At 50.7% G+C, this 115,343-nt stretch carries 85 protein-coding genes (2 of these 85 only partly in view); 57 read left to right on the forward strand and 28 right to left on the reverse strand.

What is annotated here, in order from left to right:
* Together IE055_RS11290 and IE055_RS11295 are read left to right on the forward strand one after the other, a co-directional pair.
* On the forward strand, window positions 1-484 hold the 3' end of the coding sequence (locus IE055_RS11290) for a sensor histidine kinase (protein ID WP_189400978.1). The gene continues 1,235 nt to the left of window position 1, outside the view; 484 of the gene's 1,719 nt are visible here — the last part of the coding sequence; its start codon lies off the left edge, out of view; the stop codon is at window positions 482-484.
* Window positions 484-1,182, forward strand: a complete 699-nt coding sequence (locus IE055_RS11295; protein ID WP_189400981.1) for a response regulator transcription factor — start codon at window positions 484-486, stop codon at window positions 1,180-1,182. Before IE055_RS11290 ends, IE055_RS11295 begins: the two co-directional genes overlap by 1 nt.
* Before the next feature lie 90 nt (window positions 1,183-1,272).
* On the opposite strand, the gene bglX is transcribed toward IE055_RS11295, so the two are convergent.
* From bglX to IE055_RS11320, 5 genes are all read right to left on the reverse strand, one after another.
* Window positions 1,273-3,528 carry a beta-glucosidase BglX gene (gene bglX / locus IE055_RS11300; protein WP_189400984.1) on the reverse strand — a complete coding sequence of 752 codons (2,256 nt, stop codon included), beginning with the start codon at window positions 3,526-3,528 and terminating at the stop codon, window positions 1,273-1,275.
* A gap of 327 nt (window positions 3,529-3,855) precedes the next feature.
* Window positions 3,856-4,200, reverse strand: a complete 345-nt coding sequence (locus IE055_RS11305; protein WP_189400986.1) for a YciI family protein — start codon at window positions 4,198-4,200, stop codon at window positions 3,856-3,858.
* A 94-nt stretch (window positions 4,201-4,294) separates the two neighbouring features.
* Window positions 4,295-4,831, reverse strand: a complete 537-nt coding sequence (locus tag IE055_RS11310) for a DUF2937 family protein (protein ID WP_189400989.1) — start codon at window positions 4,829-4,831, stop codon at window positions 4,295-4,297.
* Window positions 4,832-4,873: 42 nt separating this feature from the next.
* The gene (locus tag IE055_RS11315; protein ID WP_189400992.1) at window positions 4,874-6,472 is read right to left on the reverse strand and encodes a phytoene desaturase family protein; all 1,599 of its coding nucleotides are present in this window, start codon (window positions 6,470-6,472) and stop codon (window positions 4,874-4,876) included.
* 128 nt (window positions 6,473-6,600) lie between these two features.
* The gene (locus tag IE055_RS11320) at window positions 6,601-8,016 is read right to left on the reverse strand and encodes a hypothetical protein (protein WP_189400995.1); all 1,416 of its coding nucleotides are present in this window, start codon (window positions 8,014-8,016) and stop codon (window positions 6,601-6,603) included.
* A gap of 269 nt (window positions 8,017-8,285) precedes the next feature.
* On the opposite strand from IE055_RS11320, the gene IE055_RS11325 reads away from it, so the two are divergent.
* A complete protein-coding gene (locus IE055_RS11325) occupies window positions 8,286-9,779 on the forward strand; it encodes a right-handed parallel beta-helix repeat-containing protein (protein WP_189400998.1) in 1,494 nt (497 codons plus the stop codon).
* A 311-nt stretch (window positions 9,780-10,090) separates the two neighbouring features.
* Window positions 10,091-10,432, forward strand: a complete 342-nt coding sequence (locus IE055_RS11330) for a hypothetical protein (protein WP_189401001.1) — start codon at window positions 10,091-10,093, stop codon at window positions 10,430-10,432.
* Between the two features lie 14 nt (window positions 10,433-10,446).
* Here the strand turns inward: IE055_RS11330 and yghU are convergent, their stop codons facing one another.
* Window positions 10,447-11,325, reverse strand: coding sequence for a glutathione-dependent disulfide-bond oxidoreductase (yghU, locus tag IE055_RS11335; protein ID WP_189401003.1), 879 nt, complete (start codon window positions 11,323-11,325; stop codon window positions 10,447-10,449).
* 121 nt (window positions 11,326-11,446) lie between these two features.
* Between yghU and IE055_RS11340 the strand changes: the two genes are divergently transcribed.
* Window positions 11,447-12,643: a serine hydrolase domain-containing protein gene (locus IE055_RS11340; protein WP_189401007.1), complete on the forward strand. Its 1,197-nt coding sequence runs from the start codon at window positions 11,447-11,449 to the stop codon at window positions 12,641-12,643.
* Window positions 12,644-12,654: 11 nt separating this feature from the next.
* On the opposite strand, the gene IE055_RS11345 is transcribed toward IE055_RS11340, so the two are convergent.
* The 4 genes from IE055_RS11345 to IE055_RS11360 all read right to left on the reverse strand — a co-directional run bounded on the left by IE055_RS11345 (window position 12,655) and on the right by IE055_RS11360 (window position 15,948).
* Window positions 12,655-14,436 (reverse strand): DUF885 domain-containing protein, encoded by a 1,782-nt coding sequence (locus IE055_RS11345; RefSeq protein WP_189401011.1) that lies wholly within the window; start codon window positions 14,434-14,436, stop codon window positions 12,655-12,657.
* A gap of 79 nt (window positions 14,437-14,515) precedes the next feature.
* Window positions 14,516-15,169 carry an LON peptidase substrate-binding domain-containing protein gene (locus IE055_RS11350; protein WP_189401014.1) on the reverse strand — a complete coding sequence of 218 codons (654 nt, stop codon included), beginning with the start codon at window positions 15,167-15,169 and terminating at the stop codon, window positions 14,516-14,518.
* Between the two features lie 55 nt (window positions 15,170-15,224).
* On the reverse strand, window positions 15,225-15,572 hold the full coding sequence (locus IE055_RS11355; protein ID WP_189401017.1) for a DUF4870 family protein: 348 nt from the start codon (window positions 15,570-15,572) through the stop codon (window positions 15,225-15,227).
* A gap of 67 nt (window positions 15,573-15,639) precedes the next feature.
* The gene (locus IE055_RS11360) at window positions 15,640-15,948 is read right to left on the reverse strand and encodes a DUF3622 domain-containing protein (RefSeq protein ID WP_189401020.1); all 309 of its coding nucleotides are present in this window, start codon (window positions 15,946-15,948) and stop codon (window positions 15,640-15,642) included.
* Window positions 15,949-16,137: 189 nt separating this feature from the next.
* On the opposite strand from IE055_RS11360, the gene asnS reads away from it, so the two are divergent.
* The 3 genes from asnS to IE055_RS11375 all read left to right on the forward strand — a co-directional run bounded on the left by asnS (window position 16,138) and on the right by IE055_RS11375 (window position 22,010).
* Window positions 16,138-17,535, forward strand: coding sequence for an asparagine--tRNA ligase (asnS, locus tag IE055_RS11365; RefSeq protein ID WP_189401024.1), 1,398 nt, complete (start codon window positions 16,138-16,140; stop codon window positions 17,533-17,535).
* 570 nt (window positions 17,536-18,105) lie between these two features.
* A complete protein-coding gene (locus tag IE055_RS11370; protein ID WP_189401027.1) occupies window positions 18,106-18,843 on the forward strand; it encodes a helix-turn-helix transcriptional regulator in 738 nt (245 codons plus the stop codon).
* Between the two features lie 248 nt (window positions 18,844-19,091).
* A complete protein-coding gene (locus IE055_RS11375; RefSeq protein WP_189401029.1) occupies window positions 19,092-22,010 on the forward strand; it encodes a TonB-dependent receptor plug domain-containing protein in 2,919 nt (972 codons plus the stop codon).
* Between the two features lie 68 nt (window positions 22,011-22,078).
* On the opposite strand, the gene IE055_RS11380 is transcribed toward IE055_RS11375, so the two are convergent.
* Window positions 22,079-23,230, reverse strand: coding sequence for a serine hydrolase domain-containing protein (locus tag IE055_RS11380; protein WP_189401032.1), 1,152 nt, complete (start codon window positions 23,228-23,230; stop codon window positions 22,079-22,081).
* Between the two features lie 129 nt (window positions 23,231-23,359).
* Window positions 23,360-24,115 carry a sugar-binding protein gene (locus tag IE055_RS11385; RefSeq protein ID WP_189401034.1) on the reverse strand — a complete coding sequence of 252 codons (756 nt, stop codon included), beginning with the start codon at window positions 24,113-24,115 and terminating at the stop codon, window positions 23,360-23,362.
* 490 nt (window positions 24,116-24,605) lie between these two features.
* On the opposite strand from IE055_RS11385, the gene fbaA reads away from it, so the two are divergent.
* From fbaA to arsC, 13 genes are all read left to right on the forward strand, one after another.
* The gene (fbaA, locus tag IE055_RS11390; protein WP_189401037.1) at window positions 24,606-25,676 is read left to right on the forward strand and encodes a class II fructose-bisphosphate aldolase; all 1,071 of its coding nucleotides are present in this window, start codon (window positions 24,606-24,608) and stop codon (window positions 25,674-25,676) included.
* A gap of 705 nt (window positions 25,677-26,381) precedes the next feature.
* Window positions 26,382-36,485 carry an SdrD B-like domain-containing protein gene (locus IE055_RS11395; protein WP_189401040.1) on the forward strand — a complete coding sequence of 3,368 codons (10,104 nt, stop codon included), beginning with the start codon at window positions 26,382-26,384 and terminating at the stop codon, window positions 36,483-36,485.
* A 15-nt stretch (window positions 36,486-36,500) separates the two neighbouring features.
* The gene (locus tag IE055_RS11400) at window positions 36,501-38,663 is read left to right on the forward strand and encodes a C25 family cysteine peptidase (RefSeq protein WP_189401043.1); all 2,163 of its coding nucleotides are present in this window, start codon (window positions 36,501-36,503) and stop codon (window positions 38,661-38,663) included.
* Between the two features lie 219 nt (window positions 38,664-38,882).
* On the forward strand, window positions 38,883-40,241 hold the full coding sequence (miaB, locus tag IE055_RS11405) for a tRNA (N6-isopentenyl adenosine(37)-C2)-methylthiotransferase MiaB (protein WP_189401225.1): 1,359 nt from the start codon (window positions 38,883-38,885) through the stop codon (window positions 40,239-40,241).
* Window positions 40,242-40,459: 218 nt separating this feature from the next.
* On the forward strand, window positions 40,460-41,440 hold the full coding sequence (locus tag IE055_RS11410; protein ID WP_229794259.1) for a PhoH family protein: 981 nt from the start codon (window positions 40,460-40,462) through the stop codon (window positions 41,438-41,440).
* Window positions 41,424-41,936, forward strand: a complete 513-nt coding sequence (gene ybeY, locus IE055_RS11415; RefSeq protein ID WP_229794260.1) for an rRNA maturation RNase YbeY — start codon at window positions 41,424-41,426, stop codon at window positions 41,934-41,936. The genes IE055_RS11410 and ybeY overlap by 17 nt, the downstream gene beginning before the upstream one ends.
* 29 nt (window positions 41,937-41,965) lie before the next feature.
* Window positions 41,966-42,817: a CorC family transporter gene (locus tag IE055_RS11420; RefSeq protein ID WP_189401046.1), complete on the forward strand. Its 852-nt coding sequence runs from the start codon at window positions 41,966-41,968 to the stop codon at window positions 42,815-42,817.
* Between the two features lie 4 nt (window positions 42,818-42,821).
* Window positions 42,822-43,733, forward strand: a complete 912-nt coding sequence (locus IE055_RS11425; protein ID WP_189401049.1) for a 5'-3' exonuclease — start codon at window positions 42,822-42,824, stop codon at window positions 43,731-43,733.
* Window positions 43,734-43,777: 44 nt separating this feature from the next.
* Entirely contained in the window at window positions 43,778-45,652 is a 1,875-nt protein-coding gene (locus IE055_RS11430) for an ExeA family protein (protein ID WP_189401053.1), read from the forward strand.
* 9 nt (window positions 45,653-45,661) lie between these two features.
* Window positions 45,662-46,114 carry a general secretion pathway protein GspB gene (locus IE055_RS11435; RefSeq protein WP_189401056.1) on the forward strand — a complete coding sequence of 151 codons (453 nt, stop codon included), beginning with the start codon at window positions 45,662-45,664 and terminating at the stop codon, window positions 46,112-46,114.
* A 104-nt stretch (window positions 46,115-46,218) separates the two neighbouring features.
* On the forward strand, window positions 46,219-46,551 hold the full coding sequence (locus tag IE055_RS11440; protein ID WP_189401059.1) for a metalloregulator ArsR/SmtB family transcription factor: 333 nt from the start codon (window positions 46,219-46,221) through the stop codon (window positions 46,549-46,551).
* A 34-nt stretch (window positions 46,552-46,585) separates the two neighbouring features.
* Window positions 46,586-47,599, forward strand: a complete 1,014-nt coding sequence (gene arsB / locus IE055_RS11445) for an ACR3 family arsenite efflux transporter (protein WP_189401062.1) — start codon at window positions 46,586-46,588, stop codon at window positions 47,597-47,599.
* A gap of 34 nt (window positions 47,600-47,633) precedes the next feature.
* On the forward strand, window positions 47,634-48,053 hold the full coding sequence (arsC, locus tag IE055_RS11450; RefSeq protein WP_189401065.1) for an arsenate reductase (glutaredoxin): 420 nt from the start codon (window positions 47,634-47,636) through the stop codon (window positions 48,051-48,053).
* A 14-nt stretch (window positions 48,054-48,067) separates the two neighbouring features.
* On the opposite strand, the gene IE055_RS11455 is transcribed toward arsC, so the two are convergent.
* Together IE055_RS11455 and IE055_RS11460 are read right to left on the reverse strand one after the other, a co-directional pair.
* Window positions 48,068-48,433 carry a DUF4345 family protein gene (locus tag IE055_RS11455; protein ID WP_189401070.1) on the reverse strand — a complete coding sequence of 122 codons (366 nt, stop codon included), beginning with the start codon at window positions 48,431-48,433 and terminating at the stop codon, window positions 48,068-48,070.
* Window positions 48,434-48,482: 49 nt separating this feature from the next.
* Window positions 48,483-49,376: an AraC family transcriptional regulator gene (locus IE055_RS11460; RefSeq protein WP_189401073.1), complete on the reverse strand. Its 894-nt coding sequence runs from the start codon at window positions 49,374-49,376 to the stop codon at window positions 48,483-48,485.
* A gap of 196 nt (window positions 49,377-49,572) precedes the next feature.
* On the opposite strand from IE055_RS11460, the gene IE055_RS11465 reads away from it, so the two are divergent.
* The 5 genes from IE055_RS11465 (at window position 49,573) to IE055_RS11485 (ending at window position 54,805) form a co-directional block, all read left to right on the forward strand.
* The gene (locus IE055_RS11465; protein ID WP_189401075.1) at window positions 49,573-50,523 is read left to right on the forward strand and encodes an SDR family NAD(P)-dependent oxidoreductase; all 951 of its coding nucleotides are present in this window, start codon (window positions 49,573-49,575) and stop codon (window positions 50,521-50,523) included.
* 148 nt (window positions 50,524-50,671) lie between these two features.
* Window positions 50,672-52,249 (forward strand): peptide chain release factor 3, encoded by a 1,578-nt coding sequence (locus IE055_RS11470; RefSeq protein WP_189401079.1) that lies wholly within the window; start codon window positions 50,672-50,674, stop codon window positions 52,247-52,249.
* A 118-nt stretch (window positions 52,250-52,367) separates the two neighbouring features.
* A complete protein-coding gene (locus IE055_RS11475) occupies window positions 52,368-52,967 on the forward strand; it encodes a hypothetical protein (RefSeq protein WP_189401082.1) in 600 nt (199 codons plus the stop codon).
* 120 nt (window positions 52,968-53,087) lie between these two features.
* Window positions 53,088-53,894, forward strand: coding sequence for a PhzF family phenazine biosynthesis protein (locus IE055_RS11480; RefSeq protein ID WP_189401084.1), 807 nt, complete (start codon window positions 53,088-53,090; stop codon window positions 53,892-53,894).
* Between the two features lie 323 nt (window positions 53,895-54,217).
* Window positions 54,218-54,805 carry a hypothetical protein gene (locus IE055_RS11485; protein WP_189401087.1) on the forward strand — a complete coding sequence of 196 codons (588 nt, stop codon included), beginning with the start codon at window positions 54,218-54,220 and terminating at the stop codon, window positions 54,803-54,805.
* A gap of 101 nt (window positions 54,806-54,906) precedes the next feature.
* Here the strand turns inward: IE055_RS11485 and IE055_RS11490 are convergent, their stop codons facing one another.
* Complete coding sequence (locus IE055_RS11490) at window positions 54,907-57,552, reverse strand: helix-turn-helix transcriptional regulator (RefSeq protein WP_189401090.1); 2,646 nt, start codon at window positions 57,550-57,552, stop codon at window positions 54,907-54,909.
* 227 nt (window positions 57,553-57,779) lie between these two features.
* Here IE055_RS11490 and IE055_RS11495 point away from each other — a divergent pair, with 227 nt between their 5' ends.
* Window positions 57,780-59,879 carry a choice-of-anchor Q domain-containing protein gene (locus IE055_RS11495; protein WP_189401092.1) on the forward strand — a complete coding sequence of 700 codons (2,100 nt, stop codon included), beginning with the start codon at window positions 57,780-57,782 and terminating at the stop codon, window positions 59,877-59,879.
* A gap of 19 nt (window positions 59,880-59,898) precedes the next feature.
* On the opposite strand, the gene IE055_RS11500 is transcribed toward IE055_RS11495, so the two are convergent.
* Together IE055_RS11500 and IE055_RS11505 are read right to left on the reverse strand one after the other, a co-directional pair.
* On the reverse strand, window positions 59,899-60,678 hold the full coding sequence (locus IE055_RS11500; protein ID WP_268244544.1) for an alpha/beta hydrolase: 780 nt from the start codon (window positions 60,676-60,678) through the stop codon (window positions 59,899-59,901).
* A gap of 178 nt (window positions 60,679-60,856) precedes the next feature.
* Window positions 60,857-61,708 (reverse strand): 6-carboxytetrahydropterin synthase, encoded by an 852-nt coding sequence (locus IE055_RS11505; RefSeq protein ID WP_189401098.1) that lies wholly within the window; start codon window positions 61,706-61,708, stop codon window positions 60,857-60,859.
* A 74-nt stretch (window positions 61,709-61,782) separates the two neighbouring features.
* On the opposite strand from IE055_RS11505, the gene gltX reads away from it, so the two are divergent.
* The 12 genes from gltX to pgi all read left to right on the forward strand — a co-directional run bounded on the left by gltX (window position 61,783) and on the right by pgi (window position 75,015).
* Window positions 61,783-63,171, forward strand: a complete 1,389-nt coding sequence (gltX, locus tag IE055_RS11510) for a glutamate--tRNA ligase (protein ID WP_189401101.1) — start codon at window positions 61,783-61,785, stop codon at window positions 63,169-63,171.
* Window positions 63,172-64,155: 984 nt separating this feature from the next.
* Entirely contained in the window at window positions 64,156-64,857 is a 702-nt protein-coding gene (locus tag IE055_RS11515) for a DUF3450 domain-containing protein (RefSeq protein ID WP_189401104.1), read from the forward strand.
* 1 nt (window position 64,858) lies between these two features.
* Window positions 64,859-66,205 carry a MotA/TolQ/ExbB proton channel family protein gene (locus IE055_RS11520; RefSeq protein WP_189401107.1) on the forward strand — a complete coding sequence of 449 codons (1,347 nt, stop codon included), beginning with the start codon at window positions 64,859-64,861 and terminating at the stop codon, window positions 66,203-66,205.
* Window positions 66,206-66,308: 103 nt separating this feature from the next.
* Window positions 66,309-66,839, forward strand: coding sequence for a MotA/TolQ/ExbB proton channel family protein (locus IE055_RS11525; protein WP_189401110.1), 531 nt, complete (start codon window positions 66,309-66,311; stop codon window positions 66,837-66,839).
* A gap of 51 nt (window positions 66,840-66,890) precedes the next feature.
* A complete protein-coding gene (locus IE055_RS11530) occupies window positions 66,891-67,295 on the forward strand; it encodes an ExbD/TolR family protein (RefSeq protein ID WP_189401113.1) in 405 nt (134 codons plus the stop codon).
* Between the two features lie 5 nt (window positions 67,296-67,300).
* Complete coding sequence (locus IE055_RS11535) at window positions 67,301-67,900, forward strand: TonB family protein (protein WP_189401115.1); 600 nt, start codon at window positions 67,301-67,303, stop codon at window positions 67,898-67,900.
* A gap of 41 nt (window positions 67,901-67,941) precedes the next feature.
* Complete coding sequence (locus tag IE055_RS11540; protein WP_189401119.1) at window positions 67,942-69,297, forward strand: tetratricopeptide repeat protein; 1,356 nt, start codon at window positions 67,942-67,944, stop codon at window positions 69,295-69,297.
* An 87-nt stretch (window positions 69,298-69,384) separates the two neighbouring features.
* Window positions 69,385-70,173, forward strand: a complete 789-nt coding sequence (locus tag IE055_RS11545; RefSeq protein ID WP_189401120.1) for a DUF3450 domain-containing protein — start codon at window positions 69,385-69,387, stop codon at window positions 70,171-70,173.
* Between the two features lie 55 nt (window positions 70,174-70,228).
* Window positions 70,229-71,680: a MotA/TolQ/ExbB proton channel family protein gene (locus tag IE055_RS11550; RefSeq protein ID WP_189401122.1), complete on the forward strand. Its 1,452-nt coding sequence runs from the start codon at window positions 70,229-70,231 to the stop codon at window positions 71,678-71,680.
* A 20-nt stretch (window positions 71,681-71,700) separates the two neighbouring features.
* Window positions 71,701-72,114, forward strand: a complete 414-nt coding sequence (locus tag IE055_RS11555) for an ExbD/TolR family protein (protein WP_189401124.1) — start codon at window positions 71,701-71,703, stop codon at window positions 72,112-72,114.
* Window positions 72,115-72,251: 137 nt separating this feature from the next.
* The gene (gene gap / locus IE055_RS11560; RefSeq protein ID WP_189401127.1) at window positions 72,252-73,253 is read left to right on the forward strand and encodes a type I glyceraldehyde-3-phosphate dehydrogenase; all 1,002 of its coding nucleotides are present in this window, start codon (window positions 72,252-72,254) and stop codon (window positions 73,251-73,253) included.
* Window positions 73,254-73,380: 127 nt separating this feature from the next.
* The gene (gene pgi / locus IE055_RS11565; protein WP_189401130.1) at window positions 73,381-75,015 is read left to right on the forward strand and encodes a glucose-6-phosphate isomerase; all 1,635 of its coding nucleotides are present in this window, start codon (window positions 73,381-73,383) and stop codon (window positions 75,013-75,015) included.
* Window positions 75,016-75,066: 51 nt separating this feature from the next.
* Here the strand turns inward: pgi and IE055_RS11570 are convergent, their stop codons facing one another.
* From IE055_RS11570 to pyrC, 3 genes are all read right to left on the reverse strand, one after another.
* Entirely contained in the window at window positions 75,067-76,788 is a 1,722-nt protein-coding gene (locus IE055_RS11570; protein WP_189401133.1) for an energy transducer TonB, read from the reverse strand.
* 159 nt (window positions 76,789-76,947) lie between these two features.
* Window positions 76,948-77,739 carry a TerC family protein gene (locus IE055_RS11575; protein ID WP_189401137.1) on the reverse strand — a complete coding sequence of 264 codons (792 nt, stop codon included), beginning with the start codon at window positions 77,737-77,739 and terminating at the stop codon, window positions 76,948-76,950.
* Between the two features lie 217 nt (window positions 77,740-77,956).
* Window positions 77,957-78,988 carry a dihydroorotase gene (gene pyrC / locus IE055_RS11580; RefSeq protein WP_189401140.1) on the reverse strand — a complete coding sequence of 344 codons (1,032 nt, stop codon included), beginning with the start codon at window positions 78,986-78,988 and terminating at the stop codon, window positions 77,957-77,959.
* 302 nt (window positions 78,989-79,290) lie between these two features.
* On the opposite strand from pyrC, the gene thrS reads away from it, so the two are divergent.
* Genes thrS through IE055_RS11595 form a run of 3 tightly spaced genes read left to right on the forward strand, consistent with a single transcriptional unit; the run spans window position 79,291 to window position 82,315 of the window.
* Window positions 79,291-81,240 (forward strand): threonine--tRNA ligase, encoded by a 1,950-nt coding sequence (thrS, locus tag IE055_RS11585; protein WP_189401141.1) that lies wholly within the window; start codon window positions 79,291-79,293, stop codon window positions 81,238-81,240.
* A gap of 21 nt (window positions 81,241-81,261) precedes the next feature.
* A complete protein-coding gene (locus IE055_RS11590) occupies window positions 81,262-82,041 on the forward strand; it encodes an FKBP-type peptidyl-prolyl cis-trans isomerase (RefSeq protein WP_229794262.1) in 780 nt (259 codons plus the stop codon).
* A 34-nt stretch (window positions 82,042-82,075) separates the two neighbouring features.
* Window positions 82,076-82,315, forward strand: a complete 240-nt coding sequence (locus IE055_RS11595; protein ID WP_189401142.1) for a glutathione S-transferase N-terminal domain-containing protein — start codon at window positions 82,076-82,078, stop codon at window positions 82,313-82,315.
* 76 nt (window positions 82,316-82,391) lie between these two features.
* Here the strand turns inward: IE055_RS11595 and adk are convergent, their stop codons facing one another.
* Window positions 82,392-83,051, reverse strand: coding sequence for an adenylate kinase (adk, locus tag IE055_RS11600; protein ID WP_189401143.1), 660 nt, complete (start codon window positions 83,049-83,051; stop codon window positions 82,392-82,394).
* 238 nt (window positions 83,052-83,289) lie between these two features.
* Between adk and IE055_RS11605 the strand changes: the two genes are divergently transcribed.
* Genes IE055_RS11605 through IE055_RS11615 form a run of 3 tightly spaced genes read left to right on the forward strand, consistent with a single transcriptional unit; the run spans window position 83,290 to window position 86,781 of the window.
* Window positions 83,290-85,152 carry an AMP-dependent synthetase/ligase gene (locus IE055_RS11605; protein WP_229794263.1) on the forward strand — a complete coding sequence of 621 codons (1,863 nt, stop codon included), beginning with the start codon at window positions 83,290-83,292 and terminating at the stop codon, window positions 85,150-85,152.
* Entirely contained in the window at window positions 85,149-85,868 is a 720-nt protein-coding gene (locus IE055_RS11610; RefSeq protein ID WP_189401145.1) for an endonuclease I family protein, read from the forward strand. The genes IE055_RS11605 and IE055_RS11610 overlap by 4 nt, the downstream gene beginning before the upstream one ends.
* Window positions 85,869-85,920: 52 nt before the next feature.
* A complete protein-coding gene (locus IE055_RS11615; RefSeq protein ID WP_189401146.1) occupies window positions 85,921-86,781 on the forward strand; it encodes an MlaD family protein in 861 nt (286 codons plus the stop codon).
* An 80-nt stretch (window positions 86,782-86,861) separates the two neighbouring features.
* On the opposite strand, the gene IE055_RS11620 is transcribed toward IE055_RS11615, so the two are convergent.
* Both IE055_RS11620 and IE055_RS11625 read right to left on the reverse strand, forming a co-directional pair.
* Window positions 86,862-88,553 (reverse strand): glutamine--tRNA ligase/YqeY domain fusion protein, encoded by a 1,692-nt coding sequence (locus IE055_RS11620; protein WP_189401147.1) that lies wholly within the window; start codon window positions 88,551-88,553, stop codon window positions 86,862-86,864.
* 99 nt (window positions 88,554-88,652) lie between these two features.
* The gene (locus tag IE055_RS11625; protein ID WP_189401148.1) at window positions 88,653-89,720 is read right to left on the reverse strand and encodes a mechanosensitive ion channel domain-containing protein; all 1,068 of its coding nucleotides are present in this window, start codon (window positions 89,718-89,720) and stop codon (window positions 88,653-88,655) included.
* 193 nt (window positions 89,721-89,913) lie between these two features.
* Here IE055_RS11625 and IE055_RS11630 point away from each other — a divergent pair, with 193 nt between their 5' ends.
* Both IE055_RS11630 and pntB read left to right on the forward strand, forming a co-directional pair.
* The gene (locus IE055_RS11630) at window positions 89,914-91,458 is read left to right on the forward strand and encodes a Re/Si-specific NAD(P)(+) transhydrogenase subunit alpha (RefSeq protein WP_189401149.1); all 1,545 of its coding nucleotides are present in this window, start codon (window positions 89,914-89,916) and stop codon (window positions 91,456-91,458) included.
* 11 nt (window positions 91,459-91,469) lie between these two features.
* Window positions 91,470-92,855, forward strand: a complete 1,386-nt coding sequence (pntB, locus tag IE055_RS11635; RefSeq protein WP_189401150.1) for a Re/Si-specific NAD(P)(+) transhydrogenase subunit beta — start codon at window positions 91,470-91,472, stop codon at window positions 92,853-92,855.
* 72 nt (window positions 92,856-92,927) lie between these two features.
* Here the strand turns inward: pntB and IE055_RS11640 are convergent, their stop codons facing one another.
* Window positions 92,928-94,379, reverse strand: a complete 1,452-nt coding sequence (locus IE055_RS11640; RefSeq protein ID WP_189401152.1) for an amidohydrolase family protein — start codon at window positions 94,377-94,379, stop codon at window positions 92,928-92,930.
* 83 nt (window positions 94,380-94,462) lie between these two features.
* Window positions 94,463-95,515 (reverse strand): helix-turn-helix domain-containing protein, encoded by a 1,053-nt coding sequence (locus tag IE055_RS11645; RefSeq protein ID WP_189401155.1) that lies wholly within the window; start codon window positions 95,513-95,515, stop codon window positions 94,463-94,465.
* Window positions 95,516-95,621: 106 nt separating this feature from the next.
* Between IE055_RS11645 and dusA the strand changes: the two genes are divergently transcribed.
* From dusA to IE055_RS11670, 5 genes are all read left to right on the forward strand, one after another.
* Window positions 95,622-96,602, forward strand: a complete 981-nt coding sequence (gene dusA, locus IE055_RS11650; RefSeq protein ID WP_189401158.1) for a tRNA dihydrouridine(20/20a) synthase DusA — start codon at window positions 95,622-95,624, stop codon at window positions 96,600-96,602.
* A gap of 174 nt (window positions 96,603-96,776) precedes the next feature.
* Window positions 96,777-98,567 carry a choice-of-anchor Q domain-containing protein gene (locus IE055_RS11655; RefSeq protein ID WP_189401161.1) on the forward strand — a complete coding sequence of 597 codons (1,791 nt, stop codon included), beginning with the start codon at window positions 96,777-96,779 and terminating at the stop codon, window positions 98,565-98,567.
* Between the two features lie 116 nt (window positions 98,568-98,683).
* The gene (locus IE055_RS11660; RefSeq protein WP_189401164.1) at window positions 98,684-101,095 is read left to right on the forward strand and encodes an AsmA family protein; all 2,412 of its coding nucleotides are present in this window, start codon (window positions 98,684-98,686) and stop codon (window positions 101,093-101,095) included.
* 138 nt (window positions 101,096-101,233) lie between these two features.
* Window positions 101,234-102,931: a dihydroxy-acid dehydratase gene (gene ilvD, locus IE055_RS11665; RefSeq protein ID WP_189401168.1), complete on the forward strand. Its 1,698-nt coding sequence runs from the start codon at window positions 101,234-101,236 to the stop codon at window positions 102,929-102,931.
* Between the two features lie 48 nt (window positions 102,932-102,979).
* On the forward strand, window positions 102,980-104,275 hold the full coding sequence (locus IE055_RS11670; RefSeq protein WP_308428207.1) for a replication-associated recombination protein A: 1,296 nt from the start codon (window positions 102,980-102,982) through the stop codon (window positions 104,273-104,275).
* Window positions 104,276-104,281: 6 nt separating this feature from the next.
* Here the strand turns inward: IE055_RS11670 and IE055_RS11675 are convergent, their stop codons facing one another.
* From IE055_RS11675 to IE055_RS11685, 3 genes are all read right to left on the reverse strand, one after another.
* Complete coding sequence (locus tag IE055_RS11675; RefSeq protein ID WP_189401171.1) at window positions 104,282-104,773, reverse strand: Fur family transcriptional regulator; 492 nt, start codon at window positions 104,771-104,773, stop codon at window positions 104,282-104,284.
* The gene (locus IE055_RS11680) at window positions 104,766-106,088 is read right to left on the reverse strand and encodes an SH3 domain-containing protein (protein WP_189401173.1); all 1,323 of its coding nucleotides are present in this window, start codon (window positions 106,086-106,088) and stop codon (window positions 104,766-104,768) included. Before IE055_RS11680 ends, IE055_RS11675 begins: the two co-directional genes overlap by 8 nt.
* 678 nt (window positions 106,089-106,766) lie before the next feature.
* Complete coding sequence (locus IE055_RS11685) at window positions 106,767-106,976, reverse strand: hypothetical protein (RefSeq protein ID WP_189401176.1); 210 nt, start codon at window positions 106,974-106,976, stop codon at window positions 106,767-106,769.
* Window positions 106,977-107,101: 125 nt separating this feature from the next.
* Here IE055_RS11685 and IE055_RS11690 point away from each other — a divergent pair, with 125 nt between their 5' ends.
* From IE055_RS11690 to IE055_RS11710, 5 genes are all read left to right on the forward strand, one after another.
* Window positions 107,102-109,210 (forward strand): adenosylcobalamin-dependent ribonucleoside-diphosphate reductase, encoded by a 2,109-nt coding sequence (locus tag IE055_RS11690; protein WP_373299203.1) that lies wholly within the window; start codon window positions 107,102-107,104, stop codon window positions 109,208-109,210.
* Window positions 109,211-109,723: 513 nt separating this feature from the next.
* Window positions 109,724-110,437: a TSCPD domain-containing protein gene (locus IE055_RS11695; RefSeq protein ID WP_189401179.1), complete on the forward strand. Its 714-nt coding sequence runs from the start codon at window positions 109,724-109,726 to the stop codon at window positions 110,435-110,437.
* 276 nt (window positions 110,438-110,713) lie between these two features.
* Complete coding sequence (locus IE055_RS11700; protein ID WP_189401182.1) at window positions 110,714-110,944, forward strand: hypothetical protein; 231 nt, start codon at window positions 110,714-110,716, stop codon at window positions 110,942-110,944.
* The gene (locus IE055_RS11705) at window positions 110,928-114,734 is read left to right on the forward strand and encodes an HTH domain-containing protein (RefSeq protein WP_229794264.1); all 3,807 of its coding nucleotides are present in this window, start codon (window positions 110,928-110,930) and stop codon (window positions 114,732-114,734) included. Before IE055_RS11700 ends, IE055_RS11705 begins: the two co-directional genes overlap by 17 nt.
* A protein-coding gene (locus tag IE055_RS11710; RefSeq protein ID WP_189401184.1) for a hypothetical protein crosses the window boundary here: on the forward strand, window positions 114,731-115,343 show its beginning. 1,316 nt of this gene lie beyond the right edge of the window; the window shows 613 of its 1,929 coding nt (coding positions 1-613); its start codon is at window positions 114,731-114,733; its stop codon lies off the right edge, out of view. The genes IE055_RS11705 and IE055_RS11710 overlap by 4 nt, the downstream gene beginning before the upstream one ends.

Genomic DNA, 115,343 nt, shown 5'->3' on the forward strand with positions numbered 1-115,343 from the left:
CCCGATTACAGTAAGGCCCGCACCGCATAGTTTGGACGATATCGTACGCGCAACAGCCACGTTGTTTAAACCTGCGCTGTCTGCTAAGGGCATCGAGCTGACGATGGAATTAAATGCGCCGGTAAAGGTGATGGTGGATGCGGCGGTGGTTGAACAGGTTTTGAATAACCTGTTGAGCAATGTGGAAAAGTACGCTGCTGAGGGTAAGTTAGCACGAATTCGAACCGTCTATGCAAGCGGGGTATCACAAATAGAGGTCATTGATGCTGGACGTGGCATTGATGTAGAACAGAAGGAACGCATCTTTGAGCCATTCGAGCGTGGCGGTAGTCGTTTGACTGAGGGCGTCTCCGGGACCGGCATAGGCTTGAGTATTTCGCGTGATCTGGCGCGCGCGCATGGTGGCGATTTGACGCTAAGCTCGGCAAGTTCAGGTGCACATTTTATCTTACGACTAAGCACACCGCAGGCTGAGGCAGGATAATGAAATTATTGATTTGTGAAGACGACCAGTTGATCCGCGACGGGCTGTACGACATCTTGTCTGCCGAAGGCTACTCTTGCTCAATGGCCGAGGACGGCAACGTGGCGCTGACGCAGTATGCCGCCATGCAACCGGATATTGTGTTGCTTGACATCATGATGCCGGGCCGTGATGGCTATGCTGTCTGTCGAGAAATTCGCGCGCAAAACGCTCAAGTGGCGATTCTGTTTATTAGTGCTAAGTCTGAGGAAATCGATCAGGTGCTCGGTTTGGAACTGGGTGCCGACGACTACATTATGAAACCGTTTGGTAAGCATGAAGTGGTGGCACGCGTGCGGGCCGTGGCGAGACGTTACCGGCTGGCAACGAGCACCGATCAGGGACAGGCTCAACTGCCCAGTTTTACGATGGGGGATCTGCGCGTAAACATGCAAGAACTGCGTGCCACACGTGGTGATCAAACAATAGATTTGAGTGTGCGAGATTGCAAAATACTACATTTACTTCATCGTCGTGTTAATCAGGTCGTTACCCGTGAAGAACTATTTAACCAAGCCTGGGGACGAACTTACTTACCGAATTCACGGACCTTGGATCAGCATATCTCGTCATTACGAAAACGGGTTGAGTTGGATCCGTCGGCACCGTGTCTGATCACCACGGTGCATGGTGTCGGATACCGCTACGATAGCGCTTAGCAAGTGTGTCAGACGCAGCAACATTATCGCTACGTCTGACCTGAGTTAGGGCGTTTTTATTTAGCCTGCTAAATTTACCTAGACTTCGGATTAGAGTGAGAACTCGCCGCGTAAGCCTTGGCGTGAGCTGGTGCCGACCATGACGCCAAACTCACCTGCTTCAACCAACCATTCGCCATGTTGATTGAAAAACCCAAGGGTTTCGTCATTCAGTATGAATTCGACGGTTTGATTCGCGCCCGGTTCAATGGCGACTTTGCGGAAACCCTTCAGTTCTTTGACGGGGCGGGCAATACTCGCGACCCTGTCATGCAAGTAGAGTTGAACGACTTCTTCACCAGCTCGTTTACCCGTGTTCGCCACGTCCACGGACACACGAACTGCACTTTTATCGCTGGCATCAATACGCAGGTTTGACAGTTCAAAGCGCGTATAACTTAGACCGAAACCGAATGGAAATAACGCGTCGCTCGGGCTGTCGATATAGTGCGACCAGAAAACATTCCCGTCCACGTTTGCCGGTCTACCCGTGTTCATGCGGTTATAATACAGTGGCATTTGCCCCACATTGTAGGGAAAGCTCACCGGCAATTTGCCTGCAGGATTATGATCACCAAATAATACCTCGGCAATCGCATTGCCGCTTTGGGTGCCCAATTGCCAGGTGACAAGAATGGCAGGAATATGTTCAGCAGCCCAAGGCAACGCCAATGGCCGGCCGGTACTCAACAGTAGTACGATATTTGGGTTGGCGGCGTGTACTGCTTCAAGCAATTCTTGCTGTAGACCAGGTAAGCCCAGGTCGGTCCGGCTGCGTCCTTCACCAGACTGGAAACCATGTTCGCCGAGCATCATCACCACGGTGTCGACTTGTTTGGCCAGTGCGACGGCTTCGGCGATGCCGCTGCGATCGGTTTCATTGACCACAATTTCTTGTAGAAAACTCTCTTCACCTACAGACAGCTTAACTCCTTGTTCAAACGGAATGTCCTGACGATATCGGGCCACTGCTTCGGTTAGTGAGACTGCGGTGTTGTCAATCGAGCCGATGCGCCAACTGCCCAGCGGACTGTTCTTGTCATCGGCCAGATCACCGATGATGGCGAGCTTGCCTTTGGTTTTTGACAACGGCAGTAGTTGATTTTCATTTTTAAGTAACACCATCGACTTCTTAGCCACGTCTAACGCCGCTGCATGGTGCTTTGGATGATTAATCAACGTGCTTTCGCGTACTGAGTCCGCATAACGATACGGGTCGTCAAATAAGCCTAAATCGAACTTCACTTTCAAAATGCGGCGCACCGCGTCGTCAATGAGTGTTTCGTTTACTTTCCCAGATGCAACTAGCGTCTCTAGATGCTTAATGTACATGTAGCTCTCCATGTCCATGTCAGAGCCTGCCGTGACCGCCAGCTGAGCGGCGTGTTCCAGATCATTGGCAAAGCCATGCAAGACCATCTCTTTACCTGAGCCCCAATCCGAAATCACAAACCCTTGAAAACCCCATTGGCCCTTTAAAATGTCGCGTTGCAAAAATGTATCACCGGTAGCTGGAACTCCGTTCAGGATATTGAACGCGTTCATGATCGTTGCTACTCCGGCATCAACGGAAGCTTTAAACGGTGGTAACACAACGTTGTAGAGCGTCGGGGTACCAAGGTCGACTGTATTGTAGTCGCGCCCGGCTTCAGCGAAGCCATAACCTGCAAAGTGCTTGGCCGTAGCAGCAATGGTGTCTGCGCGAGATAAGTCATCACCTTGAAAACCTCTGACACGCGCGACGGCTACTTTTTGCGCCAGGTAAGTGTCTTCGCCAGCACCTTCCATAACGCGGCCCCACCTCGCATCACGAGAGATATCAACCATCGGTGCGAAGGTCCAGTTAATGCCGCGAGCGGAAGCCTCAACCGCGCTTAGTCGTGCGGATAACTCGATCGCATCCAGATCCCAACTAGCGGCTTCTGCCAATGGGATGGGAAAGACGGTGCGATGGCCATGTATGACATCCAGACCAAAAAGTAATGGGATGCCAAGACGCGACCCCTCCACTGCCAATTTTTGCAGTGCGCGTACGTCTTCAACACCGCTAACATTTAACACCGAGCCGACCAGCCCCGTGCGGATATGGTCGTGCTTATTTTTGGCATCGCCCTCGCTGGGAGCCGGCCCTGTCACGTCCCAGAAACCGTTGTACTGATTCATTTGACCGATTTTTTCGGTCAAGGTCATTTTCGCCAGTAAGGCCTCAACGCGAGACTCGGTGGATTCGCTGGCGTGCGTGGAACTAATGGTGAAGATTAAGCCGGTAATTAAGATCTTAATTACCGCAGACAATAGGGTTCTCATTGCGTATGTCTCCGATGGTTTGCTTGGTGCGATTATTGTTGCTTTTATTATGAGTGTCGGCCGCGAGCGGTTTTGCCGACAATTTTCTAATTAAATTACATAATCCGGTAAGCCATGGTGGAAGGCAAATCGATGCCAATACCGATTGGCTACTGTCTTGTTGGCGCCTAAGTGTGCACACATAGGACGTCAGGTCGCTTCTTTGTGACCTCAGCGTAGTCGAACGGATTTATTTCTAGCTCGCACAAAAATGTAACATAATTACACAACTTTGTCGTTCAAGGGTGCAGGGGAAACGTGTGGCTGATAGAAATCCAGGGCTTAGATTTAGCCGTTGTTTTTGCCTGTGCCGGGCATGACGCCCGGAATGCCGCTAATCCAATACCCGGCAGAGGGATTAAACTTCACAAAGGCAACTTCGCTGTAAACGCCTGCCTGTGCGTAGGGATCATACTTCATGAGTTTACGAGCCACCGCCATATCGTCGGTGTCAAAGATGAAGCAGGTGCCTTCCTGAGTATCATTCTCAATGGCATTTGGGGTTTGGCACATAGCGCCGGTAACGCATACCAGCGCAAGCACAGTATCGATGTACTCGGCGTGAGCAGCATGGTGTTGTTGGCGCAATTCAGATGCATTTTCGGCATCCTGACACATCACGAGAACGGGCATGACGAAGTCTCTTTAACTATTTTTATAATGCCTTGTACCCTACCATATTCACTCGGCAGATACGTCATCGAATCGAACACTGCGTGTGTAAGGATTAACGTGGTGGTCGGTGTCGTAACGGGCGGTGTGAACGAGCGGGTCGATTGAAGATGAGGCGCAGCAGACCAAGAATCAATTCGAGAATGACGCCCAAAGACAGGCCGACGATCAGCCCCGTGACGATGGCATGACTGTTCAACATGACTGAAAAGTCGTAACTCTCGACGGCTTGGGCACGAATATCTACCACCGGATTAAACAGCGTTTGTACGTAGGGTGACCACCAACTGGCGGTAAATGCTTGATAGGCAGACTGGAGATATTGCTGACGCTGGTACAATTTACCGATATTGCCACCGCCCTGCTGGACAACTTTGTCCGGATTGTTTTGGTAGTGGCTGACGAGTTTTTCGATACTCCCGTCAAAGTAGCGATCCGCGTCCTTTTGAAAGTCACTAAGACTACGCTCTGATTCGACAGTATGTGCTTGCAAGCGCTGACCATACTGATCGACGAAGCCAGGAACTTGGATTCCCAGCAACACACCGCCAACAAAGAGCACCAGTCGGATGTATTCGAATAATCGCTTCATGGCGGTAACCTTACCATCTAGTGCTGCTGGTGGATACGCGAATTATCGTGTACGTTGCCACCAGCGACGGTCGCGCAGTAACTGCTGAGCGGCGTTGTGCCCAGGCGCGCCGGTGACGCCGCCACCTGGGTGCGTGCCGCTGCCACACATGTACAGGCCTTTGACCGGGGCACGATATGCTGCTTGCCCCAGAACTGGGCGCGCGGAGAATAGCTGATCCAGACTCATGCGGCCATGAAAAATATCACCACCGATTAGCCCAAAACGCTGCTCCAAATCCATTGGACTGAGAATCTGGCGTCCGAGCACAAGTTGTTTGAATCCTGGCGCAAGGCTGTCTACGCAATCGATGATGTGGTCCGCGGCGCGCTCACGCTCCGTTTGCCAGCTGCGTCCATCTGGCAGGGTGTAGCTGAATTGTTGACAAAACAAGCTCGCGACATGCTTGCCTTTAGGTGCGAGTGAATCATCCAAGGTGGACGGAATCAGCATTTCAACAATCGGCTGGTCCGACCAGCCACGTTGCCGTGCGGTGAGCCACGCTCGGTCCATGTACTCGAGACTGGGTGCCATGATGATGCCAGCGGTCAAATGATCTGGGTTTGACGGCGCTTGGCGAAACTGGGGTAGGCTATCCAGTGCCACGTTCATGCGAAAGGTACCGGAATGTGACTTGTAGTTACGTATCTGGGTGCGAAATTCCATGCTAAGCGTGTCAGGGGACAGCAATGATTCGAATAAAATTTTCGGGTGCACTGAGGATGCAACGTAGCGGCAAGGGTAGTGCTTCTGTTCGCTGACCACGGCGCTGACGCCCTGGTTATTGGTCTCTACTGCGGTCACGCTGACGCTGGTTTCAATATGTACGCCAGCGGATTCACAGGCACGGCGCATGGCTTGCGTAATCGCACCCATGCCGCCGATTGCGTGTCCCCAGGCTTCGCGTACACCGGCGGCTTCACCGAACACATGGTGCAATAACACATAAGCCGAACCAGGTTCGTGTGGAGAAGCAAAGTGTCCAACTACGGCATCGAAGCCGAACAGCGCTTTTACCAATGGGTGCTCGAAATATTGGTCCAGAATCTCGCTGGCAGATTTAGTGAAAAAGTCCAGTAACTTGCTTTGTGAGGTAAGCGACAACTTGCTCGCGGTGCGCCCCATTTTAAGCAGGGCAACCAGGTCTGCTAGGCCACCTCCCGCATTCGGTGGCACTTCCAACAAAAACTCACGCAACCAATCAACAATAGCATGCAGGTCCTGCTGATAACGCAGATATTGTTGTGCATCGTGCGCGCTGTGTCGGGCGATTTCTTGCTGGGTAAGTCCGTTGCGACCGGCCAGCAGATAGTCATTCTTAGCCGGTAAAAAATTATCAATTTTGCGCAGAACCACTTTCAATCCATGCTGCTCAAGCTGCATGTCCTGAATGACTTTGGGCTGCAATAGAGAAACAGTGTACGACGCCACGGAATTGCGGAAACCTGGGTGAAACTCTTCAGTGATTGCCGCACCGCCGACCTCATGATGACGTTCCAATACGCAGGTTTTGAGGCCTGCACGGGCCAGGTAATAGGCGCAAGTAAGACCGTTGTGACCGCCGCCGATCACCACGGCATCCCAAGCGGTGGTTGGAGTCATAGTGTTAACCGTGTTGTTATTATTGTTTAACTAATTATCACCGTTGGGGTTATCAAGAGACGGAACACACGATGATGAGCCTCGTCCACACGTTTACAAGCAAATAGGAGAAAATGCCAGTTCGTACATCAGTCCTCTTCTAACAGCATCAATATCGCAGTTAAATCGATAGAACCAGAGAGAGGCACTGTTATTTGCCAGTTTTCTGCTTCAAACTGCGATGAAAGTACGAATTTAGTCGCGCTCGTTACGCCTGGGGCACTGTATTTCGTACCTTCTCGATAATAACCTTCTTTTCGGAGCTTTGAGGAGGAACACCCTGATTCGCAAACAAATTTGATTCGTTGGTGATCAAGTTTTCGTGCGGTGCCGTCTGGCCAGGGATTGATCAGTTGATCCATGTATTCAATGGAAAGGATTACGGGTTCGGAAGCCAACTCGCCCGGGGCGATCTGAAAGTCTGCGCTAGACACGATTTCAGTTCTCGTTTTGTTCTGATAATCAAAGCATGCATTGGCGGACCCAAAGTTGATTTCGCTAGGGGCATCGATGCCGCAAGCGAAATAATTTGTATGCCGCTCGATGATTAGTTTACCGGATACTCCTTCCTCTACATCTACGCTCTCGGGTCTTGATGCGACTACCGTGAGTGGTGAGTTTTTACGTAACACAATAGGTGTCGGCAAGTCGAAACGGAACGTGTCATCGCTCTTCGAGATTTCTAAATTAATCGCTTCAGAGCCGCTTAAGCCTCGATGCGTATAAAGTCGATTTCCATCTGCATCCAAAAATCCTGACTTTATCAGCCCCAAGGAAGCGCATTGTGCTGAGTCACATAAATACCCGAATCGGAAGTCATCTGTCCTAGCGACTGCTAAGCTCTCTGTGTCTACTTTGTAGCGAAATCCGATCTGGGTGTGCCCAGCGGGAATGGTGACCTGTTGTGGCTGTGGGTAGATCCAGCTACCGTAGCAGCAACTACCAAAGTCTAAACCGACAAGCGTTAATGTTAAATCTTGAGTTAAACGCGTGTCGCTCGGTAGTTTGATCGTACCATTAATATGCCCATACCGTGGTAGGAGCACAGGGTTGACAACATAGCCGCCAGCTCGCGCATGTTCGCCAAACCTTTCGGCGTCGTTGTATCTATTGTTTGCAGTGACACCGCCTTCAAGCACAGCAAGGGCAGCTTCCTGGATATTAGCTGACTGACAGTTTACTTGGCATTCTACGATGACACGGAAAAAGTTATGCGACGGGTATGTGCCTTCGGGGTTGGCGCTTCCTGCGAGCGCCCAGTCGAGTGTTTTTTCATAAGCGACCGCACGTTGACCTGCTGGAATTGAGAACGGCAGCGCAACCGAGTTCTCAAACAAATCCGCCGTTGTTGAGGTGCCGTAAACAAAGTAAATTTGGCCCGATACCGCAATGTTCTTGTCAGTCTCTGCGTGTCGAGTAATGGCACCTGTAAACGTGACGGATTGCGCCATCGCTGTCGAACAACAGAAGATTTGAAAAGCAAATAGGGTAAGTAATTTTCGCATTGTTATGTCCTTTCATTCCAATAAAACGCAATCCCAAATTGGAGATCAATAGCATAGCCTGCTTGGTATTCAACTTACCAGTTCTTGGACGCACTATATAGCATTTATTCTAGCGCTAAGAAGCGAGCACGATGGCATGCTTTGCTTATCCTTTGGCAGAGTTGGCGTTTTCCGATCAGTTTGTAATGCTAGAGTCTGCTACTCTAGATCTTTCGATGGGTCGGACTGATGTACGTTAGGGGTTTAAACAGCTTCAGAGGAAAACGACTATGCGAACCGGTTTCGCTGGATGGCGGTGGATAGTTGGCGGTGTGTTATGGCTCGTCGTGGGCACTTTCGCGTCTGCGCAGACTTTTTATGTGGCGACCTCGGGCAGTGATTTGCCCGCGAATGGGAGTGCCCAAAACCCATGGAAAAGCATTAGTTATGCATTCGATCAGGTGCCGGATGGCGCAACGATTTTGGTCTCGCCAGGTCTGTATTCAGGGCGCGTGCGCCTGGATCGACAATTCAATAATGGCATTACGATTCGGTCTTCGCTGCCATACCAAGCTCGGCTACGCCATGATGATGGCGCGGTGGTGATTTGTTATACCTGTGCCGGTGTCACCCTGGAGGGGTTTGACATTGCGCATGCGGCGTCGAATACCGGTGCGCTGGTAATTCAAATTCAGACCACGCAAGTATCGCGCGTGACACTGCGCGATAATATTATTCACGACAGCACCAATAACGACCTGCTTAAGATCAATAATGGCGCGCGTGAGGTGTTGGTGGAAGGTAATATGTTCTACAACCAACAAGGCTCGGATGAACACATTGATGTGAACAGTGTCGAAAATGTCACGATTCGCGACAATATTTTCTTCAATACCCGGTCTCAGTCATCAACCAGTTCGTTCATTGTGATCAAAGACAGTAACGGCAGCAGCGACGGGATTCTTGGGTCACGACAAATCCGCGTGCAACGCAATGTCTTATTTAACTGGCAGGGCAGTGATGGTCAGAGTTTTATTCGGGTCGGCGAGGATGGCACAGCCAACTACGAAGCACAGGACGTGCTGATTGAAAACAATCTGATGCTCGGCAATTCCAGCCGCATGCAGCGCAGTGCGCTGACGGTACAAGGATCGCGTGATGTGACTTTTCGTTTCAATACGGTGGTCGGTGACTTGCCATCGCGCAGCTTTGCTGCCCGTCTGTTGGCGGTTGGAAGTAATCAAGCTAATCAGAATATCCAATTGAACAATAATATCTGGTCCGACCCGTCCGGCAGCATGGGGTCGGAAGGCTTTACCGGGGCGGATGTGTTTGATGCGCCAACGGGTGATAACGCCTCGGTGGTATTGCAACGCAACCTCTATTTCAATGGTGGACAGGCGATTCCGGCTGACACGTCACAGGCAGTTCGGTTCAGTCAGGACGCGCAGCGAATTGTCGCGAACCCGCAATTGCCAGCACTATCCGGCGTGCCGATGCCAAGTTATAACGGGAGTTCGTTCAATGGTGGATTCAACAACATTCGAGCGGTCTTCGTGCATTTGGTGAACCGTTATGGTCGACCGTCACAGAACAGCGTGGTGGTGAATGGCGGATTGGTGGCTGGGGCACCGCAGGTCGATATTCTGGGCGCTTTGCGTGATGCACAACCCGATATTGGCGCGGTTGAAGTCGGTGCAACCACACCGCGACCACCGGTGAACCGTGGACCAAGCAAGTTTCTTCCCAGCTGGATTATGATCTTGCTCGACGAAGCGGGTTAAAAAAGCTCATCCCTGAGCGCGGTTTCCCTATGCAGTGACCCGCGGTTGGAAAGTCACTGCCAGTCAGCGGTGTACGGTGTTGGGTTCGTGTTGCGCTGAAATTCTTAGTGGTATCTATGTAGTGCATGAAATCGGCAGAACTCTCACCGTTTTGGTTAACTTTTGGTTAGATTGAGGCGGTGAGTACCGTTTATCGCAGCATTTGAACCGATCGTCGAATGGCGCTACGTTTTCGTGCGCAACTCCGATACTGTGGCAGCGTGTAGGGGGAATGGAAAACCACTTCGTGTGGCATCCCAGCGAGGTCAATTATGAGCTATCATCTATCCGTTAATCGTGTTGCGGCAGGGAACAGCAAGACGTCACCAATTTCAAAATCCGAATGGTTGTCCTGTGTCGAAGATGACGATGACTTTTCCTGCATCATCGACGAGGGCGACAGCGTCTCGGCCTTGTTTCAACAAGGCAGTCGAGCCGAGGAACTGAGCTGGTGCGACGGAGTGATTGATGTCTATCAACCGTCCGACGTCTTGCTACAAAAACTGGCGCGCTTGGCGACGTCATTGAACGCAACGGTGGTTAACCATGTGAACGACGCCCAACAGCCTCGGATGTCAGACATGCTCTCTGTCGTCAGCGAGCTCAGTCTTTGATGCAATTGCGGATCTTATGACGCGGTGTCGTCGTTTACTTTATCCTGCGTGTTGGTATCAAAGTCATCCGCCGAATGTCGCTCATGCAGCCGCCCTTTGGGGTTGCCCCAGGTGCGATTTACCATCTGGCCGCGCTGCACGGCATCGCGCTGTTTGATTTGTTGGGCCCAGCGCATCACGTGTTCATACGACTCGGTTTGCAGAAACTCGGCAGCCTGGTAGACCTGATCTAAGGCTAACGCGCCATACCATGGCCATACTGCGATGTCGGCAATTGTGTAGTCCTGACCGCCTAAGTATTCGTTCTCGGCTAAGCGCTGGTCGAGGACATCCAGCTGCCGCTTAACTTCCATCGTGAATCGATCAATCGGATACTCCATTTTATACGGGGCATAGCAGTAAAAGTGCCCGAAGCCACCACCCAAGTATGGTGCGCTGCCCATTTGCCAGAACAACCAGTTTAGCGTTTCGGTTCGTTGACTTGAATCTGTCGGCAAGAACGCGCCAAACTTTTCGGCTAGATACAATAGGATTGCGCCGGATTCGAACACGCGCACGGGTTCAGGGCCACTATGATCCACTAGCGCCGGAATTTTGGAGTTTGGATTAGCTGCGACGAAACCGCTACTGAACTGGTCACCGTCATTAATTTTAATGGGGAAGGCATCGTATTCTGCGTCTGTAACGCCGTTGGCGAGCAGTTCTTCGAGCATAATCGTGACCTTTACGCCATTGGGAGTCGCTAAGGAATAGAGTTGCAATGGATGTTTGCCGACGGGCAAATCCCGTTCAAACCGACTGCCCGCCGTCGGGCGATTGATGTTGGCAAATTGGCCACCGTTTTCGTTCTCCCATTGCCAGATTTTGGGAGGGGTGTACTCGTTTTGGCTCATAGTAAATTCTCGTTTTATGAAGTGGAGAAGGTTTAGTTTGGTATCGCAACGTTAGCTGCGCTACAGTGAAGTGAATTCATAATAGCGAAGTCTACACAAACGAATTAGGGTGGAGAAAGTCATGAAAAATAAATTGTTGATGCTCGTCGTTAGTTTTCTATGTTGCACTGCTCAGGATTTAGTTTGGGCTGAACCAAGTGTCGACCCGGTCAGTTTACCGCAAGACAAGAGTATTCTGTTCTGGAGCACAGCGCAGCGTTCATTGGCGTTTCGTATCATGGAGAAAATTGCACCACATCGTGTCGTAAAGCGTAGTGCGCGTGTCAGCAAGCTCACGGATGGAGCACCGCTTACGATTTTGTCCGACGATGGAAAACCGTTTGATCTAGATCGTTATATGCAAGACCAGCAAACCGCTGGAGTTATTGCATTGCACAAGGGCAAAATTCGGTTGGAGCGCTATGGCTTGGGGTTCGATTCTGAACAGCGCTGGACTTCCTTCTCTGTTGCCAAGTCATTTACCTCCACATTGGTTGGTGCAGCCTTACAGGATGGTGCCATCGAGAGTCTCGATACGCCTATTACGCGATATATTCCTGAGCTTAAAGACAGTGGGTATGATGGCGTTACGGTAGAGCAATTATTAACCATGCGATCCGGTGTGCAATGGAACGAGGACTATAGTGACCCGAATTCAGATGTGGTGAAATTTGGCCAACAGAAGCCGATGGATGGAATCGATCCAGTCATCAGCTACATGCAAACCAAGCAGCGCGATGCGGAGCCAGGCAGCCGCTGGCAATACAATACTGGCGAAACGAATTTGATCGGCGTGTTGGTTGCCAAAGCGACGGGCAAGACGCTGGCTGACTATCTGAGTGAAAAAATCTGGCGGCCACTCAATATGGAGTCGGATGCGATCTGGGTGCTGAACGCGGGTGGTTTTGAAATTGCTGGGTGTTGTTTGTCAGCCCGTCTGCGAGATTATGCGCGTCTCGGTGTGTTTGCACTAAATGGCGGCCAGATTGATGGTAAACAAATTGTGCCTGTGGGCTGGTTTGAACGCGCCGGCAGCAAGCAGGCCGATATTGGTCGGGACGGATATGGTTATGGTTACCAGTGGTGGACCTACGACGATGGTAGCTTCGCGGCACAAGGCATCTTTGGCCAGGGTATTTTTATTGATCCGAACCGTGATCTGGTTATCGCGACCAATGGAAATTGGCCGGTTGCGACGGGTGATGCGCTAAAAATTCAACGAAATGCGATGTATCGAGCAGTCCAACGTACCTTGGACACTGAACTGCTCGACCAATAGGCTTACTTGGATCAGGATTTTACCGCGTCTTGTTGCGCGGCAATCCACTCGGTCATAATTGTCTCCAGCAAGGAGAGCGGTATGGCGCCGTTCTCCAGTAGTTTGTCGTGGAAAGCGCGGATATCGAACTGATTGCCAAGCGCCTGTTCCGCACGTGCACGCAATTCGCGGATTTTCAGCTCACCGGTTTTATACGCCAAAGCCTGACCCGGCCAGGAGATGTAACGGTCGACTTCGGAGGTGATGTTATTCATCGATAAGCCGGAATTGGCAGCCATATAGTCAATTGCTTGCTGACGGCTCCAGCCTTTGCTGTGTAGTCCAGTGTCGACAACTAATCGGCAGGCGCGCCACATTTCGTACGACAGGCGCCCAAAGTTAGTGTAAGGCGTTTGGTAAAACCCGGTTTCGAGCCCCAGTCGTTCGGCGTACAAAGCCCAGCCTTCCACAAACACGGTCTGCCCACCGTAGCGACGGAATTCAGGAAGATCGAGCTCCTGAGCCAGCGCAATCTGCAAGTGATGTCCAGGGACTGCTTCGTGCAAGGTCAGTGCTTCGAGTTGATACAGCGGTCGTGTTTCCAACAGGGTGGTATTGACGTAATAAAAGCCGGCACGCGAACCATCGCCGGCTGGTCGACTATAATACGCAGTGGTGGTTTTCTCGGCGATATCCAGCGGGATTTCCTTGAGTCCGTAAGGCATCCGTGGGAGTTTGCCAAACAGTTTTGGCAGTTCACCATCCATTTTTTTTGAGATTGCCGCAGCCACTTGCATCCGTTCTTCGGCGGTTTTTGGATAGAAGTCCGGATTGTCGCGCAAATATACCAACCACTCGTCAAAACTGCCTTCGAACTCGGCTTCGCGGATCACATCCATCATTTCCGCTTTGATGCGCGCTACTTCAGCCAAGCCAATCTGGTGCACTTCATCCGCACTGCGATCCGTGGTGGTAAAGCGCTTAACACGATGTGCATAGTAGGCTTTGCCGCCGGGCATGCTGTCGGTGCCAACTTCGTTGCGGCACTTAGGCGCGTACTCCTCACTATAAAAAGTTGCATATCGCTGCATCGCTGGCAGCACGGCGTTCTCGATGGTCTGCGCTGCTTGCTCACGCAGCTGCTTGAATTCTGAGTCCGACATGATGCTGGGCTGTGAATCAAACGGGTCAAGAAAAACACTGTCTTCCAGATGCTCTGGCAGGTGCGCTGAAATCGACTTCTCATAGCCTTTCATGGTGACGCATGGTTGAACCCAACCGGCGTCTAATCCGGCTCGCACTCGCTCTGTTGCGCGTTGCAGATATTCTGGCATCGCGCCCAATCGTGTCACATAACTCTGGTAGTCCGCCTTGGTGAAAAATGGCAGGCGTGCAGGCAACTGAGTCAGGTTCATATGCGGACCACCACGATTGGTGATGATCATATACTTACCTCCATGCTCACTGGCCTCGATGCTCGTCTCGAGGTTAAGTTTGAGCAAAGCGTAGTTAACTTGGTGAGCAGCACTTAATTGGGTGGCGTCGATGGTGGCTAAGGCTTGAGTGAAATCTTTTGCCTGTGCAACTTCGCGGTCGTAAGCTTCGAGTGATGGGTCGCTCAGTAAGTGATCATATTGTCGCGCGCCAAGACTGGTGGCAAACGTTGGGTTTTGTGCCAGTTGCGCATTCCAATGCTTTTCTAAAAGAGCCTCAAAGGCAGTATCGGCATCCGGTGCGGCAAGGACTGTAGGGGACAGGATGGCGCTGGAGAGTAATACCGCCCAGGCCCAGAGTTTGCATTGGCGTCGTTTCATAGTGATGGTTCGCTGAGTTAATAGGTGCCCACATCCTAGTGCAGCCCAGCGTGAATGGCCAGAAAAACTGTCGCGCGTCTTACTGGCGCGACTTAGGCTCGTCGTCTTGTGCGCTGAGAATCGCCGTAAAGGCAATAATCCTGTTGGTGTTGTTTTGTGCTTCCAGAAGCATCTGTTTATTCGCGGTGCCAAGGGGGAGCAATCCAATCAGGCTGGCCATCAGTGACTCACCGGATAATTTGTCCAATAGTTGCCAGTCTGCCTGCATCTGGTTGTTTTCCAAATAGCGATGCAGGGCAGCACGAAACAAAGCCAAATGGTCAGCAGCGATGGCGTCGGATTCTGGAGAACGAATGTCGTCAGCAAATTCTGTCCAGTCTGGCGTTACGCGGCGGTATCCGTTCACTGGATCAACTTCATGTGCGACCTTGAACCGGCAGGTCCCGGTTAAGACGATTTCGAGTTGACCATTTTGACGTTCAACGTAATGGGTGATGCGCCCAGCACAACCAACAGCGTAAAGAGTGGGTGGTTCCGCGTTGTCACTCGGCTGGATCATGCCGATCAATTGATTGCTGCGCATCGCATCTTCGACCATATTCAAATAACGTGGCTCAAAGATGGTCAACGGCAGATTCGCATGTGGCAGCAACACCGCCTCTGGCAAGGGAAATACCGGCAACAGGGTCGGCAGCTTCGAAAACGTAGGTAGAAAAGGGTGTCGCGTAGCCATTGGTCAATTAAAACAAGTGCTTTGTGAGGATGCCGACAAGCGTCGATTACCTTGGTTAAATCGGGTACGGTTTATCGTCGACCAATTTGACCATGCCGTTAATCATGCGGTATGCGATCCACAGCCAGAGGATACCTAGAATGGCGTAGCCGACCAACACAAGGACCAAAATGCCGCCGATAATGGTCCACAACACTGACCACCAGAAAGTGCGAATCGCGTTGGTATAGTGGCTGTGATAGACCGTGCCAACGGCATGTTTACGTTTGATCATGGCCCACAGCGCGCCAACCAAAATCGGAATCGCGGTCAGCAAGCCGATGGTCATTAGAATATAGGCGATCAATGCATGGGTTTTGGGTTCGCTGTCCGGAACCTGCTCATGATCGATGATGGTGCTCATTCATTCTCCTGTCGTGCAGCTACGGAACAATTTCCTAACACAAAATGTGGTGATGATTGGGAAAACTTCAAGCATCCGATTCTGGACTCTTCGCCTTGCGGGCTTCATAGGCGGCACGACGCCGGTCCGCACGGTCACGTTGTCGCTGCTCTAATTCGGCTCGATGCGTTGCGTGTTTGACGTTGCGTTCCTGTTGCGCCGTAACGTATTTTTGTAGTTCGGACTGACCCCATTCCCGCGCATCCGCTTCGTCAGCAAACCCATCTTGTTGCTTGCTTACGGTGCGTTTACGTGAGGTGACTTGTCGTGTGATTTGTGCACTCCAGGCATCACCATCCTGAAACACATGCACGTTGTATTTTTTGTTTTCAACCATTCTGGCGATACCTCAATAAAGGGTTTGGAAATCGGACGCGAAGGCTAGCAGTTTTTTACAAAAAAGGAATCGAATCCGATGAAATAGTCGGTTGCAGCGCGTTAAAACGTTATAATTCACGCTAATTTGAGGTCAAGCATACGCTTGAGCCTCCGGTACTATGACGATAGCAAAAGAGAGACAGTCAGAATGAACAAATTTTCCGTTGCCGAGTTGATGCGTGGCGCTGTTGCGTTGAACGAGCAAGTGGTCATTAAAGGTTGGGTGCGAACCCGCCGTACCTCAAAAGCCGGTATTTCTTTCGTGGCCGTGCACGATGGCTCATGTTTCGATCCGATCCAAGTGGTGGTACCTGATTCGCTGGCAAATTATGAATCTGATGTGGTTCACCTAGGTGCTGGATGCGCGGTCATAGCGACCGGTACGCTGGTGGCATCGGAAGGTCAGGGTCAGTCGGTAGAAATTCAAGCCTCTGAGATCGAGGTGGTTGGCTTGGTGGAAGAGCCTGATAAGTATCCAATTGCCAAGAAGCGACACACATTTGAGTATCTTCGTAGCCAGGCGCACTTAAGGCCGAGGACCAACGCCATTGGTGCGATCACGCGCGTGCGCAACACGCTGGCGAACACCATTCATAACTATTTTTATCAACGTGGCTACCACTGGGTAAATACGCCGATTATTACGGCCAGTGACGCGGAGGGGGCGGGTGAGTTGTTTCGAGTTTCCACGCTGGACCTCGCCAATCTGCCGAGAACCGACAAGGGCGAGATTGATTACGCGCAAGACTTTTTCGGTGGTGAGAGTTTTCTTACAGTTTCGGGCCAGCTTAACGTTGAGGCGTACTGTTTGGCGATGTCCAAGGTGTATACCTTCGGCCCGACATTCCGAGCGGAAAACTCCAACACGAGTCGTCATCTGGCTGAATTCTGGATGGTCGAGCCGGAAATCGCCTTCGCTGATTTGGATGACGATGCAGCACTCGCAGAGGACTTTCTCAAAGTCTGTATCCGATCGGTATTGGAGGAGCGCGAAGACGACATGGCCTTCTTCCAGCAGCGGGTGGATAAGGAGGTAATTAATCGACTCAGTAATGTGGTTGATTCGGGGTTCGTCCACATGGATTACACCGATGCAATCGACATTTTGCTTAAAAGTGGTCAGCAGTTTGAGTTTCCAGTTCAATGGGGTATGGATTTAGCCTCGGAGCATGAACGTTTCCTCGCAGAACAGCATGTCAAAGGGCCAGTGGTTATTAAAAACTACCCGAAAGATATTAAAGCTTTTTATATGCGCTTGAATGATGATGAAAAAACCGTGGCCGCGATGGACGTATTGGTACCGGGTATTGGTGAGATCATCGGCGGTAGTCAGCGTGAAGAACGACTCGCCCAATTGGATGCCCGCTTTCCTGACCCTGAAACGGCTGAACACCTGTGGTGGTATCGCGATTTACGTCGATATGGCACCGTGCCGCACGCAGGCTTTGGCTTGGGGTTCGAGCGTCTGATTAATTACGTGACAGGTATGGAAAATATTCGTGATGCGATTCCGTTTCCGCGCACACCGGGTTCCGCTGCTTTCTAGTGCATGAGGCCGAGTGTGATGAGTGAGCGAAGTTGATAGCTGCAACTTGCAGTGTTGCTCCGATTGTCTATTGCGACCGTACCAAAAGGTTGAATGAGTGTGGGATCGGCGATGTGCAGTCGCACGTGGGCGGTGGTGTGGTTTAAGCCGATCAGGACGCGGTCATTACAGAAAATCACACGCGTTGTGGGTGTAGCGTGCATTGAAAGCTGCTAATGACCAGTCTCTCACCTGCGCCGTCCACCTAGGCAGATATCAGGGAATTCGGTCTCGCGGGTATTGTGCCGACCGAGCCCGACGAGAACTTGGCGTTGATCTAGAGGAACTGCTTAAAGAAATAGCGTCAATCACCGAGCTGTTAACCCGACTGTCAGTGTCGACGAGAGTGAGGGTGATCGGGCCACCATCTGGGACAGACACGCGTGGTGTCAGATCGGCGATCATAGCCGTGCACACGGGATGCTGGCCAATTGACGCTGGTGCCGTTAAACGATAACCTGTGATTCACTGCATTCCATTTATTGGGAATGTTTGCTTCTGATTTAGGGTCATAGGGGCTTAATTCTCGTCGTGCTAGATAGAATAAATGAAGTCGAGGCTACTCGTTCACTTAGTGAGTTTTGGCTTAAATGTGAAATGGTAATCCTGGGGTTGGGGTTTGATGGCTTCGTCTATACGATTGCGAGCAAGGTGGGTAATGACTTCTATTACTACGACAACCTTGGCTTACACGATCCCGGTGACTCGGCCTTTTACGACCCCTTCCTCGAATTCTGTTGTCATAGTTATGATCCGGTGCCAACCGGCGTTGAATTTATGGCAGACTACAGCTACATACCTCAGTCTGCGGTTGATTTTATTCAACACGCAGCAGATAAGACCGGGATGATTTCTGGCCTGGGCGTACCGGTTCGGTTAGCTGGTTCCAACCGCTATGGTGGGTTTAATCTTTTAACGCGTAAGCCACGCGCGGAGTTTGAAGCGTTCATCTCAGAAATGCAGGAGCGGACTCAGCTTTTTTGTGTTCTAGCGCAGCGGCATATTGAGCAACTACTGGATCAGGAACAGATTCTCATGCAAGGTGCAGAGCAGTATTCGTTGGATGATGCTGAGAAATTGGGAAAATTGACGACCCGAGAACGTGATGTTCTGCGTCGCTTGGTCGATGGTATCTCACGTAAGGCATGTGCTCATCAACTGAGTTTAGCTGAGTCCACGGTCGACTCGCACATTAAAAGTATCTACCGCAAACTGGAAGTGCATAATCGCGTCGAAGCCACCAAGGTTGCATTCCAAGGCGCCTTATAATGGTCTGGCAGATCAGGTCTGCCGACGAAATGAGAGCCGCTCACCGGTAACCCAGATAGCCACGCCGTTTTGCCGACCAAGCTGGCAGCAAGTGCCTAGGTCGCCCATGATCCTGATTGATGACATCGGCGTTGGTGGCAAGAATATCTAGACATGTTGTCGAATTTTGGGTCCAAAGATTGGCACTTGTCCGCTATTTGGTCGATGTCTATACTCTTACTTTCCTACATTAGACAAAAGAGAGAGTTATGAAGATTCCTACCAAAATGAATCGCTTGTTTGTTGGCACTGTCTTCGCCGCAAGCGCTGTATTAACTCCAACGATTGGCTCCACCCAGACTCCAGGTGCGTCCCCGTCGTTAGAGGAAATCGTTGTTACAGGTTCGCGGATTCGCCGCGACCCCTTAAACGACACCGCCCCGGTGATGAACATCGGCGTTGCTGAACTGGATCAGACCGGCGTGACCAACCTAGGTATGGCACTGCAGCAATTGCCAATCACTGGTTCCGCGATCAATACCCGGTTTAATGTTCCGGGTAATTCCGGATTTCCACAAGATGGTTCTGGCATTGGCGCAGGTTCTGCACAGTTGTCGCTGCGTAACGTGGGCGCCAAGCGGACCCTGATTCTGGTTGACGGGCGGCGTTGGATCGCCGGTGCCTCGGCATCGGGCGTGCCGAGTACCGTGGATTTGAATACCATTCCAGCCAATATGGTGGAGCGAATCGAGATTTTGCAGGATGGTGCTTCGGCTATCTACGGCTCGGATGCCATCGGCGGTGTGGTGAATGTTATTACCAATAAAAACTTTGACGGTTTGCGCTTTGACTATCATGTGGGTGAATTCCTCGATGATGGCGACGGTACTGATACCGATATTTCGGTGTTGTGGGGCGGCGGCAGCGATCAGGCGCATTTCGTGTTCAGTGCCAGCTACACTGAGGAAGGCGGGGTATTCACCGCCGACCGCGCACGGTCTGCATTTCCTGTACCAGACACCACCAGCTGTGATGTGTCGGGCACTCGATGTTCCTCTTATACTCCCCAAGGTCGGTTTATCTTAGGACCTAACTTTGACTTCGCCGACTTAACCTTAAACCAAGGTGCGTTGAATGATGGTGGCGCCAATATTCCTGCATTTGACCCCAATAATCCGACCAGCGGGGATTTCAGCGGCTTTACCTCAGCAGACCGGTTCAACTACAACGGCGCTGGCTTTAACTATTTGCGCACGCCGAGTGAGCGCGTGAATTTGTTTACGCACGTCGACTATGCGCTGACCGATGACATTAATTTGTTTGCGCGCGCGTCTTACACCAACCGAACCTCCGATACCCGCGGCGCGCCTGAGCCACTGTGTTTGGGTAATGGTTGTGGTAATCGCATTCTGGATAACTTCTTTATCTCTGCTAACAACCCTTACAATCCCTTTGGTATGGATTTGTCAGTGGCTAACGGCAATTTAGAATTCTTCGGTCGACGGCCGCTTGAATCGGGTCCGCGTTTGTTTTCACAAGATGTGGATACGTATTTTTTTAGCACTGGGCTGGAAGGTAAGTTCGAGTTAGGCGACCGGTCATTCTTTTGGGACGCCACGGTGAGCTATGGCGATAATCAAGGTTTTCAAGAGAAGCAAAATTCACACAATGCCGCACGCCTGCAGGTCGCTATGGGCGATCCGTCTGTCTGTGCAGCGACACCAAATTGCGTACCATTTAACTTCTTTGGCGGGCAAGGGCGTGATGGCAGCGGTTCTATTACGCAAGAGATGCGTGATTTCGTAACCTACACGCAGCGTGACTTCAGCGAGCAAACGCTGTCGGATTTTGCGTTCAATATATCCGGTGATCTGGCGACGCTCCCAGCGGGGCCATTGGCGTTCGCTACCGGTTTCGAATACCGCGATCATGAAGGCGCTTTTCGGCCAGACCCAATTGCCGCACGTGGCGAAACGGCGGGCATTCCATCGGGTGCGACGCAAGGTGCATTTGATGTTACCGAGATCTACGGTGAATTAAATATTCCGATTCTCGCTGACGTTCCATTTGCACGCTATCTTGAAGCAAATCTGGCTGTACGCTCTTCGGATTACAGCACCTCTGGTTCTGAAGGCACTTATAAATTGGGTTTGCTGTGGCAAATCACCAATGACCTCTCAGTTCGTAGCTCGATTTCAACTGGTCTACGAGCGCCCGGTATTGGCGAGTTGTTTGGTGGGGCAGCACGTGAGGACTTCACGTTCCTTGACCCTTGTGCTGATTATTTAGGTCAGCTGGGCTCCAATAATGGTGGTCGGGATGCGCCACAACCGCAAAACGTGATCAATAATTGTTCCGCGCTCGGTGTCCCTGCGGGGGTTGCTCAAACTAACCCGCAGTTGTCAGCCGTCTCTGCCGGGAATGCGAACCTGAAAGCTGAGACTTCAGAGAGTTGGACCGCAGGTCTGGTGTATAACCCCGATGTCGACTGGGCAGATCGTTTCACTGCGTCAGTCGACTTCTACGATTTGGAAATTGATGACGCGATTCAGGGGCTTGATCCGGGTGATGTGCTCACCGCTTGTGCCAATACCGGTGATCCATTCTTTTGTAGCGGTATTGAGCGTAGTTCCTCTGGCCGCGTGAATCTGGTTAATAACCAATTGCAAAACATTGGCGGAATCGAAGCCTCGGGTGCGGATGTGATGTTTAACTACCACACCAACCCATTTTCCGCAGGTCAATTTACCGCCCGTGTGAATGCCACACTGCTGGATAAATACATCGAGCGAACCGCAAATCCAGATGGCAGTGAAACACGCAATGATCTGACTGGTCGCCATACAGATGAGACATTTGAGCGCGCGTTTCCCGAACTGCGTATGACCACCACGCTTGGTTGGCGTAGCAATGCAAATTGGGACGGTTCAGTGAGCTTCCGTTACACAGACAGTATGGAAACTGCATCGGGCGAAGAGCTTGACTCAGTGGTGTTTACGGACGTTCAATTCAGTTATGTTCCACCAGTTGCTGATAATTCGATCAAATTCACTGTTGGTTTCAATAATGTGTTTGATGAAGATCCGCCAGTGCTGGATACCAGCTTGGTGGGCATGAGTCTGGTATCACACGATATTCCGGGGCGTGTCGGGTATTTGCGAGTCAGCTTCACACCTGGTGCTAACTAGGCGAGTAATGGCGTATTAATAAAAAGGCGCTGTCTTTGCGAACAGCGCCTTTTTTATGTGTTAAGTGATCAATATCCGGGCCAAGCTTCCTCCTCGGCGATGAACTGTGCCAGCTGTGTGATGACATGGAATCCATTGTCTGAGTTAGTCATGATTGCCACGCCCATCCCCGCTGACATATGGCCTTTGATTAGAGTTTGGAAACCGTGATTGGCACCGCCGTTGGTGAAGTAAGCGTGCTCGCCATGTTTTTCAATATCAAAGCCCAGTGCGTAGTTGTAGGCCACAGGAGTCAGAAGCTCATTGGCGGACTCGCGACTTAATCCTATGGCCGACGAACCCCTAAGCGCATTCTGTATCTCGACCACGAACCGGGCCAGATTTTCGGCTGTGCTCCAGCCGCCCGCAGCAGCCAATTCAGGGTAATCGAAATGCTTTTCTTTTAACGGGTTGCCGAGCTTGTTATGCCCGGTACTAGCTCGACGCAACAGGTGTTGTGGCAACGGAAGTTCAAAGCTGGTATTGGTCATGCCGAGTGGTTGCAGTATCGACGTATCCAGTATGTTCGAAAATGATGTGCTACGTAGATCCATCAGCGCTTGCTGAATGACCGAATAGCCACCAGCTGAGTAGCGATAAACCTTCGGTGTGCCGTTGAGGATGACAGAGGGGTCGCCGTTGGGGGTCTGGCCGCTTAGGATTTGTCGGATTGTCGGTAGTTTGGCACCATGTGGATAACCGGTGTACATTGTGATGTTGGTGCCCGCAGTGTGACTCATGAGCATCTCGGGAGAGATGCGGTGCTTGCTCTCGTAACGATCCTCCACCAGACGCCAGGACTTGAGTATGCTGTTGATGTCGGCATTCAGGCTGAGTTGGTGATCCTGTAGGGCTTTGATCATGGCCACTGCCGCCAGCGACTGGCTCACGGAACCGAGCTGAAATAAGGTGGTATCTGTGGCCTCCAGATTGGAGTTGCTGTCGCTCTCACCAATGGTTATCACGCGTTTGACTTGGAAATCTTCGATGATGGCAACGCTCACTGCCGGAATCTTGTGCTGTTTGAGAAAGCTTGGGATATCGTTGAAGCTTTCGATCGTTTTCTTGCCTTCAGGTTCGCAGCCGGTCAACAACAAAAGGCCAGCCAGAATTGAGATTGAATGCCGTAGGTGTTGGCGAAATCCAGCGCGCTTGAACAACTGACGATAGTAAGTTGGCATGGGGAGCAACCTCCAAGAGGTAGGATATTGTCAGAGTAGGGTGTTAATAGCTGTTTATATTACCAGCTTCGCGCGGGATGCCCAAGCAGGCCAGGTATGAAGCCAATATGAGTCCTGATGCCTGATGCCTTATTTCTGGTTGGCTGGGTTAGCCAGGGTCAGCGTGCCAAACACACTTGCGTCAATGTAACCTCGATTCTTGTCACCATTCACGGGTTCGATGTCGTGTGAGCCGATGAAGTGCTCTCGGCCTTTGAACCCGTCACTGTCGCAGTAGGCCAGCATGAAACCCAGTTGCTTGCCAGTCGTAAGTGTCACTGGCTCGGCCGTGTTATCGTGATCGGTAAATGAGTCGGGGTAAATGCTGATAGCGGCTTCCCAAATAATTTTATTACCGTCCTGCATGCTGCGTTTCCAGCTACTCGTCACGTGATCATTCAGTGTGCGTGGCTTTCCGTTACTATTAAAATCGACCGATTGGTTGTCCAACGCAATGTGATACGCGAACGCGTTATAGCTGGCGAGGTGGTTGCCACCGGATTTGTCTTCGTCGATAAACACTTCCAGCGTGTCATCGTCCCAATAAAATGACAGTGGGTCCGGATGTGTGTCGATTACTACATCGTCGGTGATTTCTGCCAGAAGGTAGAGTTTGTCCGGTGTCCAGACAACTTTATAGCGACCTTGAAAGTCGTCAGCGCTCGGTGCCTCACCTAAAATGATCTGGTCGATCTGTGCCCAGTCAGCTTGTTGCCAAGCCGAATCATTCGCAATGCCGTCGATAGATGGCGTGGTGTCGGCTAAGGGAGCTTCATAGGCAAATGTTGGTATTGTCGCCGTCAGTAGTGCGCTGACTACCAGGTTGATAACGTGTTTTTTATTCATTTTCTTTCCATGATGTTGGTTTGTGACGCCTTCGAAGTATACCTAACACGGCATACCAGTCACACATGACCTGATTTCAGCGACGAGCTTGAACGTGTTTGGCGCGTATAAATTTATGTAGTCGCACTTAGTTGGTCGCCGTCGATCAGGTCGGACAGTATAGTACCGCCCGAAATCGAATTATCTTTATTTAGAGTATTTGATTTCGGGTGTAGTGCGGGTTCCTCTTTTCCTCCTCTCTCCTCTCTCTCCCAAGGAAGAGGGCCCAATCCAACAACGCTGACTATGAGAAGGTCAGCGTTGTTGGGTAACTTGCATTTGACGTTATTGGCGCGTCAGAAACCTTGTAATAGTCAAAATTCTTTGTGTGGATGGAATAAGCCGACAATTATTTGAGTGAGCGTTTACAATACGCTCGAGAGGGCGGTCGCGCAGAAATGCTTGTGCACACAGCGGCCGAAAGCTAATCCAGATTTGAGGAGAGTTAAGCATGAGTAAGTTTCGTGCGGGCGTGTTGTATGGTCAAGAACTAATCGATGTTTACGAGGACGCAAAAGCGAATGGCTACGCGTTACCCGGGGTGAACGCGGTTGGCACTAACACAGTAAATGGCATACTTGAGACTGCGGCAAAAGTCGCGTCGCCAGTGATTGTTCAGTTGTCGTTTGGTGGAGGGCACTTTTACGCCGGTAAAAGTTTGCCTAATGATAATCTGCAGGCGTCGGCCGCAGGCTGTCTATCGGCGGCGCATCATGTGCATCAACTGGCTGAGATGTATGGTGTGCCTGCTATTCTGCATACCGATCACTGCTCCTTATCCAACATCGCGTGGATTGATCACCTGCTCGACTACCAAGAGAAGTACTATGAGCAATTTGGTCGGCCACTGTTCAGCTCGCACATGTTGGATTTGTCGGAAGAAACGCTCGAAGAAAATATCGAAATCTGTGAAAAGTATCTGGCTCGCATGAGCAAGATAGACGTTGGGCTAGAGATCGAGTTGGGGATTACCGGCGGTGAAGAGGACGGCGTTGATAACTCTGAAGTGGATAGCAGTAAGTTGTACACGCATCCACATGATGTGTTTTACGCGTATGAGCGATTGAGCAAAATCAGTTCGAACTTCACCGTGGCAGCTGCGTTTGGTAATGTGCACGGCGTGTATAAGCCAGGGAACGTTAAGTTGTCGGTAGAGATTCTTAAGAACTCGCAAAACTACGTGGCGGATAAGATCGGTCGCAGCGGCGAGAAGCCAGTAAGTTTCGTGTTTCACGGAGGTTCAGGCTCGTCAGAAGAGGATATTAGTCTGTCTATTGACTACGGGGTCATTAAAATGAACCTTGATACAGATATGCAGTGGGCTTTTAGTTGTGGCTTGCGCGATTATTTTGCGGAATATCAGGATTATGTCGCAACACAGATCGGTAACCCAGACGGTGATGATTTGCCAAATAAGAAGTATTACGATCCACGGAAAATGCTACGTAAGGCTGAAGAGTCCTTCATTGCGCGGCTAGAGAAATCATTTGCTGATCTCAAGTGTATTGGCCGAAATCGCTAAACCGTCACGCCTAGCCGTAGCGGAGGTAGGCCGCAAAAACAACCGAATTGGTTGATTTTTAAACATTAAATTCGATTTGTTGCTTGTCAAACGCTTTTTAAGTTTTGTGGATTTTGGTATAATTCTGGCGTAGTCGATTTTTGTTGTGCCCGCAAATTTTTATTTTTTTAACTCAAGTGCAGGCACGTTTTGGAATGATTTTCGACTAAAAGCTGGCTAAAAGTGCGCAGTATTGCTCACTGAATCTGCGCGGTTGGTTGCACGGGTGAAGTCAGTTTATGGGATGTATTTCTGCGGGGGGCTGATATGTGATGTCAGTAGTGGATGCAGGGTACATAGGGTAATAGTGTGGGGTCTCAAAGCGCGGTTGGTACTCGCTTGAATCTTGCACTGGGTGTAGGCATTCCCATGGGTTGCCTTGACTAACTTGAGGGTTGTTGAATAGCAAGAGTGTTGGGGTTCGCATAACCTCTGGCATGTTGTTGATTGCCGGAATGTTGCGTTCGGTTGCGTTTTTTTTCGCACTTTTTCACTTCTTCATACGAACATTCTTTTCTAAGTCTTATTCGGGCTTGGCGTTCGCTTGCATTCTCCATTTTCTCGAAACGACACGTAGCACCTGGCTTCAACGGTGGCGTGTGCGTCGATGGAAATGCGCTCTCATGGGCTATCACAATTTAGCTGCCGAGAACGGTGGGTTTTCAGATGAAAAGAGTTCAAAACGGGTTGGAGCTCGCGCGTGATCGTGCGGGCAGAGTAAATGCTGTTGGCGTGCAGAGCACGGCTGCGTCGCGTTCGTCGTGTGCATCCCGCTTAAAGACACGGTTTCTAGCGCTCTCGATGTTGGCGGCCACGGCATTGGTAACGGTTGGCGCGATCCAAGACGCTGCAGCGACTGAGGAATTCTTGGTGCCGCTGCCAGGCGACCATGCGCAAGCATTTTTGGAGGGCATCAGCTCGACCACAAGCTGCACCGGTTTTACCGCCCCCGACCCCGACCAACCGATGAATTCGATTACGGATTTTGTCGCTCGTGTTAATGGTACCATCATTGTGATTGACCATTGGGAAGATGGTTATGAGCCTGACATTGCCGCTGTTGCCGCAGGCAGTGCGCCAACCCAAGCGACCACACGAATCTACGGCGACGGTGACGTCTCCAATGGCGCGGCTCCGGGAGTGACTGTCGATGCCAACGACGTATTGACGCAAGGTCAAGTTGTGGTGTTTGAGGAATCCATCAACACCAATACACAGTTAGCCGATGTGGAGATAACAGGTGCCGCCATTACCGGTGGTGGTACGCGGACCCGAGACGGGTTAGACGGCGCAGACCGTATCTTCTCAACTGAGACCATCAATGTCACCCGCGCACAGTGGGCGGGTTCTTACGATCCGCAAAACGTAGGGTCGAGTCAGTCGGGTACACTATTTGCAGGCGCATTCGAATTGTTCCCAATGTCCCAGTGGGGCGAGAGCTTTACGCTACCCGTGGGTGAGGACTCCGGTGCCCCAGAGTTTGAGTGGGCTGGGGTGACGATTATGGCAGCGCGTGATGGCACCAGTGTGTCGGTGGATTCAAATGCTGACGGAGACTTCACTGATCCGGGTGACGTCAATGCGCAGGTGATTAACCGTGGCGAGACGATTGAAGTGTCTGGTCGAAATGAAGGTGCGAGTTCTGGCGTAGGCATGAATAGCGGAGCGCGTATTTTCAGCTCCGACATTGTCCAGGTAAACATTTTAAGTGGCCAAGAATGCACCACGTACGCCTCACGATGGTTTACCCTCTTTCCTGACGCCTTGCTTGGAAATACATACTACGAGCCAGTCTCCACGCCGGCGAACGCGGCAACGCAGATTTACCTGTACAACCCATCACCGAATCCAATCACGATCAATTGGGAGACCAACGCTGGCATACAGACGCCGATCGTTGTGCCCTCAAACGAAACGGTTGCACAAATTATTCCAACGGGTACAGGTGCTAAGTTTTATACCGGCACAACCGCCACGTTTGGCGCCTTAACCGTTACGGATGAAAATGATACTGCCCACGATTGGGGTCACGCGTCCACTTCAGATCGTCTCATGGGCAACGTGGTGCAAGTTGGTTATGCCGAAGGTGATGATCCGTCAATCGATCATCCCTACAATTTAGCCGATTCTGTGGGTGATGGCCTATTAAACTGGGGGCGATATAATGGTACGTTCAGTTCAACACAGGACAACTACGGTACTGTAGACGCATCCGGCACCACATCGCAGGTTGGTCTGGCGGGCAATACTGGCACCAACTACGGGATGATTTTAGACGGCTTTATACGCTTAGAGGCTGGTCAATATACGTTTGCGACGACTTCCGACGATGGGTCGCGTTTGTTTTTAGGGAATAATAATTTTGAAGTGGTGACGAATGATGCGAACCAACCGCCAACACAAGTTACCGGTACAGTAAATATTGGGTCAGCGGGATGGTATCCGATTACAGTGCGTTACCGTCAAGGTGGCGGCGGGGCTGAGCTTTCCGCGCAATGGCAGCCGCCTGGCACCAGCACGCTGGTTGACATTCCTTCTTCCGCTTTCTCAACGTTTGAGCCGCCCGCCGCAATTGGCGAAAACGGTTCTCCTGTCTGGTTGATCGCTGACAATCCATCGGATCCCAGTGACACGCAAATCGACGTGTGTGTCGACGTGCGCGGAAATGGGGGAGTGAATACTGATCCGAACACTGGGCGAACTTACGATTACTTAGTAACCTTGGACAGACTCGACAGTGCGCGCTTGTACGATGGTGGGCGTGATACACCGAACGACGTGCCGGCACACATCGATGGCGATCAAAGTGGCATGTTGGCGTTTGTCTGTGATGGCAGTGATGCAATTTTGGCGGCTGCCTGGGGGCAAGACCCCAATACAGCAAGTACTGGTGCACCGGCCGTGGATGTTGGTACAACCGTACGTTCTGTCAGTGCGGACGTGGCGTTCTTGGGTGATACGATCTTTGAAGACATCAATTCAAACGGTGTGCGTGATCCTGGTGAGCCGGGCATCGAAAACGTGACGGTTCGATTGTACCCTGAAGCTGGTGTGAACTTGGGTCAAGGCCCAGGTCAGCCGGTGACCACGGTGACCGACTATAATGGCAGTTATTTATTCTCTGGATTGGTGAACGGCGATTATGTCGTCGAAGTGATTTCACCCGACGGTTGGGTTCAGACCGCTGATCCAGATGCTGAAAACGGTGACCCTGTGGTCTTAGACAGTGTGTCTCGACCAACTATCGAAAACGCGAATGGGCGCCTGGATCAAGATTTTGGTTATAACAATAATGTTCCCGTTGGAGACGTCGGTGACACGATTTACCAAGATTTCAATGGCAATGGCATTCAAGAGCCTGGTGAGCCTGGTATTCCTGGTATTCAAGTAGAGCTTTGTTATTTCGGCAACGTGGCTACCGATAATTTTTCCGTAAGGTCTTACAATAACAACGCAGCAAGCTGGGCATCGAGTTGGGTTGAAGCCGGAGATTCAGGCGGCGCGACCGGTGGCGGTATACAGATAACAACGGCCGGTGAGCTGTATCTGAGTGACAATAATACCTCCTTGACGCGGCAAGTGAACCTCAGCGGTGTGACCGGACCTGTGTTGAATTTTGACTGGCGCGGATTAAATGGGGGCTATGAGACAAATGACGAAATTGACGTCCAGATTAGTTCGAATGGCAGCGGCTTTACGACTATCTATACGTTTGAAGGGCAAGACATTGACAATGACTCAGGTTTCTTGAGTTTGCCGATTAGTCCGGTTAATGGTGATCCAGTGTCAATTCGGTTTGCCGTCACTCAGTTCGTTGGTAACGATGAACGATTGTTTATCGATAACTTGGCAGTGCAAGGCTCAATTTGCGAAACGCGTACTACCGATGCATCGGGGAATTATTTATTCACCGGGCAACCTGAAGGGTTCAAAACCATCACGGTGTTAAATCCGCCAACGGGCGCGACGAATTCCGATGACCCAGGTGGTGACGGCGACAGTGCCAATCAATTTACCTTGTACGGTACTGGCGGTAATCTGGAGCAAGACTTTGGCTATTTCTTTCCAGCCACGGTGATCGGTCACGTCTATCTAGATACTAACGGAAACGGTGTTCAAGATCTGGGTGAGCCCGATCTGGCAAACCTCAATGTGTTGGTGACAGATTCTGAAGGTAATTTGCAAACAGTCGTCACTGATGCCAATGGCGACTACACAGCGATCGTGCCACCGGGTTCGACGCATGTGAATATCGACGAGTCTGATCCGGACTATCCGACTGGTTTTATCCAAACAGATGGAACCGACCCAACCGTCGTAACTGCCGTGACTGGCAGTACGGTTGACGCTGGTGACGACGGTTATTATCAGGGCAATGTAATCGGTGACACGGTCTATTTAGAGGAAGACGGTGTACTCGGAACGCAAGGTGCGGGTGATCCAGGCTTAGCGAACCGGCTTGTAACGCTGACGCCGCCTGCGGGTGTAGATATTGGTGCCGGCTCCGGTGCTTCGATCTCTCAGACTACCGATCCGAACGGTAATTACAGCTTTGTTGGTCTGCCAGATGGCACGTATACCGTGACGGTATCAGCGCCGAGCGGGCATACTCAAACTGAGGATCCGGACGGTGGTAATGACAACACGTCAGTGGTCACTGTGTCCGGAGGTGTCGTTAACAACGCGCAGGACTTTGGTTATCAAAGTAACATCTCATCGGGTTTTATTGGTGACCGTGTATTCAACGACATCAATGGCAATGGCATTCAAGATGCTGGTGAGCCTGGTTTGCCCGGCATTACGGTGCAGATTTGCGGTGACTTGGATGGGATCAACCCATCGCCGAATACTTGTCGTACCGAAGTCACGGATGCGGATGGAGATTATCTTTTTGGTGACAATTTAACGGCTGACGGTGGGTCGCTCTCACCACTGGATAATCCGTTGCCGGCGACAGATCCGGGTGAGGTTTATACCATCACGATTTTGAATCCACCGGCCGGTCAGGTGAATACGGCTGACCCAGATGGTGGTCTGCCACACTTCAGCCAGGTGGCATTGCCGACCGGTGCGGGTAATTTAGACCAGGACTTTGGTTACTCATCGCAGGGTACGGTTTCCGGTCACCTATATATCGACAGTAATGGCAATGGGGTTCAAGATTCAGGCGAGCCGAATTTAGCCAACGTGGATGTGGTCATTACCGATTCGAACGCAGTTCAACGCGTAGTTACCAGCGACAGCAATGGTAATTACAGTGCGCAAGTGCCTGCCGGAACCACTACGGTGAACGTTGACGAGACCGATCCACAGTTCCCGCAGAACCATATTCAAACTGAAGGCACGGACCCAACCACGGTGACAGCCGTTGCAGGAACCAATGTCAGTGCCGGAAATGATGGTTATGCGCCGACAGGCCGAATCGGTGATTTAATATTCTTTGATAATGGCAGCAATGGCACCGTGGGTCAGTACGACCCGGGTATTGATGTGGGTGTGCCTAGTGCGACAGTGACCCTGTTGCCACCTGCGGGTGTCGATTTGGGCAATGGTGCGGGCCAAGCGATCAGTACGACTACGGACGCCAATGGTAATTACTCATTTGGGTTGTTGCCAGCCGGTACGTATCAGGTAACGGTGACACCACCAAGCAATACGACGCAAACGGTTGATCCAAATGAGCCCGGTGCATGTACCACCTGTGATAGCACGTCGACCGTAGTAATCGCGACAGGCCAAGTAAATCTATTGCAGGACTTTGGTTACACGAGCACGGTTCCTGCTGGCGAGATCGGCGACCGCATTTTTGAGGACACCAACGCCAATGGTGTGCAAGATCCAGGTGAGCCGGGTATCGCGGGAATTGTGGTCCAACTTTGTGGTGACCTCGACAATATTAATGCAACGCCACCAACCTGTCGCACTGAAACGACGGATGCAGACGGTGACTACTTGTTCGGTGATGGTTTTGCTGGTGATGGTACGACCGTAGACAACAATGACACGCCAGTTCCAGGTACCACAGGGACAGAGGATTATACGATCACCATTACTAATCCACCTGCGGGCGCCGTCAACTCCGCGGATCCGGACGGTGGATCCGTTAATGTGGCACAGCTTACCTTGCCAGGTGGTGTGAGCAATTTAGACCAAGACTTCGGTTATGTGTTCGTGGCGAGCTTGTCCGGCAATGTATCGCAAGACAGCAATGGCGATGGCGTTGGCGATACCAACCTGCCAGGAACTGTAGTGCAGTTGTACACTGACCCGAATGGCGATGGCAATCCGGCGGATGGCGTCTTGTATACACAAACTGTGACTGATGCATCTGGCAATTACAGTTTTACTGGTGTGCCGGTAGGTGACTATGTCGTTGTTGAAATTGACCCAGCCGGTCTGCGCTCGGTCAACGATGGAGACGTAAGCCCGGATGCAGGCGGTGATGCGGTTAATGCAAGTGTGGTCGACAGTTATATCCCAGTAAGTCTGGCGAATGGTGAAGTCGATGCCGATAACAACTTTGTTGATGCGGCAACGTCAAGTATTGCCGGTAAGGTTTGGCTGGATGAGGACTTGGACGGCATCTTGGATACCGAAGAAGCGGGTATCACCGGTGTGACCGTGCAGTTGGTCTCTAACGGTGTAGTGGTTGCGACGATCGAAACGGATGCCAACGGAAATTACTTATTCGAAGGCGTGATTCCGGGTTCATACACCGTGAATGTGGTGGATGGAACCGTGCCAGGTGGGCTGACGAATACAGCGGGCGCTGGCGGGGTTGACCCTAAACCGGTGACCGTACAATCTGGTGACAAAGTACGCGATATCAATTTTGGATACATTCCGAGTGCGGCGGATACGGGTGCGCTGGGCGACCGAGTCTGGAGTGACGCAGATGGTGATGGCATTCAGGACCCAGGCGAAGCCGGTTTGGCTGGCGTGAGTCTAAGTTTGGTGGATGCGACAGGTGCAACAATTGCCACGACAACTACTAACTCGGACGGTGATTACCTGTTTACTGGTGTGCCATTCGGCGACGATTACACGGTGCAGATTTCGCCCAGTGACGCTGCCTTAACCGGGTACTCTCCAACCGTAGGCCCACAAAGTGAAGGTGGATACACCAGTAACCCGGTTACATTGGACGCCGGTCTGCGTGTGGTGACTGATCTCGACTTTGGGTTTGATAACGCAGCAACCAATACCATCACGGATACTATTTGGGTTGATTCCAATGGTGATGGCGTGCTGGATGGCGCTGAGCGTCGAGTAGCGGGTGTCACGGTTGATATTTTGAATGGATCTGGAGAAGTGGTGGCTACCACAACCAGTGATGCGAATGGTGAGGTGGCCTTTTCGGGACTACCTGACGGTAATTACACTCTTCGTATCACCGATCAGGACGGCAAATTAGCAGGCTACAGTGGCACAACCTCCGAAGGGCGCGCGCGCGTTTCCGATAGCGTTGCAGTGTCAGGGGGGCAAACGGTCACCGACACCAGTTTTGGCTATAACAACCCAGGTTTGATTGCCGGTACGGTGTACAGCGATGCGAACAGTTCGGCGGACCAGGAGTCCGGTGAAGTGGGTTACGCGCATGTGTTGCTGACCCTGTTGAGAGATTTGGACGGTAATGGTACTTACGAAACGACAGTTGCCACCACGCGTGCCAACGCGTTGGGTGAATATGCGTTCGACGGGTTGCCAGCCGGTGACTATCAAGTCGTGGTTACACCACCCGTGGGTACATTGACTGAGGACCCGGTTGGTGCGTTGGACAACGTGGCCCAGATCAGTTTACCTGTGGGCGGCAGCTCGGTTAACAATGATTTTGGCTACGTGAACGCAGCGTTTAATCCAATTTCAGGCACAGTATTCCTCGATACCGACAAAGACGGTGTGGAAGAAGCGGGTGAGCTTGGTATCGCCAATATCTCATTGGCGCTGCAACAAGCCGCGATGCCAGTCATCGCAGGTGCGCTTGATATGAACGGTGACGGCTCGATCGACGCCAATGACGACGGGACTTACCTGGGTGTCAACATTATCGACGGATTAGCCGATTTCAATGGCGACGGTGTGGTGAATACCGCTGATGATGGTGCGCTGAATGGCGCCACGATTGTCGATGGTGTGTTCAACACCGGCGGGGCAAGCAGCCTGGTGGCCGTGACGCTAGCGACCACAACGACTGATGCAAACGGCGACTACACATTTACCGGATTGCCAGACGGTTCCTACACGGTTTCTGTGACGGACAACGCCGCCTTGCTGGCGGGTTACGACATCACCAGCGGATTGGATACCTTACCGGCCACTGTCGCTGGCGCGCCAGTAACGGATGTTGATTTTGGCTACATCCGTGAAGAAGCGACTGCATCCATCGCCGGTGAAGTCTTTTTAGATGAAAACGGTAACGGCGCTGCAGAAACATCTGAGTATGATTTGACCGGCATACGGGTCTATCTATGTCGCGCACCGCTAGAAAACGCGGCGGCAGTTTGTAGCCCAACGCACCCGAACTACATTGCGACGGCGGTTACTGATGCGCGTGGTGAATATCTTTTCGAGTCACTATTGCCAGCGCAGTACACGTTGAGTACTGAACCAAATGACATTCCAACCGGTTTGGCTGAAACGGTTGATCCAACTCCATTTGGATCGCCAGTGTCACTATCCGAAGGTGAACAAGTGACTGACGTCGACTTTGGTCATGAGCCAACAGCCAACAATGGCGTTATGTCTGGCTTTGTCTGGGTTGATGTGGACAATGACGGCCGTTACGACAGCGGTGAAGCACCGATTTCAGGCGTGACGATTCAGGTGCGGGATGCGGCCACAGCGACCCAGGCTAATCCGCAGGGCGATATCGTCTATACGACGACAACGGCTGCTGACGGGTCGTGGATTATTTCTGACTTCACATCCACTGGCTTGCTAGACACATTCTCAGTCCATTATGTGGCGGCAGATATTGATCCGAACGCAGGCGCCAATCTAAATGAGACGCAGCCCACGAACATGCCTCTGGGTGAATATAACTATTCGCCGGTAAGGTTGTTGAGCGATCCGGATCACAATATTACTAATCTGGATTTTGGGTTTAACCCCAACGTCGGGGCCAACCTTGGTAGTATTTCAGGTACGCTCTATTCCGATGTTGACCAAAACGGTGATTACGCTGCTGCTACCGATGGTGAGTTGCAAGGTATAACCTTAAATTTGGTGGATGCCGGAGGCAATGTGATCGCGACCACTGTCACCGATGAAGCCGGTTTTTACCGATTCAACGGATTGCCGGATGGTAACTACACGGTTGAGATCAGCGACATTAATCGCGTTACCAAGGATTTGAATCCTTTGGAAGTCATACCGACGCCGATCACCATCACAGGTGGTGCCAACATCACGGATCAAGATGCTGGGTTTATTTCTGGCACGACGCTCCGTTCCATCGGTAGCCGTTTCTTCTTTGATACCGACAACGACGGCTTTGCGGACGATAATGAGCCTGGTGTACCGGGTGTCACGATCCAATGTTGGTTGGATGCTGATGCGAGTGAAACACCGAATGATCCATCGATTGCATCCTCATCGGTGGTGCCACAGCCTGGTGTTGACAACCTGATTCGGACGGTGCGAACTGATGACAATGGTGAGTTCTACTGTACGAGTTTGCCAGCTGGACAGTATATTGTCCGCGTCATTGATGCGGGTGACTTCAATGAAACCGAGCACGGCGCGACGGTAACCGGCAACGTGGGCGATAATTTCGCGAAACCGTGGAGTTATGCGCTCACGCTGAACGCCACCGAACCGAACTACTTGGCAGACTTTGGTGTGGTCGGTACGAATTCATTGAGTGGGACCGTGGTAGTTGAAGCAGCCAATTTGGTTGAACCGGACGACGACGGTATTCTGCAACCAAATGAATTGGACGGAACGCCTGGATTGAATGCTGATTCGCCAGCTTCGGGTGTAACGGTTGTGCTCTACGTTGAACAAAACGGACAATTCGTTGCGTTGGTTGAGACCGTCACAGATTCTAATGGCGACTACAGTTTCGACAATCTGCCAGATGGCAATTATCGAGTCGAAGTCATGGCTGATGGTTCGCCGATTGATGGGTACGGTCAAACAGGAGACGCCGATCTGGTTAATGAAGCGAATCCGGAAGATCGTGTGTGTGACTCTCCAACCACGGCATTGTGTGATAATAAATCACCGGTATACGCCTTGAGCGCGGGTAACACGCAAACGGGAGTTGATTTTGCATACCAACGCAATTTTGCGACGACACCGGTGACGATGAACTTCTTCAGTGCTTCGCGTCATGGTGATGTGGTTGAGTTTACTTGGGAAACCAGTAATGAGGTCGGTCACGCTGGGTTCCAAGTCTATGCGCGAGCCGCGCAAGAATGGGTGTTGCTCAGCGAACAATTGATTGTCGGTGCGCCTGGTCATGTTATGGATACGCGGAGTTACACTTTCCAAGCAGTGAGCGACGCCAAGTGGTTTGCGTTGGTGGATGTGTCTACTCAAGAGGAAGTCGTGCCGCACGGTCCGTATCAGGTCGGTGAATCGTATGGTGAGAATATGAAGGTGCCAGAAGCATTCGATTGGAACGGCATTATTTTGACCACGCCAAAGGCAACTGAGGTACGAGATGCCGTTGATTCGCGTTTGCAGAAAATACTGCAAAGCGGTGATTTTGACACTGATGCAGCGAACGACCCTGCGGACTTTCAAGTTCGCACGGGGACTGAGTAAGCGGAGGGGATTAATATGAAACGCGTAATTTTTAAAGCATTTGCCGTCGCTGGGTTAATCAGTTGGAATAGCCCATTGCTGGCGTCGGAACTGTTCAAACTGGTGACCACCGAGTCTGGGATGCATCGAATCGATTACTCCCAACTAGTTAATGCTGGGCCAGATTTAGGTGATGTACCCCGACGTAACTTAGCGCTGACGCTTAATGGCGAACCAGTGCCATTACATGTAGAAGGCCAAAGCAACGGCAATCAAAACCGATTTGGTCCGGGTGGTTTTATTGAGTTTTATGCCAGCAAAGCTGACTCTTTGTACTCTAAGGAGCAGGTATATGTGCTGCACTTGGTGAGTAATAAAGAGCGCGCTGAAAAGGTCATTCCGATTACCGGCGTGCAAACACGTTTGGATCCAAATAAGCCATTCGGACAGGATTTTCTCTATACGCATGTGGAGGAAAAAAACAATACCTATGATTTTGGTGCGCCGTCCACCACAGACCCCTTTCATTTTGGTCAAACGTTCAGCTTTTACGCCACACCGACGTACAAATTCGAACTCGATGGTGTGGTCGCTAACAGCACGTCTGCCAGCGTTGAAGTTGAGATGTATGGTCTGTTGGATTTTGATATCGAAGGCAATGACCACCATTACGAAATACTGGTTAATGGCAACTTGGTTGGAGATCAACAATTCGATGGGGCAACCGCCACCACCATGCAGATCGACAATGTACCGGTTACCTCTGGTGAGAACACCTTCAAATACAATTATCGCTCTATTGCCGGTGTGCCGTTTGATCGAATCTCCTTGAACAAATTCGCGGTAACGTACCCGCGAGTCACGGATGCCAGTGCTGAAGGGCGATTGGAAGGGCGTTTCACCAACTATCAGGTCCAGATCCGTAACATCGATGAAAATGCGTCAGTGTATCGGGTTTCAGAAGATCGTCGTCAGGTACAACGTTTAACGCGCGGCGTCGAAGCACGTGGAACGGGTGTGGTATTCAGTACTAACGGCGAAGCCAGCGACTATGTGGTGGTAGGAAGTGATCGGTATCACACGCCGCAAGTGCGTATGATCCCAGAAGCCGAAGACATTTCAAACGGTCAGTTCGACTACTTGGTGATTGCGCACCCGAGTTTGATGGGTGTGGAGTTGGAAGAATTAGTCGCATTGCGTTCGCAGGAATACCGCACCAAGGTCGTTAATGTCGAACAGGTTTATGCGCAATATGGGTATCATCAAGTTGGTGCTGATGCGATTGAGGCCTACATTCAGCATGCAGTGCGTAATATGGGCGTATCGATGGTGATGTTGATTGGCAGCGATACACTGGATTACAAGCAACATGTATCTCAGTCTGTCAGCCTTATACCAACCAAGTATGTAACGACGCCGGGTGGCGCGTTGACGATCACGCAAACCCCATCGGATGCTGCGTATGGCGATATCAACAAAGATGGGACGCCAGATGTGCCCACAGGTCGTATTTCAGCGCGCACACCTGCCGAACTCGGTAACGTAGTTGGTAAGATTCTGGCCTACGAAGCGCGTGAGGGTTATGTTGGTCGAACTGTTGTCGCAACCGACAAAGAAGACTTGGGCAATGGTGTTTCATTTCAGGATGATGCGCAAGCAATGATTGAGGTGATTCCAGCGTCTTGGTCTGACGGATTGCGTAGCGATTTCCTGGCGTACCCAGATGTGGATGGAGCGCAACAAGCTCATGATAAGCTGATTAATCTGATCAATTCTGGTGTGTCTGTTGTGTCTTATGTGGGCCACTCATCGCAGCAGAGTTGGGCGTACACCACACCGCCTATGTTGCGCGCTAATGAGATCGCGGGCCTCACCAACGTCGGCAAACCAACCCTGGTCACGCAATGGGGTTGTTGGAATACCTACTTTGTGGATTTGTCTGGTAATACGATGGCCGATGCATTCCTGCTGACTAAGAACGTTGGTGCAGCCACCGTGCTGGGTGCGTCGACGTTGACGAGTTCTGCTGGTGAACGTGCGCTGGGTATTGAGCTGAATAAACGCATTTACTTAAAAGGCATGACGATTGGTGATGCGGTTATCCAAGCCAAGCAAGCGATGGCTCAGAGTTCAGATTACCCGGACATTCAGCTAGGGTGGCAGATCCTTGGCGATGTTGCTCTCAAAGTAAACCCTTAGACGTTTTAAAATGTATTTAAGGCAAAAAGGCCAGCGTTTAGCTGGCTTTTTTGTGTGCCGGTTGGTTGGGCCGCAGGATCGTTCGACTCTCAGGTCGAGTGCTTAAAAAATAAGCGATTTAATCGCTGATCCGGTTGGAAAATAGCGGATAATCGGTAAAATACGCGCCCCTGACTGTTCAATAATTCATCAACTACCATGACTGATATTCAAAACGACATGCTGAACGTGGAACCTGCCAACGCAGCCGCCGAGCCGGTCAAAAAAGTGTTTATTAAAACCTTTGGGTGTCAGATGAATGAGTACGACTCGAACCGTATGCTCGATTCATTGAATGCGTCGCACGGTGTCGAGGCGACTACGGATGAATCCGAAGCGGATATTATTCTGCTAAATACCTGTTCTGTTCGCGAGAAAGCGCAGGAGAAAGTGTTTTCTCAACTTGGTCGCTGGAAGAACCTCAAACAACAAAATCCAGATTTAGTGATCGGTGTGGGTGGTTGCGTGGCTTCGCAAGAGGGTGAAAGCATTCGCCAGCGTGCGCCGTACGTAGATATGGTGTTTGGGCCACAAACACTGCATCGACTACCGCAAATGTACGACGAGGTTAAATCTTCACAGTCGGCTAAGGTGGACATCACCTTCCCTGAGATCGAGAAGTTTGATAAGTTGCCCGCGCCTAAGGTGGAAGGAGTAACCGCGTTTGTATCCATAATGGAAGGGTGCAGCAAATATTGTTCTTTTTGTGTCGTGCCCTACACACGAGGCGAGGAATTTTCCCGCCCGTTTGACGATGTGTTAGCCGAAGTTTATGCGCTGGCGCAACAAGGGGTGCGCGAAGTGACGTTACTCGGTCAAAATGTGAATGCTTACTGGGGTGAGATGCACGACGGCAGTATGGCAGACTTCGCTTTGTTGATACGCTATGTCGCTGAGATCGAAGGCATCGATCGAATCCGCTACACTACCTCGCACCCATTAGAGTTTTCTGACAGTTTGATCAATGTCTATGCAGATGTACCGAAGTTGGTTAATCATTTGCATCTGCCGGTCCAATCAGGTTCGGATCGCATATTGGCGGCTATGAAGCGACGTTACAAAGCACAAGACTATGTCCAGATTATCGAGAAGATCCGTAAGATCCGACCGAATATCAGTTTGTCATCCGATTTTATTATTGGTTTTCCAGGTGAAACTGATGACGATTTCGAAGCGACTATGGCGTTGATCGAGACAATTGGATACGACACCTCATTCAGCTTCATTTACAGCCCGCGTCCCGGTACGCCCGCGTCGGATCTTGACGATGATGTGCCGATGGATGTGAAACAAGCTCGACTGCAGCGCTTACAGAAACGTATCATTGAAATGGCCGCGGAAATCAGTCAGAACATGGTTGGTACAGTACAAACCATTTTGGTTGATCGCCCGGCACGTAAAGGACCGCATCAGATGTCAGGTCGAACTGAAAACAACCGGGTTGTGAATTTTGATGGGGAAAACTCACTAATTGGGCAGTTTGTGGACGTAGAGATCACCGAAGCGTTACCGAACTCATTACGTGGCATACGGGTTTAACGATTGCTTGGGTGACGTTTGATATTACGCGTCACACACTCTTAACAATTTTGCGCTTGTTTTCTAATCCCGCTTGTTCTATAAATCGAGTATGCAGAAATGTTTAATTCGACTTTCATAAATGCGATTTATGCGATCCAGACTGCGATCAAACATGCGAGGTAAGCTGCGTTCATGAGTATCCGTACAATTCGTAGTCGTACGCGAGGATCACAGCATTGAATCAAGCCTTGCCCGCTAAGACGCTCTCACTCGGCTCTCACGAGTCTCCTGTCGACAACGCACGATTATCAATCCTCTGCGGCGAATGTCACCGCAACATCAAAATCATTGAAGACGAATTGCTGGTTAAGTGCTATCAGCAAGGATCAGATTTTGTGCTGCAAGGTAAGTTGAGTCATCTCGACATTGCGCAGCGCGTCATTAAAAAGCTTTATCATCTAACCGCTGGCATGGCCGGGAGTACGGGTTTGGAAGAGTCCAAGGTGTATCAAGTCATCAACAATATGTCTGAACCGGCAGAACAGGACATGGAATTCGAACGGGTCATGGCACCACTCAAGCCGGTAGTTGCGAAATCCAAAACGCAGAGTGAATACCTGCGCGCCATTGATAAATACGATGTGGTTTTTGGCATTGGACCTGCAGGCACTGGTAAGACGTATCTGGCGGTGGCGAAAGCGGTCGAAGCACTGGTTAACGAGGACGTAAAACGTATCGTTTTGGTGCGGCCGGTGGTCGAAGCAGGCGAGAATCTGGGTTTTTTGCCGGGCGATATCGGCCAGAAGATCGACCCGTATCTTCGACCTCTATACGATGCGTTGTATGAACTTCTTGGTGTCGAGCGTGTGGCCCGGATGATTGATCAGAAAATCATCGAATTAGCGCCATTGGCTTACATGCGTGGACGTACACTCTCGGATGCATTCGTGATCATGGATGAAGCGCAAAATACCACTATTTCGCAAATGAAAATGTTATTGACTCGAACTGGGTTTGGTTCAAAGGTAGTGTTAACCGGTGACTTGTCTCAAGTTGATTTGCCCAAGGGCACGTACTCAGGTCTCAAACACGCGCTAACGGTGTTGCGCGATGTTAAAGGCATGTACGTAAATAAGTTCACCGGCAAGGACATCGTGCGTCACCCGTTGGTGCAGCGCATTGTCGACGCCTATGAAAAGCATGAGCGCAATGATTGATCATGCAGTGTCCGACCTTCAAGTAGATGTACAGGTCGCACTGACAGAGATTGACGAGGACAGCGAGCCACCAAGCGCAGCGCAGCTTACGCGCTGGGCGCAACGCGCTTATTCTGCAGTATCAGATCAGCCTGCGGAAGTAACCATTCGTCTGTGTGAGTCCGAGGAATCTCACAGCTTAAACAAAGCATACCGCGGATTCGATAAACCAACCAATGTGTTGTCGTTTCCCTTTGAGGGTATGCAAGATTTGCCGCCCGAATTAGCGGCGGAATTATCCATACCCATTCTCGGCGATATCGTTATTTGTCACCCAGTGTTGATCAACGAAGCTAAAAATCAGCAAAAATCGTTGTCCGACCATTATGCTCATATGGTGACTCACGGTATATTGCATCTATGCGGCTATGACCATCAGGACGACCACGGTGCTGACGAGATGGAAACCTTGGAAACTAGGATTCTTGCCCAAAGTCATATTGCCAACCCCTATTGATTTTCGCTTCCACAGAGCTGTCTTACCACATGAACGTTTCAGAAAAGCCTCCGTCGACATTTGGCCAGTCATTGAAAAACAAACTGTTTAGCTGGTTGCCTCAGCAGCGAGCGGAAACGCGGGAAGATGTTTTGGAGAACTTACGCCAGGCTGAAGAAGATGGCATAGTCGCGCGGGATGCTTATGACATGATGCAGCGCGTGATGTTCGTATCGGATCTCCAGGTTAGAGACATTATGGTGCCGCGTAGTAGTATGGCCTACGTCGAGCGTGAGCATTCGCTGGACCAGTGTCTGGACGTGATGGTTGATAGTGGTCATTCACGCTTTCCCGTGGTGGATAACGAAAAAGATCAGATAATCGGTATCTTGCTGGCCAAGGACTTGCTGCATTTTTTTGACGAAGACAATAAGCAGCGTTTTAACCTACGTGATCTGACGCGCCCGGTGGTGTTTATTCCCGAAAGCAAACGCCTCAACGTGCTGCTGAGTGAGTTTCGAGAGAATCGCAATCATATGGCCATTGTGGTGGACGAGTTTGGCGCAATTGCTGGCTTGGTCACGATTGAGGATGTGTTAGAGCAGATCGTTGGTAATATCGAAGACGAACACGATATTGAGGATGACGAGAACTTAATTCGCACCATGGAAGACGGTGAGGTCATCGTCAAAGCCGTGCTGCCGATTGATGAGTTTAATGAACACTTCGAGTGTTATTTAAATGAGACCAACTCCGACACCATTGGCGGCCTGATCTCGCAAACGTTGGGTCACGTGCCTGTGCGGGGTGAGTCAGTCGACATTGATCAGTTTAATTTCGAAATTATTCACGCAGATTCCCGACGAATTCATCTGATTCGCGTGCACAAACAAGCATCCTAAGTCCATGCAGGCAACATCCAGACGCACGGTCTATTTGATCGATGCCAGTATTTATATTTTTCGTGCCTGGTTCTCAGTGCCGGATTCAATGCGCGGTGAGAACGGTATGCCAGTGAATGCCTTATATGGGTTCTGTCGTTTTCTTACCGAGTTTGCGGAGAAGAGCAATGCGAGTCATGTTGGCATTGCCTTTGACGAAAGTCTGACGCAGTCGTTTCGTAATGAGCTGTATCCGGCCTATAAGATGAACCGCGAGCTGCCCCCCGAGGATCTGAAAAAGCAGTTTAAATATTGTAAGCGCCTGGCTGAGGCGGCGGGTTTTCACTGTGTCGGCCATGACCGATATGAAGCTGATGACATTATCGCTACTTGGTCGGCTAATATGCGCCGAGCTGGATTTCGCAATGCGATTGTCTCGGGCGATAAAGATTTGGCACAACTGTTGCAAGGCGAAGACTTTTGGTGGGATTTCGCGAGGAATGTCCAGCTCGATTCCTATGGTGTTACACAAAAATTCGGCGTGCCGCCTGAATGCATTCAAGACTATCTCGGGCTATGTGGGGATGCCGTAGATAACATCCCCGGGGTGCCTGGTGTGGGGCCCAAAACCGCAAGCGTGTTACTGTCCGAGTTTGGCAGCATGGAGCGAATGTACGATAATCTGGACGCGATCACGCAACTGCCAATTCGTGGTGCTAAATCCTTACCGGAAAAGCTGGCTACACATAAAGAAGTCGCAATGTTATCCAAATTGTTAGCCACCGTAGCGTATGATGCTCCGATAGATGCGTCGCCTGACTTGCTTCAACGTCGCTCTGCCGAAGTCAGTTCACTACAGGAAATCGGCCATATTATGGGAGGGCGCGGCGATGGTTTGTTTGCTCGCCTGGCGGAAGCGTCTAACCGTGTAGCCTAGGGCCTGTTCGCACTAAACCACCTGATAAACCGAAGAGGTATGCTGTGTACCTGAAATATTTTGGGTTGACTGAGCGCCCATTCTCGATTGCCCCGGATCCGCACTATCTGTACATGAGCAATCGCCACAAGGAAGCGATGGCGCATTTAACCTATGGTTTGTCGCAAGGCGGCTGTTTTATTGTGCTGACCGGCGAGGTCGGTACCGGTAAGACCACGTTGTGTCGCAACCTGTTGAGTGACTTGCCCGAAAATGTGGACGTGGCCCTGATTCTCAATGCCAATATTAATGAGCAGGAATTGTTGCAAACCGTTTGCGATGAATTGCAGGTGGATTACCCGGAGTCGGCGTCGCAAAAGCAACTGTTGGATCTGATCAACGCACACTTGCTCGCAACGTTTGCAGCTAATCGCCACACCGTGTTGATAATCGACGAAGCGCAGTTACTAAGTCGCGACGTATTGGAAAATATTCGGTTGCTGACGAATTTAGAAACGACCAAATCCAAATTGCTGCAGATTATTTTGATCGGTCAGCCGGAACTTAATGATTCTCTGCGACGTAATGATTTGCGTCAACTCGCACAGCGGGTGACCGCACGATACCATTTGGGGCCGTTGGAGCGTGATGAAATTGCTGACTATGTCAACTTCCGATTGGCGGTCGCTGGCTGTAAGCAGCCCTTGTTTAGCCGTCAGGCACTGAATAGACTGCATAGCTTGAGTGGCGGAATTCCACGTAAGATTAACGTCCTGGCAGATCATGCGTTATTGTCTGCCTACGCTAAAACGCAATCCATGGTCGATTCGAAGAGCGTGAAGGCGGCGGCCAAAGAGGTGTTTATTGATGGCAACGCAGCGCCGACCGGCGGCGAGATAAACAACCGTCATTGGTGGAGTTTGGCCGCCTTGCTGATTGTGCTCAATGCGGGGCTCTGGTGGTATTTCGTCGGCAGCGACCGCGTTGCAGAACACAGGTTGGTCAGTGCGATGGAAGAGCAAACTGTGGCCACCGAATCTGCCTCGAACCGCCTTGAGACCGCTGACTCGAGTAACGTAGCCACCGTCACCGGGGGGGCTTCAGCCTCACCCGTCGTCGGGCCTAATCAGAATGCGGTTGATGAGTCGAAGACTGATGATGCTCAGTTAACCACCATTATAAAATCCGATGATATTGATCCGGGTTTGGTGGTGATTGCGGACGAGTTTCTAGACGAGGCGGACGACACATCCATCCCTAGTTTGTTGCCTGCTACACCGCGACGTCCAACGTATGACGATAACTCCGCTTTTGGTGCCATACTGGATACCTCGGCTGACGTGACGGGCCGTATTTCAGCATTACGCAACCTAGCTCAGGCTTGGGACGTGGTATTACCTGCCGAGTTAATCAACTCGCCGTGTGATGAGTTATCACGGGAAGGTGTGGCGTGCACCGATGCCAGTAGTTGGGATCAGCTGATGCGTTTAAACCGTCCCGCCGTCGTGGTGTTGGAGCAGCGCGGTCAATTGCATCGTGCTATTTTGTTCAGTGTCGAACAATCGCAGGCGCAGTTGCTGATTGGTGATAAAGTGCATTCACTAACGGTCAGCGAATTAAAAGCGCGCTGGGCACGACCTGCAACAGTCTTGTGGCGTCCCGGTACGATGGGGGCTGGGTTACTGCAAATGGGGGATCGATCAGCGCGTGTGGCGCGGTTGCGTAACCGTCTAAACACAGCGCTAAATGTCGCAGATATGCCGTTGCTGGCACAAGTTAATGAACCGCAATTTGATCTTGATTTAGCGCAAAAAGTATTCGCACTCCAATCACGTTTTGGTATTGTTGCAGACAGCAAAGTCGGGAGTGAAACTTACATTCTTATGAATGAACTCATCGCGCCGGACTCAACCCCAGTGTTACGTCGGCGACGTCCCTAAGGAACGAGTATGTCCACCATTCTGGATGCCCTGAAAAAGTCAGAACGGGAGCGTAAATTAAATAATTTGCCCACCCTGTCTGACATGCCACCACCGCAGGAAGGTACGCGCCTGCCGGTTGCCCTGTTAATTCTGATCAGCAGCTTGCTGGCACTGTTGTTGATCGTGGTGCTGGTTATGTGGTGGCAGAGCGCCAGCTTGTCCGATGCGGGGCGGTCGGTAGCAAATCCAAATGCTTCAACGGTGGCGTCTTCTTCAGATGACATTGCTCCGAGTAGCGTACAAGACCTATCTGTGAATGTGATTTCATTTTCAAACGACCCAGGTCAACGCTTCGCTATGATTGATGGCCAGGTGGTGCGTGAACAGGAGTTCGCCAAACCGGGTGTACTCGTACAGGAAATTCAGCGCGACGCGATAATCGTGAATATCCGTGGTAAGACGGTGACTCTAACGCCGTAACGGCCAAATCAAACAACGCAGCCTATAAAAAACTACTCCTTCTGCTTGACTCATTGCAACTAAATATGTGAAATTATACATATGTGATATTTGGTATGTTTTCTATGCAACGCCCCGAACTCTTGTTTAAGTGCCTTTCAGACCCGAATCGCTTAAAACTCGTCTTACTACTAGACGCGTGTGGCGAGGCATGTGTTTGTGACTTAATGGCCGCGCTTGGCGTAGATCAGCCCAAGGTCTCCCGCTACCTAGCTGAGTTGCGACGTTGTGACATTCTGCAGGCGGATCGTCGTGGTAAATGGGTTTATTACATGCTTCACTCGAATTTACCGATGTGGGCGAAGCACGTCATTCGGTCCTCAGCCGAGGGGTGTACTGACTACGTTACCGAGGAATTAAGCCGGTTACATCAATCCAAGGGGACCGCGTGTGTTTAAAGAACATGAATTAATGGTAGTCAGGTAGGTCGTGATGGGCTTGTTCGAACGATTTTTGACGCTTTGGGTTGGTTTAGCGATTCTTTTAGGTGTGGTTGCGGGGTATTTGTTCCCAGCAATGTTTACGGTGCTTGCGGGTGTCGAGTTCGCGCACGTTAATCTGCTGATTGCTGTACTTATTTGGGTGATGATTTTCCCCATGATGGTGCAGGTGGATTTTGCTGCAATCAGGAACGTTGGGCGAACGCCCGCGGGATTGTTGTTGACCCTGTTGGTGAATTGGTTGATCAAACCATTCTCGATGGCGGCGCTGGCATGGTTGTTCTTTAGAGTTTTCTTCGTGGACCTTGTTTCGCCAGCCTCAGCAACAGAGTACATCGCAGGCATGATTTTACTGGGCGTGGCCCCGTGCACTGCAATGGTGTTTGTTTGGAGTCAGCTTACCAAGGGCGACCCAAACTACACCCTAGTTCAGGTTTCCATCAATGACGTAATTATGGTGTTTGCCTTTGCGCCACTCGCTGCCTTGTTGTTGGGGGTTAGCGACATTCATGTGCCGTGGCGCACGTTATTACTTTCAGTGGTGCTTTATGTTTTGGCACCACTGGTTGTCGGAGTATGGTTTCGGCATCATCTTAATCGTCGACATAGCGCAGACGCGTTGGCTCGATTTCTGGTGTTGGTAAAGCCCTGGTCTATTATCGGACTATTACTCACCGTCACTTTGCTGTTTGGGTTTCAAGCGAGAACCATCTTGAATAGTCCGGGTGTTATTTTTTTGATCGCTGTGCCGTTGATTATTCAATCCTACGCCGTGTTCGCACTCGCTTATTGGCTGGCGCATCGTTTTAAGCTTGCACACAACATCGCTGCACCGGCCTGCATGATCGGCACCTCAAACTTTTTTGAACTCGCCGTAGCCGTGGCGATTTCACTGTTTGGTCTTCATTCCGGAGCTGCACTGGCCACGGTTGTGGGAGTGTTGGTCGAGGTGCCGGTAATGTTATCGCTGGTTTGGTTTGCGAATCGAACTCGGCATTGGTTTTAGGTACGCAACATTATTGCTTTAGGACATTAGAATTGTGATCGTCATACACCATAACCCTGACTGTGGGACCTCCAGAAACGTGCTTAAAATAATCCGAGACGCTGGTTACACGCCGACGGTAATTGAGTATCTGGACACCGGATGGACCAAACCGCAGCTTTTATCGCTGTTTGCAGCGGCCGACCTAACCCCTAGATCGGCCCTCAGGGTCAGCAAGTCACCAGCTGCAGAACTTGGTCTGCTGGACGAATCCGTATCAGATGAGGCATTACTCGAGGCAATGATAAAACATCCAGTCTTGGTAAACCGGCCGTTAGTGGTAAGTCCCTTGGGCGTGCGCCTGTGTCGGCCGAGTGAAGCGGTTTTGGATTTGTTAGAGCATTGGCCCTCAGGTCCATATTTCAAAGAGGACGGAGAGCAGATTTTGGATGCGGCGGGCAAACAAATACCTTAGCGCTTTCCGGCTGGTTAACTACGGGTATTAAAATACCACCAAATCAAAGGCAGCATGATGGCAACCTCAATCCCCACGTTGAGCCATTGTTTAGCCACAGACCCGTCGTAAAAAATGCCGATAAAGCGCGCTACCAAAAGCCCAAGCAGTAACGAAATCAACGTTGCTGCCACCGTCGTTTGCCACGGTAACCACTGATGGTGGAACTGGAGTAACAGACCAAGACCGATAAACAGACCCCACCACACCCGTCGCTCGACGGCTTTGAATGTGTCTTCGGGCACCGGTCTATTGCTTACGAGCTCAGGGTTAGAGGCCAATACTACGCCAATGAGGATCAATACAAGGCCGATGAGTCTTAGGTAGATAACGTTTTCCATGCTGATTATGTTTTTGACTGTATTGAGTGAGCTGTCGGCGGATTGACGGTTAAATCACTGCCTGACTGTCAGGCATGGTCTGACGCCAAAGTCGCGGCGACTTACCGTACATTCGTTTAAATTCACGACTGAACTGGGATGCGCTGGAATAACCCACTTCCATCGCGGCGAGATTTACGTTCCTGCCTTGTGCGATCTTCATCGCGGCGGCATTGAGGCGCATTGATTTAATAAATTGTATCGGCGACATCGAGGTCGTTTGTTTAAATTTTCGGTGCAACGCCGCGCGGCTCATGCCGACCCGCGCTGCAATCTCTTCGATGGTCACGCCCCGATCAAGGTGACTGGAGATGTGATCAATAACACGAGCTATTTCACTGCCAGCACCAAATGCTCTTCGCGCAGAACCGCCGGCACCACCAGTTAACACCGCATAATACAGTTCCCGCAAGCGACTGCTTCCTAACACCTTTGTGGCGGTGGCGTCTTCGCTGAGCTTTACTAAGCGTAGTAAGGCCTCACCGAAGGGGGCATCCCAGTTGGCGAGCTCGAGCCCCAGTTGATGTTTACGTTTAGGCGGTTTTTGCTTCGCTTCTAAAGTGTACTCTAGTTCTACTGATAGTTCGGTCATGACCTTGGTGTCTAAGGATACATAGACACCAAGCAATGGGTTGTCGGGTGAGGCGGTTGGTGTTCCAGCTTCGACCGGCATTGACATACTGCAGCACATATACTGATTCTCATCATACACGTACCGATTGCCATCCAGTATGGCCTCCTTTGAGCCATTTACTATCGCAATAATCGCGGGTTCATAGATCGCTGGAGCGCATCTGACACGACTACTGACTTTAAATAACTTCACGCCGGTGATACCGGTTTCAACTAAGCCATCAACCTCGAGTCTGTCAGCGATAAGCCGTCTGATGTTTTCTTTGTACATAAAGGAGAAGGTGCAAATTTACTCGACCAAGGAACTGTAGCACCCAATATTATCTTTCTCAATTAGAGTGATACAAATAGGCAAGATTTAGAGAGTATTTAATCTATATATTGATTATAGAGATATATATGATCAACTTTGATGGTGTGGCGCATGGTGTCCAAAAACGTAATCTATTTAATTCGAGATTGTTCAAATGAAACAAAATAATCAAGTTGGCTCCCAAGGCTGGACTCCAGAGAGAATTGTCGAGCTCAGAGGTAAACTGTTTGTCATCACCGGGGCAAATGCTGGTGCCGGGTATCAAGCCGCGCGAATACTGCTGTCAAAAGGGGCCAGTGTATTGATGTTAAATCGCAGTGTGGCCAGATCCGAGCAAGCAGTGCATGATCTGAAGTTGGAATTTGGGGAAGACGCACGCGTAAGCTTTGTGCGTACGGATCTAGGCGATTTAGAGTCGGTGCGCGACGCGGCGCGACGTGTGCTGCAAATGGCGTCGCGTATCGATGCCCTCATTTGTAACGCAGCCATTGCGCAGGTTGCGCACCAAGAGTTCACTAAAGATGGCTTCGAGAGTCAATTGGGTGTTAATCATTGTGGGCACTTCTTGTTATCGAGTTTGCTGTTTGAACGCATAGAGGAGTCTCAAGGGCGAATAGTGGTGGTCGCCAGCGAGGGGCACAAAATGGGGCTCAGAGCCATTCAGTTCGACGATATGAATTGGGATAATAACTATCACCCAAATAAAACCTATTGCCACAGTAAACTGGCACAAATGATGTTCGCCTATGAACTACAGAATCGTGCTGGTGCTGCCAATAAATCGGTGAAGGTTTATGTCTGCCACCCAGGCGCGTCGAGCACCTCACTGATAAACGAGAAAGTCAACTTGCCGACCAGAGTGACTTGGTGGCTAATGGTAAAGTTGGGCCTGGTTCAGTCCGCGAAACTGGGTGCGCATCCTGAAGTCATGTGTGCAACTGAAAGCAATCTAACACAGCGCGCCTATTACGGTCCTACCGGGCGTTGGAATTGGACTGGTCCGGTCGGAGAGTGCGAATTGGCGCCATTTGTGTTGGATGAAGCCAGTCTGAAGATGCTGTGGCTGTGGTCAGAGCGTGCGACGGGTGCGACGTGGCCGGTCTAGTGGATAGAGATATAACAATAGTTGCAGTGCTGACGTTCATATAATTAGCATCACGATGGAAAAGCGCAGCGTCATGCTAAAAACGCATGGGGCCGGGCGTGGAGTTTCGTTATAATCCGCGCTTTCCAGTTAATCACCGAGCGCTGTTATGAGCTTGTCTTCAGAAGTTGCAAAACGACGAACCTTTGCCATTATCTCACACCCAGATGCGGGTAAAACTACCATCACTGAGCGGTTGCTGTTATCCGGCGGTGCGATTCAGATGGCAGGCAATGTGAAAGCCCGTAAAACAGGTCGACATGCTACATCGGACTGGATGGAACTCGAAAAGCAACGGGGTATTTCGGTGACGTCTTCAGTCATGCAGTTCGAGTACGACGACAAGATGATTAATCTTCTTGATACGCCCGGCCATGCGGATTTCTCGGAGGATACGTACCGAACTCTGACGGCGGTGGACTCCGCGTTGATGGTGATTGATATTGCCAAAGGTGTGGAAGAGCGGACCATCAAGCTGATGGACGTCTGTCGCCTGCGCACGACGCCTATTATGACCTTTGTCAATAAAATGGACCGTGAAGGACGAGACCCAATCGAGGTGATGGATGAAGTTGAGTCGGTGTTGGATATCTTGTGCGCGCCTATGTCGTGGCCGGTAGGTACCGGCAAAGGGTTTCGGGGTGTGTATCGAATTTATGATGACACGATTCATCTGTTTGCCGGTCGTCCAGGAAACGATGCAGAAGAAGATCAGTTCATCCAGGGGCTCCATAGCGCTGAGGCCGACCAGGCACTCGGCTCGTTGGCTGTCGAGTTGCGTGATGAACTCGAACTGGTCCAGGGTGCCAGCAATGAGTTTGACCTAGAGCTGTATCTGAGCGGCGATTTGACCCCGGTGTTCTTTGGGTCGGCGATAGCGAATCTGGGTGTTGGTGAGTTAATGGAGAACTTCGCCAAGCACGCGCCGGGTCCGCAGGGGCGTACGGCACAGACTCGTGAGGTCAGTGCCGCTGAAGAAAAGTTCACTGGGTTTGTGTTTAAGATCCAGGCCAATATGGACCCATCACATCACGACCGCATTGCATTTATGCGTATTACGTCGGGCCAATTCACTAAAGGAAAAAAATTGCGCCATGTGCGTCTCGGGCGGGACGTTGCGATTAATAATGCCAGTTCATTTATGGCCGCCCGCCGAGACCAGGCCGAAGAAGCCTACGCCGGCGACATTATAGGCATTCATAACCACGGGACCATTCAAATTGGCGATACCTTCACCGAAGGCGAATCGCTCAAGTTCACCGGTATTCCAAATTTTGCACCAGAACTGTTCCGTCGTGTGCGCCTGCGTGACCCATTGCGTGCAAAAGCACTGCAAAAGGGGTTGATCCAGTTGAGTGAGGAGGGTGCCACACAGGTTTTTCGCCCCATGATTAATAACGATATGATTCTGGGTGCAGTTGGTATTCTACAGTTTGATGTGGTTGCTCACCGCCTAAAAGCGGAATACAACGTTGAGTGTTCGTTCGAGGCGGTGCAAGTGGCAACCGCACGCTGGTTGCATTTTCCCGATGCCAAAACAGAAGAAGAGTTTATCCGCAAGAATGAGATGAACATTGCGCTGGATGGGGCAGAAAGCTTGACCTATGTGGCGCCCAATTTGGTCAACTTACAATTGACTACCGAGCGCTGGCCAGACGTTGAGTTCCGTAAGACACGCGAAATTTAGACATTGCTCGAGACCGTCTGCACGTATGCCGTGGTAGGCTTGAAATAATGTCGCAGGAAGCGAGCGGGTTGCACGTATCAGTTTTTCTTAGAATACGAATCGAGATGGGTTTGTCCTGATGCGAGTAATTATTTCTTGTGGCTGCTTAAGTGCAGTTACCTTTCTTCTGGTCGCGTGCACCACGCTAAGCTATTCCTCGCCGGAATCTGTTGATCTGAGCGGCACTTGGTTAGTGGATGAGTCCTTGAGTGAGCGCGTAATGATGCGGCCACCACGAGATTCCAAGCAACGAGGTGATCGAGACGGCGGCAGTAAGCCAAGAAAGAGGACGCGTCCTGAAGGCGGTGGCGGAATGCGTAGCTCGGAAAGCGGCGGACCGGCTGGGCGATACGATGTCGACGACTACACCGCGGCGCAGGTTTTAACCCCCGCTGCGGCGAACTCCTCTGAATTGATGATCGAGCACGTGCCCGAGTCGATGGGTATCCGCTATCAGAACGGAAAATACCGCGATATCGATTGGGGTAAAACGGCGCAAGGAAACCGCAAAATGACGGCTGGTTGGCAGGGGCCGAAGCTGATTATTGAAACCAGCGCTCGACGCGGTGCGATTACGGAAACGTTTAGCCTAAACGAAACACGCAATACGCTGACAATCGTTTATGACGTCAACGGGAATGAGTTCGTGCGGGTTTATCGTCGCTTAAGCAAATCATAGCCGTCATGCCGGCTGCCCTTGCCTTGAAACGGGTTTCGGTATTGGCGTACGTATTATAAATCGGCGAACCCGAATTGCGAGTTCGTGGTAGTCTGGGTTGCCATACTTCGGAATTCAGCCATGCAACTTAAACTGGATATTGTCGACGCATTTACCGATACACAGTTTCGCGGTAACTCCGCCGCGGTGGTCATTACTGAGCGCTGGTTGTCGGATTCTTTGATGCAACAGATCGCGAGTGAAAACAATCTGTCTGAGACCGCATTTTTGGTCCCAGCGCGGGGCTTATATCACGTGCGTTGGTTTTCACCGCTGTCCGAGATTGATTTTTGCGGACACGCGACCTTGGCGGCGGCACACGTGTTGTTTGGGCGACATGCCGCGATGAGGCGTTTGCGTTTTTTTGCCCCTGCGGTGGGTGAGATGGAGATCACGCTGAGCTTGGAAGGTCTGATTGAAATGAATTTTCCGGTGCGGATGCCATCGCCGGTTGCTGACGTTCCGGAAGCGTTGCTGCTGGGGTTGTCAATCGCGCCGCAAAAAATACTGCGTAATACACAGGCGTACTTTGCGGTTTATTCCGACGAGGCGGATGTGATTCAAATCACCACGAACTCGGATCTATTGAAACGACTAGCACCCTACGATGTGGTGGTCACGGCAGCGTCCTCTGAGTACGATTTTGTGTCACGCTATTTCTGGCCTGCAAATGGTGGTGATGAGGACCCGGTGACCGGCTCAATTCACACTGGACTGGCACCCTACTGGTCTGGTGAGCTGAGGAAAACAACTTTGCGGGCCTATCAAGCCTCTAAGCGTGGTGGCTTGCTGTATTGTCGGGTGAGTCAAGATCGAGTGACGATTGCTGGCCAAGCTGTGTCGTATTTACACGGTGAGATTCGCTTGCAGACTTCAACGTGCAAATAAGAACCTGACTCAGATCGCAATCGGTACCGTCGAGCCGTGCTGCAGTATGTCGATTTACCAGCTGGATTTTTTGGATGTTCAAGGGAAGATGGTTGACTACTAAGCCAGGAGCGAACAGCTTCCAGCTTCGACGCCGAATTTACACCCAGGTTGTTTCGAGTTGGCCGGTTTTATTGATCGTAATCACCGTTCTGAGCAGTAAAAATCCTCTAATTCGGGGAGCGACGAACTAACTCTCTGACGCTACTATGTATTTGGAAATGCGAACGCTAGGTTGCGTCAGCGTTGTTGAATAATACAAGTCTAAGTTATTGAGGTTTTGCATGAAATTTGTCGTTACTCGTTATTTCGTGGTGTTGGTATTACTTTTTACGTCGCATTACTCGTTCGCCCAGAATAAAGTGGTGGTGGTGCCATTAGGCGGCGATGAGCCTAAGATGGGTGGAGAGGTTTCTATCTCAATTCCGGTCACCAGTCTTATTCAGTCAAGTGGTGCGAATCTTGATTTCACGTCACCGATGCAGGCGCGGCTGTACCGCTCTGGGAATACCTCGTTTGGGACAACCTTTCTGGTACCAATGGATCACAAGCCCGGCACCTTGATTTATGTCGATATCTACATTTATAACCCGCTTGTGAACGGTGCTTGTCAAGCCGTCATTAGAACGAACTACGGGCGCGCCTGGAAGCCAGGTGAACCGCGGGACCAATCGAATGTTTTCGGTTACGGGACGGCCTTTCCATCGTTTACGCAAGGCGAACAGACCTACGTTCACACCTACCGTTTTAAAGCGGGTATTGGCGCTGGTCACAGCGTTGGGTTTGGCATGTTTCGATCCGGCGATAACGCTAGCGACAATTGCGGTGAACTCGGCCTGGTTGGTATGCAGATACGGTATGAGCGAGAATAGTGTCGTATTTGATCCGTTTTGTCGCCGAAGTTTCATCGGTACGCTAATTGATATCTAGCCAGATATCAATCAAGTACCAACCTCACGTGTTCTAGATGATGTTAATGGGACTTCGGCGGCAACAGCCAGGGCTCGCTTTGAACTCGCAGCATGGCACCAACGCGGTTTTTGACCCCCATTTTTGCCAATACCGACGACACGTGACTTTCAACCGTGCGTTTCGAGCGCGATAGGCGCTCGGCGATTTCCTGATTATTCAGTCCATCCGCCATTAGGGCGAGTATTTGCTGTTCCTTTTTCGTTAATCTCAATGGGTGTTGGCGGGTATTGGGGTTAGGGCTTCGGCGCCGCTTGGGTAAAAGATTGAGCGCACCAATTGATGTCGCGATGCTGCGTGCGCGCTCGGTGTACGCTTTGGCACCCAGCTTATCCAGCATGCTGTGAGCGCTTTTTAGGTGCTCGGTCTGCTGACTGTGATCTGAAGTCAATAAGCAAAGCGCCGCCTCAAATGGCATGCCGATGTCCAGCCAATCTTGAGCGGCGGCGGTGTGGTCACCTTGACACTCCAGATGATGTGGACGTGCGAACTGGTGTGCCGTGTGGTAGGGGATCGAGAACTCAAAGCGTTGTAGCCAGACTGCGATTTCGCCCGCCACCCAGAAGTCATAATGATCGGGAGCCGCTGTGCACAGAATCTGTAACTGTTCATAGGCTACGCTATCCATACTGTGAAGCCAGGCATTTTCAATCAGGTTGAGCCGGGCCGGAATAATGTATTGCTGTTCATTGGTGGCCATGGCGTTCTTAAGTGCCAGGCCAAGTAAGTGATCAACGTCAGGCCCACCCATACGAGATTCGGCTTTGGCAACTACGCACAAAGCGGGCAATTGCATTAAGAGCGTGAGTTGATTTAAGTTCAGCACGCCAAGACCAATCGTCGCTGCGTCCTCCAATCGGCCCTGCGCGAGGCGCAATTGGGCTTGGATCCCAACCAAGTAGTAGGTCCAGGAATCCAGATCGTACTTGGTATCGTAGGCGATACCATCGGTGACCCATTGTTCAGCTTTTTCGAGTTGTTTGAAACGCACCAGGTAGTCTGACATGTTGGTGTATACGCGTGCTGCATGCTCGTGGAAGCCATGTTTTAGTGCCAACTCAAGGCTTTCTTGCAACAAGGGTTCGCCGTTGTGATCACCGCGCAATACGAGTGCCGAGCCAACATTGTTTAGCGCATGAACTCGGACTTCAGCCTGTGGGTGTTTGGTCTCCAGCTTGAGTGCACGTTGGCCAAAGTAAATGGCATCTTGCATGCGGTCGTTCAGCATATCCAGTTGCGACCGAAAGGAGTACGCCATCGCGCGATCGCTCGATTCCGGTAACGCCTCGTAGACCTTAATTGCTTCATCTGCAAAGTGGCGTGCCTCATTGGATTCGCCTCGATACCAGTGCAAACGCGAGAGCCAACGCAGATTCTCGCCGATTTTGTCATTCCGCCCGAGCGCGCGCCACAGTGAGATCGCATTGCGGCGAGCTTGGACAACGGCATCATCGATCTGTAATGCTATGCCGGCTTCGTAAGCCCAGTCTTGATACAGTTGTGCGGCCAGCTCTGTGGGTGCTTCGTCGATAAATTTGAGTGCAGTCGTGAGGTAAGATGCGGCTTCTCGATGGGCTCCGATGGTGGCCGCTCGTTGGGCAGCCTGCGGTGCGTATCGCAATACACAGTTGCCATCCAACGAGCCTGCGGCGTGATGTACAAGTGAGCCGAGATCGTCAGTGTCCAGCGCCTGTAACGCACTTAAAATGCGTTGGTGTAGTCGTTGTTGCTGATTCACCGGCAATCGCGTTTGTGTGCCCAATCGTGCTAGTTCGTGGCGAAAGCGAAAGTGCCCTCGGCTGTCGACGACTAATAATTTACGTGCCACACAGGCAAGTGCCAACGTTTCGCCTTCTTCGCCAAAAAGTGCGTGCAGTAACTCAGTCGTCAGGGCTTTTGGAATCAGTGACATGGTTTCTAAGAACAGACGCTCTTTTTCAACCAGGCGGAAGATGCGCGCATTGACCGCCTCTTGTACTGATGCGGGTACGGCGTGCGTGCTGGGCAATTCAGAGGCCAACATTTCAGAGACAAAAAACGGATTTCCCGACGTGATCTGGTGCAGGTTTTCGATTGATTTACCGGCAGCAGAGGCCATCTGTTCGACGCTTGTCTGGCTCAATGGAGTCAGTATGATACGGTTGGTGTGGCCAGAAGGCAGTGCGGTCAACACCGAACTTAAGGGGTCGGCCTCTGATACTTCATCGTCGCGGTAACTAATAATGAGTGTGCAGGCTGAAAACGCAATCCGTCGACCGAGATACTTAATCAGGTCGAGCGTACCGTGGTCAGCCCAGTGGGCGTCTTCGATGACTAATATCCGCGGATGCTTTGCAGTTTCAAGTGTGCGATAAAAGGTCGAAAACAGCTCGGTAGGCAGTGCCCCGTTGCGCAACAATGGTAAAACTGGTGAGGCAAATTCCGCCGCAAAGTCGTGCAATGGGCCAAATGGTCTGGGCGTCAGAAAGGGGTCGCATGCGCTCCAGTAAACTTGGTGCGCTGAGGTCAGTTCAGTGCGTGCAGTTTCCAACAGAGTGGTTTTTCCGATGCCGGCCTCACCGGCAATTAACACAATGTTGCCGTGTCCGTTGGCTGAGCGTTGGCATGCCGATAATACCTGTTCGAGCTCGTTGTGGCGTTCTAGCAACATCAGTTCAACGATGGCCTCCTGATAAGTAACATACCCACTGTTGTACCCACATTGCCGTGGATTGAGAAGGCGTCAGCGATGAATTTAGGTGTGTAGACAGCAAAATTAGGTATGCATACTCAGGTCAGGTATGGGGCTGAGTCACTACTATACGGTGTTACTGGATGTACGTCGACGCGTGTCGCGTGGTGCATCTGGTTGTGAACGCAAACTCCTGGTGACTAAACATGAATTACTTTGCTCGTAGTGCCGATCACCATGCTGTGACTGGATTGTCTTTGGCTAAATTGACCGTTGCCGTGGGCATCGCGCTGGCGCCAACTGGTCATGCAGCAACCATTACCGTACATGCGGATTGTTCAGTGCAAAATGCGATTGAGGCCGCCAACACAGACGCAGTCGTCAATTTATGCGCAGCAGGGAATGGTGCGGATACGATTGAACTACCTGCGGCGACTTTGGTGGTGTTTTCGTCAGTGGTGGCCGACTTAAACGTGCTGGGTAGCTCTGCGTTGCCCGCGATTCGGTCCAGCATCACGATTCAAGGCAACGGGGCGACCCTGCAACCGAGTGTGGGCGCGCCGATGATGCGTTTATTTACGGTCTTGCAGAATGGCGACTTGACGTTGAGCAATCTGCGGGTTTCTGGTGGTGAGGCGCTCTCAGGCGGCGGTATCTTGTGTAGCCAAGGTTCATTAACCTTGTTGAATTCGGAAATTAGTTCGAATTCCGCAATGATTCAAGGTGGCGGAATCGCCGTGGATCGGTGTCCATTGGTGGTCGATGAAGGTTCCATGATTGACACTAATTATTCGGGCAGTGTGGGCGGTGGTCTCTATGCGGTCAGTACTAGCGTTCACTTGGTCAATTCGAGTCTGACGAACAATGAGGCCCGCGCGCAATCAGGCGGAGGTGCCGCGATAAGAGCCAGTACCTTGACGATGAACTCGATGACGTTGTCTGGCAATTCTGCGCAGGTGGGGGGCGGCTTGTTCTTGCAGGAAGGGGTCTCTGCGGACGTTGAAAATTCAAGTTTTTCCCACAATGCAGCTTATGAGTCGGGCGGCGCCGTGGGAGTGTTGAGCGGTGTTGCCCATTTCGAGCAGGTGCAGGTAGCGAACAATGTCAGTGGCCAAGATGGTGCTGGATTCGCTATTCGTGAGGCTGAGGTGGTAATTAATCAAAGTCAGCTCACCAGCAACACAGTGAGCGCCGGCCAGGGCGGCGCGATTGACCTTGAAGCGGGGCAGGTTGCGCTTGAAGCGGTGACGGTCAGCAACAATTCAGCCATCTTCGGCGGGGCGCTCAATTCGCAGGGCGGCAGCTTGTCTGTTTCGGCTTCGACATTCTCCTCGAATACCGGCGAATTTGGTGGTGCACTGAACATCAACAGTACATCCCTTTCGATCACCAACAGTACCCTGAGTGCCAACAGTGCGGGTAATGTCGGCGGTGGGATTGCTCTATTTAATGCGTCCGTTCCAGCGACGCTGTCGAACAATCGATTGACCGGCAATATTGCCGATGATTACGGTGGTGGGGTGTTCGTATCGGCTTCCACCGAGGTGGCGTCGAATCGAGATACCTTGAGTGACAATCTGGCACAGCAGGGTGGCGGCTGGTTTATTCAAAGCAACGCGTCGGTGACGTTGAGCGAGTCCTCAATCCACGCGAACACCGCGTACTCCACGGGCGGCGGTTTGCTGAGCGACGCCTCGTCGCTTAGAATTTCGGATTCTACTGTGGCCAATAATTCAGCCACTACTGTTGCGGGTTTATTCTTCCGCGCTGGATCTAGCGTGAGTCTGCGAAATTCAACCATTTCTACCAACGTTGCCTCGTTCGCTATCGGTGGCATCAGTCAGAGTAATTCCGACCTCACCCTGGCGCACAGTACGGTGGTTAGTAATCAAGCGCCTGCCTATGCCGCTGGTGTGTTCCAGGGCGGTGCTCTCAGCAATTTGACTCTGATCAATTCGATCGTTGCGCAGAACGATGGTGGTGACTGCAACCAGCAGGCGGATACCAGCTATCCGGGAAACTGGATTGGTGATGCCAGTTGCACAGGCGTAGCGAATGGTGATCCTATGTTGGGTCCATTGGCAAGCAACGGCGGAATTACACTGACGCATGCTTTGTTATCAGGTTCCGGTGCTATCGGGATCGCTGACACGGACTTATGCGCTTTTTTGGTTGCAAATAAAGATCAGCGTGGTTTTGATCGGGGAGTCGGTTGCGATGCGGGTGCCTACGAATACGGAGCTACGGACGTGAATTTCTACGTGATTCCACTTCCACAGGGTGGGGCGGTGATTGTGCCTCTATAGAGTCTAAGTTGGTTTGAGCTTATTCACTTTTCGGTGCCGGTAACGGTGCCGTACTGGTATTCCAGTCAGGCGGATTCGCACCTTCGACCAGATACCATGGGTCGGGTTCATTGATCCAACTCGGTTCCGGCACCGGCGGGGTCCATCGCAGGGCGTCTAACGCGGCCTCGTGATAGTCCGTCCAATGATGCTCGGCTTTGCTGCGATCAACGTATTTCACAGCAAGGTGTTTGAAGTTCTGTTGTTTGATCGCCTCAAGAACTTCATCCAGTCCGCGATGCATGGTGCCGTCTTCGCTGGTCATGGTCAGATACAGGCGGCGTGGTGTGTCGGTGTGCTGTTTCAGCAACGTGTGGGCGCGCTTTGCCAAGTGGCGATCGTCGTACCAAAGACTTGGGCTAATGGCAATGTAATCGGTGAATAAGTCCGGCGTGCGCAGCCAGGTTTCGATAATAAACAGCCCTGCCAATGATTCGCCGATAATCACACGCTGACCGTTGGTCCGATAGTTTACGTCGGTTGCTGGAATCACTTGAGCAGCAATAAATTGTCGAAATTTCGCTGCGCCACCAAGCGTACCATCGGGTTTGGCGTACCGTGGGTCATGGTTCGGAGCGGTGAGCTCGAACAGGCGTTGCTCAGTGCTGATGCCAGCATAAATTACAGATTGAAATACCAAAGGGTTAGAGTCCGGCAATGTGCCAAGGCCCGCAACGTGTTTAAAATCTTGTTTAACACCGCCGTCCACAATGTAAACCACTCGAAACCTGGCCGTAGATTCTGCGTGGTAGTTGTTCAGGCAGGAGCACGTTAATTTCGTGCGTAGATCCGAGTTGAGCGGCCTTCATTTGCGTGCTCTGTCGGAGTATGACAGTCTGAGCAGAAACTTGGTCTGCGTTGCTGGGTGACGTCAGAAAAGCGAAAAGTAACAGTATACTGGTGCGTAAATTAAGTTTCTCTGATGGTGCGAGTGGGCGCTAGGTTTTGAATGGTGGGCTTTCCGCAATCGCGCCTTTACCGATGCCTTCAAAGGCTTGCACCGTGAAATGTGCTTTGGGAGACATCTCGTTCAGCAAGTCGACCACGTGTTCCGCAATGCATTCGACGGTGGAATCAAGGTGCATGATGTGCACGCGGTCGCTTGGCAGACTGAGTCGAAACTTACCCTGCGGTGCGGTGTAGGCGAATTCGACGCGATCATGTTCGTACACCGCCACGTCTTCGTTGGAGCCTAGGTAGATGTCTTTCCATTGTTTCGCGATCCGTTTCTCCAGTCGCCGATCGCGGTGGCCATTTTTCCAGATGCGGATGGTTGAGCGATGCCCATGAGCAATGCGTTGGCAGTTGCCGTCATGTTTTTTTAATCCGTGACTGTATGTGTAGAAGCTGCCGCCGCCCTTCTCCTTGGAGAGCGATATGGTCACGGCGGTGACATTGTCTGGTAGCACGCTACGTAATGCCTCTTGCATATGCTTAGCGAGTCGTTTGCGTGTAACCTTGGGCATATCCAGCACGCACACTGCGCTTGCTGGTGAACTGTGCTCGAAGGCCTCACCGGAGCGGGTTGTGAAACTCAGCGTTGTCGGTTCGCCCCGTGTGATGCGCAATTTGTCATGTTTGCCTGGCACCAGCAGCTTGTGGTCCAGCTCGCTGTCGATAAATAACTTGATGGATTTCTTAACCTTAGCGAAGTCGAACACCATGCTTTGTGCATCGAGCTCACCTTGTAGTAGGACATCGACTTGCCAGCTGATACCGATTAACCCGCGCTTGGGGTCCAGTACAGAGCTGTCGATCACCGTCAAATTGTTAACAAAAAGGCGTGGCATTTGTGCAATTGGGTCAATAAATTGAGATCAAATTATACTACAATTCGGCCGAATTAATTTACTGGATAGCACCCATGACTGTTACTCGTTTTCCGCCCAGCCCAACTGGGTATCTGCATATCGGTGGCGCGCGCACTGCCTTTTATTCTTGGTTGCACGCACGCCAGAATAATGGCCGATTTGTGTTACGGATCGAAGACACGGATCTCGAGCGGTCAACCCAAGAGTCCGTTCAGGCCATCCTAGATGGCATGCAATGGCTGGGGCTCGATTACGATGAAGGTCCGTATTACCAGACGCAACGATTCGATCGTTACAAAGAAGTGATCGCCGACTTGTTGGCGGCTGGGCATGCTTATCACTGCGAATGCAGTAAAGAGCGCCTCGACGCCATGCGTGAAGAGCAGAAAGCGAATGGCCTGAAGCCGAAGTACGATGGCCGATGTCGTGAGTTGGGCTTGGCCGACGCGGACAACACTGTGGTGCGTTTCAAGAATCCGTTGACCGGTGATGTGGTTATCGAGGACATGGTAAAGGGCAATATCGTGATCTCGAATCATGAGTTGGACGACTTGGTGATCGCGCGTCCGGATGGCGTACCTACCTATAATCTGACCGTGGTGGTGGACGACATGGATATGGGGATCACGCACGTAATTCGCGGCGATGATCACATTAATAACACGCCGCGCCAGATCAATATTCTGCGTGCGCTGGGTGCGGAGTTGCCACGATACGGGCACGTGCCCATGATTCTCGGGCAGGATGGCGCACGCCTGTCCAAACGTCACGGCGCTGTTAGCGTAATGCAATATCGAGATGAAGGGTATCTGCCTGAGGCACTGTTAAATTACCTGGTTCGGTTGGGTTGGTCGCACGGTGATCAAGAGTTGTTCACCCAGCAAGAGCTGTTGGATCTGTTTCGCATCGAAGATGTGAGTCGAGCGCCCTCGGCCTTTAATCCTGAGAAATTGCTCTGGGTTAACCAGGAGAAAATCAAGCAGTTGAGCGCCGCAGAATTGCTAGATAAGTCAGCCTGGTATTTTAAGCAAGCTGGCATTCAAGTTGAAGAGACGGCGGAGTCGGTGGCTGTGATTGACTTGATCAAAGAGCGCTGCAAGACCTTGCTGGATGTGGTGACGCAAAGCCAATGGTATTTCTGTGCGGTGAGCGAATACGACGCGGCAGCAGTGAAGAAGTGGATTAAGCCCGGCACCAGCGAGATTCTGTCGACCTTAATCGGTAAGCTGGCCGATGTGTCAGACTGGACGGCGGACAATATCCAGCATTGTGTTCAGCAAACTGTTGACGCGCATGAGGTTGGGTTTGCTAAAGTGGCGCAACCAGTTCGTATCGCAGTTACCGGTGGTACAAACTCACCATCCATCGACGCCACATTGGCGATCTTAGGCTCCGCGGAGACCTTGAAACGGTTGCGGGCTGGATTGGCAGCCTTTGTCTAGACAAAGATGACAAGTCGATTAAATTGCTTGTAATATTGCTTCGCAGGGTGAAATAAGTGTAATTGACCCGTGACGTTCCAGTTTTGGGCTGTTACACTCGTCTGCCGTTCTTCAGGTTAGGGTGGATGAGCTGCGTTTTATGCGTATTTCGGAGCCCAAAGAACGGGTGTGGTTCGCTTTTTCGTCGAGCGGTCGGACCACCAGGAAAATGAAAAGGGTTGGCTTGTCGTGTTAATCCGTTATAGACTTGGTGGCGAGAAGTTCTGCTTTAGACAGAGCGGCAATTACAAGATAAATATGTTTGCAGTGCTATTCGGAATGTCGTCGATTGACGTGATTGTGAATAGGATCAGCAGGCCAGCCTTAGGAGATGATGTTTGCCTCGCTCGTGCACCGTTGCACGGTTGGTGGGCACAATGCCAATTACGTATGTCGAGCTTTATTGCAAGCCGTTGGAAAATCGCGTCGCTTTGTTGCTGCCGCACCAGTGTTTGTTCTGAGCTGTTGTTGGGATTTGCGTCGACCAGATCGAGGGTCAAGTAGTAGACGTTTAGTAAGATTTGTCGGCTTTGGTATGACTGCAGAAAGTGTCCCCACGCTGTCTTAGGTAAGGCAGCCACTTTGTATGCGCTCTCGAAGCCTCATAATCGCCTCCACTTGATCCCGCGAGTTCTCTCATCACCATCCACCTAAATTGTCTAGCTTGTGCTTTTCTGTGGGTTGTACAAACGCAGTTGCATGGTTGGGCTGAGCAGTGTGGTGGATTTTTCTGAGGTAATGCTTTTTCAGTAAACAAGTGAGTGGGTAATGCTCAGTCATGTGTAAGTTGAAAGAGGAAAAAATTTCAATTTTAAGTTTTTGGTCTATCCCGGTCCGACTCGGCAGGGAAAATCAAGCAACTTTAAAATTTAAACGAGTCGACTTAGCGGTCGGCAACTATTGAATCTAGCTAACTAGAGTTCATTAAAAGAGGTTAAATCTAAAATGAAAAAATCTGTGTTGAATTGGATCGGTCAGGCAGTGGCAGTGGTTGCCATTGGCGCGGCCGCTGCTACCACGGCTGTGGCGCAGTCATCTGGAGGCTTGTCAGTCGATGAGCAGTTCGCGCGCGAGTTGAAGTTGGTCGAAAGCCTGAAAGTGTACAACGATCAATTGCAAGAGCAGCTGCAAGCACAAACTGTCGCTAAGCGGGAAATTCTTCAGTCTATCGACAAAGCAAAGGATCTTGATCCTCAAATGGCGCCAGTGCTGAGCAAAATGCTTGCGGCATTGGAAGCATTCGTTAAAGCAGATTTGCCTTTCCATAAAGAAGAGCGCATGAAGAGCATTTTCGCGCTGAAAGATTTGATGACCAACCCGGATGCGACTACGTCAAGCCGCTACCGTAGCATTATGGATATCTATAATGTTGAGTTGGAATACGGCACAACCTCAGAAGCTTACAAAGCGACTCAACCTTTCGGTGGCAATGAAATCGAAGTTGATATGTTGCGTATCGGTCGTGTGGCGCTGTACTACCAAACCACGGATCAAAAAAGTTCAGGCATGTGGGACGCGGTTAATAAAGAATGGAAGCCGTTGCCAACAAGTGCCAACCGAGACATCCGTAAAGCAATCAAGGTGGCTGCCAAAACAACAGCCCCAGAGTTGTTGAGTCTACCTATTTCTGCTCCGGAGGGCGCGTAACATGAAGCACTTAATTACAGCTGTCGCCATGGCGGCGTCGGTCGCGCTAGCGCCGGCACAGGCTCAAACGGTTGACCAGATACTGAATCAAGTTAAAAGCGGTAGCCTGCAGAAAAGTAAGGCTGCGCAAGATCTGGAAGCACGTTTCCGTGCAGCAGGCGCAGGTAAAGCAGCGATTGTTGCTAATCTTCGTGCTCAGCGTGAAGCGTTGGATGCGCGTAGCAACCAGTTGGAAGCACAGTATGCCGCCAATAATGAAGAGCTGGATCAAATCCGTACGGCTCGTGAAACGGCATTGGGTGATCTGAAAGATCTGTTCGGCGCGGTTCAACAGGTGGTGGGCGAAACCGAAGCCCGTTTCGACACATCAATCATTTCTGCGCAGTTCCCAGAGCGTGGCGCGAACTTCGACGAGATTTCTAAGAAAGTATCGAATCAAGCAAATGATTTGGTCTCGGCAGGTGAAATCGAGTCTGTTTGGCGTGAACTATTCAATGAACTCGTTCAGCAAGGCAAAGTCGCGAAGTTTAACGCGTCGGTTGCAACTGCCTCGGGTGCGCGTGAGCAACAGGAAGTAGTACGTGTAGGCGTCTTCAACCTGGTAGGTGACGGCAAGTTCCTGACTTACGGTAAAGGTGGTGTTGCTGAGCTGCCACGTCAACCTGACGGTCGCTATTTGAGCCAGGCTGGCGATTTGTTTAGTGCTAGTGGCAGCGGTTCAACGGTTGATTTTGCACTCGATCCAACACAAGGCCGTTTACTCGATGCAGCGGTCGAAAGCCCAAGTTTGCGTGAGCGTATCGACCAAGGTGGTCCAGTCGGCTACATTATTTTGGGTGTTGGTCTGTTTGCTGCTTTGATCGCGTTCTACAAAATCCTGACTTTGTTTGGTGTTGCTGCGGCTGTGAACAAGCAAGCTAAAAACCCAGACTCACCGTCAGACAAGAACCCATTGGGTCGCGTGTTGAAAGCGGTTAAAGATAATCCAAGCAACGACACCGAAGCGATGGAGCTGCGTTTGTCAGAAGCAATCATGAAGGAAACGCCAAAGCTGACCTCATGGCTGATGTTCCTAAAGATCGTATCCGTGGTCGCGCCTTTGGCCGGTCTACTCGGTACTGTATTGGGTATGATTGAAACCTTCCAGTCGATCACATTGTTTGGCGCAGGTGACCCGAAATTGATGGCGGGTGGTATCTCACAAGCCCTGGTTACCACAGTTTGTGGTCTGGTCGTTGCGATTCCGATCGTGCTTCTTCACACGGCCGCGGCGTCGAAAGCGAAGCGTGTTGAGGAAATCCTTGAAGAGCAGTCAGCTGGTATGGTTGCTCGTCAGATCGAAAGTTAAGCGTTTTCAGTCTCAGTTTTGTCTTGCCGGTTGTCAGTCACTCAGGTGCTACCGGCAGGACTGACAAAACAGAGACTGTCAGTACAAACAGAGGTTTCTCAAGATGCCAGAGTTTATTTTAGTCACATTTGAGTACATTCGAGATTTTATGGAACTGGGTGGGCCGGTTCTGTACTTGATCGCGGGTTTGCTCATTATCATGTGGTTCATGATTATTGAACGCATCTTTTATATTTCGGGTCCGCATCGCGAAGCAGTAAAAGCTGCCATCGACGAATGGGAGTCCCGCAAAGAGCGTAAATCATGGGCCGCACATCAAGTGCGTGAGGAATTAGTTTCTCGTGTCGGCAGTAAGCTGCGTGAGAACTTGTCGATGATTCAGGCATGTGTCGCACTGGCGCCATTATTTGGGCTGCTCGGTACGGTGACCGGCATGATCGAGGTTTTTCAGGTCATGGCGATTAACGGTACCAGTAACGCAAGAGCGATGGCTGGTGGTGTGTCGCGTGCCACGGTACCGACGATGGCGGGAATGGTCGCCGCACTGTCAGGCTTGTTTTTAAGTTTTTGGCTACAGCGCAAAGCTGATCAAGAACGTGAAAAGCTAAACGAAAAACTTACGCTTGATCACTGAAGCAGGTTCAAGAGCCAAGAATTTATACCCTATAAATTGGGAGAAAAGTAAATGAGACGAGGAATAAGAAACAGACAGGAAGAAGATGCCAAGATCGACATTACGCCGATGCTTGACGTCGTTTTCATCATGCTGATTTTCTTCATCGTGACAGCAAGCTTTATTAAGCAAAGTGGTGCCACTATTACCAAACCGGAAGCTGTGAATGCGGTAAAGCATCCCAAAGCATCCATCCTATTGGCTATCGATGAAAATAATGATATCTGGTTGGACAAGCGGGTAATCGATCCACGAGCAATCAAAGCAAACATTGCGCGCATGCGGGCAGAGACACCAGACGGTGAAGTCATCGTTCAGGCTGACATTGAGTCAAATGCCGAGACCTTGATGAAAGTGGTTGACGCGCTGAAAGAGGCGGGAATACCGTTACCAACTGTCTCGACCAAATCGGAGTAGTAACCATGCTTAGATCTATACCATCATTTTTGATCGCCGTAGTTGTGACGCTGGGTTTGATTATCGGTATGTACGCGCTCATCAAAATGGATGAGCCTACATTGGAAGAAGCCTCTGAATTCAAACTGCCGGATTTTAAATACAATCCAGAAGATGAATCAGTCGAAACCATCACTGCCAAGCCCAAACGTCCGGATGAAGTACAAGAGCAACCTGATACGCCGGATGTGAAAATCGTGGCGGATCGTATTGATATCAATTCCGAGTTCGCCTTTGGTGCGGTCAAAGTTGGTATTAATCGTGATTTAAAAGGGTTTAACTCGAATGACGGCGAATACCTTCCAATCTTTCGTCCACCACCGGTCTACCCTCGACGTGCGGCTGAGCGCGGCTTGTGTGGGTCTGTTGATCTGCGATTCACCGTGACTTCTAGTGGTACGGTTCGCGATCCGGAAGTGATTGCCAGTACCTCATCAATGTTTGAAGGTGCGGCAAAAAAAGCAGCGCTTAAGTACAAATACAAACCACGTCAAGTCGGTGGCAAACCAGTCGATGTGCCAGGTGTCGAAATCCGAGTGAAATTTGAAATGGAAGGTGGTTGTTAAGGTCATTTGATCTGGCAATCATCGCCCAGCGAGGTGATATTATGAAAGCTATTGAAAAACTCAAACCGATCATGAAAAGCGCATTATCCGCGACCTTTATGGTGTCGTTGATTCTGGCGGCTGAAGCCTCCTTTGTCGGTGTGCAATCCGCGGTCGCGCAAGAAGGTGAAAGTTCACAGCGACAAACCAAGCGTGTTGAGTCTATTCGTCAAAAGAACGTTAAAGCGTTTGAGAAAATCCAGGCGGCTTTCGAAGAGAAGAAGATCTCCGAAGCCAAGCAGTTGCTGGACAAGCTGGCATCTGAGCCGGACCTAAACAACATCGAAAAAGCATACCTGGCCAATTATCGCGGCAATATCTGTTTTGAGCAGGACAATCTGAACTGCGCGCTGAGAGAATTTAAGAAGGTAATCGCGACACGCGATGGCATACCTGACGGGTTCTACAATCAGATGTTGTATGTGATTGCCCAGGTTCTATTTTCGCAGGAAAATTATCGGGAAGCCCTAACCTACGCCGAGCGTTGGTTCAAAACTCAACAAGACCCAACCGCGGATGCCTATATGCTAGTAGGCCAAGCGCACTATATGTTGAAGAACTATGACGCCGCGTTGCCGAATGTGCAAAAAGGTATTTCCAAGTACGAAGCCGTCGGTAGTGTGCCCAAAGAGGGATGGCTGCAGTTACTAAGTCAGATCTATCGTCAGAAGAACGACTACAAAAAAATGCTGCCTGTTTTGAAACAGCTCGTTCAGTACTATCCTAAGAAGAGCTATTTGCTTTCGATGGCCAGCGTTTACAACGAGTTGGATGATCAGGCACGTATGACTGCCATGTATCAAGCGATGTACGATCAAAACCTGCTTAGTTCAGAGTCAGAAATCGTTGCGCTTGCGCAGTTGAACATGAGTCAAGACAACCCGTACTCAGCCGCACAGATTATGGAAAAAGGGATCGGTAACGGTACCCTGAAAAATAATCTCAAGAACAACCGTATTTATGCGCAGGCCTTGTTCGCTGCTCGTGAGTATGAAAAAGCAATTTCCCCGTTGGAAAAAGCCGCTAGTTTGTCAAAAGACGGCAAGCTATATAACCAGCTGGGTGTGTCGCTGATTCAATTGAATCGCTGGCGCGAAGCCGAAAGCGCACTCAAAAAGGCCATCAATAAAGGTGGTCTACAAAATACTGGTGCGGCTTATATTAGCTTAGGTCTAACGCAGTTTGAGCAGAAGCAATTTAACGAAGCTGAAGCCACGTTCCAACGTGCAACAAACTACGAGCAAGTGTCAAAAGATGCGCGTAACTGGATTGCTTATGTGAAAGCTGAAGTGGTTCGAATTCGTGAGTTGGAAGCGCCAATTCAAGAAATTGATACCAGCGTAGAACCAGTAACTTAAGCCGTCATGGTCGCTTGTGCATTAGAGTCAGGCGACCGATCTAATAATTAAAACCAACAATAGTTTGGTCTCTTTAAGAGGTTTGATATGGGTACAGTAGTACTGAAATCAGTGATAAACCGAGGTGTCGTCGGGTTGGCGCTTGTGCTTACCGCAGTGATGCCAATCACTGCCCAAGCAGATAAAACCGACGACATTTTAAACAGCGGCCTTAGTCGCCAGCGTGCCGGTGCTGAATCACAAAAGCGAATTGACGCGATTTCTGAGCAAACAGAAAAAACGGTCGCGCAGTATCAGCAACAACGCAAAAACGTCGAAGTATTGAAAAAGTTTAACGATCGTATGCGCCGCACCTTAGATGCGCAGGTCGTAGCGATGCAAAAGCTTGAGCGTTCGATAGAGGACGCGTCGCAGATCGAGCGCCAAATCGTACCTTTGATGCTGAGCATGATTGATGGCTTGGAGCGGTTCATCGATGCCGACATTCCATTCAAGTTGGATGAAAGACGTGCGCGTGTTAAACGTATTAAGGGTTATCTGACTAATGCCAATATTTCGGCGGCAGAACGATTCCGCCAGGTGCTTGAGGCGTACTCAACTGAAAGTGCATACGGAAATTCAATTGATGTTTTCACTGAGGAGTTGGATTTACCGAGCGGTAAGCTCGCCGTGAATATCCTGCAAGTTGGTCGTTCGGGTCTGTATTACCTGACTACAGATGGGCAACAAGCTGGCTATTGGGATGTTAGCGATAAGCAGTGGAAACCGCTCGATTCTTCTCATAACGCCGGGATTACAGATGCTATCCGCATGACTCAGGGCAAGGATGTTAAAGATTTGATGGTGTTGCCAACGAGAGCACCGGAGGCGATTTAACAAGACGCTTACTCTACAGAAAAATGCTATTCAGCCAGTCGGAAGAAATACGTCTATGAAAAACCGAGTAGTAAAGCCATTTGTGACCATTGCCATGGCCTTCGCTGTGCTCTTAGGGACTGCGCCAACGTATGCGCAAGAAAGTAATGCGACCCGAGCGCTGAATATTGATCGTATCTTGAATGCTACACGAACTGCCGCTTCGCGAGAGCGAACAGCGAATACAGCACGTGAAAATCAATTTAAGGCGGAACGAAGTAAACAACAAGGTCGTTTAAATGCAATGCGCAATGAGCGTGTTCGCCAAGAACGAATTGGCGATGACTTGGATCGCCAGTTTAAAGAAAATGAAGTTAAGATCGAGGAATTGCAAACCGAGCTCGCACGAGAACTCGGTGATCTTAAGCAGTTGTTTGGTGTTATTCAGCTATCTGCGTCTGAAGCACAAGAGTCCTACAAGTCATCTCTGATCAGTGCCCAGTATCCGGACCGCGCAGAAAGCCTGCGCCAAATGGTTGCGAAGATGGCAAGCCTGACAGACTTGGTATCGATCCAAGAGATCGAAGATCTGTGGTTTCAACTACAGAATGAGATGACTGAACAGGGCAAGATTGTTCAGTACACGGCACCGGTAAAGCATATCGTTGGCTACGAAGAGGACGAGCAGGGTAACCGTCTGAAGAACGAAGAAGGTAGAGACATTCCAATCTACGAAGAACGTGAAATGCAGGTGACGCGTGTTGGTGTATTTAACGCCGTCGCGGGTGACGACATTCTGCAATATTCTGATGGTCTTGGTTTTGTTGCACTCGAACGCAAAATGCCGGGTGATTTTAATACCTATTCACAGAATTTACAGAATGCCAATGCCGGTGTGACACCTTTCAAATTAGACCCGACTAAGGGTGCTTTGTTGGCGGCCTTGGTGCAAGCGCCAACATTGGGCGAGAAGGTGAATGAGGGAGGCATTATTGGTTACATTATTATCGCCTTGGGTATTTTGGCATTGTTAATCGCCGCGCTTAGAATTCTGGTATTAATGGGCGTTGAAGGTCGTGTTCGTAAGCAGGCTCGTAACCTGAAAAAGCCTTCGCTTGGCAATCCGTTGGGTCGCGTTCTAAAAGTGTATCAAGACAATCCAGATACCGATCCGGAGACCATGGAATTGAAGCTTGGCGAAGCGATGCTCAAAGAATCTCCGAAGCTCAATGCGTGGATCATGTTCGTCAAGATCATTGCCGTCGTGGCACCGTTGTTAGGTCTCTTGGGTACGGTAACTGGTATGATTCAGACCTTCCAGGCTATCACGCTTTACGGTGCAGGTGATCCGCAAACTATGGCCGGCGGTATATCGCAGGCCTTGGTTACCACGGTTCTGGGTCTTGTGGTTGCAATCCCAACTGTGTTTGCACATTGGTTAGCATCAACACGTGCTAAGCGTGTCGAGGATATGTTAGAAGAACATGCGGCTGGCTTGATTGCTGCGCAGTATGAAGGTCAACGTTAAGCGTTACAGAGGAAATTACTATGAAACGTCTGGGTAAAGCTAATAACGAGGAAGAAACCGATATCGACATCACGCCTATGTTGGACGTGGTGTTCATCATGTTGATTTTCTTTATCGTCACTGCCAGTTTTGTAAAAGAATCGGGGCTTGATCTTAACAAGCCGCCTCAAACTGATGAGCCGCCTGATCCAACTGCACCAAAGCCGATCGTAGTTGAAATCAATAAATTGAATGAAATTACGATTGAGCGGAATGTGGTGGATTATCGTGCCATTAAGTCGACTGTAACCCGTTTGAAGGCGGAACGTCCTGACTCAAATGTGGTGGTTCGAGTAGACCCAAAAGCACAAACCAAAACCATCATCCAAGCGGTCGATGGCATCAAGTCAGCGAATGTTGATTTGCCAACGATATCTATGACCGAAGGTGGTTAAGCGATTGTCGTTACTCAAATAACGAGTACTAAAAAAGCACGCTCTGCGTGCTTTTTTATGTTTGCCTTAAACCTTGTGCTGACCGGGTACATTGAGTACTGTTGCATCAGTAACCAGTAATATAAGAGGATTTCGGGATGTTACGAGTAGCGATTAATGGGTTTGGAAGAATAGGGCGTAATATTGTTCGTGCAATTTACGAACGGGATTTAACCGATCAGATCAAGGTCGTGGCGATTAATGATTTAGCGCCAATTGAGTCAAATGCCCACCTTCTGCAGTTCGATACGACACACGGGCGTTTTAATCATAAAATCGAGTTCGACGAAAACGCGTTATTGATCGATGGCGCAAAGGTACTGGCGTATTCGCAGCGCGATCCAGAACAATTGCCGTGGAAGGACTTGGAAATTGATGTCGTCTTTGAATGTACCGGGATTTTCAAGACCAAAGAGTTAGCAGGCAAGCACCTTATTGCTGGTGCCAACAAAGTTTTAGTTTCGGCGCCAGGTAAAGGCTTAGATGCAACCGTTGTCTACGGGGTCAATGAAAATATCCTTACAGCATCCGATAAATTGGTTTCGAACGCATCGTGCACTACTAATTGCCTGGCCCAGATAGCCAAGGCGATGCACGATTCAATCGGAATTAAAGAGGGTCTGGCCAACACTGTCCATGCGTACACTAATACACAAAATTTAATTGATTCATACCATAAAGATAAGCGTCGCGGTCGTGCAGCAAATTATTCAATGATTCCAACCAGTACTGGCTCCGCCAAGGCGATCGGTGCAGTGATCCCAGAGTTAGACGGCAAGTTGGACGCAGTAGCGATACGCGTCCCGACGATTAATGTGTCCTTGCTTGATTTCACATTCGTGCCCGAGAAATCAGCGAGTCTCGCGGAGGTCAGTAAGATTTTTGACGCGTATGCGCAAGATCGTGCCGGCGTGTTCGAGGTGAGTGAAGCGCCATTAGTGTCAGTCGACTTTAATCACAACCCATGTTCCTGCGTGGTGGATATCGAACAAACACGCATTACCGGTAATTTGATTAAAGTACAAGCGTGGTATGACAACGAATGGGGATTCTCAAATCGTATGCTTGATACCGCGTTTAGTATGCAACAGGCAAAATAACCTCGGTTAACTAATCCTGTTTTCTTTCTCCAAGGATGGAGATGCAATACAATCTCGTTCGCTCCTTTTTAAAATCTCGCAGCTCGCTCTGGCGACATGCGCTTCATCACAGTCTCAAGGATTTGATATGCCTAGCACTTCTATTGCTCCAGCTATTAAGAACGCGTTATCCGAACACGCGAAACAAGATCTCGTTCATGGAATCAAACACAAGTTTGATTCAGACCAGGAACGTGTGGTTCATACATCGTTTGATATCGCTAATATCCATTTTGATTTTAGTAAAACTCACATCGATGATGCGTTGCTGAATACGTACACCGATTATGCCGCTCAAATCGATTTCAAAGCCAAACGCCATGCATTGTTTGCTGGCGAGCGAGTCAATGTCACGGAAGACCGTTCAGTGTTGCACACCTTACTGCGAGACCCGCGAAATCAGGGGATTGCAATGGCCTTACCAGAAACATTGTCCCAGGCGCAGAGCGCGCGTGATGCGTTGATCAAGCAATACCATGATATACAAGCTGACCTAGCTCGCCGTTCGACACCGATACGCAATATAATCCATGTTGGTATCGGCGGTTCGGCGCTTGGGCCACAGTTGATCTACGAGGCCTTAAGCGGTGTTAACCCTAAGGTGAAAATCCACTTTATAAGTAACATCGATGCTCACCAATTAGTTGACGCGCTGGACGTGTGTGACGCTGACAGTACCTTGGTTATTGGTGTTTCAAAAACCTTTACCACCGCCGAAACTTTGCAAAATATTGATTCGGTTGCTGACTGGTTTCGAGCGCAAGGCGTTGATGAGCCGTTAACACACTTTTACGCGGTCACTGCCTTTCCTGAAAACGCGGTTAACTACGGGATACCAAACACTAATATCGTGTCATTCCCTGAATGGGTGGGCGGACGCTATTCGGTTTGGTCGTCTGTGTCACTCTCCGCGGCGTTGGTCTTTGGCATAGAGGATTTTGAACAGTTTCTCGCCGGTGCGGCGGAAATGGACAGGCACTTCTATCACGCCGAGCCGGCGGAGAATGTGTGTTTTATTGCTGCGGCACTGGATCATTACTATGCGAATTTCATGCAGGCCACATCGCGAGCGATATTTGCTTACGATCATCGTCTGCGCTCATTGGTTGATTATTTACAACAACTTGAAACCGAGAGTAATGGTAAGGATAGACAACTTGATGGCAGCCCAGTTGATCAGGAAACCTCGGCAGTAATTTGGGGTGGTGTCGGAACCGATGTGCAACATTCAGTATTTCAAATGTTGCATCAGGGCACTGCACTCATTCCCTCGGAGTTTATTCTGGTTGCCAAAGCGGATCATGACTTGAATGCGCATCATCAGGAGTTGTTAGCCAACGGTGTGGCGCAGACAGCGGCGTTACTGGCGGGACAAGACATTGCCAAGGTCAATGAGCTGCATGCAGAAGAGCACCTTACTGAGTTAACCAAGCAGGCGAAGATATTCTCCGGCGAGCGTCCCTCGACCACGATGCTGCTGTCTCAGCTAACTCCGGCAACACTCGGATCTCTCTTAGCATTTTACGAGCATCGAACCTTTAGTGGTGGCGTGTTGGTTAATATTAATTCGTATGATCAGATGGGAGTGGAGCTGGGAAAACGGCTAGCAAAGCAGGTGAACCCGATGCTTGATGCCATGACTCCGGATTCGGAGGTACAAAAAAACGCGGAGGGTTTTGACGCCTCCACGTTGGATTTAATTGCCCGAATTCGCCGGGCATAGTGCTGTCGTAGTTGAGTCCACGACATGACGTGGACTCAACATGTTCCGGTACTAATTGAGACGGAACTGCACTTTGGTGGTGATTTGGGTACTACGTACCGGCAATCCAGTGGTTTGATTGCGCGCTGGTGAGAAACGCCACTTTTCGACTGATTTCACCGCCGCAGAATCGAATGTGCTGCCCGGCTCGGACGCCTTGACGGTGATGTCTTCAGGCACGCCATCAGTATTTACGTAGAAAGCAACCTGTACCCAGCCTTCCTGACCATTCTTAAGTGCTCGAGAAGGGTAACGTGGTGGTGCGCGACTGATCACTTTCGCGGGCACGATTTTTGGTGGTTCTGGTTTCGTTTCCGCCACTGGCGCAGAGGCTTGTTTTGCGCTTTCAGCCGCGGCCTTGGCAATCTCCTCTTGTTTGGCTTGAACACGTTTAGTCAGATCGGCAAGACCTTGACGATCCACGTTCAGACGCTTAACCAGCGCTGAGAGCTTCGCGGTTTCTTCGAGGTCATCGGCGGCAAATTTTTCATTGGCCATCTGTAAAAGTTTGGCACTCAGTTCCTTCACGCGTGGTTCAGAGTTAGCCTTACTGATTTTATTACCTTTCAGACCGTCTGACACCAGTTGGTAGGCGTTGCCTTTCGCAGGTGGAATCAGATTGCCTTTAGACAGCGCATCGTCGATTTTGGCGATCAGTGCTTGTTCCGCTTTTAAGGCTTGCGCGGCTGAGTTGGAGCCTTCAACGTCACTGTCTAGTCGTTCTAGAACGGCCGCCGTTTGTGCTATCTCGTCTTCCGAGCCGGTGGCACGTACTTGCTTGACGTGGGCGGTGATGGACTTACCCAGATCGTCACTGAGTTTATCGTTTTCGATGTTCAGTGGGTCGATTTTGCGTAATGCTTCGATGGTCTCAAGGGCCTCGTCAAACTTTGCATCTGCTACCAAGGTTTGGTAGTTCGTTCGGAGTGCCTCAGCCACTGTCTTACGACCTTCATAGGCTGTTGCGTCGTACGGATCAATCTCCAGAACTCGGTCATAGTACTCGAGCGCGTTATCTCCTTGTGGGGATACATATCGACCCTCCAGCAATGCAGTCGCTGCTTGTTGGTTTAACTCATTGGTAATCGACACCGTATCTGCTTCGATATCCTCAATAACTTGAGGCGCTTCAGTCGGTGTATCTATAACCAACGTATCTTCTTCTTCGCCGCCACCGCCGAAAATTAAGAAGCCAACTACGGCCAGTGCCAACAGTCCCACCGCTGCGTAAATCGCTGGATTTGTCTTACGTTGCTCAGCTAAAGAATCCACACTCGCGCGATTCTCAGCAGGGCCAACCATCATGATGTCTTCGCCGGCAGCTTGCTTTTCAACTAACTCACCGTGCAATGCATGGGCTGATTTAAATGCTAAGAAAATTTGATTTGGACTAACCGGCTTATTAAAGGCTCGATACACCAATGGCTGGATATTCGACTTCAGAATATCATTAAGCTGTTCTTTTTCACCAACCAGCATTAATACCTGAGTTGGATCATTCTGCTTAAGTTTGATCGCTTGATCAATCGCATCGCTGATTTTGTCGCCCGCGCTGTCGATATCAAAAATGACGATGGCGTTATTTTCAAACAGACTTGGCTCACTCAGGGCCGCTTGGACCGATTCGCGTGCGGAAAATGTTTGATCGCTTGTATTGCCACCTACGATGGCCTCGACAACGGCTGTGTCCGCTGAAATAACGAGTACTGATTGTTTGGGGGTGTCTTCTGACATACAGCCTCCTACGGTTACCCTATTAGTTTTTCAATATTTGTTGTTGTTTTCATTACGCAATTTGCTTGCATCATAATAGCACTAAGTTGCCTAATTACCATGCTGTCAAACAATGTCGCGCGAGATAATCAACATTTTTTCGACATAATTATCAAAATCTTAATTTTTGCCAGCCAAAGCACTCGCCTTAGCCAGATTTAACTTCTTTTGATACCGACTTTGCACGATGTCGCTCACCACAAGCACAAACAATACGAAGTAAAACGTGGTCTTAGACATCTGTGTAATTTCGTTACCAAATAACTTCATATGCGCCAGATGCCCGCCTTCCGACAGCAGCATGACGCCGACCAGGAACAGAATAAACAAGCCAAGTACCTCGTACATTCGGTTCTTGGTCAGGAACTCGGATACGGTATCGGCCAACACAATCATCAGCAAGCCGCCAATCAATATCGCGGTTGCCATAATTGGGAAGACTTTGGTGATTGCCATGGCGCTCAAGATGGAATCAAATGAGAACACCACGTTCATGGACACGATCCAGAAAACCACGAACCAAACAGACTTGCCGTCGCGTGACTGATTATCCATTTCTTCCAGAGTCATCATGTGCAGAATTTCCTTCATAGCGGTGTAAAGGATGAATACACCACCAAACAGTACGATTATGGCGTGTAAGTTGAAGTTCGCAGTAATGACACCGTCCCACGTGATGGCAAATAACTGGTTCTGAAACGCTTCGATCACGTTGAGCAATAAAAAGAGCAGCACGATGCGTAGGGCGACCGCGATGGCGATACCCCAGAATCGAACGGCACGTTGATTTTCAAGTGGTGCACGTTTACTTTCGAGCGAAATATAGAGCAAATTGTCAAACCCAAGCACGGCTTGTAGCATGATAAGTAAAAGCAGGTCGACTAAGTTCCCCAGTGTAAAAAGTTCGGCCATAGTGTCAGTTCCGGTAATTATTTGTTATTGGTTAGGTAGTGCACGAGACCGGTTCCGGTAGCACAATGCCCCCCGAATCAGGTCTCTTTTGATGCGAAAATCGTCGTTGATCGATCCGGTTTTTAAGCTTATAGACATGGCAAACTTGAGTCGTTCGGTAGGAGGTTTGCCGAATGTTCTTTATTAAACAACAATTAAACAGGATTTTTAATGGCCTTTAGGCCAATTTCCATTGTAGTTCTTGTCCCGCGTAAAAAGGCACGATGTGTCCGCCTTGTGGCAAATCAATAATTTCCGGCACCGTCCAAGGTTCATTGACTAAGGTAATTGTGTCGTTGTTGCGTGCGAGGCCGTAGTAATCTGCCCCATGATGAGCCGCAAACCCTTCAAGTTTGTCGAGTGCGCCGAGGTCGTCGAAAATCTGGGCGTAAAGTTCAATTGCGCTCCAAGCACTGTAACAGCCCGCACAGCCACAGGCCGTTTCTTTGGCGTGTTGTGTGTGTGGTGCTGAATCGGTACCTAGAAAGAACTTGTTGGAGCCGGATGCAACCACATCGCGCAAGCGCTGCTGATGTGTGTTTCGTTTTAATACGGGCAAGCAGTAATTATGTGGGCGAATTCCGCCAACCAGTAAATCGTTTCGGTTGTACAGTAAATGTTGTGGCGTGATCGTAGCCGCCATTGTGGTCGCCGAATCGAGCACGAAATCTGCGGCGTCTGCGGTTGTGATGTGCTCGAATACAATTTTCAGTGCAGGGAAGCGCTGGTGAATTTGCGCCAGATGCGTATCAATGAATTCTTTCTCCCGGTCGAAAATATCGATATGCGCATCCGTTACCTCGCCATGAATCAATAGCAGCATGCCTTGTTCACTCATCACCTCAAACACCGGATACAGTGCTTCGATGCCTTTAACTGCGGCGTCCGAATTAGTCGTCGCACCGGCTGGATACAATTTCGCGGCAGGAATCCCGGCTTGTTTGGCCTCGATGATGTCGTTGCCACTGGTTCGATTGGTTAGGTATAGCGTCATCAGTGGTTCAAAATTGCTGTCTGTCGGCGTAGCTTGGTGAATACGCTGCTTGTAGGCCAGTGCTTGTTCGGCATTCACCACCGGCGGTACCAAGTTAGGCATTACGATGGCACGGCCGAAACAGCGGGCCGTCGCGGGTACGGTTTCCAGCAGGAATTGGTCGTCCCGAAAATGTAAGTGCCAATCATCAGGTCGGGTCAGGGTAAGTTGATTCATAGTGTCTGACTGTGTGCACGCAACCGGCCTCGAACGCACGGGGGCTTATTGCGGTTTAATGGTTTCGTTTTCTGTTGGTTTCGATACAATACACCGCTGGCCTAGCTGCATTGATGGAATACGACCATTGCCTAGGTGCTGTGCGCCGAGCTGCGCGAATTCGAGTGCATTTCCGGCTGACTGGCGAAGCATGAGACGGTTCAAACAGTAACAAACCGTAATGCAGACTGAATTCGAATGGTCTGGACGTAAACTAACACCAGAGCGGAATGCTCACTACAGAATATAGCGACCCGAGCGACATGTCGATACAAATTACTTTCCCGGACGGGGCTGTTAAACAATTCGATGGCCCAGTGACTGGACTAACCATCGCCGATGGCATCAGCAGCGGCTTACGCCGTAATGCAGTGGCAATTGAAGTGAACGGCGAGATGTGGGATTTAACCCGCGACATCCATACCGACGCAATGGTGTCGATTATCACGCGTGACTCAGAAGAGGGTCTGGATGTGCTGCGCCATGATGCTGCGCACGTGATGGCCGAAGCAGTAAAGGAACTGTATCCCGAGACGCAAGTCACGATTGGACCATCAATTGAGAATGGCTTCTATTATGACTTTGCCCGTGACGAGCCCTTTACACCAGATGATCTGGAAGCGATTGAGGCGCGCATGCGCGACATCGTAAAGCGTAATGAAACCATTGAGCGCGAAGTCTGGGATCGTGATGAAGCAATCGCGTATTTCAAGCGCATCGGTGAGGTTTATAAAGCTGAAATTATTGCTGATTTGCCCGCAGACGAGACCATTACGGTGTATCGCCAAGGCGATTTCTTAGACCTTTGCCGTGGTCCACATCTGCCCTCAACCGGCATTCTGCGTGATGGCTTCAAATTGACCAAATTGGCTGGCGCGTACTGGCGGGGTGACTCGAATAATGCGCAACTACAGCGTATTTATGGTACGGCTTGGTCAGACAAAAAAGCACTTAAAGCGTATTTGCGCCGAATGGAAGAAGCGGAAAAACGCGATCATCGTAAATTGGGTAAAGCGATGGACTTATTCCATCTACAGGACGAAGCACCAGGCAGTGTGTTTTGGCACCCGAAAGGTTGGGCGGTGTATCAAGCTGTACAGCAATATATGGCGGCCAAACAGTATGCACATGGATACCAAGAGATCAAAACACCGCAGGTGGTGGATATTTCGCTCTGGGAAAAGTCCGGTCATGCTTCAAAATTCGGCGATGACATGTTTACGTTAACGAATGATGAGCGTATGTACGCCATTAAGCCCATGAACTGCCCGTGCCACGTGCAGGTATTCAATCAGGGCTTGAAAAGCTATCGTGATTTGCCGTTGCGGTTGGCGGAATTCGGTTCTTGCCACCGTAATGAAATGTCGGGTTCGTTGCACGGCATTATGCGCGTACGCAGCTTCGTACAGGACGATGCGCACATTTTTTGTACTGAAGAGCAAATCCAGTCGGAAGTGAAAGCGTTTATCGATTTCTTGCATGAAGTGTATGCGGACTTTGGCTTTGATGAAGTAATTTATAAGTTGTCGACGCGTCCGGAGCAGCGCGTTGGATCGGACGAGGTTTGGGATCGTGCTGAGCAGGCGCTGGAGCAGGCCCTGAACGATAACGGCATCGAATGGGAATTGCAGCCAGGCGAAGGCGCTTTCTACGGGCCCAAAATCGAGTTTTCTTTGAAAGATTGTATTGGCCGAGTATGGCAGTGCGGCACCATGCAGGTCGACTTTTCAATGCCGGAGCGCTTGGATGCTGAATACGTGGCGGAGGATGGTTCCAAAAAAGTCCCCGTTATGTTGCATCGCGCTATTTTAGGGTCGATTGAGCGGTTCCTGGGTATCTTGATTGAACAGCACGCTGGTGCGTTACCGGCTTGGTTAGCGCCACAACAAGTCATGGTCGCCACGATTGTTACCGACGCTAATGACTATGCTGTTGAAGTCGCTAACGCATTACGCAACGCAGGTTTGCGCGCCGAAGTGGATCTGCGCAACGAAAAGATTGGCTACAAAGTACGGGAGCACAGCTTGCAAAAAATTCCAGCAATCCTATGTATAGGAAAGCGGGAAGCCGAGGAAGGCACCGTTGCTGTGCGGCGTTTTGGTAGCAAAGCGCAAACGGTGATGCCACTTGAGGATTTTATTGAACAGTTTGGTACTGAAGTGGAACAAAAACAACTGTTCGATGCGCAGGCTGATAAGCCGCAAGACAAATAACCCTATAGGAGAAACTAAGTAATGAGCTTAATGAAACGAATCGCCACCAGTGCTGGTGTGTCGACCCTGGTTGTCAGCGCCAGCATGGCTGTGGCGACCTCTGCATTCGCAGAAGAAAGTAAATGGACCACAAAAAACAAAGTTGATCTCACCACAGAGGAAGCAAAGCTGGGTTACACCTTCGGCATGCAGATTGGGAGTAACTTGGTCGGGCAGGGGATCGACCAGAAGATTGATGTGAAAGCGTTGACTGCCGCCATCCAAGACGCGGCGGCTGGCATCGAGCCACGCTTATCGCAAGAAGAAATGCAGCAAGCACAAATCGCGTTCCAGCAAGCGATGCAAGCTGAAGCGGAAAAAGCACGTGCTGAGCTCGAAGCGAAAGGCCAAGAGAACAGTGAAAAAGGCAAAGCGTTTATGGCTAAAAATGCCAAAGCCAAAGGCGTTAAAACCACTGAAAGCGGTCTACAGTACAACATTATTCGTGCGGGAAAAGGTAAAACACCAACCGCAGACGACGTCATTAAAGTGCACTATGTTGGCAAACTGATTGATGGTACCGAATTCGACAGCTCGTACGAGCGTGGCCAACCAGCTAGCTTTGCCGTCGCCGCAGTGATCCCTGGATTCTCGGAAGGTTTGCAGTTGGTCAAAGAAGGCGGCAAAATTCGTCTGGTGATTCCTGAGCAATTGGCTTACGGTCTTGATGCGCCACCATCAATCGGCCCAAATCAAACCTTGATTTTCGAAGTAGAGTTGTTGGAAGTAACGCCAGCACCGACCTCTAAGAAAGAAGGTTAATTTCTGATCTGCTAACTACGAGCACTCGTTATTTATGAAGCCACAACTCGCGCTGTACTACAGTAAGTACTGTTATTTTTGTCAGAAAGTCCTGACGTTTTTGCAGCATAAAGACATGCAGCTGGAATTGCGCAGCACCTCGGTTCCAGAGCATGCGCAGGCTTTAATGGCTGGAGGCGGTAAGACTCAGGTGCCTTGCCTGCGTATCGAGCATGAGAGTGGTGAGGTTGAGTGGATGTATGAGTCAGACGACATAATCCGCTATTTAAGCTAGCGCGTTTTTAGCAGAACAGAAAACATAAAAAAGGCCATCATGAGATGGCCTTTTTTTGACTATAGATCGCGTGGAACTACTTGCTCTCTAAGGCCGTTAGGATATTGTGACGAATCGATTCAACACTACCAACCCCTTCGATTTGAACATAACGTGGTGCGTTCTCTTCGCCGCTCGCAGCAAAGGATTGATAGTAGCCAATCAAGGGTTCGGTTTGCGCGTGGTACACATCTAAGCGTTTGCGGACGGTTTCCTCCTGATCATCATCGCGTTGAACCAGTGGTTCGCCAGTCACGTCATCTAGCCCTTCTACTTTGGGTGGGTTGTACAAAACGTGATATGTGCGACCGGACGCTAAGTGCGCACGACGCCCGCTCATGCGTTTGATGATTTCGGCATCGTCAACACTGATTTCGACCACGAAGTCTACGTCAATACCAAATTCTCGCATCGCGTCGGCTTGTGGGATGGTGCGTGGGAAGCCATCGAGTAGATAGCCATTAGCACAATCAGCTGCCTGTACGCGCTCTTTCACCATGCCGGTGATAATTTCATCTGAAATGAGTTTGCCGGCATCCATGATCTTCTTGGCTTCTTTACCAAGCTCGGTGCCTGCCTCTACGGCCGCGCGCAGCATGTCGCCGGTTGAAATCTGCGGGATACCGAATTTTTCGGTAATAAATGAGGCTTGTGTACCTTTGCCAGCACCTGGTCCACCAAGAAGAATGAGTCGCATAATCCTCGCCTTTGCTATCCGGTTGTAATGCTAAATAATGTGGAAAAGCGAACCGAAAATGGCCGCCTCACTGCGGAGAGTGGCGTAATTTAGCACAATCTTGGTGCGCTGGTAAGCTGCAATTGTGCATCTATATTGAGCATGATCGTTATGAATAGAGATAAACCGTGACCGTCAACAGCAAGCACGCTAAGATAGGATGCAGGCCCAAGCCATTTATTACCCTGATTTTAGAGTCGTGTCTGTTATTAGTCCCAAAATTTACCTCCAGCATCCAGACGATGCACTGACCCAGCATGAAGGGCTGGACATCATCAATTGCCATGATGCGGCCACCCTTGATCAGTTGTTTCGTGAGCGAGTACGACGCAGTCCCAATAAAGTCGCTTACGAGCAGTTTTCACCGACTGAGGCACGCTGGGTGCCGCATACTTGGTCACAGATTGCTACACAGGTTGAACGGTGGCAAGTGGCGTTCAGGGATGCCGGTTTAAGCAAAGGCGACCGGGTGGGAATTTGTTATCGTAATAGTATTGAATGGGTGATTTTTGACCAAGCGGCATTACGTTTGGGTCTGGTGGTGGTGCCGCTGTATACCGCGGATCGCGCTGACAACGTGGCCTATGTGATTGGCAATGCCGGTGCACGTCTGGTGTTGTTTGAAACTCAGCAAGTTTGGGACTCTGTGGCGGCAACGGACGAAGATGTCAGTTGCGTTGAAACTGTGCTGGTGATGGACGGAGAGGCAACTGGAAAAGCACACCTCGTCGGAGACTGGTTGCCTGAGCATGGCAGTCATCTTGAACGCGGTATGGCGGAACCGGATGACCTGGCATCCATTGTGTATACGTCTGGTACGACCGGTCGACCGAAAGGTGTGATGCTGTCACATCGCAATATGTTGTCGAACGCGTACAGTGGCATGCGCAGCGTGGCACTTACGCCGCACGACCATCTTTTGTCATTCTTGCCCCTGTCACATACGTTGGAGCGCACGGTTGGCTATTATGCGGCGCTAATGAGTGCGGCTAAGGTGTCGTTTAATCGGTCGATCCCTGAGCTTGCCGATGATTTGCAAGTATGCCAGCCAACAGTGCTGATTTCTGTGCCACGCATTTTTGAGCGCGTACATAACAAAATTTACTCTGGCCTAGCAGATCGAAGTCGCTTTGCTCAATGGCTGTTTGACACGGCGATCGAGGTCGGCTGGCGTCGATTTGAGCACCAACAAGGCCTGCGAGGCTGGCACCCAAGCCTACTGCTTCACGCATTGACCGATCGTTTGGTGGCGCGCAAGGTGCGTGCCCAACTCGGCGGTAAACTGCGGTATGTGATTGTTGGTGGCGCGCCCCTGTCTACTTCGGTGGCCAAAACCTTTATCTCACTGGGTGTGACGTTGCTGCAAGGCTACGGATTGACCGAATCCAGTCCGGTAGTGAGTGTAAACACCTTGGAGCGAAATCGACCCGATTCCATCGGCATGCTATTGCGCGGCGTCGCCGCCAAGCTAATGGAGGGCAATGAGCTTTGGGTTCGAGGCGAAAATGTCATGATGGGTTATTGGTCGAATCCGGAGGCCACACGACAGGTCATTGTTAACGATGGGGATGAGCGTTGGCTTCGAACGGGTGATTGTGCCTCTATTGATGTTGATGGTTTTGTACGCATAACCGGTCGAATTAAAGATATTCTGGTGTTGGCGAACGGGGAAAAAGTGCCGCCAAGTGATATTGAGAGTGCAATTAAACGCGATCCGTTATTCGAGCAAGTATTAGTGCTGGGTGAAGGTAAATCGTTTCTGACCGCGCTGGTCTGTTTAAGCGCCGATCTATCTGTGGCGCTTTGTGACGATCGAGGCTGGGATTCGAATAACTGGCAGACGCCTGAGCAACAAGAATATCTCGTGCAGAAGATCGCTGCGCAGATGGAAGACTTTCCAGGTTATGCCAAGGTGCGAAAAGTCGCCGTAAGCGATTCTGAATGGACCGTGGATAACGGCTTATTAACCCCAACACTCAAGGTCAAGCGAGTCGCAGTGATGCGTGAATTTTCAGACCAGATCGACGCCCTGTATTCTGGCCATGGAGTGCACGGCGCATGATCCGTCTGGTTTTGGCCCTGTCGGCCACCCTATTGTTAGTCGCTTGTGAACCATTCGATACTCAGGCTACGTCCACTGAGTACAGCACGTCACCAAAAAGCGAGCGTGACTACGCGCTGGCACGCTCGCAGTTCTGGCGTCATGTGTACCCGCAAGACGGCGTCACGTTGTATTGTCAGCAAGCATTTCAAACCGATGCGCGTAGCGGAGTGAACATTGAGCATGTTTTCCCGATGTCTTGGGCGACGTCAGCACTGAAGTGTGGCAAGCGCAAACAATGCCGTGGCAACAGTGTTGAGTTCAATATTATCGAGTCTGACATGCACAATTTGTTTCCATCGCGCAGTGACGTGAACCAAGCTCGTTCAAGTTTTCGATTCGGGGACGTACGCGGCGAAAAGCGTGAATTTGGTCGTCAGTGTGATTTTGAAGTCAATAGCCGAGCCCGCATGGCCGAGCCTGCGCCAGCCGTGCGTGGCGAAGTAGCCCGAGCGATGTTTTACATGGCGCATCAGTATCAAGATCAAGGGCTGCTAATTTTCAAGAAACAGGCTCGCATGTTAATAGCGTGGCATCGTGCTGATCCACCGAGCGATGCCGAGCATCGTCGTAATGATATAATCGCTAAAATACAAGGTAATCGAAACCCGTTTATTGACCGGCCGGATTACCTTGAACAGCTGTACCGGGAAGGGTACTTTGATGGTGGCCGCTAGGCCGCCGAGGGGGTCCTTTGGTGGGACGCCTTAGTTTTTGGGGAAAACATGCATGAAGATGAGAATTAGTTTGCGGGCTGCGGTGGCATGTCTGATGTTGACTGGATTGGTCGCCTGTACCTCGCCGCAGCCGTTTCAGGTTAGCGCTCGATTCAATCAGACGCGAGATATTGAGGTAGGTCGGCCAGTATTGTTTGATGGTGTTTCAGTCGGTGAAGTGCTTACTGTCACACCCGAAGGCGCGGGCAGTATTGTTGCAATGAGTGTGACGCCGGAAGCGGCTGAAATGATCAGTGCCGATGCTGCATTGGTGGTGAATCGAATTAAGCCTGGAGCACCGCTAGAATTACATAATCCCTCGGGTGTGATGGTTGAGCCATTACAGGCTGGGCAGCGTGTGCAGGCAATGGATTCGATGCTGGAACTCATGGCCTGGTCTGTTGGTGACGCGATCAACGCGGGCGGTGAGCAACTGGCAGTGATGGTGGATGACTTTCAGCGCTATATCAAAAGCGATGAGTTTCAGCAGAACGCGCAGGCGGTTCAACAGCAGTTGCAAGATGCCCTCGGCACCACCGCAGCAGCGCTTAAGACGATTGGCGACAATGTTGCTCAGTCTATTGTGAACGTCGCCGCCACCGAAGAACAACTGGCCAAAGCGATTGACGAGCTTGGCGACGAGCTTGGGCCTGTGGTGGAAGAATTGGCGCGTAGCAGCGCGGACTTGGCCACAGAGTTGGATCAGTTTGCAGAGCAACTTGAGAATGCCTCACCCGAACAAAAGGCGTCGGGTGAGCGTTTGATTCAAAGCATCACCGATTTGCTTGCCAAGCTGAATCAAAGCCTGGAACAAGGCAGCGTGCCGACATCAAAAGCCACGCCAGAGACAAGCGACGAAGCAGGGTCGTTTTAGATATTAACCTGCTGGGTCGGGCAAATTCGGCGGCCGCTACCGCCGAATTTTAAGTATCGCAAAGAATGCGCTCGGCAGAGTTACTTGCCGCTGTGTTTGGCCCAGGTGTCGCGTAGGCTGACAGTACGATTCATGATTACCTTGTCGGCAGTATGGTCGAGCGCATCAAAACAGAAGTACCCGACACGTTCGAATTGAAAGCGTGTCTCTGGGTCTGCGTCTTTGATGCTCGGCTCTAGTTTGGCATCTGGATATACGTGTAAGGAATCTGGGTTCAGAAGTGCCACAAAATCGTCGGCGGCACCTGGATTGGGTTCCTTGAATAAACGGTCATAGACGCGTACCTCGGCGTCCACAGCATGGGCCGCACTGACCCAGTGAATAATGCCTTTGATTTTGCGACCATCGGGGGTTTGGCCTTTGGCGGTTAATGGGTCATAGGTGCAATGCAATTCAATCACATTACCGTCATCATCGGTAATGACCTCATTACACGTCACGGCATAACCGTAACGAAGGCGTACCTCTCGGCCTGGACCTAGGCGAAAAAACTTAGACGGTGGATCGAGCATGAAGTCATCTTGGTCGATGTAAATCTCGCGGCCAAAGGGTATTTCGCGTGTGCCCATGGAGTCGTCTTTCGGGTGATTTTTAACGGTGAACGTTTCCGACTGACCTTCAGGGTAATTGGTGATGATGAGTTTCAGCGGGTTCAGTACACCAAAAACGCGCTTCGCGGTAGCTTCCAAATCGTGACGAATGGCGTTTTCCAATACCGTCATCTCGATCGTTGCGTCTTTTTTGGTGACCCCGATTTCAGCGCAGAAATCTCGGATGGATTGCGGTGTGTATCCGCGCCGTCGTAAACCAACCAAGGTGGTCAAACGCGGATCGTCCCAGCCGTTCACATGGCCTTCGGTGACTAATTGAATTAGTTTACGTTTACTCGCCAGCGTGTATTCCAAATTGGAGCGACCGAATTCGATTTGTTTCGGCATCAGTTTGCCGCGCTCGCCAATCAGATTTTCTTCCAACGTGATGTTGGCGAGTATCCAGTCATACAACTCACGATTGTCCTGAAACTCCAAAGTACAGAGAGAGTGCGTGATGCCTTCCAAAGCGTCCGAGATGCAGTGCGTAAAGTCATACATTGGGTAAATGCACCAGGCGTCGCCTGCACGGTAGTGATGAGCGTAGCGCACGCGATAAAGGATCGGATCGCGCATCACCATATTGGGCGATGACATGTCGATCTTGGCCCGTAAGGTATAGTCGCCTTCGTTAAACTCACCAGCGCGCATGCGCTCGAATAGGGCGCGGTTCTCATCAGCCGGGCGATCACGGTGTGGGCTGTTTTTACCGGGTTCGGTCAAGGTGCCACGGTACTCACGCATTTCGTCGGGGGTCAATTCATCAACATAGGCCAAGCCTTTGTCGACGAGCTCCAGTGCGAATTGGTATAAGCGTTCGTAGTAATCGGATGCAAAACACAGCTGATCCCATTCAAATCCGAGCCATTGCACTGTGTCGCGAATTGACTCCACAAATTCCATGCTCTCTTTTTCTGGATTGGTGTCGTCGAAGCGAAGATTGCACTTGCCACCGAGATCTTCCGCCAGTCCGAAATTCAAGCAGATAGATTTGGCATGTCCGAGATGTAAGTAGCCATTCGGCTCGGGTGGAAAGCGTGTGTAGATGTAGTCGTGCTTGCCGTTCGCCAAGTCGTTCTTGGCGATGCTGCGAATAAAATGGTTTGGCGTGGGTTTGCTCATGAAAGTAAAACCTAAGTTGTCTGTTGCTAAACAGACTGGGCAAATTCAAACTGCGTATTATAGTGGATGTTGGGGCCCGATTGGGAGAGACGTCGACCTCTATTGCGCATCGTTCGGTCGTATTTGTACTTCATTATTCTGCAAACTCGGGGTTGCCAGTGAAATACCCGACCGCACCGACTCAGCCAGAATGTGCCCGCGAAAAATCTGTTTTATGCGCAGCAGGCGTTTTACGTCTTTGATGTAGTAATAGACCGCCCAGGTCACCGCATAGTCGCCCGTTTCTTGCACCATGATTTCGGGTTTGAATTGCTCCTCTCGCAAGCCTTCGACGCGATCGATTTCGGCAAATGCGCGCATGATCATCTCGGTCACTTCCTGTTTGGAGTGCTGGTAATCGATATTGAATAACAAGCATTCTCGCAACCCTTTGGCAGAGGCGAAACGTGACAAGTTTTGAATGCCAACATCGCGCAAGCGCGCGTTGCGCAGCATCAAGCGATGGTTGTTCGCCAAATCCAGACATTCAGTGTGAAACAACTTGGTTTTAAACACACTGGCCACAATGGTGTTGCCGTCCAGGTCAAACTGGATGACGTCGCCTTCTTCACACAGGCGGCTGTTCAGAATGATCAACCCGCTGATAATGTCCGGCGCCCAGGAACCTTGGGTCATGGCCAGAAATAGACCGATGATACCCAGTGCACCGCCGGCCTCAAGCAGAGAATTTAAACCGAGGATGCGCAGGCAGCTGACCAAAGCGATAATCGCGATTACAGCAGCCACAAATAGACTCAATCCGCGGCTTGAGTAGGTATCGGAGATCGTGGTTTTGTTATTGGTTTGGCGCACCTTGCCAAAGCGTCGGCGCACGAAATAGTTAATCGCTTGCGTCGACAAGACAGCAAAGTAAATCACGATCAATGATTGCGTGAAGCGCGATAACAAGGCGCTTTTGGGCAGGATAAAGACGCTGGTCAACACCGCCATGATGATCAAGAAATTCAATAGCCGCATCATGCTGACACGGGTGGTCAGATTTTCCTCAGGATTGAGCCAGCTGCAAAAAGGCTTGGCCAGCGCCATCAGCAACAGACTAACGCCGATAGTCAAAATGTCCTGCAGGCTTAGCAGGGTAAAAACATTGGATAGGTCTGGCAAAGTCATCGAGCCATTATACGTAATCTGCTGTGCGGGTGCTCATCTGCGGGAAAAACTATTCACCTTGGGAATGATTGTTATAGATTTCAGATTCGCTCTGGTATTACGGAACATGCTTCGTATAATCAGTGTCAGCCAAGCTTTGCGCACTCTGCGCACAAAAAAAATCTAATGGACACACCACTGGAGTTAACCAAAGATGATAATTAGTATTCCAAAGGAGTCGTTTAAGGGTGAGAAGCGCGTCGCGCTGACCCCTGAGTCGGCGACTCAAATCCTCAAACTTGGCCACACCTTACGTATTGAAACCGGTGCCGGCAAAAATGCTGAATTCAGCGATGCTGACTACAAAGACGCTGGCGTTGACGTGGTGCCAGCCGACGCGATTTGGACCGACACCGACATCATTATGAAGGTGCGAGGAGTTACCGAAGAAGAAGCTGGCAAACTGACTGCCGGAACCACGGTAATCAGTTTTTTCTGGCCGGCACAAAATGAAGCGCTACTGAAGAAGTTAGCCGATGCCAAGGTGAATGTGATCGCGATGGACTGTGTGCCACGTTTGTCACGTTCGCAAAAAATGGATGCGCTGAGTTCTATGGCCAACATTGGCGGTTACCGCGCCGTGGTGGAAGCGGCGAATCTTTTCGGCCGATTTTTCACTGGACAGGTGACGGCGGCCGGTAAAGTACCACCAGCTAAAGTGCTGGTGATCGGTGCGGGGGTTGCTGGTTTGGCGGCGATCGGCGCGGCTAAAAGTATGGGCGCCATCGTGCGTGCATTCGATACTCGTCTCGAAGCCAAAGAGCAGGTCGAGAGTCTGGGTGGCGAATTCTTGGTCCTGGAGTTTGAAGAAGATGGTTCGGGTGAGGGCGGTTATGCCAAAACCATGAGTAAAGAATTCATCGACGCCGAGATGGCCATGTTCCGCGAGCAGGCCAAAGAAGTGGATATCATTATCACCACCGCCTTGATTCCAGGCAAACCAGCGCCGGAATTGATTACTAAAGACATGGTCGAAAGCATGAAGTCAGGCAGTGTGATCGTTGATCTGGCCGCCGAGCAAGGCGGTAACTGCAAGCTTTCGAAAGCCAACAAAGTCGTCACACACAAAGGCGTCAAAATTATTGGCTACACCGATCTACCAAGTCGTTTGGCCACGCAGTCGTCACAACTGTATGCCACAAATCTGCGTCACATGTTGACGGATTTGACACCTGAAAAAGATGGTCAGGTCGTGATCAATATGGAAGACGACGTCATCCGAGGTGCCACTGCTGCACATGCCGGCAAAGTCACTTGGCCTGCACCAGCACCCAAACTGTCGGCTGCGCCTAAACCACCGCCAAAACCAGCGGCTGCTCCGCCAGCGCCGGCACCTGAAATGAGTGCTGCCAGCAAAGCTAAAATGACTTTTGGTGCCATGGCACTCGGTGTATTGGCTTTGTTAGGCGTTGGTTCTGTCGCACCGCCTGACTTTATGAGTCATTTCACTGTATTCGTGTTGGCGTGTTTCGTTGGCTACCAAGTTATCTGGAGCGTGACGCCATCACTGCACACACCTCTAATGAGCGTGACAAACGCGATTTCGGGCATCATCGTGGTTGGTGCGCTACTGCAGATTTCTTCCGGCTCTGGGCTGGTGGTCTTTCTGGCATTTATCGCGATCTTGATCGCATCGATCAATATTGCTGGTGGCTTTTTGGTTACCCAGCGCATGCTGAAAATGTTCAATAAAGGTTAGAGGGTAACAACATGGAAATGGGAACTATTACTGCAGCGTATATTGCTGCTGCGATTCTGTTTATTCTCAGCCTATCTGGATTGAGTAATCAGGAAACTTCACGTCGAGGCAATTGGTACGGCATCATCGGGATGACCATTGCGATTGTTGCGACGATTTTAAATAAGAGCGTTGATGCCTATGGCTGGTTGATAATCGCCATGGTCATTGGTGGTGGTATTGGTGCACGCTTCGCGTCGCGCGTTGAAATGACGCAAATGCCCGAACTGGTGGCAATTTTGCACAGTTTTGTCGGTATGGCCGCAGTGCTGGTTGGTTTTGCGAGCTTTTTTGATCCGAACAATGTGCTCTATGGCGTGGAAGCAACCATCCATAACGTCGAGGTTTATTTGGGTATTTTGATTGGCGCAGTGACGTTTACCGGCTCGGTCGTCGCCTTCGGTAAATTGAGCGGCCGCATAGGCAGTCGTCCATTATTGCTGCCGTCACGCCACATGTTGAATTTGGCGCTGCTGGGTATTTCGATTCTGTTGGGTTGGTGGTTTCTGGAAGCCGGCCACGACGGTGGTACCTGGCCGTTGATCTTGATGACCCTCATTGCGTTTGCCTTTGGTATCCACATGGTGATGGCGATTGGTGGTGCAGACATGCCGGTGGTGATCTCAATGCTGAACAGCTACTCAGGCTGGGCTGCGGCTGCCACGGGTTTTATGCTCTCCAATGATCTCTTGATTGTGGTAGGAGCCTTGGTCGGTAGCTCGGGCGCGATTCTAAGTTACATCATGTGCCGAGCCATGAACCGTAATTTCGTGTCGGTGATTATGGGTGGTTTTGGCACGACGACGGGCGGTGATGCTGAAGAAGGTGAGCAAGGTGAAGCTGTTCCGGTGCAAGCTGACGAGGTCGCGCAAATGATGAACGATGCCAAAGAAGTGGTTATCGTGCCAGGTTACGGTATGGCGGTGGCAAACGCGCAACACGCCGTGTCGGATCTGACCAAACAATTGCGAGACAAAGGCGTCAATGTGCGTTTTGCGATTCACCCTGTAGCGGGTCGTATGCCTGGACATATGAACGTGCTATTGGCGGAAGCCAATGTGCCTTACGACATCGTTCTGGAAATGGACGAAATCAACGACGAACTTGGTAAGGTTGATGTGGTTATGGTGATTGGTGCGAATGACATCGTGAACCCGGCGGCAATGGAAAATCCCAACAGCCCAATCGCAGGTATGCCTGTGCTGGAGGTTTGGAATGCCAAAAACGTTATTGTGTCAAAACGCTCAATGGCGACCGGATACGCAGGTGTTGAGAACCCGTTGTTCTTCAAAGACAACACGCGCATGCTGTTCGGTGATGCCAAAGACAGTGTGGATGCGATTAAGTCTGCCTTGTAACTGACTAAGACTACGCAGCGTAAAAATGCCACCTTCGGGTGGCATTTTTGTGCTCATGTTCTACGTCTAGGCCTACAAGAATGCCCGGCTCAGCTGGTCTTCTAAAAACCGTCCGAAACTCGGAAACCAATGTTGCGGCGGTGGGCTAGTGTGGATGAGCTTGGCCAGTTGTGCGCGGTTTAACCATTGACCAGATTTCACCACGGCGACAGGTTGGCGAAAATGCTCGACATCGAGCAACGGATTGTTCGCGAGCAGCACTAGATCAGCTCGTTTGCCAACGTCCACTGTGCCGAGTTCGTGACTCAGTTGCAGTGCGGTTGCGGCATTGATGGTGGCGGCCTGAAGTACTTGCCCCGCCGCGATGCCGGCTTCTTGCATTAAGGCCATTTCATGATGAGTTGAACTCCCCGCTGGCATGTACATGGTGCCTTGGTCCGAGCCGACTAGCAGTTTGACTTGCAAATCGGCCGCACGTTTGGCGATTCTCAGCAGCAATTCTCGCTCACGTAGATTCCAGTCCGCCAGCTTTTGGCTCGCGGTTAGCCAGCGTTCGATTGCGAAGTGTTCATTGAGGGTGCGGAAAAATGGATTGAACTGATCGAGGGGCAGTTGTTCGACAAAGGCCTCCTTATGCACACTGAGCTGGGTCAGGTGGTCGAAGGTAGCCAATGTGGGCGTCAAGTAAACGTCGGTATTCGCCAATTGCCGTAAATACGCGTCCAATTTCTCCAGCCCAAACTCGAAGTTGAGTACGGTTTGGAAGATGTCTTCGACGTGCTCAACGGACTGAACTCCATTCAACTTTTCAAGCTTCAAGCCTGACAGTGTGTCCGAAACCACGGCGTAGGGTCCGTGCTTGACCACCGGGATAGCGCGTTTGGCGGCTTCATCCAGTATGGCTTCGAATACGGCGGGTTCGAGGTCATTGTAAAGTTTGAGTGAATCGTAACCCTCAGCTTTAAAATGTCGAACCAGGTCGCGCGCCTGCTCAGGATTGCGGACAGCTTGTTGCAGTGCATGGGCAAGTTCTGGTCGGTCAAACACGGGTGAGCTGGTTAGCATGCGCGCACCAAGCCATTGTTTATTTTCGAGTTCCTGACGCCAACGCAGGTGCATCGGCATTCCGCGTAAATTACGCACCGTGGTCACGCCATGCGCCAGTGTGATCACCAGGTCCTTGCGGTCATAGATGTGCGTGTGCATATCCATGAGACCGGGTGTCACATAGGCATGGTTGCCCTCGACACGTTGATAGCCTGCGGGAACTGTAGAGCCAGCTGGGAGAATGGCCTCAATGTGTCCGTCACGTAGACGCAGTTGCTGGTCCGGTTTGACGGTCAACGTGCGCACATTAACAATGGACACGTTATCAATGGCCAGTGCTGTGCCGTTAATGACCGGTGGAAGATCGCGCGAAGGACCGGCTTGACCAGCCCAGATAGCGCCACACAGCAGCAGCACAAGTGCACTGAGTAGTGAAGCGAGTGTGAATAGTGATCGTTTTACAAATAAGTATTTCATGGTTCTAAGAAGCGTTGGTTGAATTGACCAGCCAAGCTTCTGTGAATTGCCCGCTGTGAGCGTCCAGAATCGTGATTTTGGACTTATTCGCGTTGCAGTTGTCGGTGAAATTGACGTGGTGTCAGTCCAGTCACTGTCTTGAATACCGCATTAAAGCTGGATTTGGAGTTAAAGCCCGCTTGCATAGCTATGTTCAATAGGTTGGGCGTTGAATTGTCTAACGCAGCGAGTTGTTGCTTAACGTCCTCAACGCGTAATTGATTAATGTAGTCGCAGAAACTGCGTTCGGCACCGATATTCACCGCCGCAGAAATGTCTCTGGTATTCAACTGCGTCAGTTCGGCTAGGTCGTTTAGCGATAAGCGCGGACGTCGATGCAAGGCCTGGTCCACAATCGTTTGGTGGATACTTTGAAACAGAGAACGGTATACCTGTGTATCGATATTGTCGGTTGTGTCGGATGTGTCGTACCGACTGAGGCCGTCAAACAGAATAGGCTGACGCACGGCCAGAATAGCCAGGGCTGCGAATAACACCAGCACGCAAACCTGATGCAGTAAATACCAGGTATTTGCCAGTGGATATGACATCAGTGATTGCAGATTCAGGCGCACAATATCGGTCACGCCAAGCACGGCAAATGCCAGCATGATGGTTACCAGCCAGTCTAGTCGCATCTCGCGCGCCGCAGCGCTACTTTGGTGAGATGCCACCCGATAACGCAGCAGAAAGCGGTAGGCTAACACACCATAAATCAACAGGCTTATGGACCCTAACGCAATGACTGCCGCTGTATGCTCGGTGAAGAATAAGGCGATTAACGTCGGGACGAAATGGATTAACTGATTGGCCGCCCAACGATGATCCTCGAATACGAGGTGTTTTACGAACAAGTAGAAGGCCGGGCCGGTGGTCAGCGTCAGCGCCGGCGTAATCAAATACCCCTGACTGAATAGCTGGGTTTCCTCAGAAAAGTTGAACACCATCAAAATAATCTCGAGACCAAACAGCAGGCAGATACCGCGAAACCGAGGTTTAGACCAGAGCAGGATGATTCCGAACAGACACAGCGTCATGAACACGACTTCGACCACGTTGACCGGTCGTAATGAATAAACATCAATCAGAGGGTTCATAGCTTCCATTAATCGCGCTGGAGAGGGGTAGATTACCGCATTATTGCCGTCAGGCGCCATCCGTCTGTGCAGCACTGGCCTTGGATTTTGGTACAATCGCCGCGTTATGAAGAATTCTACAATAGACCGTACTTTCTGCGTTGCGCCGATGTTGGATTGCACCGACCGGCACGAACGCTATCTTGCACGATTGATGTCCAAACACGCTGTGTTGTATACCGAAATGGTCACCACCGGAGCGATTTTGTTTGGAGACCGCGCTCGCTTTCTGGACTTCGACGCAGCCGAGCATCCGGTGGCACTGCAGCTTGGTGGCAGTGACCCGGATGCCATGACTCAGTGCGCTGAAATAGCACAACAATGGGGCTATGACGAGGTCAACATCAACGTGGGTTGTCCCAGTGATCGCGTACAGTCTGGCAGTTTTGGCGCGTGTTTGATGCAAACGCCGGACGTGGTGGCCGACAACGTGCGGCAGATGTCGGCGGCGGTGGATATACCGGTGACGGTAAAATGCCGGATCGGGATCGATGATCAGGAGCCGCGCGATGCCTTGTGGAGCTTGGTGGAATCTTGTGCTGACGCGGGTTGCGAAGTGTTCTTAGTGCACGCCCGCAAAGCGTGGCTTAAGGGGCTGAGTCCGAAACAGAATCGAGATGTGCCGCCCCTGGATTACGAGTTGGTGTACGCGCTGAAAGCCGCGTTTCCGGAGCTGGATATCGTTATTAATGGCGGAATCACCAGTATTGAAGCCTGTCAGCAGCATCTAGAGATCGTCGACGGTGTGATGATGGGCAGGGAGGCATACTCCAATCCGTATATCTTGGCGCAGGTCGACCAAGCGCTGTACAACGATGACAGCGCCAGGCCGTCACGCGATGATGTCTTGCGCCAGTATCAGGAATACGCCGAGAAACAACTGCAGCAGGGTGTGCGCCTGAACCATTTATCTCGCCATGTGGTGGGTCTTTATCATGGTGAGCCTCGGTCACGTCTTTGGCGGCGGTACATCAGCGAGCATGCGCATTTACCCGGATCTGACGCCTCAGTGTTAGTATTGGCGTACCAGGCAATGGTTCAGGGATAGACCATTGTCCGTGGTTTTATGCGATTAAATCCGCTATGGTGATAGTCGTAGGGTGTGTTCGCAGGTCTTGAACCAGAATAGCAGCCAGTGTTGCAAAGAGGGTTTGCAACATCTGGGGGGTGCGTCTGGCAGCGCGCACGGGGTGAACGTTTTTCAAATGAGTTTCATACGTAGATGAGCAAATATCAACTTTTGGCAACGCGCGAGTCTCGCGCAGGCTTTGGCGGGCCACGTTCAATATTGAGCCGCGCTGTTCAAACGGCGATCATCAGCGCTGGTTTGACGGTGCCCGTCACGCAAGCAGCGCAGATTCAGGTTAACGGTTTTACCGACGATGGCGCTGGCAGTTTGTGCACTCTGCGAGAAGCGATCGCGACGATTAACAGCGGGTCGGCGACGGCCGACTGTGCGAATAGCAGCGCGGACGCGTTCGGAATGAACGATACCATTGTGTTTGCAGCCTCGAACACAATTACTCTTAGCGCGGGTGAATTAGCCATTACTCAAGATGTCTCGATTGACGCCAGCAGTGTGAGTGGTGCAACGATCGACGCGGCCAACAACTCCCGTGTTATCTACTTGTCGGCTGACAATCTGACACTGACCGATATCACACTCTCCGGCGGCAGTAGCAGTTCCACGGGCGGCGCGGTGCATGCCCCCTCGGCGGCAACCTTGACACTGTCTAATTCCATTGTGACGAATAATCAGGCCGACGACGAAGGCGGAGGAATTTATCTCAGCAGCAGCACGGGCACGGTCTCGTCTTTGGTGTTGTCAAACTCGACCGTCAGTTACAACAACTCCAATTACAGTCATGGCGGTGGTATTGCTCTGGTTGGCAACCATTCGGTGGTTGAGTTAGATACCGCGTCAATCGCGGAAAACGTGGCCTCGTATCATGGTGGGGGGCTGTATATCGGTTCGAATTACGTGGACGTAGCGCTGACCGACAGCAACGTCACAAACAATGTTGCGAGCACCATGAGTGGTGGCGGAATGCACATTAATTCACCGCAATTGGGCGTCAATTTATTCGATAGCCAGATCAGTGGTAACGTCGCAGGACTGGATGGTGGTGGTCTGTATCTGTATGGCACCACGGCCGTCTACTCGACTGTGAGTCTACAAAATGCTGAGTTTTCAGGCAATACGGCAGGTGTCTACACAGCAGGGTTTGGCGGCGCGATGTATACCCGTTATACACGCACCATGATCGTTAATTCCACCGTCAGCGCAAACGACGCCACACAAAATGGTGGTGGGATAGTGCAAATTGACTCAGAAATGTGGCTTCGGGACACCACACTGAGCGGTAATTCCGCTGCGCAAGACGGCGGCGGCATTTACAGTGATTATTCGAATTTAATCTTAGAGCGCACTACCGTATCGAGTAACTCTGCAGGCTCCACGGCAGGCCATGATGGTGCAGGTGTTTGGGTCAGCGGCGGCACATTGGCAATGACAAATAGTACGGTGTCGGGCAACTCAGCGGCGGGCATGGGCGGAGGTTTATACAATGACGCTGATGATGGTACGCTGAGACACGTGACCTTTAGTAACAATCAAGCGGTTGGATCAGGAGGCGGTGTTCATGATGCGTCCGGTGTGCTTGCGGTGATCAACAGTATAATTGCTAACTCGGCAGCTGGTGGCGATTGCAGTGGAGGAGCCATGCTGGATGCTGCGAGTATTGTCGAGGATGGCAGTTGTGCGGCAACGCGATCGGGCGACCCGAAACTGCTTCCGCTAGCGGACAATGGTGGGCCGACGCAGACACACGCGCTACGCGCTAACAGCGCCGCAGTTAGCACTGCCAGTGCCGCTCAATGTGAGGCTTTAGACCAGCGTTCTGAAACGCGCGTGGCGTCGAGCTGTGATGTCGGCGCGTTTGAATTTATCGACCAAAGTGTGTTTTATGCGATTCCGACCAAGGATGGCAAGGTCGTGATCATTTCCTTATAAATAAACACTGCTGAGGTCTGCTTGCTTTATGGACAGGGGTTAATCTTTGGTTCATCTGGCAGGCGTATAATTGTACGACTTCATACCGTTGAACGATTTTCTACCTAAAGAGACCCATGCTCAAACTGATTAAATGGATCGGCAGCACAATGCTGGCCTTGGTGCTGATACTGGTCGTGGCCGCGGTGGTCATCAAGTCCACGGTGGACCCAAACGACTATCGCGACGAATTAACTGCACTGGTAAAACAAAAAACTGGGCGTGATCTGGCCTTAGATGGCGACCTGTCTATCTCGGTGTTTCCCTGGTTAGGTATTCGTACCGAAGGCTTGCGGTTTTCGCAGCCAAGCGCCATTGGTGGGGATATGTTGGCGGTGAAAACGGCTCAACTGCGCGTTAAGTTCATGCCGTTGTTAAAAAAACGCGTGGAAGTCGACACCATCGTGCTTGAGTCTCCCCACTTCCGGTTGGTGACGCTGGCAAACGGCACTGACAGCTTCGCAGGACTTATGGATGAGACAGGCAGCGAACCGAAACCGGCTGACCCGGCCGCAGCGGTCGCACTGGTGGTGCAGGGTGTGCGTATCACCGACGGTTCGATTCGACTCGAAGATCGCGCGGCTGGAACCTCGACTGACATTACTCAGTTAAGTCTTGCCACCGGTAATCTGTTGGGTGACAGTCTTGCTGACCTAAACTTGAGTGGCCAATTGAGTCAGTCTGGCGACCCAGAAGCGACTCAATTTGATCTCGGTGCACGTGCCAGAGTTGATACCGAGACCTTGGCTGCTCAGTTAGAACGGTTGAACGGAAAAATTACCAAAGGTGAGCACGTCATCCATTTCGAAACTGATGCCATTGCAGTGTCGCCAGCGCAAAACATCACGCTGATTGGCTTGAGCGTGAACCTGGCTGGTGCACACACGCTCGACGTATCGATTCCGGACGCAAATTTGACGCTGGCTGAGCAGCGCCTCGAAGCGCCCGCCGTGCTCGTCAGTATAAACAACCTGAGCGCCGAAATTGAACGACTGCGTGTCGTTGATCTGATGGATTCGCCATCGGCCTCGGGGGCGCTCAGCGTGCCTTCATTTGATGCAACTGCGTTGTTGAAAAGCATGAAAATTGACTATCAGCCCAGCAATGCCGACGCGTTGAAGAAGGTGAGTCTAGCAGCGGATTTTTCTGCAAATACGAATTCTGCCGCCTTAAAACAACTCCAACTGAAGCTCGATCAGAGTACGCTCGCTGGCTCGGCTTCCATTACAAATTTTGCTGCGCCGGCAATCAAATTTGATTTATCGCTTGATCAACTAAATATTGATGAGTACTTACCACCAAGCACAGAAAATACCGAGCAAGTCAGCGGTGGCGAAGCTTTGGCGGTGCCACTGGCGATGTTTGAGGCGGTGAACGCGAATGGCCGATTCAAAGCGAATCGCTTGGTTGTCGGTGGGATTCAACTGGAACAAATTGATGTGCGTGTCGCTTCCACTGACGGACAAGTTGAAATCGTGCCTACCGCTGCGTTGTACGAGGGTAAGTTGGCTGGCAACATTCAGTATACCCAGCAAGGTGACCAGGCGCGGTTGTCAGTTAAGCAGAAAATGGATTTGGTACAGCTTGGTAAGTTATTAATGGATGCCGAGGTAACCGAACAGCTTCAAGGGCTGGGTGATCTGGATGTCGACATTAATGTGACTGAACAGAACGGGGTTCAGCACAACCAGGGTGTGATTAAGATATTGGCTGAGCAGGGTGAATTGGTCGGCGTGGATATGCTTCGCATCTTAAGTCAGGCGAACAATGTTGCCACCATGTTGCGCCAAGGTGATGAAAGGCAAGCCGAGACCGCCGCGGAAACGGAGGTTCAGGCGGGCGAACAAGATGTGACGAAGTTCGGCCGATTGTCCGGCACCTTTAATCTGAATGATTTTCTCCTGACTAATAACGACCTGCGCCTGACTGCGCCCGGCTTCGAGCTTAACGGTAATGGGTCGGTCGACCTTGCGGCGCAGACACTGGATTTTACTGTGCGCGTAGCGGTTAACGAGGGCGTTCAGGGTGAACTCGGACGACAGCTGGCCAAAGTCCAGGGCTACACAATTCCGGTACGTTGCAAAGGCGCGTTAGCGGCACCAAGTTGCTTGCCGGATGTCAGCGGTTTGTTTTCCAGTTATGCCAAATCCAAGTTAGACGAGAAAAAAGGCGAATATTTGAAAGAGAAATACGGCATTGAAGGCGGCGAGAAAATGTCGACGCAGGAAGCGATCATGCAGGCGCTGTTGAACAAGCAAAAGCAAAAGAATCAAGCGGCGAATGGTGCGGAGTCTGCGTCACCAGCGGAATCAACGAATCCAGCGGAGCCTCAGGCCCCGAAAGGGAATGTTGAACGTCCAATAGGTGAACGCGGTGCCGAACCAGAGGCGGAGCCAGCCGAACCGGCGTTGACCCCGAAGCAGCAGCGACGTGAAGAACGCCGGAAACTGTTAGAGAGTTTGCTAAACCCGGATGCTGGTAACGACTAACCAACGGCTTCTAAGTCATCCGCATCCGCGCCGCTACGGGCTGCGGGCCGCTGGTTTTAGCAGATTTCAGGTTCTAAACCGACTGGGTGGCGTGTAGAATCAACGTCCCCTATATATAAGCGCCTGACTTCAGCGATTATGTCCGACAGCAAATCTGAAAATCAAAAATTAAATAAGTACAGCTCAACAATCACTCAACCCAAGTCCCAGGGCGCAGGCCAAGCCATGTTGTATGGCACCGGCTTAACGCGGGACGACATGAACAAACCACAGATCGGTATCGCCAGCGTATGGTGGGAAGGCAATACTTGCAATATGCACCTGAATGACCTGGCGGCACATGTCAAAACGGGTGTGCAGGACGCTGGGCTCGTCGGTATGCGATTTAATACCATTGGCGTGAGTGATGGCACTACCAATGGCACAGCCGGTATGGCGTACTCGCTGCAATCGCGTGACATTATCGCGGATTCGATTGAAACAGTGGTGGCAGCGCAATTTTACGATGGGCTAATTGCGATTCCCGGATGCGATAAAAATATGCCGGGCTGTATGATAGCCATGGCGCGTTTGAATCGTCCTGCGATCATGGTCTATGGTGGTTCAATTAAGCCGGGCCTGCATAATGGCAAGAAGCTCGATATCATCTCTGCGTTTCAGGCCTACGGCGAGTTCTTGGTCGAAACCATCACCGATGACGAGCGCCAGCAAATTGTTGAAAAATCCTGCCCAGGCGCTGGCGCCTGTGGGGGAATGTACACTGCCAACACCATGGCCAGTGCGATTGAAGCGCTGGGTATGAGTTTGCCATACAGTGCCTCCGCACCGGCGGTCGATCCTGAGAAAGTGGGCGAATGCGTGCGGGCTGGCGAAGCACTGAAACACCTATTGGAGATTGATCTCAAACCGCGTGACATCATGACCCGTGAGTCGTTTGAAAACGCCATGGTGGTGATTACCGCATTGGGTGGTTCTACCAATGCCGTCCTGCATCTGATTGCAATGGCGCGGTCATTGGATATCGATCTCACGGTAGACGACTTCCAGTCCGTCAGTGATCGTGTGCCCTTTTTGGCTGACTTGAAACCAAGTGGGCAATACGTAATGCAGGACCTGCATAATATCGGTGGCACACCAGCCGTAATGAAATTCCTATTGGATGCTGGCTTACTGAACGGTGATTGCATGACCGTGACCGGCAAAACACTGGCTGAGAATTTGGCAGACCTGCCCGGACTCGCAGAAGGCCAAGACATTATCCGCCCCTTATCCAAACCGATTAAACGTACTGGCCACATTCAAATTCTAAAAGGTAATCTGGCCCCCGAAGGTTCGGTCGCCAAAGTGACCGGTAAAGAGGGTGAGAAGTTTGTTGGCCCTGCGAAAGTCTTTGATGGCGAACAAGACATGATCAATCAGCTCGAGCAGGGCAAGATTGAAAAAGGCGACGTGATCATTATTCGTTATGAAGGTCCTAAAGGTGGGCCGGGCATGCCAGAGATGCTCAAGCCGACCTCGGCGATTATGGGCGCAGGCTTAGGTGAGCACGTTGCGATGATTACCGATGGCCGTTTCTCTGGTGGTTCGCACGGCTTTATCGTCGGCCACGTGGTACCCGAAGCGCAAGAAGGTGGCGCGATTGCTTTGGTGCAAGACGGTGACATGGTGACCTTGGACGCGGTGAACAACCGTATTGAGGTCGACCTCAGCGATGATGAGCTGGCTCAACGTCGTGAAGCCTGGGTCGCGCCGCCACTCAAAGCGACGCGCGGCACGCTGTTCAAATACATTCGTTATGTACAAAACGCGTCCAAAGGCTGTGTTACCGACGAATAAGCAAACTACTCGCTCGCCACTAGAGTGGGTTAACTGAGTCAGCATACCGTGTCCGTTTCAAATGACTTTACGCAACCGTTGGCGGATCGGCTGCGGCCAACTCGACTCGACCACGTGGTTGGGCAGCGTCAATTGTTGGCGCCTAACAAGCCACTGCGCACGGCGATTGAAACGGGCAAGTTACACTCAATGGTCTTTTGGGGGCCGCCCGGTACCGGTAAGACCACACTGGCTAAGTTACTCGCGCATGAGAGTGATGCTGAGTTTGTTTCGCTCTCGGCAGTGCTGTCTGGCGTCAAAGATATTCGCGACGCGGTGCAGACTGCACGTGACCGTCAGCGCGCTGGGATGGGTAATACCGTATTGTTCGTGGATGAGGTACATCGTTTCAATAAAGCGCAACAGGATGCGTTCTTGCCGCATATCGAAGACGGCACTATTTTGTTTGTTGGTGCCACCACCGAGAACCCGTCGTTTGAGTTAAATAACGCGTTGCTCTCGCGCGTGCGCGTATATGTGCTGCAATCGCTGACCTGTGAAGACCTGGTGCAACTTATCGATCGCGCGCTAACTGACGAACACGTCGGACTGGGTTCGTTGTCGCTCACCATGGACGACGACGTCAAGCGTCAATTAGCAGATCTGGTGGACGGGGATGCGCGTCGCGCCTTGACCATGCTTGAGATTGCGGCGGACCTGAGCGAAGACGGCGTGATCAGCAAAGCGCTGATTGCGGACATATTGGCCGGCGGGAGTACGCGTCGATTCGATAAAGGTGGTGAGGCATTCTACGATCAGATCTCAGCACTGCATAAGTCGGTGCGTGGTTCCGATCCCGACGCCGCGTTGTACTGGATGTGTCGCATGCTCGATGGTGGTTGTGATCCTCGTTATATTGCACGCCGGGTGGTGCGCATGGCCTCAGAAGACATTGGCAATGCCGATCCGCGTGCCTTGCGTTTGGCGTTGGATGCCTGGGAGTGTCAGGAGCGACTCGGCAGTCCAGAAGGGGAGTTAACCCTGGCGCAGGCAGTGGTCTATTTGGCGGTTGCGGCCAAAAGCAACGCTGTCTATACCGCATACAAGGCAGCCATGGCGACGGTGCGCAAAACTGGCTCGCTAGAGGTGCCTATGCATATTCGTAATGCACCGACCAAGCTTATGAAGGAGCTCGATTACGGTAAGGGGTACCGTTATGCGCACGACGAAGAAGGCGGGTATGCGGCCGGCGAAACCTATTTGCCAGAGCCGCTCATTGGCACGCAGTTTTATCAGCCAGTGGACCGCGGTTTGGAGATTAAGATTCGAGAAAAGCTGATTTACTTACGTTCGCAGAATAAATAGCCAGGCTTACGTTTGTTGGCAGTCACGGCATAAACCGTGTACCTCAATGACCGGTTGTTGGGCTTTGAATCCAAGGTCGTTGGCGCCAGCATTCAACGCATCCGATACGGCCGCATTATTGAGCTCAGCGATGTGACCACATTGCGTGCAAATGTAGAACTGACATTGATGATTTGCACCCGGTGCCGGGCAGCCGATATACGCATTGAGTGATTCAATGCGATGAATGAGTTTGGCATCCACCAAAAATTCCAATGCGCGGTATGCGGTTGGCGGCGCGGGTTTGTGGCCCTGCGCCTGCAGCTTCTGTAACACGTCATAGGCGCCAATTGGGTTGTGTTGTGCCCAAATTATCTCCAGTACTTGTTGTCGTAGCTTGGTTAGCCGCAAGCCTTTGCGCTCACATTCCTGCAATGCCGTCTCCAGCGCCTGTGACTCACAATGACTGTGATCGTGGTCGCCCAAAAACGGCGAGATAACTTGTTTTGAATTAGCCATCGGTGTTTTGTCCTGTCTTTTGGCGAGTGCGTAGTGCGCTGGTTTTCACCCAGGCAATAAACCGTGTGGGCGACATGATTCGAAACCAGTCACCACGTTCCCCCAATATTTTGACCGACTCATTTTTGTTGAGCTGGCCAACCACCGTGCCATTAATAATGATGGGTACGGAGCGCGCATTGACCGCGGAGCCAGTAATCGTGCCGGTGCTGCCGTTGGTGCGCACAAAGTCACCACTCACCCAGACCGGAAAGCCGTCGCGACTGCGAACTGATGTCCATTCCGCACCGCGCTGTACAATCTCCAGTGTCTCTTGCTGCTTGAGTACGCCGATCAAGACGCTGCGAATTGCCGGATTAGTATACACCGCAATCTCATGGTCGGTATTGCTCGACGCAGATTCGGTGCTTGTGTCACTTGCCGGCTCAGTGGTTGGTGTGACTTCGGGCGCTGGTGGCTTCGTTGCTGACGTGCGAGTGACCTCGGGGGGCGTTTCTGTCGACTTCATTTGGCCTGGCGTGGTAGTTTGAACGTCGCGTTGTTGTTGTGTCAGTACGCGTGAAGCGGGTGGGGTTTTGGTGGCGGGTGTCGAACTTGGGGCGCGCACGGTTTTTGTCACCACTTCGCGAGCGGGTTTGGTCGGCGCTGGCTCGGGTTCTTCTTCGAGTGGCTGGACTACGGACTCGAATTCATCGGATCGCGATGGGATAACTGGGTACGCGCGTTCCTCAGCAACTACGTCGGTTGGCGTCGATTCCACCACCGGTTCAGGCAAATCCTGTTGTTTGGTGTACTGGCCCGGCTCCGCCCAACCCAGCTGCTCAAGTATCTCAATGGATTTGGGCTCATGATTGCGCGCTGCACGCTCAAACCAGCGACGCGATTCATCCAGATCCTTGGTCAGGCCAATGCCTAGGTAGTACGCCCGCCCTATGTTGAACTGTGACAGGGCATGATCCTGAGCGGCGGACTTTAACCACCATTGCATCGCAGTCACGTCGCTCTTCTTCACACCTACCCCGGTCAGGTATTGGTGCCCTAGATTGTACTGTGCCAGTACGTGACCTTGCCGAGCTGCTTGTTTGTACCAATAAACCGCCTGTCCAAAATCAGGTTCACTGAATTGTGCGTTGGTGTAAAGAACGCCGACTTTAAACTGTGCCTCTGGGTCGCCCTCGTAGGCTTTGACCGTCCATTTTTGGAGTTCCTTTTGGTGTTCCGCCTGTAAGATGTCTGCGCTGGTTCGGGGTAGTTGCCGATTCTGCGCTTGTGCATTACTCAGCGTTAGTGCGATACCAAGGAGTACGCTTACCATCAGCGTATGCAGGCGTTGTCCTCGCCAGAAAGGTGATGCCGCGGGTCGAGTTGAAGATAAGGAGGGAATTGGGTGGATCATGAGAGCACGTTCGGTAAGTTGCCCAGAGTTTAGCATTTTTCAGATAGGAATGAAGTTATCAATACTGGCTGTAATGGAGGTCTTTTTGCCCGATTTTTTGCCCTGTTTTGGTGCTCGCTATTGGACATAAAACCAAGCTTCTGGACACCATGAAAATCAGTCATGACAATTTACCCTGAAATCCAAAGAAAGCACTTGCGATTTTGGTCTTCACCCATTATCTTTGGGTCTGCTTTGGTCGTAACCACAATATGTAGTGTTTTTAGGGCGCAGTCTTAGAGCTGAGTCAAGTCACTGAAAGCGCAGCTAAGGCATTGAAATCGCTTGAATCTGGGTCATAGAGCGCTACCACACGTTACCCGAAATCGCGATCTTGCCCGACGTTTCGCACTACTAAACACCCTATATAGACCGAGCTGGCGAGTTGTCGCATGACGCTGATATTGCACATCAATTGTGAATTAGCGTCGGTGGCAAAAGTAGGTAGAAAGCACGCATGCATTGACTTACCGAACAAATAAAAGCATGTCGTGTTTTTGCGTTTTTTACGCAGTGTTTTGAGCGCGGTCAGTCGAACCGCAATCATCACATTTAGGGTTATTCGCCAGCCAAGTGAGTTACACCAATCGAGGAGGAGCACAGGTCGCGACTATGCCGTCGCGCGCCGTGTGTGTGCTGCACTCGTCCAGCAACCACAACGCCGATACCTAACCATAAAACACTGGTCATCCGGTGATGCGCGATACGCAGGTAGTGCCGCTTAGTCCAGACACTGGCCCAACTCAGTGTGGCAAGCAGTCGCAGCATCGGAATGATGAGTAGAATAATCGAGGACCATACCAATGGGTAAACCCGTAGAAGACCTGCAAGCAGGGAGCAAGCACGTTAACGCTGTCGCCGCCGCCAATGGGGGAGAGAAAAAGCTTAAACAAATGCCGCTGCAATCCACCTCAGCTGACATTTGGGACAAAAAGTACCGACTTAAAGACAAAGCCGGTAATCCGGTTGATGAAACCACACACGACACGTTCGAGCGTATCGCCAGTGCCTTGTCTGGTGTCGAGGCAAGCGATGCATTGCGTGAACACTGGTATGAACGATTTGTCTGGGCGCTGGACAACGGCGCGTTACCTGCCGGACGAATCATCTCCAATGCGGGCGCACAGGCTTACAAGCCGTCTACGTCCACAATCAACTGTACCGTGTCTGGCACCATCGCGGATTCCATGGACGACATCCTGGATAAAAACCACGAAGCGGGCATGACGCTCAAAGCGGGCTGCGGCATTGGTTATGAGTTTTCCACACTGCGCCCGAAAGGCGCATATGTGTCTGGCGCTGGGGCTTATACTTCGGGCCCGTTGTCATTCATGGATATCTTCGACAAGATGTGCTTCACGGTGTCGTCCGCTGGTGGACGTCGTGGCGCGCAGATGGCGACCTTTGACATCAGTCACCCAGACGTCATGGAATTTATTCGCGCCAAACGTGAAGACGGCCGTTTGCGTCAATTCAACCTGTCTTTATTGATCACCTCTGAGTTTATTGAAGCGGTTAAAAACGACGGCGACTGGCATTTGTCGTTCCCAATTACCGAAAAAGAAGCTAAAGAAGACAAGATCGATGTACACACCGCGTCGAACATTATCTGGCGTCGCTACCCAGCTGAAGGTGGTTACATTAAAAACGAGCAAGGCTTCACTGCCTGCAAAATCTACAACACGATTCCCGCCAATCGTTTGTGGAACATGATCATGACGTCGACGTATGATTTTGCTGAGCCGGGTTTTATCCTGATCGACGAAGTGAATAATAAGAACAACAACTGGTTTGTGGAAAATATTCGTGCCACCAACCCATGCGGTGAACAGCCACTGCCGCCGTATGGCAGTTGCTTGCTGGGTTCAGTGAACCTGACCAAATTTGTGGTTGATCCATTCACCGACGAAGCCCGTTTTGACTGGGACAAGTACGCCGAAGTGGTCAGCGTGTTCACACGAATGCTGGATAACGTGGTCGAAATCAACGGCTTGCCATTAGAAGGCCAGCGCAAAGAAATCGAGCGCAAGCGTCGTCATGGCATGGGCTTCTTAGGCTTAGGCTCCACGGTTACCATGCTGGGCATGACGTATGGTGATGATGCCTCGGTCGAATTCACCGAAAAAGTCGCCAAAGAAATGGCCATGGCCGGTTGGAACCAAGCGCTCGAACTAGCGAAAGAAAAAGGCCCGGCGCCCATCATGACCGAAACCTACACCGTTAACGAAGAAATGCTGAGCCTGCGTCCAGAAATGGCGCGTGACGGTTATCAAGTTGGCGATCAGGTCAGCGGTGCTGAACTGCATGCCAAATACAGTCGTTATATGCAGCAAATAGCCGAAGTTGATTCTGATTTAGTCGAAGAATTGTCCAAAGTCGGTGCGCGTTTCACGCATCACAGCTCCATTGCACCAACCGGCACCATCTCATTGTCGATGGCCAACAATGCCAGTAACGGTATTGAGCCAAGTTTTGCCCACCACTATTCGCGCAACGTGATTCGCGAAGGTCGTAAAACGAAAGAGAAGGTCGATGTGTTTTCGTACGAATTGTTAGCTTATCGCGAAGTCGTCAACGCCAACGCCATGCCATATTCCGAGAACCCGGAAGAGCAATTGCCAGCGAACTTTGTGACCTCGGATTCGATTACCCCAAAGCAGCACGTGGACATTCAAGCCGCGGCACAAAAGTGGGTCGACTCCAGTATCTCGAAAACCGCCAACGTGCCAACCGACTACCCATACGAAGATTTTAAAGACATCTACATGTATGCGTACGACAAAGGCTTGAAAGGCTGCACCACTTTCCGTTTCAACCCAGAAGCGTTCCAAGGCGTCTTGGTAAAAGAAGACGATCTGGAAAACACGGTTTACCAATTCACCTTAGAAGATGGCTCAACCATGGAACTGAAAGGCAACGAAGAAGTGGAGTACGACGGTGAGACGCATACGGCGGCGAATCTCTTCGATGCCTTGAAAGAGGGGTACTACGGCAAATTTTAATTTGGTGGATCCATTTTCCGTTATGCGTTGTTGGAGAATTATTGTTAGCTCGTTACGTGCTTCAGCACGCGCCTCGCTAAAAATAATTCTCCGCCTAGCCTAACGATAAATGGCTCTCACCAAATAAGTGCTAGTAGCCTAGATAAGTAGACTTGTAATCATTAGTCATCCTGATAACGCCGTTACGGGCGAAGCGAAGGATCTAAAAAACCAAAAACCCAAGACACAGTATAGAAAAAGCGCAAACCCAACATAGAGTCCGTTAGACCGAGCCAAGCTCTCCGACAAACTGAGTTACTCACAACGTCATCCTGAGCAACTCACTATGTCATGCTGAGAAATCACTATGTCGTCCTGAGTTACTCATTACGTCATTCTGAGCCGCTCACTACGTCATCCTGAGCCGTTCTCCACGTCATTCTGAGCCGCTCACCACGTCATTCTGAGCCGCAGGCGAAGAATCTCAAAACCCAGGACAAAAAACGGAACCCGCGCACACAGAGGAACCCAACCATGGTCAAAAAAATAGAAAAGAAAATCACCGGCTACAAAGTAAAAACGCCTGAGGTTCAAGAACCACGCGTCGCCACACCAGAAGAAAACGCAGTCGAACAAAAGAAAGCTGAGGTCGTGCGCATGCACGAGTCGGTCAAGCGTCCAGACATGCTGGTTGGCTCGACCTACAAAGTCAAAACCCCGGTGACGGAACACGCAATGTACATCACCATCAACGACATCATCCTGAACGAAGGCACCGAGCACGAAGCCCGCCGCCCGTTCGAAGTGTTCATCAACTCCAAAAACATGGACAACTTCCAATGGGTAGTCGCACTAACGCGTTTGATCTCCGCGGTGTTCCGTAAAGGTGGTGACACCACCTTCATGGTCGAAGAACTCAAAGCCGTATTCGACCCCAAAGGCGGTTACTTCAAACCCGGCGGCATCTTCATGCCCAGTATCGTTGCTGAAATCGGCCACGCCATCGAGCGCCACATGCAAATGATCGGCATGATCAAAACCGACAACCTCGACGACCACCAAAAAGAATTCCTCGCCAAAAAACGCGCGGAAATCGAAGCCGCCCAAGACGTTAGCGACGGCAAAAAAGTTGAAAAGGGTGAGTTTCCGGAGTCAGCGAGTGTTTGTGCTAAGTGTTCGACCAAAGCGCTTGTTTTGATGGATGGGTGTATGACTTGTTTGTCGTGCGGGGATAGTAAGTGTGGTTAGTCATTAATTTACTCTTCTTTATATGTGTGGGTTTACGCATAAATTGAGATAAGTACCCCATAAATTGAGATGTATGGTCTATGTTGATAATTATAGAAAAATTTTCTAATGAAAATATCAAACACCTTAACTTTGTAAAATCGGTGGCTGATTTCTATCGATTAGCAAAAAAGGTGATGCTTCATTAGGCAAAGCATCTTTTTTCAATTCATGGGGTATTGATTGAAGAGAGGTTGATAGCAGTATCTTAAAATTTTAAAGAACGGAGAATATTGAATGGAAGACTTTATCACGTGGGGCACAGGGGTGGTTGTTGCTAATAAGGAGTGGCTCTTTTCTGGCGTAGGGGTGGTAGTTTTAGCCTGTATAGGTCGTTTTTTCTTCAACAAAAGAAGTGCCTCACTCACTCAAACCATTAAGTCAGGAAATAGTTCATCAAACGTTCAAGTGGGACGGGACGTGAATATTGGAATGAAAAAAACTACGAAAGATGTGGAAGAAGAGTAAACAGAAAATTTCCGCTGGCGATGATTCAACAAACATAGTAGCCGGTCGTGACTTCAATTTATTTCTTGCAGGGAATATTCCAGTAGAGCTGGTTGACAAAAGTATCGTAGGCGAAGTTGATCAACTTAGAAGGTCACGATTTTTCCCTGAATTTAATAGCGAAAAATCAGCATTGAGGCTCGGGGCACGTCTCGCTGAGGGCGACCTTTCAGCAGGCTCCAACCAGGAAAGAGGGTCTGCGTTGGCATGGTGTGCCAGAATACTATCTCTAACAGCAAATACCGCGAAAGCTGAGGAATTTCTTGAGTTATCAAAAACGCTTGGAGATTTTCCTGAGATAGATATTGCTGAAGCCTTTATTGTTTCTAAAAATAGAAATAAGAGAGAAGCATTAAAATTACTTGCCAGCATTAACTCCGAAGTATCGCGATCTGCTGGTTTAGCGATCGTTGCACATCATGATGGCACCGAAGCCGCGCTAAACTGGTTAAATGATGCGGGCTACACCTTAGAAAGTCTTGATTCATACGGCAAGAGTTTGGTATTGAATAGGCAGCTTGAACTATGTCGCTGGGACGAGGCTGCGAACACAGTCGATTTACTTTCACAAATTGATTTTGACAAAACTCCTGTCCTCTACCATCTGGCTGCGGTGACAAGGTTACTCGCCGCTGTTCCGCTTGATTTGCGAACGGTTATTGTAAGGCAGCCTCCATTTGAAGCGGTTAACTTTCGACTTGCTTCGGATGCTATCTCAATGAATACACGGCGTACTGCCCACGGTCTATTTCTTGATGCTGTCAAGGCCGCTCAGCAGCTCAACTGTCCCGACGCTGCGCAACGAAATGACGAGTACGCGCTGTGGCTCGAGCTATGCGATCCGCAGCAAAGCGCGTACGGTAGGAGTAGACTAGAGAAAATACTTCGTGAACCGAGCACTGCACTCGGTTTCGTTCACTACGCGATTCAGTTCGGAATCAAACTCGACCTAGATGCTGTTGAGAGGAGTATAGAGGAGTGTATCGCCATTAACGGAGGACTGACTGGTGATGCAGCTGTTGCGCGATACGCCCTTGCTTTGACTCAACGTACCCCTGAAGAAGCGGCCAATTATCTAGACAGTCATCACAATCAGCTCGCTTCCTATATCGATGCCAACCTAATGCGTTATCGTCAGATCGAGTTACTCTCTCAAGCGAAACTTATTGATAGGGCAAACGCGGTCCTTGATGATCTTGTCGCCCAAGGTATTCCTCAGGAAGAAGAGGGAAATTTGCGTCGAATTATCTCAGAAGCGAAAGGTCATGACCCGGTTGAATCTCGTAAAGCACAATACAAGGAATCAGGTGCACTGGCAGATTTGATTAATCTTGTGAACGAACTGGAGCATCAGGAGCACTGGAGCTCTCTGTGTGAGTATGGAAAGCGACTTTTTGATCAAACAGGTTCTCTTCTCGATGCAGAGAGGCTTGTTCAGTCATTTGATAAAACTAACCAGCCAGACGAGTTGATACGCTTTTTGGAGAATAACTCAGATCTTCTACCGCAATCCAATTTACTACGCATGACGTATGCATGGAGTCTTTACTATGAAGGCGCATTTCTTGAATCCAGTGCGGCTCTGGCTGAACTCAGCGATGACGAGGATCCAACGAATTACCGCGCACTGCGACTGAATCTCGGGATTGCGACTGGGGACTGGGATTCTCTTTCTGGGTATGTCGTAAGCGAATATAAAAATAGAGACGACAGAAGCGCAGATGAACTAATCGCAGTAGCTCAACTGGCGCTTCATTTGAGCTTACCGCAAGCAAAAAACCTTGTATTCGAAGCAGCAGCTAAGGCTGGTGATGATCCCATCATATTGTCTACAGCATATTTCATCGCAACTAGCGCTGGTTGGGAAGACGATCCGCTGGTTGTGCCATGGTTAGAAAAAGCAGCTGAACTATCGGAGGACAACGGTCCTCTTCAAAAAATGAGCCTGAAGGACATTCTTGATCAAAAGCCGGATTGGGATCGCCGCGAGTCGGAAACTTGGCGCCTTTTAGCTTCAGGTCAAATGCCGATCTTTCTTGCTTCGCGGTCACTAAATCGAACATTAATTGATCTTACTGTTTTTCCCGCGTTAACCAACCTCAACGAGCTTGATCCTAGGAAAAGGAACTCGATCCCTGCTTATAGCGGCAAGCGCGTGGCAATTGAAGTTGACGTAAGTGAAAAAGCGATCGCTTTGGATGCTACTGCACTTCTCACATTGAGTTTCCTAAAGATACTCGACATAGCACTTGACGCCTGCAAGGCCGTATATATACCGCATTCGACGCTTACTTGGCTATTCGAGGAACGCCAGAAAGCTACTTTTCATCAACCAAGCCGTATAGCTAATGCACGCGAGGTACGGGATTTTATAGCTACGGATGTGCTGGAAAAATTCGCCCCTAGCTCTGTTGGTAGCAGCGATCTTGCCGCACAAGTAGGTGACGAACTAGCAGCATTGATAGCTGAAGCAGAAATGGTGCGTGAGGCAGATGATAAGCAGCATATTGTGGTTCGATCTGCCCCGGTGCATCGGATTTCAAGTTTGATGGAGGAAGAAGCTGATCTGTCTGCATATGCACCCTTCTTGAGCAGCTGTCTTGCTGTTGTGGATAAGTTGAGAGAAAAGGGACAACTTACAGCTGGAGAAGAAAAGCGTGCGCGTACGTACCTGCATTTTCATGAGAAACCATGGTCAAACCAGCCGGACATTGCCGACGGTGCGACTCTCTATCTTGATGATCTCGCAGTGTCATTTTTGCAGCATCTGGGGTTGCTAGGAAAACTTAAATCAGCTGGGTTAAAAGCTATTGTCTCTCCAAGAGAGGTAGCGGAAGTTGACGCCTTAATTTCTTATGAAAAGATCTCTGAAGAAGTTAAGGATGTGATAGAAGATATAAGAGCCAGCCTAAATTCGCGGATCGAATCTAAGCACGTAATGGTGTCAGGTAGGCACAAAATTGTCGAATCAAAAACGACACCTATCTCGCAGCACCCTTCAGTCGGTATCTTCGCCCTTTCCACTAAGTGCGACTTTCTGGTTATTGACGACAGGTTCCTAAATCAACATGCAAACATCGATATTGATAATGGCGCAGCTCAAGTCCCTGTCCTTTCCACCCTAGATCTAATAGACGCATTGGTGGCGGCTAATGTTTTAACGGAAGATAACAGTATTGAACACCGAACTCGGCTTCGAAGGGCTGGCTATTTTTTCGTCCCGCTTAGCGAGGGAGAGCTCGAGCGATCATTGAATGAGTCCAATATTGCCGATGGCCAGGTGATTGAGACAGCGGAATTAAAGGCTATTCGTGAATCGGTTACTCGCGTCAGGATGAGCGACTGGTTGCAGATTCCAGAAGAAGCTCCTTGGTTAGATAAAACACTAAAAGTATTTATTCAAGTATTAAAAAATATATGGGTAGACGGTGCAAATAGTGAACATATCGTAGCGCGTTCAAACTGGATTCTTAAGCAAGTAGATATAAGGGGGTGGGTACATAACCTTGTTCCGGAAAATGCAGATCGTATTATCCAGATAGGGCGAGCGGCGCATCTATTCTCGTTGCTTACATTGCCCTCGGGTGTAAAGCGAGAATTGGTTGACGAATACTGGAATTGGCTTGATGAACGTGTTTTGGCTCCCATGCAAGAACAGTCTATCGAATCATTCGAATGGCTTGTAGATCAACATCGAAGCTACATTGCTAAGATAGCTGAAACACCGCTCCCGGAGGAAGAAAGCTCGTGACCGATTCTGTTCGAGAAAGAAAAGCTTCGGCTGGCGTGGCATTGACATTGATCTCTCCACTTATACGTAAGACATTGATCAATGAGAAGGGATTTATGGCAGCGTATGGCCTAAAATCTGAAGCAGTAATTACTTTGGGATTAGGTAATCCATCTTTTCATAGAGCGAAGCTGTTCAGAGCTGTTCCAATTGCTATTGCAAGTGAAGAAAAAATCAAATTGATCGACACGGAAGGGCGGGCCTGGGATCTTATTAATGATGGACGCCAAGGCGAACTTCCAAAGCTAATTCTTTCATCAGGCGAAGACGAATTAATTTTACCAGACTTTTCTGTTCTTGCTGATGACGTCTCAACACGTATCCTTTCATTGGAAAAAATATCCGCTGAAGTCAATTTGCCCGGTAGTGCTAAGCGACACTGGAGGAATATTTTGAGCGAGCGGGCGCTCGAAGACGATGAAGTTGAGGTTTTCCACGTTGATGTTCAGGAAACGCCAACAAATGTGGGGCAGACTATATTGGGTGAGATTACCGCTGGGGAGAGCAGTATATCGACACTTGTTCCAAACTCACGCAGGTACTTTGAAAGACTAGTCGGTGTCTATGACG

It is taken from the genome of Arenicella chitinivorans, from assembly GCF_014651515.1.
GTDB classification, from domain to species: domain Bacteria; phylum Pseudomonadota; class Gammaproteobacteria; order Arenicellales; family Arenicellaceae; genus Arenicella; species Arenicella chitinivorans.

Excerpts from the sequence above, each read along its gene's own strand:
- pntB (WP_189401150.1), top strand. The coding sequence starts at position 91,470 with ATGGAAATGGGAACTATTACTGCAGCGTATATTGCTGCTGCGATTCTG.
- IE055_RS11515 (WP_189401104.1), top strand. The coding sequence starts at position 64,156 with ATGAAAAAATCTGTGTTGAATTGGATCGGTCAGGCAGTGGCAGTGGTT.
- IE055_RS11550 (WP_189401122.1), top strand. The coding sequence starts at position 70,229 with ATGAAAAACCGAGTAGTAAAGCCATTTGTGACCATTGCCATGGCCTTC.
- asnS (WP_189401024.1), top strand. The coding sequence starts at position 16,138 with ATGAACAAATTTTCCGTTGCCGAGTTGATGCGTGGCGCTGTTGCGTTG.
- IE055_RS11520 (WP_189401107.1), top strand. The coding sequence starts at position 64,859 with ATGAAGCACTTAATTACAGCTGTCGCCATGGCGGCGTCGGTCGCGCTA.
- IE055_RS11375 (WP_189401029.1), top strand. The coding sequence starts at position 19,092 with ATGAAGATTCCTACCAAAATGAATCGCTTGTTTGTTGGCACTGTCTTC.
- IE055_RS11420 (WP_189401046.1), top strand. The coding sequence starts at position 41,966 with ATGAACGTTTCAGAAAAGCCTCCGTCGACATTTGGCCAGTCATTGAAA.
- IE055_RS11460 (WP_189401073.1), bottom strand. The coding sequence starts at position 49,376 with ATGTACAAAGAAAACATCAGACGGCTTATCGCTGACAGACTCGAGGTT.
- IE055_RS11570 (WP_189401133.1), bottom strand. The coding sequence starts at position 76,788 with ATGTCAGAAGACACCCCCAAACAATCAGTACTCGTTATTTCAGCGGAC.
- IE055_RS11625 (WP_189401148.1), bottom strand. The coding sequence starts at position 89,720 with ATGACTTTGCCAGACCTATCCAATGTTTTTACCCTGCTAAGCCTGCAG.
- IE055_RS11325 (WP_189400998.1), top strand. The coding sequence starts at position 8,286 with ATGCGAACCGGTTTCGCTGGATGGCGGTGGATAGTTGGCGGTGTGTTA.
- IE055_RS11485 (WP_189401087.1), top strand. The coding sequence starts at position 54,218 with ATGAAATTTGTCGTTACTCGTTATTTCGTGGTGTTGGTATTACTTTTT.
- IE055_RS11490 (WP_189401090.1), bottom strand. The coding sequence starts at position 57,552 with ATGTTGCTAGAACGCCACAACGAGCTCGAACAGGTATTATCGGCATGC.
- arsB (WP_189401062.1), top strand. The coding sequence starts at position 46,586 with ATGGGCTTGTTCGAACGATTTTTGACGCTTTGGGTTGGTTTAGCGATT.
- IE055_RS11440 (WP_189401059.1), top strand. The coding sequence starts at position 46,219 with ATGCAACGCCCCGAACTCTTGTTTAAGTGCCTTTCAGACCCGAATCGC.
- gltX (WP_189401101.1), top strand. The coding sequence starts at position 61,783 with ATGACTGTTACTCGTTTTCCGCCCAGCCCAACTGGGTATCTGCATATC.
- IE055_RS11505 (WP_189401098.1), bottom strand. The coding sequence starts at position 61,708 with ATGCCACGCCTTTTTGTTAACAATTTGACGGTGATCGACAGCTCTGTA.
- IE055_RS11610 (WP_189401145.1), top strand. The coding sequence starts at position 85,149 with ATGATCCGTCTGGTTTTGGCCCTGTCGGCCACCCTATTGTTAGTCGCT.
- IE055_RS11475 (WP_189401082.1), top strand. The coding sequence starts at position 52,368 with ATGCGAGTAATTATTTCTTGTGGCTGCTTAAGTGCAGTTACCTTTCTT.
- IE055_RS11590 (WP_229794262.1), top strand. The coding sequence starts at position 81,262 with ATGAGCTTAATGAAACGAATCGCCACCAGTGCTGGTGTGTCGACCCTG.
- IE055_RS11350 (WP_189401014.1), bottom strand. The coding sequence starts at position 15,169 with ATGGCTACGCGACACCCTTTTCTACCTACGTTTTCGAAGCTGCCGACC.
- IE055_RS11655 (WP_189401161.1), top strand. The coding sequence starts at position 96,777 with ATGAGCAAATATCAACTTTTGGCAACGCGCGAGTCTCGCGCAGGCTTT.
- IE055_RS11705 (WP_229794264.1), top strand. The coding sequence starts at position 110,928 with ATGTGGAAGAAGAGTAAACAGAAAATTTCCGCTGGCGATGATTCAACA.
- IE055_RS11545 (WP_189401120.1), top strand. The coding sequence starts at position 69,385 with ATGGGTACAGTAGTACTGAAATCAGTGATAAACCGAGGTGTCGTCGGG.
- IE055_RS11310 (WP_189400989.1), bottom strand. The coding sequence starts at position 4,831 with ATGAAGCGATTATTCGAATACATCCGACTGGTGCTCTTTGTTGGCGGT.
- IE055_RS11615 (WP_189401146.1), top strand. The coding sequence starts at position 85,921 with ATGAAGATGAGAATTAGTTTGCGGGCTGCGGTGGCATGTCTGATGTTG.
- IE055_RS11495 (WP_189401092.1), top strand. The coding sequence starts at position 57,780 with ATGAATTACTTTGCTCGTAGTGCCGATCACCATGCTGTGACTGGATTG.
- bglX (WP_189400984.1), bottom strand. The coding sequence starts at position 3,528 with ATGAGAACCCTATTGTCTGCGGTAATTAAGATCTTAATTACCGGCTTA.
- IE055_RS11700 (WP_189401182.1), top strand. The coding sequence starts at position 110,714 with ATGGAAGACTTTATCACGTGGGGCACAGGGGTGGTTGTTGCTAATAAG.
- IE055_RS11555 (WP_189401124.1), top strand. The coding sequence starts at position 71,701 with ATGAAACGTCTGGGTAAAGCTAATAACGAGGAAGAAACCGATATCGAC.
- dusA (WP_189401158.1), top strand. The coding sequence starts at position 95,622 with ATGAAGAATTCTACAATAGACCGTACTTTCTGCGTTGCGCCGATGTTG.
- IE055_RS11425 (WP_189401049.1), top strand. The coding sequence starts at position 42,822 with ATGCAGGCAACATCCAGACGCACGGTCTATTTGATCGATGCCAGTATT.
- IE055_RS11695 (WP_189401179.1), top strand. The coding sequence starts at position 109,724 with ATGGTCAAAAAAATAGAAAAGAAAATCACCGGCTACAAAGTAAAAACG.
- pgi (WP_189401130.1), top strand. The coding sequence starts at position 73,381 with ATGCCTAGCACTTCTATTGCTCCAGCTATTAAGAACGCGTTATCCGAA.
- IE055_RS11645 (WP_189401155.1), bottom strand. The coding sequence starts at position 95,515 with ATGAACCCTCTGATTGATGTTTATTCATTACGACCGGTCAACGTGGTC.
- fbaA (WP_189401037.1), top strand. The coding sequence starts at position 24,606 with ATGAGTAAGTTTCGTGCGGGCGTGTTGTATGGTCAAGAACTAATCGAT.
- thrS (WP_189401141.1), top strand. The coding sequence starts at position 79,291 with ATGTCGATACAAATTACTTTCCCGGACGGGGCTGTTAAACAATTCGAT.
- IE055_RS11540 (WP_189401119.1), top strand. The coding sequence starts at position 67,942 with ATGAAAGCTATTGAAAAACTCAAACCGATCATGAAAAGCGCATTATCC.
- IE055_RS11675 (WP_189401171.1), bottom strand. The coding sequence starts at position 104,773 with ATGGCTAATTCAAAACAAGTTATCTCGCCGTTTTTGGGCGACCACGAT.
- IE055_RS11530 (WP_189401113.1), top strand. The coding sequence starts at position 66,891 with ATGAGACGAGGAATAAGAAACAGACAGGAAGAAGATGCCAAGATCGAC.
- IE055_RS11380 (WP_189401032.1), bottom strand. The coding sequence starts at position 23,230 with ATGCCAACTTACTATCGTCAGTTGTTCAAGCGCGCTGGATTTCGCCAA.
- ybeY (WP_229794260.1), top strand. The coding sequence starts at position 41,424 with ATGAGCGCAATGATTGATCATGCAGTGTCCGACCTTCAAGTAGATGTA.
- IE055_RS11305 (WP_189400986.1), bottom strand. The coding sequence starts at position 4,200 with ATGCCCGTTCTCGTGATGTGTCAGGATGCCGAAAATGCATCTGAATTG.
- IE055_RS11525 (WP_189401110.1), top strand. The coding sequence starts at position 66,309 with ATGCCAGAGTTTATTTTAGTCACATTTGAGTACATTCGAGATTTTATG.
- IE055_RS11355 (WP_189401017.1), bottom strand. The coding sequence starts at position 15,572 with ATGAGCACCATCATCGATCATGAGCAGGTTCCGGACAGCGAACCCAAA.
- pyrC (WP_189401140.1), bottom strand. The coding sequence starts at position 78,988 with ATGAATCAACTTACCCTGACCCGACCTGATGATTGGCACTTACATTTT.
- IE055_RS11455 (WP_189401070.1), bottom strand. The coding sequence starts at position 48,433 with ATGGAAAACGTTATCTACCTAAGACTCATCGGCCTTGTATTGATCCTC.
- IE055_RS11400 (WP_189401043.1), top strand. The coding sequence starts at position 36,501 with ATGAAACGCGTAATTTTTAAAGCATTTGCCGTCGCTGGGTTAATCAGT.
- IE055_RS11345 (WP_189401011.1), bottom strand. The coding sequence starts at position 14,436 with ATGAAACGACGCCAATGCAAACTCTGGGCCTGGGCGGTATTACTCTCC.
- IE055_RS11685 (WP_189401176.1), bottom strand. The coding sequence starts at position 106,976 with ATGCTGCGACTGCTTGCCACACTGAGTTGGGCCAGTGTCTGGACTAAG.
- IE055_RS11575 (WP_189401137.1), bottom strand. The coding sequence starts at position 77,739 with ATGGCCGAACTTTTTACACTGGGGAACTTAGTCGACCTGCTTTTACTT.
- ilvD (WP_189401168.1), top strand. The coding sequence starts at position 101,234 with ATGTCCGACAGCAAATCTGAAAATCAAAAATTAAATAAGTACAGCTCA.
- gap (WP_189401127.1), top strand. The coding sequence starts at position 72,252 with ATGTTACGAGTAGCGATTAATGGGTTTGGAAGAATAGGGCGTAATATT.
- IE055_RS11630 (WP_189401149.1), top strand. The coding sequence starts at position 89,914 with ATGATAATTAGTATTCCAAAGGAGTCGTTTAAGGGTGAGAAGCGCGTC.
- IE055_RS11595 (WP_189401142.1), top strand. The coding sequence starts at position 82,076 with ATGAAGCCACAACTCGCGCTGTACTACAGTAAGTACTGTTATTTTTGT.
- IE055_RS11360 (WP_189401020.1), bottom strand. The coding sequence starts at position 15,948 with ATGGTTGAAAACAAAAAATACAACGTGCATGTGTTTCAGGATGGTGAT.
- IE055_RS11620 (WP_189401147.1), bottom strand. The coding sequence starts at position 88,553 with ATGAGCAAACCCACGCCAAACCATTTTATTCGCAGCATCGCCAAGAAC.
- IE055_RS11470 (WP_189401079.1), top strand. The coding sequence starts at position 50,672 with ATGAGCTTGTCTTCAGAAGTTGCAAAACGACGAACCTTTGCCATTATC.
- IE055_RS11465 (WP_189401075.1), top strand. The coding sequence starts at position 49,573 with ATGAAACAAAATAATCAAGTTGGCTCCCAAGGCTGGACTCCAGAGAGA.
- IE055_RS11690 (WP_373299203.1), top strand. The coding sequence starts at position 107,102 with ATGCCGCTGCAATCCACCTCAGCTGACATTTGGGACAAAAAGTACCGA.
- IE055_RS11435 (WP_189401056.1), top strand. The coding sequence starts at position 45,662 with ATGTCCACCATTCTGGATGCCCTGAAAAAGTCAGAACGGGAGCGTAAA.
- IE055_RS11480 (WP_189401084.1), top strand. The coding sequence starts at position 53,088 with ATGCAACTTAAACTGGATATTGTCGACGCATTTACCGATACACAGTTT.
- IE055_RS11385 (WP_189401034.1), bottom strand. The coding sequence starts at position 24,115 with ATGAATAAAAAACACGTTATCAACCTGGTAGTCAGCGCACTACTGACG.
- adk (WP_189401143.1), bottom strand. The coding sequence starts at position 83,051 with ATGCGACTCATTCTTCTTGGTGGACCAGGTGCTGGCAAAGGTACACAA.
- yghU (WP_189401003.1), bottom strand. The coding sequence starts at position 11,325 with ATGAGCCAAAACGAGTACACCCCTCCCAAAATCTGGCAATGGGAGAAC.
- IE055_RS11295 (WP_189400981.1), top strand. The coding sequence starts at position 484 with ATGAAATTATTGATTTGTGAAGACGACCAGTTGATCCGCGACGGGCTG.
- IE055_RS11640 (WP_189401152.1), bottom strand. The coding sequence starts at position 94,379 with ATGAAATACTTATTTGTAAAACGATCACTATTCACACTCGCTTCACTA.
- IE055_RS11395 (WP_189401040.1), top strand. The coding sequence starts at position 26,382 with ATGAAAAGAGTTCAAAACGGGTTGGAGCTCGCGCGTGATCGTGCGGGC.
- IE055_RS11330 (WP_189401001.1), top strand. The coding sequence starts at position 10,091 with ATGAGCTATCATCTATCCGTTAATCGTGTTGCGGCAGGGAACAGCAAG.
- IE055_RS11340 (WP_189401007.1), top strand. The coding sequence starts at position 11,447 with ATGAAAAATAAATTGTTGATGCTCGTCGTTAGTTTTCTATGTTGCACT.
- IE055_RS11315 (WP_189400992.1), bottom strand. The coding sequence starts at position 6,472 with ATGACTCCAACCACCGCTTGGGATGCCGTGGTGATCGGCGGCGGTCAC.
- IE055_RS11535 (WP_189401115.1), top strand. The coding sequence starts at position 67,301 with ATGCTTAGATCTATACCATCATTTTTGATCGCCGTAGTTGTGACGCTG.
- IE055_RS11660 (WP_189401164.1), top strand. The coding sequence starts at position 98,684 with ATGCTCAAACTGATTAAATGGATCGGCAGCACAATGCTGGCCTTGGTG.
- miaB (WP_189401225.1), top strand. The coding sequence starts at position 38,883 with ATGCTGAACGTGGAACCTGCCAACGCAGCCGCCGAGCCGGTCAAAAAA.
- IE055_RS11320 (WP_189400995.1), bottom strand. The coding sequence starts at position 8,016 with ATGCGAAAATTACTTACCCTATTTGCTTTTCAAATCTTCTGTTGTTCG.
- IE055_RS11680 (WP_189401173.1), bottom strand. The coding sequence starts at position 106,088 with ATGGTAAGCGTACTCCTTGGTATCGCACTAACGCTGAGTAATGCACAA.